This is a genomic window from Pararobbsia alpina, from assembly GCF_965118125.1.
Taxonomy (GTDB): Bacteria; Pseudomonadota; Gammaproteobacteria; order Burkholderiales; family Burkholderiaceae; genus Pararobbsia; species Pararobbsia alpina_A.
The window spans coordinates 4,088,736-4,203,775 of the sequence record NZ_OZ221287.1 but is presented as its reverse complement, the minus strand read 5'-3'; the positions used below and the strand labels follow the sequence as shown (position 1 = coordinate 4,203,775).

At 62.5% G+C, this 115,040-nt stretch carries 94 protein-coding genes, 3 tRNA genes, 3 rRNA genes, 5 pseudogenes and 1 riboswitch (2 of these 106 cut by a window edge); of the genes and pseudogenes, 76 read left to right on the top strand and 29 right to left on the bottom strand.

What is annotated here, in order from left to right; all coding sequences use genetic code 11:
• Window positions 1-2,747: the 5' portion of a penicillin-binding protein 1A gene (locus tag ACMFWR_RS18145; protein ID WP_413192969.1), read on the bottom strand. Its footprint begins 214 nt before the window's first position; only the first 2,747 of its 2,961 coding nucleotides appear in the window; it begins with the start codon at window positions 2,745-2,747; its stop codon lies off the left edge, out of view.
• 267 nt (window positions 2,748-3,014) lie between these two features.
• On the opposite strand from ACMFWR_RS18145, the gene ACMFWR_RS18140 reads away from it, so the two are divergent.
• From ACMFWR_RS18140 to ACMFWR_RS18110, 7 genes and pseudogenes are all read left to right on the top strand, one after another.
• The gene (locus ACMFWR_RS18140) at window positions 3,015-4,112 is read left to right on the top strand and encodes a hypothetical protein (protein ID WP_413192968.1); all 1,098 of its coding nucleotides are present in this window, start codon (window positions 3,015-3,017) and stop codon (window positions 4,110-4,112) included.
• Entirely contained in the window at window positions 4,109-4,729 is a 621-nt protein-coding gene (locus ACMFWR_RS18135; RefSeq protein ID WP_413192967.1) for a hypothetical protein, read from the top strand. Before ACMFWR_RS18140 ends, ACMFWR_RS18135 begins: the two co-directional genes overlap by 4 nt.
• Window positions 4,722-5,780, top strand: a complete 1,059-nt coding sequence (locus ACMFWR_RS18130) for a hypothetical protein (protein WP_413192966.1) — start codon at window positions 4,722-4,724, stop codon at window positions 5,778-5,780. Before ACMFWR_RS18135 ends, ACMFWR_RS18130 begins: the two co-directional genes overlap by 8 nt.
• A 139-nt stretch (window positions 5,781-5,919) precedes the next feature.
• Window positions 5,920-7,944 (top strand): type IV pilus secretin PilQ, encoded by a 2,025-nt coding sequence (locus ACMFWR_RS18125; RefSeq protein WP_413192965.1) that lies wholly within the window; start codon window positions 5,920-5,922, stop codon window positions 7,942-7,944.
• 66 nt (window positions 7,945-8,010) lie between these two features.
• Window positions 8,011-8,523: a shikimate kinase gene (locus tag ACMFWR_RS18120; protein WP_413194950.1), complete on the top strand. Its 513-nt coding sequence runs from the start codon at window positions 8,011-8,013 to the stop codon at window positions 8,521-8,523.
• A gap of 111 nt (window positions 8,524-8,634) precedes the next feature.
• On the top strand, window positions 8,635-9,711 hold the full coding sequence (gene aroB, locus ACMFWR_RS18115) for a 3-dehydroquinate synthase (protein WP_413192964.1): 1,077 nt from the start codon (window positions 8,635-8,637) through the stop codon (window positions 9,709-9,711).
• Window positions 9,712-10,025: 314 nt separating this feature from the next.
• Window positions 10,026-11,153: pseudogene (locus ACMFWR_RS18110) on the top strand (deoxyguanosinetriphosphate triphosphohydrolase); the annotation flags it as partial.
• Between the two features lie 108 nt (window positions 11,154-11,261).
• Here the strand turns inward: ACMFWR_RS18110 and ACMFWR_RS18105 are convergent.
• Together ACMFWR_RS18105 and ACMFWR_RS18100 are read right to left on the bottom strand one after the other, a co-directional pair.
• Entirely contained in the window at window positions 11,262-11,645 is a 384-nt protein-coding gene (locus tag ACMFWR_RS18105; RefSeq protein WP_413192963.1) for a DUF883 family protein, read from the bottom strand.
• A gap of 507 nt (window positions 11,646-12,152) precedes the next feature.
• Complete coding sequence (locus ACMFWR_RS18100; protein WP_413192962.1) at window positions 12,153-12,884, bottom strand: OmpW/AlkL family protein; 732 nt, start codon at window positions 12,882-12,884, stop codon at window positions 12,153-12,155.
• Window positions 12,885-13,071: 187 nt separating this feature from the next.
• Here ACMFWR_RS18100 and ACMFWR_RS18095 point away from each other — a divergent pair, with 187 nt between their 5' ends.
• The 3 genes from ACMFWR_RS18095 (at window position 13,072) to ACMFWR_RS18085 (ending at window position 20,594) form a co-directional block, all read left to right on the top strand.
• The gene (locus ACMFWR_RS18095) at window positions 13,072-13,818 is read left to right on the top strand and encodes a transposase (protein ID WP_413192961.1); all 747 of its coding nucleotides are present in this window, start codon (window positions 13,072-13,074) and stop codon (window positions 13,816-13,818) included.
• Between the two features lie 494 nt (window positions 13,819-14,312).
• The gene (locus ACMFWR_RS18090; protein WP_413192960.1) at window positions 14,313-19,019 is read left to right on the top strand and encodes a glutamate synthase-related protein; all 4,707 of its coding nucleotides are present in this window, start codon (window positions 14,313-14,315) and stop codon (window positions 19,017-19,019) included.
• A gap of 108 nt (window positions 19,020-19,127) precedes the next feature.
• Complete coding sequence (locus ACMFWR_RS18085) at window positions 19,128-20,594, top strand: glutamate synthase subunit beta (protein WP_413192959.1); 1,467 nt, start codon at window positions 19,128-19,130, stop codon at window positions 20,592-20,594.
• 102 nt (window positions 20,595-20,696) lie between these two features.
• On the opposite strand, the gene ACMFWR_RS18080 is transcribed toward ACMFWR_RS18085, so the two are convergent.
• The 3 genes from ACMFWR_RS18080 to ACMFWR_RS18070 form a co-directional block, all read right to left on the bottom strand.
• Window positions 20,697-21,134: a helix-turn-helix domain-containing protein gene (locus ACMFWR_RS18080; RefSeq protein ID WP_413192958.1), complete on the bottom strand. Its 438-nt coding sequence runs from the start codon at window positions 21,132-21,134 to the stop codon at window positions 20,697-20,699.
• Window positions 21,135-21,144: 10 nt separating this feature from the next.
• On the bottom strand, window positions 21,145-21,345 hold the full coding sequence (locus ACMFWR_RS18075; protein ID WP_413192957.1) for a DUF4258 domain-containing protein: 201 nt from the start codon (window positions 21,343-21,345) through the stop codon (window positions 21,145-21,147).
• A 243-nt stretch (window positions 21,346-21,588) separates the two neighbouring features.
• A complete protein-coding gene (locus ACMFWR_RS18070; RefSeq protein ID WP_413192956.1) occupies window positions 21,589-23,349 on the bottom strand; it encodes an ABC transporter ATP-binding protein/permease in 1,761 nt (586 codons plus the stop codon).
• A gap of 229 nt (window positions 23,350-23,578) precedes the next feature.
• A riboswitch (TPP riboswitch) is annotated at window positions 23,579-23,681 on the top strand.
• Window positions 23,682-23,875: 194 nt separating this feature from the next.
• Here ACMFWR_RS18070 and ACMFWR_RS18065 point away from each other — a divergent pair.
• From ACMFWR_RS18065 to tatC, 28 genes and pseudogenes are all read left to right on the top strand, one after another.
• Entirely contained in the window at window positions 23,876-25,033 is a 1,158-nt protein-coding gene (locus ACMFWR_RS18065) for an FAD-dependent oxidoreductase (RefSeq protein ID WP_413192955.1), read from the top strand.
• 141 nt (window positions 25,034-25,174) lie between these two features.
• Complete coding sequence (thiS, locus tag ACMFWR_RS18060; RefSeq protein ID WP_413192954.1) at window positions 25,175-25,372, top strand: sulfur carrier protein ThiS; 198 nt, start codon at window positions 25,175-25,177, stop codon at window positions 25,370-25,372.
• 55 nt (window positions 25,373-25,427) lie between these two features.
• Window positions 25,428-26,240 (top strand): annotated as a pseudogene (locus ACMFWR_RS18055) (thiazole synthase); the annotation flags it as partial.
• Window positions 26,241-26,341: 101 nt separating this feature from the next.
• Window positions 26,342-27,547 carry a thiamine phosphate synthase gene (thiE, locus tag ACMFWR_RS18050; protein ID WP_413192953.1) on the top strand — a complete coding sequence of 402 codons (1,206 nt, stop codon included), beginning with the start codon at window positions 26,342-26,344 and terminating at the stop codon, window positions 27,545-27,547.
• Window positions 27,548-27,702: 155 nt separating this feature from the next.
• A complete protein-coding gene (locus ACMFWR_RS18045) occupies window positions 27,703-28,533 on the top strand; it encodes an ABC transporter ATP-binding protein (RefSeq protein WP_413192952.1) in 831 nt (276 codons plus the stop codon).
• Entirely contained in the window at window positions 28,530-29,300 is a 771-nt protein-coding gene (gene mlaE, locus ACMFWR_RS18040; protein WP_413192951.1) for a lipid asymmetry maintenance ABC transporter permease subunit MlaE, read from the top strand. The genes ACMFWR_RS18045 and mlaE overlap by 4 nt, the downstream gene beginning before the upstream one ends.
• 79 nt (window positions 29,301-29,379) lie before the next feature.
• On the top strand, window positions 29,380-29,940 hold the full coding sequence (gene mlaD / locus ACMFWR_RS18035; RefSeq protein ID WP_413192950.1) for an outer membrane lipid asymmetry maintenance protein MlaD: 561 nt from the start codon (window positions 29,380-29,382) through the stop codon (window positions 29,938-29,940).
• Complete coding sequence (locus ACMFWR_RS18030) at window positions 29,941-31,059, top strand: VacJ family lipoprotein (RefSeq protein WP_413192949.1); 1,119 nt, start codon at window positions 29,941-29,943, stop codon at window positions 31,057-31,059.
• A 124-nt stretch (window positions 31,060-31,183) separates the two neighbouring features.
• Window positions 31,184-31,807 carry a phospholipid-binding protein MlaC gene (locus ACMFWR_RS18025; protein WP_413192948.1) on the top strand — a complete coding sequence of 208 codons (624 nt, stop codon included), beginning with the start codon at window positions 31,184-31,186 and terminating at the stop codon, window positions 31,805-31,807.
• A gap of 42 nt (window positions 31,808-31,849) precedes the next feature.
• On the top strand, window positions 31,850-32,128 hold the full coding sequence (locus ACMFWR_RS18020; protein ID WP_413192947.1) for a lipid asymmetry maintenance protein MlaB: 279 nt from the start codon (window positions 31,850-31,852) through the stop codon (window positions 32,126-32,128).
• 171 nt (window positions 32,129-32,299) lie between these two features.
• On the top strand, window positions 32,300-33,244 hold the full coding sequence (locus tag ACMFWR_RS18015; RefSeq protein ID WP_413192946.1) for an ABC transporter ATP-binding protein: 945 nt from the start codon (window positions 32,300-32,302) through the stop codon (window positions 33,242-33,244).
• Entirely contained in the window at window positions 33,241-33,996 is a 756-nt protein-coding gene (locus ACMFWR_RS18010) for an ABC transporter permease (RefSeq protein ID WP_413192945.1), read from the top strand. Before ACMFWR_RS18015 ends, ACMFWR_RS18010 begins: the two co-directional genes overlap by 4 nt.
• A gap of 15 nt (window positions 33,997-34,011) precedes the next feature.
• A complete protein-coding gene (locus ACMFWR_RS18005) occupies window positions 34,012-34,251 on the top strand; it encodes a BolA family protein (RefSeq protein WP_413192944.1) in 240 nt (79 codons plus the stop codon).
• 318 nt (window positions 34,252-34,569) lie between these two features.
• Window positions 34,570-35,862 (top strand): annotated as a pseudogene (gene murA / locus ACMFWR_RS18000) (UDP-N-acetylglucosamine 1-carboxyvinyltransferase); the annotation flags it as partial.
• 170 nt (window positions 35,863-36,032) lie between these two features.
• Window positions 36,033-36,713, top strand: coding sequence for an ATP phosphoribosyltransferase (gene hisG, locus ACMFWR_RS17995; protein ID WP_413192943.1), 681 nt, complete (start codon window positions 36,033-36,035; stop codon window positions 36,711-36,713).
• 148 nt (window positions 36,714-36,861) lie between these two features.
• The gene (gene hisD / locus ACMFWR_RS17990) at window positions 36,862-38,175 is read left to right on the top strand and encodes a histidinol dehydrogenase (RefSeq protein WP_413192942.1); all 1,314 of its coding nucleotides are present in this window, start codon (window positions 36,862-36,864) and stop codon (window positions 38,173-38,175) included.
• A 48-nt stretch (window positions 38,176-38,223) separates the two neighbouring features.
• On the top strand, window positions 38,224-39,300 hold the full coding sequence (hisC, locus tag ACMFWR_RS17985; RefSeq protein ID WP_413192941.1) for a histidinol-phosphate transaminase: 1,077 nt from the start codon (window positions 38,224-38,226) through the stop codon (window positions 39,298-39,300).
• A 37-nt stretch (window positions 39,301-39,337) separates the two neighbouring features.
• Window positions 39,338-39,931: an imidazoleglycerol-phosphate dehydratase HisB gene (gene hisB / locus ACMFWR_RS17980; protein ID WP_413192940.1), complete on the top strand. Its 594-nt coding sequence runs from the start codon at window positions 39,338-39,340 to the stop codon at window positions 39,929-39,931.
• Between the two features lie 212 nt (window positions 39,932-40,143).
• Window positions 40,144-40,764 carry a MarC family protein gene (locus ACMFWR_RS17975; RefSeq protein ID WP_413192939.1) on the top strand — a complete coding sequence of 207 codons (621 nt, stop codon included), beginning with the start codon at window positions 40,144-40,146 and terminating at the stop codon, window positions 40,762-40,764.
• The gene (gene hisH, locus ACMFWR_RS17970) at window positions 40,761-41,402 is read left to right on the top strand and encodes an imidazole glycerol phosphate synthase subunit HisH (protein WP_413192938.1); all 642 of its coding nucleotides are present in this window, start codon (window positions 40,761-40,763) and stop codon (window positions 41,400-41,402) included. Before ACMFWR_RS17975 ends, hisH begins: the two co-directional genes overlap by 4 nt.
• A 223-nt stretch (window positions 41,403-41,625) precedes the next feature.
• The gene (hisA, locus tag ACMFWR_RS17965) at window positions 41,626-42,375 is read left to right on the top strand and encodes a 1-(5-phosphoribosyl)-5-[(5-phosphoribosylamino)methylideneamino]imidazole-4-carboxamide isomerase (RefSeq protein ID WP_413192937.1); all 750 of its coding nucleotides are present in this window, start codon (window positions 41,626-41,628) and stop codon (window positions 42,373-42,375) included.
• 253 nt (window positions 42,376-42,628) lie between these two features.
• Window positions 42,629-43,402 carry an imidazole glycerol phosphate synthase subunit HisF gene (gene hisF / locus ACMFWR_RS17960; RefSeq protein WP_413192936.1) on the top strand — a complete coding sequence of 258 codons (774 nt, stop codon included), beginning with the start codon at window positions 42,629-42,631 and terminating at the stop codon, window positions 43,400-43,402.
• A gap of 2 nt (window positions 43,403-43,404) precedes the next feature.
• Window positions 43,405-43,803 carry a phosphoribosyl-AMP cyclohydrolase gene (hisI, locus tag ACMFWR_RS17955; protein ID WP_413192935.1) on the top strand — a complete coding sequence of 133 codons (399 nt, stop codon included), beginning with the start codon at window positions 43,405-43,407 and terminating at the stop codon, window positions 43,801-43,803.
• Window positions 43,800-44,141, top strand: a complete 342-nt coding sequence (locus ACMFWR_RS17950) for a phosphoribosyl-ATP diphosphatase (protein WP_413194949.1) — start codon at window positions 43,800-43,802, stop codon at window positions 44,139-44,141. Before hisI ends, ACMFWR_RS17950 begins: the two co-directional genes overlap by 4 nt.
• A 153-nt stretch (window positions 44,142-44,294) precedes the next feature.
• Window positions 44,295-44,657 (top strand): histidine triad nucleotide-binding protein, encoded by a 363-nt coding sequence (locus ACMFWR_RS17945; protein ID WP_413192934.1) that lies wholly within the window; start codon window positions 44,295-44,297, stop codon window positions 44,655-44,657.
• A 151-nt stretch (window positions 44,658-44,808) separates the two neighbouring features.
• Window positions 44,809-45,048: a Sec-independent protein translocase subunit TatA gene (gene tatA, locus ACMFWR_RS17940; protein WP_413192933.1), complete on the top strand. Its 240-nt coding sequence runs from the start codon at window positions 44,809-44,811 to the stop codon at window positions 45,046-45,048.
• A 21-nt stretch (window positions 45,049-45,069) separates the two neighbouring features.
• Window positions 45,070-45,612, top strand: coding sequence for a Sec-independent protein translocase protein TatB (gene tatB / locus ACMFWR_RS17935; protein ID WP_413192932.1), 543 nt, complete (start codon window positions 45,070-45,072; stop codon window positions 45,610-45,612).
• A 131-nt stretch (window positions 45,613-45,743) separates the two neighbouring features.
• A complete protein-coding gene (tatC, locus tag ACMFWR_RS17930; RefSeq protein WP_413192931.1) occupies window positions 45,744-46,541 on the top strand; it encodes a twin-arginine translocase subunit TatC in 798 nt (265 codons plus the stop codon).
• 231 nt (window positions 46,542-46,772) lie between these two features.
• On the opposite strand, the gene ACMFWR_RS17925 is transcribed toward tatC, so the two are convergent.
• The gene (locus ACMFWR_RS17925; protein ID WP_413192930.1) at window positions 46,773-48,047 is read right to left on the bottom strand and encodes a Do family serine endopeptidase; all 1,275 of its coding nucleotides are present in this window, start codon (window positions 48,045-48,047) and stop codon (window positions 46,773-46,775) included.
• 19 nt (window positions 48,048-48,066) lie between these two features.
• On the opposite strand from ACMFWR_RS17925, the gene ACMFWR_RS17920 reads away from it, so the two are divergent.
• The 6 genes from ACMFWR_RS17920 to ACMFWR_RS17895 all read left to right on the top strand — a co-directional run bounded on the left by ACMFWR_RS17920 (window position 48,067) and on the right by ACMFWR_RS17895 (window position 53,388).
• On the top strand, window positions 48,067-48,813 hold the full coding sequence (locus ACMFWR_RS17920) for a Nif3-like dinuclear metal center hexameric protein (protein ID WP_413192929.1): 747 nt from the start codon (window positions 48,067-48,069) through the stop codon (window positions 48,811-48,813).
• A 302-nt stretch (window positions 48,814-49,115) separates the two neighbouring features.
• On the top strand, window positions 49,116-49,736 hold the full coding sequence (petA, locus tag ACMFWR_RS17915; RefSeq protein WP_413192928.1) for a ubiquinol-cytochrome c reductase iron-sulfur subunit: 621 nt from the start codon (window positions 49,116-49,118) through the stop codon (window positions 49,734-49,736).
• A 2-nt stretch (window positions 49,737-49,738) separates the two neighbouring features.
• The gene (locus ACMFWR_RS17910; protein WP_413192927.1) at window positions 49,739-51,121 is read left to right on the top strand and encodes a cytochrome b; all 1,383 of its coding nucleotides are present in this window, start codon (window positions 49,739-49,741) and stop codon (window positions 51,119-51,121) included.
• A gap of 24 nt (window positions 51,122-51,145) precedes the next feature.
• A complete protein-coding gene (locus tag ACMFWR_RS17905; RefSeq protein ID WP_413192926.1) occupies window positions 51,146-51,889 on the top strand; it encodes a cytochrome c1 in 744 nt (247 codons plus the stop codon).
• A 95-nt stretch (window positions 51,890-51,984) separates the two neighbouring features.
• On the top strand, window positions 51,985-52,596 hold the full coding sequence (locus ACMFWR_RS17900; RefSeq protein WP_121090813.1) for a glutathione S-transferase N-terminal domain-containing protein: 612 nt from the start codon (window positions 51,985-51,987) through the stop codon (window positions 52,594-52,596).
• A 222-nt stretch (window positions 52,597-52,818) separates the two neighbouring features.
• Window positions 52,819-53,388, top strand: coding sequence for a ClpXP protease specificity-enhancing factor (locus ACMFWR_RS17895; RefSeq protein WP_413192925.1), 570 nt, complete (start codon window positions 52,819-52,821; stop codon window positions 53,386-53,388).
• A gap of 120 nt (window positions 53,389-53,508) precedes the next feature.
• On the opposite strand, the gene ACMFWR_RS17890 is transcribed toward ACMFWR_RS17895, so the two are convergent.
• Window positions 53,509-53,584, bottom strand: a tRNA-Thr gene (locus ACMFWR_RS17890).
• Between the two features lie 125 nt (window positions 53,585-53,709).
• Between ACMFWR_RS17890 and ACMFWR_RS17885 the strand changes: the two genes are divergently transcribed.
• Window positions 53,710-55,359 carry an NAD(P)/FAD-dependent oxidoreductase gene (locus tag ACMFWR_RS17885; protein WP_413192924.1) on the top strand — a complete coding sequence of 550 codons (1,650 nt, stop codon included), beginning with the start codon at window positions 53,710-53,712 and terminating at the stop codon, window positions 55,357-55,359.
• Here the strand turns inward: ACMFWR_RS17885 and hfq are convergent.
• Complete coding sequence (gene hfq / locus ACMFWR_RS17880; protein WP_413192923.1) at window positions 55,342-55,695, bottom strand: RNA chaperone Hfq; 354 nt, start codon at window positions 55,693-55,695, stop codon at window positions 55,342-55,344. The genes ACMFWR_RS17885 and hfq overlap by 18 nt on opposite strands.
• Window positions 55,696-55,927: 232 nt before the next feature.
• Between hfq and ACMFWR_RS17875 the strand changes: the two genes are divergently transcribed.
• Window positions 55,928-56,617, top strand: coding sequence for a cadmium resistance transporter (locus ACMFWR_RS17875; protein ID WP_413192922.1), 690 nt, complete (start codon window positions 55,928-55,930; stop codon window positions 56,615-56,617).
• 975 nt (window positions 56,618-57,592) lie between these two features.
• On the top strand, window positions 57,593-58,249 hold the full coding sequence (locus tag ACMFWR_RS17870; protein WP_413192921.1) for a response regulator: 657 nt from the start codon (window positions 57,593-57,595) through the stop codon (window positions 58,247-58,249).
• Between the two features lie 127 nt (window positions 58,250-58,376).
• Here the strand turns inward: ACMFWR_RS17870 and ACMFWR_RS17865 are convergent, their stop codons facing one another.
• Both ACMFWR_RS17865 and ACMFWR_RS17860 read right to left on the bottom strand, forming a co-directional pair.
• The gene (locus ACMFWR_RS17865) at window positions 58,377-59,828 is read right to left on the bottom strand and encodes an HDOD domain-containing protein (RefSeq protein ID WP_413192920.1); all 1,452 of its coding nucleotides are present in this window, start codon (window positions 59,826-59,828) and stop codon (window positions 58,377-58,379) included.
• Window positions 59,829-59,866: 38 nt separating this feature from the next.
• Complete coding sequence (locus ACMFWR_RS17860; RefSeq protein ID WP_413192919.1) at window positions 59,867-61,816, bottom strand: putative bifunctional diguanylate cyclase/phosphodiesterase; 1,950 nt, start codon at window positions 61,814-61,816, stop codon at window positions 59,867-59,869.
• 368 nt (window positions 61,817-62,184) lie between these two features.
• Between ACMFWR_RS17860 and ACMFWR_RS17855 the strand changes: the two genes are divergently transcribed.
• Both ACMFWR_RS17855 and ACMFWR_RS17850 read left to right on the top strand, forming a co-directional pair.
• Window positions 62,185-62,976, top strand: coding sequence for a DUF4397 domain-containing protein (locus ACMFWR_RS17855; protein WP_413192918.1), 792 nt, complete (start codon window positions 62,185-62,187; stop codon window positions 62,974-62,976).
• A gap of 270 nt (window positions 62,977-63,246) precedes the next feature.
• Window positions 63,247-64,503: an Hsp70 family protein gene (locus ACMFWR_RS17850; protein WP_413192917.1), complete on the top strand. Its 1,257-nt coding sequence runs from the start codon at window positions 63,247-63,249 to the stop codon at window positions 64,501-64,503.
• Window positions 64,504-64,697: 194 nt separating this feature from the next.
• Here ACMFWR_RS17850 and ACMFWR_RS17845 read toward each other — a convergent pair whose 3' ends face one another.
• The 6 genes from ACMFWR_RS17845 to hemA form a co-directional block, all read right to left on the bottom strand.
• The gene (locus tag ACMFWR_RS17845) at window positions 64,698-64,901 is read right to left on the bottom strand and encodes a cold-shock protein (RefSeq protein WP_413192916.1); all 204 of its coding nucleotides are present in this window, start codon (window positions 64,899-64,901) and stop codon (window positions 64,698-64,700) included.
• 331 nt (window positions 64,902-65,232) lie between these two features.
• Window positions 65,233-65,829 (bottom strand): UbiX family flavin prenyltransferase, encoded by a 597-nt coding sequence (locus ACMFWR_RS17840; RefSeq protein ID WP_413192915.1) that lies wholly within the window; start codon window positions 65,827-65,829, stop codon window positions 65,233-65,235.
• A gap of 4 nt (window positions 65,830-65,833) precedes the next feature.
• Entirely contained in the window at window positions 65,834-66,148 is a 315-nt protein-coding gene (gene grxD, locus ACMFWR_RS17835) for a Grx4 family monothiol glutaredoxin (protein ID WP_413192914.1), read from the bottom strand.
• A gap of 127 nt (window positions 66,149-66,275) precedes the next feature.
• Window positions 66,276-67,166 carry a peptide chain release factor N(5)-glutamine methyltransferase gene (gene prmC / locus ACMFWR_RS17830; RefSeq protein WP_413192913.1) on the bottom strand — a complete coding sequence of 297 codons (891 nt, stop codon included), beginning with the start codon at window positions 67,164-67,166 and terminating at the stop codon, window positions 66,276-66,278.
• On the bottom strand, window positions 67,163-68,245 hold the full coding sequence (prfA, locus tag ACMFWR_RS17825; protein WP_413192912.1) for a peptide chain release factor 1: 1,083 nt from the start codon (window positions 68,243-68,245) through the stop codon (window positions 67,163-67,165). The genes prmC and prfA overlap by 4 nt, the downstream gene beginning before the upstream one ends.
• A 137-nt stretch (window positions 68,246-68,382) precedes the next feature.
• A complete protein-coding gene (hemA, locus tag ACMFWR_RS17820) occupies window positions 68,383-69,756 on the bottom strand; it encodes a glutamyl-tRNA reductase (RefSeq protein WP_413192911.1) in 1,374 nt (457 codons plus the stop codon).
• A 444-nt stretch (window positions 69,757-70,200) separates the two neighbouring features.
• Here hemA and ACMFWR_RS17815 point away from each other — a divergent pair, with 444 nt between their 5' ends.
• The 3 genes from ACMFWR_RS17815 (at window position 70,201) to ACMFWR_RS17805 (ending at window position 73,288) form a co-directional block, all read left to right on the top strand.
• Window positions 70,201-70,563, top strand: coding sequence for a hypothetical protein (locus tag ACMFWR_RS17815; protein WP_413192910.1), 363 nt, complete (start codon window positions 70,201-70,203; stop codon window positions 70,561-70,563).
• A 171-nt stretch (window positions 70,564-70,734) separates the two neighbouring features.
• Complete coding sequence (locus ACMFWR_RS17810; RefSeq protein WP_413192909.1) at window positions 70,735-72,546, top strand: aminopeptidase P family protein; 1,812 nt, start codon at window positions 70,735-70,737, stop codon at window positions 72,544-72,546.
• Between the two features lie 118 nt (window positions 72,547-72,664).
• Entirely contained in the window at window positions 72,665-73,288 is a 624-nt protein-coding gene (locus tag ACMFWR_RS17805; RefSeq protein ID WP_413192908.1) for an HAD family hydrolase, read from the top strand.
• 159 nt (window positions 73,289-73,447) lie between these two features.
• Here ACMFWR_RS17805 and ACMFWR_RS17800 read toward each other — a convergent pair whose 3' ends face one another.
• From ACMFWR_RS17800 to ychF, 3 genes are all read right to left on the bottom strand, one after another.
• On the bottom strand, window positions 73,448-74,584 hold the full coding sequence (locus ACMFWR_RS17800; RefSeq protein ID WP_413192907.1) for a DUF748 domain-containing protein: 1,137 nt from the start codon (window positions 74,582-74,584) through the stop codon (window positions 73,448-73,450).
• A gap of 411 nt (window positions 74,585-74,995) precedes the next feature.
• A complete protein-coding gene (gene ettA, locus ACMFWR_RS17795; protein ID WP_413192906.1) occupies window positions 74,996-76,663 on the bottom strand; it encodes an energy-dependent translational throttle protein EttA in 1,668 nt (555 codons plus the stop codon).
• A gap of 170 nt (window positions 76,664-76,833) precedes the next feature.
• Window positions 76,834-77,928, bottom strand: coding sequence for a redox-regulated ATPase YchF (gene ychF, locus ACMFWR_RS17790; RefSeq protein ID WP_413192905.1), 1,095 nt, complete (start codon window positions 77,926-77,928; stop codon window positions 76,834-76,836).
• A gap of 281 nt (window positions 77,929-78,209) precedes the next feature.
• Here ychF and ACMFWR_RS17785 point away from each other — a divergent pair, with 281 nt between their 5' ends.
• From ACMFWR_RS17785 to ACMFWR_RS17770, 4 genes are all read left to right on the top strand, one after another.
• On the top strand, window positions 78,210-79,382 hold the full coding sequence (locus ACMFWR_RS17785; RefSeq protein WP_413192904.1) for a UbiH/UbiF family hydroxylase: 1,173 nt from the start codon (window positions 78,210-78,212) through the stop codon (window positions 79,380-79,382).
• 245 nt (window positions 79,383-79,627) lie between these two features.
• Window positions 79,628-80,362: a DsbC family protein gene (locus ACMFWR_RS17780; RefSeq protein WP_413192903.1), complete on the top strand. Its 735-nt coding sequence runs from the start codon at window positions 79,628-79,630 to the stop codon at window positions 80,360-80,362.
• A gap of 184 nt (window positions 80,363-80,546) precedes the next feature.
• Window positions 80,547-82,355, top strand: a complete 1,809-nt coding sequence (locus ACMFWR_RS17775; RefSeq protein ID WP_413192902.1) for a M61 family metallopeptidase — start codon at window positions 80,547-80,549, stop codon at window positions 82,353-82,355.
• Between the two features lie 188 nt (window positions 82,356-82,543).
• Window positions 82,544-83,137 (top strand): FMN-dependent NADH-azoreductase, encoded by a 594-nt coding sequence (locus ACMFWR_RS17770; RefSeq protein ID WP_413192901.1) that lies wholly within the window; start codon window positions 82,544-82,546, stop codon window positions 83,135-83,137.
• 158 nt (window positions 83,138-83,295) lie between these two features.
• Here ACMFWR_RS17770 and ACMFWR_RS17765 read toward each other — a convergent pair whose 3' ends face one another.
• The 6 genes from ACMFWR_RS17765 to ACMFWR_RS17740 all read right to left on the bottom strand — a co-directional run bounded on the left by ACMFWR_RS17765 (window position 83,296) and on the right by ACMFWR_RS17740 (window position 88,372).
• On the bottom strand, window positions 83,296-84,093 hold the full coding sequence (locus tag ACMFWR_RS17765) for a uracil-DNA glycosylase (RefSeq protein WP_413192900.1): 798 nt from the start codon (window positions 84,091-84,093) through the stop codon (window positions 83,296-83,298).
• A 16-nt stretch (window positions 84,094-84,109) separates the two neighbouring features.
• A complete protein-coding gene (locus ACMFWR_RS17760) occupies window positions 84,110-84,841 on the bottom strand; it encodes a CYTH domain-containing protein (protein WP_413192899.1) in 732 nt (243 codons plus the stop codon).
• Window positions 84,842-84,853: 12 nt separating this feature from the next.
• A complete protein-coding gene (gene trpC / locus ACMFWR_RS17755) occupies window positions 84,854-85,642 on the bottom strand; it encodes an indole-3-glycerol phosphate synthase TrpC (protein ID WP_413192898.1) in 789 nt (262 codons plus the stop codon).
• A 73-nt stretch (window positions 85,643-85,715) separates the two neighbouring features.
• Window positions 85,716-86,747 carry an anthranilate phosphoribosyltransferase gene (gene trpD / locus ACMFWR_RS17750; protein WP_413194948.1) on the bottom strand — a complete coding sequence of 344 codons (1,032 nt, stop codon included), beginning with the start codon at window positions 86,745-86,747 and terminating at the stop codon, window positions 85,716-85,718.
• A gap of 26 nt (window positions 86,748-86,773) precedes the next feature.
• The gene (locus ACMFWR_RS17745) at window positions 86,774-87,343 is read right to left on the bottom strand and encodes an anthranilate synthase component II (RefSeq protein ID WP_413192897.1); all 570 of its coding nucleotides are present in this window, start codon (window positions 87,341-87,343) and stop codon (window positions 86,774-86,776) included.
• A 234-nt stretch (window positions 87,344-87,577) separates the two neighbouring features.
• Window positions 87,578-88,372 (bottom strand): alpha/beta fold hydrolase, encoded by a 795-nt coding sequence (locus tag ACMFWR_RS17740; RefSeq protein WP_413192896.1) that lies wholly within the window; start codon window positions 88,370-88,372, stop codon window positions 87,578-87,580.
• Between the two features lie 558 nt (window positions 88,373-88,930).
• Between ACMFWR_RS17740 and ACMFWR_RS17735 the strand changes: the two genes are divergently transcribed.
• A complete protein-coding gene (locus tag ACMFWR_RS17735; RefSeq protein WP_413192895.1) occupies window positions 88,931-89,896 on the top strand; it encodes an AraC family transcriptional regulator in 966 nt (321 codons plus the stop codon).
• A gap of 26 nt (window positions 89,897-89,922) precedes the next feature.
• Here the strand turns inward: ACMFWR_RS17735 and trpE are convergent, their stop codons facing one another.
• The 3 genes from trpE to rpe all read right to left on the bottom strand — a co-directional run bounded on the left by trpE (window position 89,923) and on the right by rpe (window position 93,292).
• Window positions 89,923-91,416: an anthranilate synthase component I gene (gene trpE, locus ACMFWR_RS17730; protein ID WP_413192894.1), complete on the bottom strand. Its 1,494-nt coding sequence runs from the start codon at window positions 91,414-91,416 to the stop codon at window positions 89,923-89,925.
• A gap of 485 nt (window positions 91,417-91,901) precedes the next feature.
• A complete protein-coding gene (locus tag ACMFWR_RS17725) occupies window positions 91,902-92,603 on the bottom strand; it encodes a phosphoglycolate phosphatase (RefSeq protein WP_413192893.1) in 702 nt (233 codons plus the stop codon).
• On the bottom strand, window positions 92,600-93,292 hold the full coding sequence (gene rpe, locus ACMFWR_RS17720) for a ribulose-phosphate 3-epimerase (protein ID WP_413192892.1): 693 nt from the start codon (window positions 93,290-93,292) through the stop codon (window positions 92,600-92,602). The genes ACMFWR_RS17725 and rpe overlap by 4 nt, the downstream gene beginning before the upstream one ends.
• A 315-nt stretch (window positions 93,293-93,607) precedes the next feature.
• Between rpe and apaG the strand changes: the two genes are divergently transcribed.
• From apaG to murD, 19 genes and pseudogenes are all read left to right on the top strand, one after another.
• Window positions 93,608-93,982 carry a Co2+/Mg2+ efflux protein ApaG gene (gene apaG, locus ACMFWR_RS17715; RefSeq protein WP_413192891.1) on the top strand — a complete coding sequence of 125 codons (375 nt, stop codon included), beginning with the start codon at window positions 93,608-93,610 and terminating at the stop codon, window positions 93,980-93,982.
• 14 nt (window positions 93,983-93,996) lie between these two features.
• Window positions 93,997-95,142: a murein transglycosylase A gene (locus ACMFWR_RS17710; protein ID WP_413192890.1), complete on the top strand. Its 1,146-nt coding sequence runs from the start codon at window positions 93,997-93,999 to the stop codon at window positions 95,140-95,142.
• 484 nt (window positions 95,143-95,626) lie between these two features.
• Window positions 95,627-97,157, top strand: a 16S ribosomal RNA gene (locus ACMFWR_RS17705).
• Window positions 97,158-97,220: 63 nt separating this feature from the next.
• A tRNA-Ile gene (locus tag ACMFWR_RS17700) sits at window positions 97,221-97,297 on the top strand.
• Between the two features lie 72 nt (window positions 97,298-97,369).
• Window positions 97,370-97,445, top strand: a tRNA-Ala gene (locus ACMFWR_RS17695).
• Between the two features lie 327 nt (window positions 97,446-97,772).
• Window positions 97,773-100,651: ribosomal RNA gene (locus ACMFWR_RS17690) — 23S ribosomal RNA — on the top strand.
• Between the two features lie 123 nt (window positions 100,652-100,774).
• Window positions 100,775-100,887: ribosomal RNA gene (rrf, locus tag ACMFWR_RS17685) — 5S ribosomal RNA — on the top strand.
• Together the 16S, 23S and 5S rRNA genes with 2 tRNA genes alongside form the textbook arrangement of a ribosomal RNA operon.
• Window positions 100,888-101,033: 146 nt before the next feature.
• Complete coding sequence (locus tag ACMFWR_RS17680) at window positions 101,034-103,124, top strand: molybdopterin-dependent oxidoreductase (protein WP_413192889.1); 2,091 nt, start codon at window positions 101,034-101,036, stop codon at window positions 103,122-103,124.
• A gap of 196 nt (window positions 103,125-103,320) precedes the next feature.
• Window positions 103,321-104,994 carry a long-chain fatty acid--CoA ligase gene (locus ACMFWR_RS17675; RefSeq protein ID WP_413192888.1) on the top strand — a complete coding sequence of 558 codons (1,674 nt, stop codon included), beginning with the start codon at window positions 103,321-103,323 and terminating at the stop codon, window positions 104,992-104,994.
• A gap of 119 nt (window positions 104,995-105,113) precedes the next feature.
• Window positions 105,114-105,200, top strand: a pseudogene (locus tag ACMFWR_RS17670) (demethoxyubiquinone hydroxylase family protein); the annotation flags it as partial.
• A gap of 60 nt (window positions 105,201-105,260) precedes the next feature.
• Window positions 105,261-105,875 (top strand): 2-polyprenyl-3-methyl-6-methoxy-1,4-benzoquinone monooxygenase, encoded by a 615-nt coding sequence (coq7, locus tag ACMFWR_RS17665; protein ID WP_413194947.1) that lies wholly within the window; start codon window positions 105,261-105,263, stop codon window positions 105,873-105,875.
• A 506-nt stretch (window positions 105,876-106,381) separates the two neighbouring features.
• Window positions 106,382-106,810 carry a division/cell wall cluster transcriptional repressor MraZ gene (mraZ, locus tag ACMFWR_RS17660; RefSeq protein ID WP_413192887.1) on the top strand — a complete coding sequence of 143 codons (429 nt, stop codon included), beginning with the start codon at window positions 106,382-106,384 and terminating at the stop codon, window positions 106,808-106,810.
• A gap of 11 nt (window positions 106,811-106,821) precedes the next feature.
• Window positions 106,822-107,775, top strand: a complete 954-nt coding sequence (gene rsmH, locus ACMFWR_RS17655; RefSeq protein WP_413192886.1) for a 16S rRNA (cytosine(1402)-N(4))-methyltransferase RsmH — start codon at window positions 106,822-106,824, stop codon at window positions 107,773-107,775.
• Window positions 107,772-108,095 (top strand): annotated as a pseudogene (gene ftsL / locus ACMFWR_RS17650) (cell division protein FtsL); the annotation flags it as partial. The gene rsmH and the pseudogene ftsL, both read left to right, overlap by 4 nt.
• A gap of 314 nt (window positions 108,096-108,409) precedes the next feature.
• Complete coding sequence (locus tag ACMFWR_RS17645) at window positions 108,410-110,281, top strand: peptidoglycan D,D-transpeptidase FtsI family protein (protein WP_413192885.1); 1,872 nt, start codon at window positions 108,410-108,412, stop codon at window positions 110,279-110,281.
• A gap of 82 nt (window positions 110,282-110,363) precedes the next feature.
• Entirely contained in the window at window positions 110,364-111,929 is a 1,566-nt protein-coding gene (locus ACMFWR_RS17640; protein ID WP_413192884.1) for a UDP-N-acetylmuramoyl-L-alanyl-D-glutamate--2,6-diaminopimelate ligase, read from the top strand.
• Window positions 111,926-113,341, top strand: a complete 1,416-nt coding sequence (locus ACMFWR_RS17635; protein ID WP_413192883.1) for a UDP-N-acetylmuramoyl-tripeptide--D-alanyl-D-alanine ligase — start codon at window positions 111,926-111,928, stop codon at window positions 113,339-113,341. The genes ACMFWR_RS17640 and ACMFWR_RS17635 overlap by 4 nt, the downstream gene beginning before the upstream one ends.
• A 12-nt stretch (window positions 113,342-113,353) precedes the next feature.
• Complete coding sequence (gene mraY / locus ACMFWR_RS17630) at window positions 113,354-114,523, top strand: phospho-N-acetylmuramoyl-pentapeptide-transferase (protein WP_413192882.1); 1,170 nt, start codon at window positions 113,354-113,356, stop codon at window positions 114,521-114,523.
• 163 nt (window positions 114,524-114,686) lie between these two features.
• Window positions 114,687-115,040: the beginning of a UDP-N-acetylmuramoyl-L-alanine--D-glutamate ligase gene (gene murD / locus ACMFWR_RS17625; protein ID WP_413192881.1), read on the top strand. The gene runs 1,191 nt beyond the window's last position; only the first 354 of its 1,545 coding nucleotides appear in the window; its start codon is at window positions 114,687-114,689; its stop codon lies beyond the right edge, outside the window.

The window sequence follows — 115,040 nt, the reverse complement described above, 5'->3', positions numbered from 1 at the left end:
TGATCGTAGTAGACCTCGTCGCCGAGCATTTCGACGCCGGGCGGCATCGGCCATTGATACGACGGCACGCCCTTGAGCGCGTGCCTCATGTAGTCGATCCAGATCGGCAGGGCAAGACCACCCCCTGTTTCCTTGTCGCCAAGACTGCGCGGCTGGTCGTAGCCGATCCACGCGATGGTCGCAACGGTGTGCTGGAAACCGGCGAACCATGCGTCGCGCGAGTCGTTGGTCGTGCCCGTCTTGCCGCCGAGGTCCGTGCGTCCCAGCACGTTGCTGTGCGCACCCGTGCCGCGCTGTGCGACCGATTTGAGCAAGCTCGTCATCACATACTCGTTGCGCGGGTCGATCGCACGCGGCGCATTCATGCTGGCCACGAGCGGCTTGGCCGAGGCCACCACATGTCCCTGCTGATCGCTGACTTCCGCGATCAGATACGGATTCACGCGATAGCCGCCGTTCGCAAACACGGAATAGGCTGTCGCCATCTGCAGCGGTGTGACGAGCCCTGCGCCCAGCGCCATCGGCAGATAGGCCGGATGACGTTCGGCATCGAAGCCGAAACGGGTGATGTAGTTCTGAGCGTACTTCGGGCCGATGTATTGCAGGATGCGGATCGACACCATGTTCTTCGACTTCTGCAGGGCAGTACGCATCGTGATCGGACCGTCGTAGCCGCCTGCGTAGTTCTTCGGTGCCCACGGTTCCTGTCCCGGTCCATTCGGCGGGAAATAGAGCGGCGCGTCGTTGATGATCGTGGCGGGGCCGAGGCCTTTTTCGAGCGAGGCCGAATAGATAAACGGCTTGAAACTCGATCCGGGTTGGCGCCAGGCCTGCGTTACATGGTTGAACTTGTTCTTGTGGAAATCGAAGCCACCCACGAGCGCGCGGATCGCACCGTCCTGCGGCGTGACGGAGATCAAGGCGGCTTCGACTTGCGGGAGCTGCGTGATCGAATAGCTCGAGTCGGCGTTCTGCACGAGACGCACGACCGCACCAGGCCGCATTTTGGGTAGCGTCCCGGCCTTGGCGGTCAGCATGCCTTGCGCAGGCCTGAGCCCTTCGCCCGTGATCTCGACAATCACACCGTCGCCGAGCGCGACTTGCAGCGACTTTGCCGTCGCGGCGAGCACCACCCCCGCGATCAGTTCACCGTTGTCGGGGTGTGCGTCGAGGGCGTCGTCGATCGCCTGATCGCGCTCCGACGTGTCGTCGCCGGCCGTCGCGGGCAGCTTGATATACGCCTCGGGGCCACGATATCCATGGCGGCGTTCGTAGTCCATGACACCGCGGCGCACCGCTTCGTACGCGGTCTGCTGGTCGGCCGAGTCGATCGTTGTCGTGACGTCGAGGCCCAGCGTATACGCCTCTTCGTGGTACTGCGCGACCATCAGCTGGCGCACCATTTCGGCAATGTATTCGGCGTGCACCGTGTACTGGTTGCTGCGTGTGACCCGGGTCCGGATGGGTTCGCGGATCGCATCGTCGTACTGCGGCTGAGTGATGAAGCCGAGCTCGAGCATGCGTTTGAGGATGTATTCCTGGCGGACTTTGGCGCGCTTCGGGTTGACGATCGGGTTGTAGGCCGACGGCGCCTTGGGCAGACCGGCGAGCATCGCCGCTTGCGCCAGCGACACGTCCTTGAGGTCCTTGCCGAAATAGACACGCGATGCGGCCGCAAATCCATAAGCACGTTGCCCGAGGTAGATCTGGTTCATGTAGAGCTCGAGGATCTGGTCCTTGCTCAACGCTGCCTCGATCTTGTACGCCAGCAACATCTCGTAGATCTTGCGCGTGTAAGTCTTTTCGCTCGACAGGAAGAAGTTGCGCGCGACCTGCATGGTGATCGTGCTCGCACCCTGCGCGCTCTCGCCCTTCGTGAAGTTCGCGATGCCCGCCCGCAGCACGCCCTGTATGTCGACACCGCCATGCTCGTAATACCGCGCGTCTTCGATCGCGAGCACGGCTTTCTTCACGACGTCGGGGATCTGGTTGAGCGGCATGAAGCGCCGGCGCTCTTCACCAAACTCCGCGATCTGCACGTGATCGGCCGTGAAGATGCGCAGCGGCTCTTTGGGGTGATAGGCGGTGATCGCGTCGAGCGAGGGCAGATTCGGTGCCATCACGATCAATGCGAAGGCGCCCGCGAGCAGCGGCACCGCAATCGCTGCGATGGCCAGTGCGGCGAGCCCGATGAGGATGCGTGAGATCCACGAGCGTTTGCGTTTTTTGGGCGGCGGAGGCGGTTCGTCGCCGGAGGCGCCGCCCGGTGTGTCGGCCGGCGGAGGCGGGGGCGGGGGTGAGTTCGATGGCGGCGGAGGTGCTTGGTCGTGGGGTGCTCCGCTCGTTGCGTCCGTCGGCGGACGACTTGCCGGTGGCGGCGACGGCGGCGCGTTACCCGACACGGCAGACACGGCAGGCGCGTCGGTCTGCCGGGACGTGTCGGAGGCGTCGGACGCACGCGTGAATGACGGCGCTGCGTCCTTGGGTCCCGTTTCAGTGTCCGTGTTACGCGCCCGGGTCGAGGACGTCGCGTCCTCGACGCCTGCGTTCGCCATCGGCGCGAGCGACCACGCGCCGCTTGCGACCGGGGCGATTGAGCTGATCGGTCCGAGCGGTGCGGCTGGCGGGAACGGTGCGGATGCGTCGCCGTTGACCCGGCGCGGCGGGTCGTCGGCGTACGACGTCGAAGCGGCGGGCTCCGATGGGTTTTGACGTTGTGGGGAATCGGGCGAGTCGTGAGCGTCCATGTCAGGCTTGAGGCGCGAAACCGGGGGATTATAACGGCGACCTTACAAAACCCTTTCTCGAATTCCTGCTCTCCGGCGTCCTGGAGGAAGAGGCGTACCCCGTGAGCCCTCCGGCTGCTCACCTGCCGTCGTCCGCCGCCGGCCACCAGCGAAGTGCCACCAGCGAACTGCTACCAGTGAACGGCTACCGGCCATCTTTTGAAGCCTGCTGGCCATCTGCTGGCCGAACAGCTGAATGTTCGCGCACCTGCCTGATCGACACAATCGGTGTCGACGGTCTTCGCAACCCGCAAAGCGGTCGGGCGGCGCGAGCGGGCCGTCGCGCCGTCTCAATCGAATGGCGCGGCTTACCGGGAGATGGGGATGCGCAACTGGCTCAACGGTCCACCTCGCAACTACATTGCAGGCCTCGACATCGGCACATCGCACGTCCGCGCGGTCGTGCTTGGCTACGGCCCCAGCACGCCGCATGCCCCGTCGTGGATGAGGCTGATTCACGCGGCAACGGTGCCCCTGCCGGAGGCGGCCATGTCGGGCGCCGACATCCTCGAGCCTCATGTGGTCGCACGCGTGCTGGTCGATGCGTTCGGTGGCCCTGAGGGCGTATCCCGCTGGGCCGGAGCGCACCTTGCGATCGGACTGCCTCCGTCGACAGTGCTGATCCGCTCTGTCGCGCTCGCCGAGCTCATGCGGCGGCGCGACAGGGCAGACGAGCCCGGAGCCTGGCGTGCGAGGCGGGGATCCGATTTCGGACTGGATGCGTTCGAGGAGCGCGTGCTTGCCGAAGCCGAGCTGATGATGGCCATCGGCCGCGATCAACTGTGCGTGGACTGGTTTCGGTCTGCGTCCGTCGTTGGCATTGAACACGCGACGATCGTCACCGCGACGCGGCAGCACGTCGAATCGCGCGTCACCACGGCGGCGTTGGCGGGCCTGAGGGTCTGCGTCGTCGACGGTCACGCAGAAGCCGCACTGCGCGCGTGCCGTCTCTGGATGGAGGTCCGCCGTCCCGTTGAAGCGACGTTCGTCGTGATCTGGACGCATGCGGCCGATGCCCGTACCTGGTGCGTGCATGAGCACGCGGTGGAGAAAGTGCTTGAAGGACCGGCGGCCCTCGACATGCGAAATGTGGCCTCGTGGGCAGGCGACCGCAAGCCGCGCATCGCCGTCCTTGCGGGAGACTGCACGACGGCCGCACGCGGTTCGCTCGAGTCGAACGTCATATCGCGGCTCACGGGGTGCATTGTCGATCGATTCAATCCGCACCTGTGCTGCGCGGCGGTGGACCCGCAACGGGACGACGCGTCCCTTGAAGACGCGGCGTATGTGGTTGCCTTTGGCCTTGCGCTCAGAGGTGTCGCATGACCGCCGAACCGCTATACAACTTGTTGCCACATCGCGAGAGGCGCGTCAGGCGTCGCCGGCGCGCTATCGTCTGCGAGTGGGCCCTCGCGGCGTTCGTGGGTGCAGTGCTCGGCACGGCGCACGCGTGGGATGAGCCGGACGCCGTCGCGGAAGAGGGTGTCGTGATGCATCGGTCGACGCCGGTTCGCGGTGCGGGTGCAGCGGGGGAGGAAGCGCGTCGCGCCGAGGGTGACGACATCGTGCCGGCGGCAGCGCTTGCCGATCGGACGGACCGTGTGCGCGAACCCGCTGCCTTGCTTGTCGATGGGCGCCAGGGGAGCCCGGAACTCATCCCGCGCGGCCAGTCGCAATTGTCCCGAGTGGCCAAGGTGCTCGATGCCGTTGCCGGCGCAGCGGCGACCCGCACCGGAGTGATTCTCGATGCCTTGACGGTCGACGGGACGCGTATTGCGTTCGACGGGCACGCTCGCGAGACCCGCCATATCGCGCACTGGCTGGAGGTCCTGCGTGACGCACTGCGCGGCGGACCGGTGTCGCTCGATGCGATCGAGCGGCACGCCAGCTACGTCAGATTCGCGGCGCATACAGAGCTTGCAGCAGGTGCCGGACATGATTGAGCGCCTCCGCGTTCCGTTCCACTGGTGGTCGCGCACGCGTCGAGTGTCAACGTGCGCGATCATCGGCGTGCTGACATGGGGTACGGGGCTCCTTCACTCGTCAAGTTTTTCCCTGCAGATCGGCGCCGAACGCGGCCAGGGTGAAAACGCCCGAAGACACGCTGCGAAGGCGCAGGCGGGTGAATCCGGCACGACGGAGTCCGATCGCCGCATGCGTTCGGCGGCTGCAATGGTGGACGGACATCGAGGAGACCGTGGTTCATCTCGTCCACACGTGTCGCGTGCCGAGGCGGATCGGGCCTCGCCGGGGCATGTAGAGGTCGAAGGCCGACGAATCGCGCAAATAGGCGCGCTCGCCGAGCGCACGGGCCTCGAGATCGATCGTCTCGCACCGTTGAAAAGCGCTTCGCACAGAAATGGCGTGGTTTCTTCGGTGTCCGTGTCCGCGCAAGGCGAGTTTGCGGCGGTGGCGGACTGGGTGGAGCGCGTCGAACGGCTCGAAGGCTTCGCATCATTCGAACGCTTGACCCTCGCTCGGGCGACCGATGGGGCGCGCGTGACACACCCACTCACTTCGCCTGCCGCACGCACAGAAACGGCATCGGGGCCGGCGAGCTCCCGCGTGTCGATCGTCGCGGATCTCACCTTCGATCCACGCTTCGTGACGGGGCGTGTGGGACCGACTGACAACGCGCTTGTTCTGGCCGATGCACCCATTGAGACGACCGAGTCGCGCGGGATCGCTATCGCGACCTCCGCGACGCCCACGACCATCACGATGTCATCGGCAGAGAACGCAAACGCCGTGACGGCAGCGCATGAGCGCGACAGCAGGCGCAGCCCGTTCGACTCCACGGAGCGGTTCGCTGGACGGCTGGCGGGGAGAATTCGAGGGGAAGGACGGGAGGTGACGTTGATGGTCGGTCAAACGCCAGGCATCGCAGCCGACCGATCGGTAAACGCACCGTTTGAGGTGGCCACCGCGTCTGACGAAGGCGGTTCGAACCTCGAGGACCTCACCACGAGAACTCACGCGCGCCATGATCCCTGAGGCTTCCCGAAGTCGGCTTGCGTGTGTCGCCGCGCGTGCGGTCCTGCGGATGTCGCACATGCGTCGATCCACCGCTGGATTCGTTATGGGCGCGTGTCTCGCCAGTACCTGTGTCTCTGCGCCGGTGCGTGGAGATGAGATGCCACCCGCGCAGGAACAATGGGTATCGATCCCGTCGAAGCCGTCGGTCCCGTTGGCACCGTTGCCGGCTGAGACGGCATCGGCATCGTTCGCACCGTTGCCGGCCGGGACGCCGTCCATGTCGCTGACACCGACACCGACTCCGACTCCGACTCCGACTCCGACACCGGAAGTCACACCCTATTCGTTACCGGAAGGCACACAGATGTTCCGCCATCCGGCGACGTATGGTCCTTTGCCCGACCACGTCGAACCGCTCGATGAGCGCCGTGTCGAGGTGCGCGTCGCCGACGATGCGGGACTTCCGGATCCGGGCATTTTGAGCCTCGACTTCGATGCGGCGCCGCTCGCTCAAGTCCTGAAGACATTTGCCGATTTCGCTCACGTCAATATCGTCGTGGCCGACGATATCCGCGCGAACGTGACGCTGCACTTGCGCGACGTTGGCTGGCGGCAGGCCTTCGAGGCGCTGCTCGACGCGTATGGTCTCGTGGCACAACGTCACGGCACCATCCTGTGGGTGATGCCGGCCGAACAACTTGCGGGCCGCGAGCGGCGACGCGCGGATTCGCAACTGCATCTGTCGTTGGCGGAACCCTTGACCACGGAAGTCTATGAGCTGCACTACGTGCGCGCGGACGCCGCGCGTCAGTTGATCGCAGGGGCGGGCAACGCCCGTTTGCTGTCCCGACGCGGCGCGGCGAGCGCCGATGTGCGGACCAACCAGCTGTTTGTGAGTGAGACGGCGTCGAACTTGCCGCGTATCCGTGCCGTCATCGAACGCGCCGACCGTCCGACACGGCAGGTGCTGATCGAAGCGCGCATTGTCGAAGCCGAAGACGGTTTCGGCAGGCATCTCGGTGCGCGGCTGTCGCTGCTTGGCGCCGGTACATCGGTCGCCGATGCCGCGCGCGCCGCGGCGAACGGTGACGTTCCCGTCTTGTTTGCGTCCGGCCCTTCAACTGGCCCTTCAACTGGCCCTTCAACTGGCCCTTCAACCGGCGCAGCATCCGGCCGGGCGGCCGAACGCGGCTCGGCGCAGCGCGCTGCACACTCTACGGATGCGCCGGCCTCGTCACGCCGGTCCTCCCCAGCGCGTACCACCGGCGGTGCGCGCATCGCGTCGGGAGGCGAATCTGCGTCGGAGCTTGGCAACACGGACGCGGGACGAGTGTCTCCGCTGGCCTCCGGGTCGACGGGCGCTTCCGCCGCGGCTGGCGGCGTTTTGACGGAGTCGCTGGAGACGACGGCCGTGGCCGCAGCAGGAGAAGCGAGCGCATCGCGCATTGCGAACGACTCCAGTCCGGCGCAGGCCGCGGTCGCTGGGGCGATCGGGGCGCTCTATAGCCTCCCTGCCGGCTCGCTCGCCGGTTTTGGGGCCGCCGGCGCCGGGCTTGCGCTGCTATCGGTCGGGGCGCAACGCGTGCTCGCGCTCGAGTTGAGCGCGCTCGAGGCGGATGGACGCGGCCGCGTCGTCTCGAGTCCGCGTGTGATCACTGCCGATCGCGTCAAGGCCTTGATCGAACAGGGTACCGAGCTGCCCTACCAGGCCAGGATCGGTGAAAACGAGTCCGGCGTACAGTTTCGCCGCGCGGGTCTCAAGCTTGAGGTGACGCCACAAATCACGCCGAGCGGGCATGTGATGCTCGAACTCGATATCACCAAGGACACGGTCGGCGCGTACACGCAGTCCGGCCCGGCGATCAACACCAAGCACGTCCGCACGCAGGTTCAGGTGGAGAATGGCGGTACGGTGGCGATCGGCGGCATCTACATTCAGGACGAGCGCGACGACGTGGTCGCGGTGCCGGGCCTGGGTTCGCTGCCGGTGATCGGCGCGTTGTTTCGACGGCATGCGGCGAGCCGTACGAAAAGCGAATTGATCGTTTTTATCACCCCGAATGTCGTCGCTGGGCCGCCGCAGGCGGGCGTCGGGCATGTGCCGGCCGCGCTGCCAATGTGGCGTCCGGACGGCGCGCACTCGACAAAACCGGCGGTTTCCTCTTTAATTCCGCCGACTTGAATGTAATTTGCGAGGCATATTTTGGAAGACCCCAAGGCCTGCGCCAATGTGTTCTTCATCGGCCTGATGGGTGCGGGGAAAACCACGGTAGGGCGCGCGGTCGCGAAGCGGCTCGACCGGCCGTTTTACGATTCGGACCATGAAGTCGAGGCGCGCACGGGCGTCAAGATTCCCGTGATTTTCGAACACGAAGGCGAAACCGGGTTTCGCGCGCGCGAGTCTCTGGTGATCGACGAGCTAACCCAGCGCAACGGTATCGTGCTCGCCACGGGGGGAGGCGCCGTCCTCGCGCCGCATAACCGCGAATGGCTGAATCAGCGCGGTCTCGTGATCTATCTGCGCGCGCATCCGCATGACCTCTGGCTGCGCACGCGTCGAGACAAGAACCGGCCCCTGCTGCAGACCGACGATCCGCGCGCGAAGCTCGAGTCGCTCTATACCGCGCGCGATCCGCTTTACCGCGAGTGCGCGCACTACACGATCGAAACAGGCCGCCCGTCGGTCAACGCGCTCGTCAGCATGGTCCTGATGCAACTCGAAGTCGCCGGCATGACCATTCCACCGGCGGCCATTTCCTGACCTCTCGCGTCGGAATCCGACGCGAGAGTCTGTTCTCTCCGACCTGTCTGGCGAACACGTCCGAACGGCTTTGTCACGCGGATGGCGCGCCGTCTGCGTCATAATGTCGGCATGATTACCGTCACCGTCGACCTTGGCCAACGCGCCTATCCGATCCATATCGGTCCCGCCCTGATCGATCGCACCGACTTGTTCGAGCCGCATATTCGCGGCAAGACGGTCGCGATCGTCACGAACGAAACCGTCGCGCCGCTCTATCTTGAGCGGCTCGAAGCGTCGCTCGCGCCGCTTGGCAAAACCGTGATCCGCATCGTCTTGCCGGATGGCGAAGCCCACAAGACGTGGGAGACGCTCAACCGCATCTTCGACAAACTGCTCGCGGAACGGGCCGACCGCAAGACCACGCTCATTGCGCTCGGCGGTGGTGTGATCGGTGACATGACCGGCTTTGCGGCAGCCTCGTATATGCGCGGCGTGCCGTTTATCCAGGTCCCGACAACCTTGCTGGCACAGGTCGATTCGTCGGTCGGCGGAAAAACGGGGATCAATCACCCGCTCGGTAAGAACATGATCGGCGCGTTTTATCAGCCGCAGGCCGTGATCGCCGACTCGTCAGTGCTGCGTTCGCTGCCGCCGCGCGAACTTGCCGCAGGGATTGCCGAAGTCATCAAGACGGCAGCGATCGCCGATCACGCCTTCTTCAGCTGGATCGAAGCGAATATCGAAGCGCTGTCGAGCTATGACGAAGCGGCGCTCGCCGTCGCCGTGCGCAGATCGTGCGAGCTCAAAGCCAAGGTCGTCGGCGAAGATGAGCGTGAAGGCGGGGTGCGCGCCATTCTGAACTTCGGCCACACCTTCGGCCATGCGATCGAGGCCGGCCTTGGCTACGGCGAGTGGTTGCATGGCGAGGCGGTCGGCTGCGGGATGGTGATGGCGGCGAACCTGTCGACCCGGCTCGGTTTGCTCAGTGAAGCGTCACGCGATCGCCTGATCAAGGTCACGCGCGAGGCGAAGTTGCCGACGCGTGCTCCGGCGCTCGGCGAGGAGCGCTACATCGACCTGATGCGCGTCGACAAGAAAGCGGAAGGCGGTGAAATCAAGTTCATCCTGCTCAAGAAAATTGGCGAGGCCGTCATCACCGGCGTGCCGGAGGCGGACCTCCGGGCGACGCTGGCCGCGTCGATATGACCGGGGCGCGTAGCTGGGGGCGCCTAGCCCGGGGCGCGTAGCTGGGGGCACCTAGCCGGGGGGACTAGGTGGGGGCGCCTGGTTAGGCGCCTGACCTGGGAGACCTGGCTCGAGCTTCGGACCGAAATGTGCAGACTGGCGCCCGTCGACAGCGCGACGCGGCAGGCCATGCCGCTTCAGACGCGCTAACCCGGGTGAGCTGGCCGGCGCATCCCGATCGCGGCGACGTACCGTTGCATATTCCACACAAGGGGGCGGGAGTGGCAGTAGCGGGCAGTTCAACGACGCCGATGGCGCTGCAGGACACGTCACTCGACTGGGAAGCGCATCTGGCGCCCTACGCGGCGCGGTCGGCCGAATCGCGTGGCCGGCGCTTTTCCGAGGCAAAACCGGCCGCGCGCACCGAATTCCAGCGCGACCGTGACCGCATCATCCATTCGACTGCGTTTCGCCGCCTCGAGTACAAGACGCAGGTGTTCGTGAATCACGAAGGCGACCTGTTTCGGACCCGTCTGACGCACAGTCTCGAAGTCGCGCAGATTGCCCGATCGATCGCACGCAACCTGCGCGTCAACGAGGATCTCGTCGAGGCGATCTCGCTTGCTCACGATCTCGGACATACGCCGTTCGGTCATGCGGGACAGGACGCACTGCACGATTGCATGCGCGACCACGGTGGGTTCGAGCACAATCTTCAAAGCCTCGCGGTCGTCGACGAACTCGAAGAGCACTACGGTGCATTCAACGGATTGAATCTGTGTTTCGAGACGCGCGAAGGCATTCTCAAGCATTGCTCGCGTGACAACGCGCAACGGCTCGGTGAGCTCGGTGAGCGGTTTCTACAGGGGCGTCAGCCCTCTCTCGAAGCCCAGATCGCCAACCTCGCCGACGAGGTCGCGTATAACAATCACGACCTCGACGACGGGTTGCGCTCAGGGTTGCTTTCGCTCGAGCAGCTCGACGAACTCGAACTCTGGCGCGTCCATCGCGATGCCGCGTTGACCGCCTTTCCGTCGCTCACCGGCCGACGGATGATTCACGAAACGATCCGCCGCATGATCAATACGCTGATCGTGGACCTGATCGACGCAACGGCGGCCAACCTCGCGCGTCATGCGCCGTCGAGTATCGACGACGTGCGTCATGCTCCGCAACTGGTCGCGCACGGCCCCGCGGTCGCGGCACAGGCGCTCGAGCTCAAGCGCTTTTTGTTCAAGAATCTGTATCGCCACTATCGCGTCATGCGCATGGCAAACAAGGCTGGACGGATCGTGGAAGGCCTGTTCAACGCGTTTGCGCAGGACAAGCGGCTGTTGCCGCCGCAGTATCAGGCAAGCGACGCAGCGGATCAGCCGCGATTGATTGCGCACTACATCGCCGGCATGACCGACCGGTACGCGATGAAGGAATATCGTCGGCTATTCGTCGTCGACGAGGAATGAGCGCGTGAACTCAGGACATAGCGCTAGCCAGGGTGGCCGGCGTCTATGCCCTGCACGATTCACTGCGGCACGTCGTGGGCTCGCTGCAGCGCGTCGCGCCCGAGCGACTCAATGAAACGTCTTTCGGCCGAGCACCGCGCCGACCACGAGCGCCACGCCGGCGAGGGCGGCGATGGTTTGCCATGGCTTCTCGTGAACGAACTCGTCGGTCTGGTTGAACGCGGCGATGGCGCGGTCACGCGCGACATCGCGCGTTGAGTCCAGCTTCGAGCGAGCCGTGTTGATGCGATCACGGATCTGGCCACGCAGGGTATTGACGTCGGCTTGTGTGCCGTCAGCGAGACACACCTGGAGCTCGTCGAGGAGCGTACGCAGCTCGTCGCCGATATCGTTCGCGGCATGGCGCCCGCGCCGGGCGATGCGTTTCATATGGCGGCGGGTGGCTTGCATGGAATCGTCGACAGCATCCCGGGTATGAAAAAACGCGGTCATGGAGTTCTCCAGTCGGTGAACGAAAGAACCGCGCAAAGTGCGCGATGGAAACCTCGTTTCAGCAAGCGCGATGCCCGAAGAGGGTCATACATGTGTCATTCAGGTTCGATCCGAATGTCGTGCGGGCCACATAGCCGTCGGGGAGTGCAGGACTGACGGGCGTTTGCCGCCCTGTGTCGCCTTGCGCGCGTCAGGCGGCCATCATGACGCCGGATGGGTGGGCGTGCGCGAAAGGTGCCGTATTCCGAAAGCGGGGCGTCGTGCGGCGCGCGCCACACGGGCAATGAGCACGCGGAAGGAATTGCACGCCCAAGAGAAAACGCCCGCACACGGAAGTGTGCGGGCGCGGCAATGTCACTGCTTAATTGTTATGTTGTTCAACTGCCCCTGTGTATTCGATAACGCGCCGGACACCGGTGGGGCATCCGGGCTGATCGCCCGGATTGATGTCCGGTCAGGTGTCGTTCAATACCGGCCGTTCAATACGCGAAACCGGCTTGAATGCGCTTAGAACTTGTAGCCGACGTTGATGTACGAAATGATCGGGTTCAGCTTGATATCGGCCTTGGCGACGCTATGCAACGGACCGACCGGCGACGGCGAGTTCGGCGTATCCAGCGTGGCAGTCGTCTTGAGCGGGATGTACGACAGTGACCAGCCCGCATACCAGTGGTCGGTGATCTGGAACGTGAAACCGCCGTTGAACACGGGTGCCCACTTGCTGTCGACGTTGACCGAGGTCGGGCCACCGAGGATCGGCGTATTGGCAATAAAGCTTTGATTCGTGATTTCGGCGCCCGTGAACCATACGCGCGTCACACCGACGCCAAGGTACGGACGGAAGCGCTGCGTTGCCTGACCGAAGTAGTACTTGAGCAGCAGCGTCGGGCTCCATTGCTTGACGTCGCCAATCTTGCCGAACGGTGCGAGCTGACCTTCACCCGTGAGGTCGAACTTCGGCGGCACGCCCATCACGCCTTCAACTGCGATGTTGTCCGTGACGAAGTAGGTGGCCGTGAAGCCGATCGTGTCTGAATCGCTGACTGCAGATCCCGTGTTCGGGATCTGCTGATTGACGGGTGAGCCCCCGCGCGACTGAAGCGTAAACGGGCTGCTCTCGTCCTGCGGCGAGAGGTGGAACCAGCCCGTGCTCAGAATCAGGCTGCCTGCCGACTGTGCATTCGCAGCACCCGCGCAGGCTAGCGCCATCGCCCCCGCAGCGATGATCTTGTAGTTCATTGTCTCCTCCTTATGAAAGCGGAACCGATTATGACGATAACGTTTGAAACGATGAAGGCTCGCCGATAGAGCCTTTAGCCTAAAAGCCGCGCCGTTGCTCGCTTGCGCGCGTCGCAGGCCGTTTTCCTGCCCGGTTGAACTTTGCGGGCACGGGTATACTCCAATCGCGATCACACGGAACCTGAGCATGGCCCGCCTAGCCCGACTATATGTACCGGACCAGCCGCAGCACGTGATACTGCGCGGCCTCGACAACCAGTCCGCGTTCGTTGACGCGGAAGACTATGCGTTGTTTCTCGACTGCCTCCGAGCGGCGTCGCGCGACCATTCGCTGGCCGTGCATGCATACTCGCTGATGCCGTCCGCGGTTCACCTGCTCGTGACGCCGCGCGAAGAAACGAGCTTGCCGAAGGCCATGCAGGCCGTCGGACGCCGCTACGTCGCGCACTTCAACCGGCGTTACGGCCGGCGCGGCACGCTCTGGGAAGGCCGCTACCGTGCGACCGTGCTCGAGAGCGAACGCTATTTCCTCCTGTGCAGCCGACTCGTCGAACTGCGTCCGGTTCGCGCACAAATCGTCGCGGATCCGGTCGACTACAAATGGACGAGCTTCGCCCATCACACGGGTGTCATCCTCGACGCACTGATCACCGACCACGCGCAGTACTGGTCGCTCGGTAATACACCATTCGAGCGCCAGCGCCGCTACAAGGAAATGATCGACCAGCCGCTCGACGAACGAGACATCGACCTGCTCGAGCAGGCGACCCTCAAGGGCTGGGTGATCGGTTCCGAAGCGTGGCTCGACTGGTGCGCGCGTCAGGCGAATCGCCGTGTCTCACCACTCCCGCGAGGCCGGCCGCGTAAAACCCGCGCGGACGATCCGCCCACAGCGCCGACAACCGAAGACGATCCGCAGCGTCGCGTCGGTTAAGAGCGTCGATTAAGACTCACTGCATTTCGCTAACCCTTAGCGCGCATCATCGCGCACTGTGCGTTAGCGCACGCAAAAATTCAGTGATCGCTGAGTAGCGTCGCAATTTCACAACGCGCTGCCGCATGGGGCGCAACGGATAAACGAAACGCCCGCGCTATCGGCCGCCCGTCAAACAAAAGACCCGCTTCGAATCGCGGGTCTTTTTTGGTGAAAATTTAATCTGCCCCCAATAAAATTCATCGCTTTTGGTGCAACTGCAATATAGAGGGTCGGATCATAGAGATTTATTTGGTAATTCGCTGATTCGTCGCGTATATTCCGAATTCCGGCAGGTTTCCTCGTGGTGCCCTATCCGCGGCACCCACCAGACGTCGTAGTGTCGTGTCCTATCCGTGGCATTGAGCAGACGCAGTCCGGCAGCCCGTCCCTGGGCCCCCAATACGTTTCCGGTTCCACCGGCTGTCCCCACAGCCCCCAACCAGGGTGTCAAGATGAAAGACCCGCAAACGACCCTCGGCACGCAAATCGGCGTGCCCGCCGCTCAAGGTCTCTACGACCCGGCCAACGAACACGACGCATGCGGCGTCGGCTTCGTCGCTCATATCAAGGGCAAGAAGAGCCACGGCATCATCGAGCAGGGCCTCAAGATCCTCGAGAACCTCGACCACCGGGGCGCCGTCGGTGCCGACCCGCTGATGGGCGATGGCGCCGGGATCCTGATCCAGATTCCCGACACGTTCTACCGCGAAGAGATGGCGCGCCAGGGCGTCGTTCTGCCGCCGGCAGGCGAATACGGCGTCGGCATGATCTTCCTGCCGAAGGAACACGCATCGCGTCTCGCGTGCGAGCAGGAACTCGAGCGCACGGTCAAGGCCGAAGGCCAGGTCGTGCTCGGCTGGCGCGACGTGCCGGTCGATCACACGATGCCGATTTCGCCGACCGTCAAGGCGAGCGAGCCGGTGATCCGCCAGATCTTCATCGGCCGTGGTCGCGACATCATGGTCACGGACGCGCTCGAACGTAAGCTCTATGTGATCCGCAAGACGGCCAGCCACCGGATCCAGGCACTCAAGCTCGCGCACAGCAAGGAATACTTCGTGCCGTCGATGTCGGCGCGCACGATCGTCTACAAGGGCCTGCTGCTCGCGCATCAGGTCGGCGTGTACTACCGCGACCTCCAGGACGAGCGTGCCGTTTCGGCACTCGCGCTTGTTCACCAGCGCTTCTCGACGAACACGTTCCCGGCCTGGGAACTGGCTCACCCGTACCGCCTTGTCGCGCACAACGGCGAAATCAACACGGTCAAGGGCAACGTCAACTGGCTGTCGGCGCGTACCGGCGCGATCTCGAGCGCTGTGCTCGGCGATGACCTGCACAAGCTGTGGCCGCTGATCTATCCGGGCCAGTCGGATACGGCATCGTTCGACAACTGCCTCGAACTGCTGCTGATGGCCGGCTATCCGCTCGTCCACGCGATGATGATGATGATTCCCGAAGCCTGGGAACAGCACACGCTGATGGACGATAACCGTCGCGCGTTCTACGAGTATCACGCCGCGATGATGGAACCGTGGGACGGCCCCGCGGCGATCGCGTTCACCGACGGCCGCCAGATCGGCGCCACGCTCGACCGTAACGGCCTGCGTCCCGCGCGTTACTGCATCACCGACGACGATTTCGTGATCATGGCGTCGGAAGCCGGCGTGCTGCCGGTGCCCGAGTCGAAGATCATCAAGAAGTGGCGTCTGCAGCCGGGCAAGATGTTCCTGATCGACATGGAACACGGCCGGATCATCGACGACAAGGAACTGAAGGACAACCTCGCCAACGCCAAGCCCTACAAGAGCTGGATCGATGCCGTGCGCATCAAGCTCGACGAGATCGAAGCCGCGCCGAACGAAGCGAAGGAGCGCGACAGCGCGTCGCTGCTCGACCTGCAGCAGGCGTTCGGCTACACGCAGGAAGACGTCAAGTTCGTGCTCCAGCCGATGGCGGCGAGCGGCGAAGAAGCGGTCGGCTCGATGGGTAACGACTCGCCGCTCGCGGTGATGTCGAACAAGAACAAGCCGCTGTACAACTACTTCAAGCAGCTGTTCGCTCAGGTCACGAACCCGCCGATCGACCCGATCCGTGAAAACATGGTGATGTCGCTCGTGTCGTTCGTCGGCCCGAAGCCGAACCTGCTCGACACGCATCACGTCAATCCGCCGATGCGTCTTGAAGTGTCGCAGCCGGTGCTCGACTTCGACGACATCGCAAAGATTCGCGACATCGACCAGTTCACGGGCGGCAAATTCCGTTCGTACGACCTGAACATCTGCTATCCGGTTGCATGGGGCAAGGAAGGCGTCGAAGCGCGTATCGCTTCGCTGTGCGCGGAAGCCGTCGACGCGGTGAAGTCGGGTTTCAACATCCTGATCGTGTCGGACCGCAAGGCCGACCGCGACAACGTCGCGATCCCGGCGCTGCTGGCGACCTCGGCCATCCATAACCACCTCGTGTCGCAAGGCCTGCGCACGAGCACGGGTCTGGTCGTCGAAACGGGTTCGGCACGCGAAGTTCACCATTTCGCGCTGCTCGCCGGTTACGGCGCAGAGGCCGTCCATCCGTACCTCGCGATGGAAACGTTGCAGGCGCTGGCACCGTCGCTCGGCAAGGACCTGACGCCGGAAAAGGCGGTCAAGCACTTCGTCAAGGCGATCGGCAAGGGCCTGCACAAGGTCATGTCGAAGATGGGCATCTCGACGTACATGTCGTACACGGGTGCGCAGATCTTCGAAGCCGTCGGTCTGCAAAAGGCGCTGATCAACCAGTATTTCCCCGGCACGGCGTCGAACGTCGGCGGTATCGGCCTGTTTGAAGTCGCCGAGGAAGCGGTGCGCCTGCATCGCGAAGCGTACGGCGACAACCCCGTGCTCGCGAACCTGCTCGACGCAGGCGGCGAATACGCGTTCCGTATCCGCGGCGAAGAGCATATGTGGACCCCGGATGCGATCGCGAAGCTCCAGCACTCGGCACGCTCGAACTCGTATCAGACGTACAAGGAATACGCGAACATCATCAATGACCAAAGCAAGCGTCATATGACGCTGCGCGGTCTGTTCGAATTCAAGGTCGATCCGGCCAAGGCCATTCCGCTCGACGAGGTCGAGTCGGCGAAGAGCATCGTCACGCGTTTCGCGACGGGCGCGATGTCGATGGGCTCGATCAGCTCGGAAGCCCATACGACGCTCGCGATCGCGATGAACCGGATCGGCGGCAAGTCGAACACGGGTGAGGGCGGCGAAGATGCACGCCGCTATCGCAATGAGTTGCGCGGCATTCCGATCACGAAGGGCGAGACGCTGGCCGGCATTCTCGGCACGGAAGCTGTCGTGCGCGACCTCGAGCTCGAGGAAGGCGATTCGCTGCGCTCGAAGATCAAGCAAGTCGCATCGGGCCGTTTCGGTGTGACGGCCGAGTACCTGACGTCGGCTGACCAGATCCAGATCAAGATGGCGCAGGGCGCCAAACCCGGTGAAGGCGGTCAGTTGCCGGGTCACAAGGTGTCGGACTACATCGGCAAGCTGCGTTATTCGGTGCCGGGCGTCGGCTTGATCTCGCCGCCGCCGCACCATGACATCTACTCGATCGAAGATCTGGCGCAGCTGATCCACGACCTGAAGAACGTCAATTCGAAGGCCGGCATTTCCGTCAAGCTCGTTTCCGAAGTCGGCGTGGGTACGGTGGCTGCCGGGGTGGCCAAGGCGAAGGCGGATCACGTCGTGATCGCAGGCCATGATGGTGGCACCGGCGCATCGCCGCTGTCGTCGATGAAGCATGCCGGCACGCCGTGGGAACTGGGTCTTGCCGAAACGCAGCAGACGCTCGTGCTGAACCGCCTGCGCGGCCGCATCCGCGTGCAGGTCGACGGTCAGATGAAGACGGGCCGCGACGTGGTGATCGGTGCGCTGCTCGGCGCCGACGAGTTCGGTTTTGCGACCGCGCCGCTCGTCGTCGAAGGCTGCATCATGATGCGCAAGTGCCATCTGAACACGTGCCCGGTCGGCGTTGCGACGCAGGATCCGGTGCTGCGCCGCAAGTTCAACGGCCAGCCCGAACACGTCGTGAACTTCTTCTTCTTTATCGCAGAAGAAGTCCGCGAAATCATGGCGCAGCTCGGCGTGCGTTCGTTCGACGAGCTGATCGGCCGTGCCGACCTGCTCGATATGAAGAAGGGCATCGAGCACTGGAAGGCGCGGGGCCTGGACTTCTCGCGCATCTTCTATCTGTGCGACGCGCCGGCTGAAGTGCCGCGTGTCCACGTTGAAGAACAGGACCACGGTCTTGCGCGCGCACTCGATCACACGCTGATCGACAAGGCACGCGCGGCGCTCGAAAACGGCGAACACGTGTCGTTCATCCAGCCGGTGCGCAACGTCAACCGCACGGTTGGCGCGATGCTGTCGGGTGAAGTCGCGCGTCGCTACGGTCACGATGGCTTGCCGGACGACACGATCCACATCCAGTTCAAGGGCACGGCCGGCCAGAGCTTCGGCGCGTTCCTTGCACGGGGCGTCACGCTGGATCTCGTCGGCGACGGCAACGACTACGTCGGCAAGGGCCTGTCGGGTGGCCGGATCATCATCCGCCCGACGAATGACTTCCGCGGCAAGGCCGAAGACAACATCATTTGCGGCAACACGGTGTTGTACGGCGCCATCGAGGGTGAAGCCTTCTTCCGTGGCGTCGCGGGCGAGCGCTTCGCGGTTCGTAACTCGGGTGCGACCGCTGTCGTCGAAGGCACGGGCGATCACGGCTGCGAATACATGACGGGCGGTACGGTCGTGGTGCTCGGCGAGACGGGCCGCAACTTCGCGGCGGGCATGTCGGGCGGCGTCGCGTATGTCTACGACCCGGACGGCATGTTCCGCGCGAAGGCCAACACGTCGATGGTGGCGCTCGAGCCAGTGCTGCCGGTCGTCGAGCAGGAGCGCGTGCTCGATCGCGCGTTCTGGCATCGTGGCCAGAGCGACGAGCAGCAACTGCGTGACCTGATCGAACGTCACTTCCAGTTCACCGGTTCGATCCGCGCAAAGTCGCTGATCGAGAACTGGGAAACGTCGCGCGCGGCATTCGTCAAGGTGTTCCCGGTCGACTACAAACGGGCCCTTGGCGAAATGGGCGCGAAGGCCAGCAAGCAAGCGCTCGCGGCCTGATCCGCGGCATATCGACACTGACAAGGCAGGCGGCGAAGCGCGCGTGTATCGACCGATACGCATCGCGCTCCGACCGCTGGATCCTCACCAATACGGATAGAGAATCGAATGGGCAAGGCAACCGGTTTTCTCGAATTTGAGCGGCGCAACGAGACGTACGAACCGTCGACGGTACGCACCAAGCACTACAAGGAATTTGTCTTCGCGCTGTCCGATGAGGACGCGAAGATCCAGGGCGCACGCTGCATGGACTGCGGCATCCCGTTTTGCAACAACGGATGCCCCGTCAACAATGTGATTCCCGATTTCAACGACCTCGTGTATCGCCAGGACTGGAAGGCGGCGATCGAAGTCCTGCACTCGACGAACAACTTCCCGGAGTTCACGGGCCGCATCTGCCCGGCGCCGTGCGAAGCGGCGTGCACGCTGAACATCAACGATGACGCGGTCGGCATCAAGTCGATCGAGCACGCGATCATCGACAAGGCATGGGACGAAGGCTGGGTCCAGCCGCAGCCGGCCAAGCACAAGACGGGCAAGAAGGTTGCCGTCGTCGGCTCGGGTCCTGCAGGTCTCGCGGCCGCACAGCAGCTCGCGCGCGCCGGACACTCGGTCACGGTCTTCGAAAAGAACGATCGCGCCGGTGGTCTGCTTCGCTATGGCATTCCCGACTTCAAGATGGAGAAGGGCCTGATCGATCGCCGTATCGAGCAGATGGAAGGCGAAGGCGTAGTCTTCCGCAACAGCGTGTACATCGGTGGAGAAGGGTTCCCGGTGCACATCCAGAATGGTGCGCGCGAGACGATTTCACCGAAGCAACTGAAGGCGGACTTCGATGCGGTCGTCATTGCCGGTGGCGCGGAAATGCCGCGTGATCTGCCGGTGCCGGGGCGCGAGCTCGCGGGCACGCACTTCGCGATGGAGTTCCTGCCGCAGCAAAACAAGATCAACGCGGGCGACATCGTCGATCATCAGATCAAGGCGACGGGCAAGCACGTGATCGTGATCGGTGGGGGCGATACGGGCTCGGACTGTGTCGGTACATCGAATCGTCACGGCGCGGCCAGCGTTACTCAGTTCGAACTGCTCCCGCAACCGCCCGATGAAGAGAACAAGCCGATGGTCTGGCCGTACTGGCCGATCAAGCTGCGCACGTCGTCGTCGCACGAAGAAGGTTGCTCGCGTGACTGGGCTGTTGCAACGAAGCGTCTCGAAGGCAGCAACGGCAAGATCGACAAGCTGATCGCTGCACGCGTCGAATGGAAGGACGGCAAGATGCAGGAAGTGCCGGGCTCCGAGTTCGAAATGAAGGCGGATCTGGTCCTGCTCGCCATGGGCTTCGTGTCGCCAGTCGGGACCGTGCTCGACGCGTTTGGCGTCGACAAGGACGCACGTGGCAATGCGCGTGCTGCAACGGAAGGCGATCGTGCGTACTACACGAACGTCGACAAGGTGTTCGCTGCCGGCGATATGCGGCGCGGCCAGTCGCTCGTCGTGTGGGCGATCCGTGAAGGCCGCCAGGCTGCTCGCGCTGTCGATGCGTTCCTGATGGGCAGCTCGGAACTGCCGCGCTGATCCGTGCTTGCGTAGAGCGGTTGCCGACGTGGTGACCGCAAATAATCTCGAAAAACCTCGAACAACCGGTTTGCGCCGGGACTTCGGGGTTTTTTTATGGGCCTATGCGGCGACTTTCGGATGCCAACCGTCGTCGGTATCCTGAAACACGAACCGCTCGTCGTCGGCGCGTTCCCTTTCGGCGACGCGCTCAACCAGCTCCTTGAGCCTGACGTTACCGTCGATCGCTTCGATATAGATCGCGCGGAACATCCGGTCGGCTGTCTTGGGGATCTTTCCGTGGCGCTCCCACAGCGCGACCGTTTGCTCCGAGGTGCCCAGCAGCTCGGCGACGCCAGCTTGAGACAGATCCAGCTCCTTTCGCAGGAAGCGGAACTCGGCAGCCCTCAAATAGCTCTGGTGAGCCAGTGCCCGGCCGATGGCGCGATGGAGTCCATCGGCATCTTCGATCGCCACGGCGGTGCCATAGGCGGTTTTCCTGCGCAGGTATCCGTTTTCCAGCCACACATTCTCGAGGCCGGTTTCCGTGTAGTGATACATGGTTCATCTCTCAGAAGGTAGTCACAACGGCGACCCAGTCACCGTTCTCATGCCGCTCCAATGCCACCACTGCGTGGATATCGTCGCCAGCGCATCGTCGCATCAGCGTGCATTGCCAGTGTCCGCGCGAATTCACAAAACCGGGCTCCGTGAGGTTTCCGCGCCGCAGGCAATCAAACACCTGTGCGGGCGTGATCCGCCGTTCTCGCATGCGCTGCCTCGCATGCTTGACGAACCACACACGTGATGTGTCCGCCGCGGCTTCGCGGATTAACCGCCGCAGGCTTTGATCGTCGAGTTTGAAGGGTAGCAGATTCGAGTGCATACCCATAATTTTTATGGGTATTGGGCGGAGAAGCAATCCCGGAGGGGGTAGGAAGTTTCTGCTTTTGCGAAAAGAGGTCGGGGAGGGCGTGACGCTCACGCCCTCCGCGCGGAGTAAAACCGGCGCAATCTACGCGGCCGCGGTTTCCGATTCGCGCACGATCATGATGGTTTCGGTGTGGAAGGCGTCGAGTGATTCGCGATGCGCAACGCTGACGATGGCGGCATCGGGCAGCTCCCGCAACAGCAACTCGTATACGAACCGCTCGGTCGGCGTATCGAGCGCACTTGTCGATTCGTCGAGGAACACGTAGTCCGGTTGCTGAAGCAGTACCCGCGCGAAGGCAAGGCGTTGTTGTTCGCCAGGTGACAGACGTTGCGTCCAGTGCGCATCCGCATCGAGGTCACCGACATAGTCGTCGAGCTTCACCTTGCGCAATACCGCACGATACGCGTCGTCGGTGAACGCCTTGGCTTCCGCGGGATACGCGATTGCGGCCCGCAAGGTACCGACCGGGATATAGCTCACCTGCGGCACGAACAGCAGCTTCGCATCGACGGGCACTTCGATCGAACCCTCACCGAAAGGCCAGAGGCCGGCGAGTGCCCGCAGCAGCGTGCTCTTGCCCGTGCCCGATGCTCCGCGCACGATGACGCGTGCCCCCTTCCTGAGGTCGAGTGAACCCGGACGCGAGAGCACTGCACCGTTGGGCAGCGCGAGCACGAGGTCGTGTGTCTTGAGCGTCGGCGTGTCCGTGACATGCCGATTGATGCCGCCATGCTCGGTCGCGGGCGACATGGCTTCGCGCGTATGTTGCTCGTCAATCGAGCGCACGAACTCACGCAACCGGTTGACCGTGGCGCGCCAGCCTGCCAGCGTCGTGAAGCTGCTGATAAACCATGAAAACGACTCGCTGACCGTGCCGAACGCATCGGCGATCTGGAACAACGTGCCGATCGGATAGGCACCGGCCATGTAGCGGGGCGCGGCGGCAAAAATCGGGAAGACGCTGGCAAGCTGGTTATAGAACGCGTTGACGATGGTCAGGCGCTTCGTATACGTCATGATGCCGCGCCAGTTATCGACGATGGCCTGGAAGGTCGTGCGCGCCTGTTTGCGTTCGGTCGGTGCGCCGCCGTAGAACGCGATTTGCTCGGAGTTCTCGCGCACGCGGATCAGGAAGTAGCGGAAATTGGCTTCGACGCGCTGCTTCTGATAGTTGATCGCGACCAGCGGACGGCCGAATCGCAGCATCACGAGCGACCCGACGAATGCGTAGAGTGCGGCGGCCCAGACCATATAGCCTGGAATCGTGATGGTCGTGCTCGCCACCGTAAAGGTCAGCGGGCCGCCGATATGCCAGAGGATCGACGCGAACGTGAACAGGGTGACTACGGTCGATAACAGGTCGAGGGATAGCGAGAGTGTCGTGCTTGCCAGCGATTCAAGGTCGTCCGAAATACGCTGGTCGGGGTTGTCGGCGAGCCGGTCGCGTTCGATGCGGTAAAACGCGAAGTCCCCCAGCCATCGCTCGACGAAGCGGGTCGTGAGCCAGGTGCGCCAGCGAATTTCGACGAGCTGTCGAAACCAGGTACGCGCCGTGACGATCACGATATAGGCCGACGCGAGATAACTGAACTGAAACATCGCGTGGAGGAACTGGCTCGCGTTCTTCCCGGCGAGCGCATCGTAGAACTCGCGATTCCACGTGTTGAACTGCACGTTCAAATAGACGAGCAGCATGTTCAACGCGATGACCAGTGCGAGCAGTCCCAGTGCGCTCCAGCGCTCTTCGGATACCCAGTACGGTTTGATCAGACTCCAGGCGGTGACTTTCGAGGGATCGGTCGACTTGGCCGATGTGTGCAGCGGGGCGACTTTATCGTTCATGCGTGTCTCGTCGAATGGCGCTCGGAGCGATCGCAGCGAGTCTGCGATGCGCAGCTTTATTGAGACTTAAAAATGTTTGGCCATTGTGCCAGAGGCACAAACCGCGGCGGGCGCGGCGATTTGGACAATTTATTGGGATAGATAACACGCATGGCGGTCGGCTTGCGGACCGCGGTCGGGGGCAGCGGCAGTCGTTTGCGGCCCACTGGCCATCTGTGATTTAATGGTCGGGACGAAACAGGGGTGCTTTGCGACCAGCGCGCAAGGCTGAGAAAAGACCCTTAGGACCCGATCCGGGTAATGCCGGCGCGGGAAGTTTTCGACACCGCCCAGCGAGTTTTCGAAGTCCGTGCCGACGATGCCGCGCTGCCAGCCCGGTGCCGGATGCACGACCTGATCGCCTTGTCAGCGCGTGCCGACGCGCGGCTCATCGAGCCGGAATCGCGACAACCGTCGCGAGCCTGCGATCGTTCTCCTGCCTTGTTTCGTCCATACCGTTATTAGCCCGACTTTTGGGAAAGAATCGATGGACGTGCCCGCAGCATCCCCAACACCTTCCCGCACCGACTTTGCCGTGGTGGGCGGCGGTCTGATCGGCCGGCTCATTGCATGGCGGCTCGCCGGCACAGGCGCTCGCGTCTCGCTGTATGAGCAGGGTGATGCGCAGGGGCGCTCGGCCGCAGCCTGGGTCGCCGCGGCGATGCTCGCACCGCTCGCCGAAGCCGCGTCCGCCGACCTGCTGATCACCGAACTGGGAGCGGCATCGCTCGAGGCATGGCCTGTGCTGCTTTCGGCGCTGCCGACACCGGTCTTCTTTCAGCGCAATGGCACGCTGGTCGTCTGGCACCCGAGCGACCGTGCGGAGTCGGCCATTTTTACGAGCCGGCTGCGCGTCAATGCGCCGGCGTCGTTGCTAACCGGCGGGCTGGAAACGCTGGCGGGCGCAGCGCTCGATCGCGCCGAGCCGGCGCTCGGTGGGCGGTTTCAGCAAGGCTATCTCTTGCCGCACGAAGGCCAGCTCGACAACCGGCAACTGCTGTCGGCCGTCGCGCACGGGCTTGTCGAGCGCCAGGTCGACACGCACTGGAACACGACGCTCGACGAGGCGGCGATCGAAGCGCTGCCGGCAGGGACGGTGATCGACTGTCGCGGCCTCGGCGCCAAGCGGGCGTGGCAAGGCCTGCGTGGCATACGCGGCGAACTTGCGCGCGTTCACGCGCCGGGTATCGGCTTGCAGCGGCCGGTCAGGCTGCTGCATCCGCGCTACCCGCTGTATATCGCGCCGAAGGAGAACGACCTGTACGTGATCGGCGCGACCGAGATCGAAGGTGAAGACATGTCGCCGATCAGCGTGCGCTCGTCGCTCGAGCTGCTGAGTGCGGCGTTTTCGATTCATCCCGGCTTTGGGGAGGCCCGTATTCTCGAGCTCTCCACGCAGTGCAGGCCGACGTTACCGGATCATCGTCCGCAGATACGGCGGGTCAACGATCGCATGCTGCGAGTCAACGGGCTCTATCGGCACGGCTACATGCTTGCACCTGAGGTGTCGGCTGCGGCCGTCGAATTCGCGCTGGCCCAGGCGGACCAGGCGCTGAGCGGCACAGACGCGTTCGAGCAGTGGGTCGCAGCGTCGAAATGGCCCGCGCTGTTTGCGCGCGACGCGCGCGTTGGCGAGACGGCGTGAGGGCGGGCACCGGATTGAATGCACGACGGCATTGAACGCAGCGAAGGTATTGGACGTATTCAACGCGTGGAGCGGCAGTGAGACCGTGGCGGCACCGCAATGTGCACGGCCAATCTACGCAGCGCAATCGACAGAAGACTGATGGATATACAGATCAACCAGCAGGCGCTGAGCCTGCCCGACCATTCGACCGTGGCCGACGCCCTGGCGAGCTACGGTGCTCAACCGCCGTTTGCCGTCGCGGTCAACGGTGCATTCGTCGCCCGCGCGCGCCATGCCGCGCATGTGCTTCAGCCGGGTGACTGTATCGACGTTGTGCGCCCCGTCACGGGCGGCTGAGCCGAATCGAAACCGACAGAAAACCGATCGGATGAACGATCAGACTAACGATCAGATGAAGGAACAGATGGACGACACCCTCATGCTCTACGGCGAGCGATTCGAGAGCCGCGTGCTGCTTGGCACCGCGCGCTATCCCTCGCTTGCGACGCTCGGTGAATCGATCGAGGCGTGCGCCCCCGGTATGGTGACCGTTGCGCTGCGCCGCCAGATGGCGGCGGACGCGGACGGCACCGTCGGGTTCTTCGACATGCTCAAGCAATACGCCGTGCCGCTGCTGCCGAACACGGCGGGCTGCCATACGGTGCAGGAAGTCATCACGACGGCCGAAATGGCGCGCGAAGTGTTCGAGACGGACTGGATCAAGCTCGAACTTATCGGCGACGACTATACGTTGCAGCCCGATCCGATCGGGATCGTCGAGGCGGCCAGCCTGCTCGTGCGCGCCGGCTTCAAGGTGCTGCCGTATTGCACCGAGGATCTCGTAGTCGGCCGGCGCTTGCTGGATGCGGGATGTCAGGCTTTGATGCCGTGGGGCGCGCCGATCGGCACGGGAAAAGGGATCGTGAATCCCTACGGCCTGCGCGTGCTGCGCGACCGCCTGCCGGACGTGCCGTTGATTGTCGATGCCGGACTCGGCGTGCCTTCCCATGCCTGCCAGGTGATGGAGTGGGGTTTCGACGGCGTGCTGCTCAATACGGCGGTGTCGCAAGCCGCGGCGCCTGCTCGAATGGCGCGTGCGTTTGCGCTCGCCGTCGAAGCGGGCCGCAGTGGCTATTTGTCCGGGCCGATGCCCGAACGCGACAGCGCGCAAGCGAGTACGCCAACCATCGGCATGCCGTTCTGGCATCAGGACACCGCGCAAGCCGGAGCACGGGGTGCTGGCCACGATGCTGATCACGGGGGCGGCGCAAAGGCCGCGGGTCAAGTTGCGGGTCAAGCGGCTGGCCACGTTGCGGGGCAGGTTGAATGAGTGCAACGAATGTTGTGAACGAAGTCGCGCGGATCGACCGCGACGCATTCTGGCCGCCCGCCGATGAAGTGCTCGAGGCGGCGGATGGCATCCGTGCATCGTTGGGTCGCGCCTGGCCGCAGCCGGCACGCTCATGGCGGTTTTGCCTGTCGACGCCGTCGACGATCGGCCGCAACGACGTCCGCGTGCTGATCGATGCGCAATCGCATCCGGAAGAACGCCGCGCGTGGCTGGCTGCAGGGGCGGCGATCATAGAAGCCGCGCCGGAGCGCGTCGAATTGCGTATCGGCGAAGCGGTCTACGCCTGGTCGGGGACGCGATCCGACGACTGGCTTGCCGCGCTGGCAGCGTTCGCAGCCTGCGATTTCGATCTCCACGATGCGCTGACGCTTGCGCTAGCGTGGCGTGGCGATACCGGTGTCGCAGGTGAATCGGCGGCGTCACCCTCGTCATGGGGTAGCCCAGGCGGCGGCGCGCGCGCCGAGGGGCTGGCGGTTTCGGGCTGCGCGGTATCGCCGGCGTGGCCGACCGATCTCGCGACGTATCCGCGTATCGAGGGCTTGCGGGGCTTCCCGCATGCCTTCGCCGCGTGCCCCGATGCACTGGGACTCTACCCGGTCGTGCCAAGCGCCGAGTGGATCGAACGTCTGCTGGATCTTGGCGTGCGTACGCTGCAACTTCGCACCAAGTCGAACGATCCGCACGTGCTTGACACCGAAATCGCCCGTGCGGTGCGTGCAGCGCGCGCATGCGATGCCCGCCTGTTCATCAACGATCACTGGCAGCGCGCGATCGACGCCGGGGCGTATGGGGTGCACCTCGGACAGGAGGATGTGCAGACCGCAGATCTCGAAGCGATCGCTTCGGCGGGCCTGCGGCTTGGGCTGTCGACGCACGGCTTTTATGAAATGCTGGTTGCGAAGCATTTCAATCCCAGCTACATCGCGATGGGGGCCGTGTTCCCGACCACGACCAAGCAGATGCCGACCGCGCCGCAAGGCCTCGTCCGCCTCGCACATTACGTCGCGCTACTGAACGGGCATGTGCCGCTCGTCGCGATTGGCGGTATCGATCAATCCGTCATCGGCCCGGTGCTCGCCACCGGGGTCGGCAGTGCGGCGGTCGTGCGTGCCGTCACGGAAGCGGCCGATGTGGCGGCGGCCGTGCGCTCGCTCGAAGCCTCCTTCACGCCGCGCGGCTGAGGCCTGTACGACTGGCGCCGGGCATGGCGCCACCTTTCTGAATGAAAGGATGCGTAAGAGTTTGTTAAGCTCCCGGGTCGCCTGCCAAGGCAGACGTCCGGCTTAACCCCTATAATGCGCCGTCCAGTCAGAAATATCCTACTGTGCCTAATCCAATGCCCGATTCCATTCTCGAACTGAAAGATGTCGAGTTCGGCTATGGCGAAAAGCCCGTGCTGTCGTCCGTCGACATGCGTTTCGGCCGCGGGCAGGTCATCGCCGTCATGGGCGGATCGGGGTGCGGCAAGACAACCATCCTTCGCCTGATCGGCGGACTCGCTCGCGCGCGTCGCGGGCAGGTCCTGTTCGAAGGTCAGGACCTCAGCACGCTGGACGAGGCAGGGCTTTACGCCGTACGCCGGCGCATGGGCATGCTCTTTCAGTTTGGCGCGTTATTTACCGACATGTCCGTGTTCGACAATGTCGCGTTCCCGCTCCAGGAGCATACGGACTTGCCCGACGAGATGATTCGCGACCTCGTGCTGATGAAACTCAACGCGGTCGGATTGCGCGGCGCGCGCGATCTGACGCCCGCGGAAATTTCAGGCGGCATGGCGCGCCGTGTCGCGCTGGCGCGCGCGATCGCGCTCGACCCGGCGCTGATCATGTACGACGAGCCGTTTGCCGGACTCGATCCGATCTCGCTGGGCATCACCGCGAATCTGATCCGCACGGTCAATCGCGCGCTCGGGGCCACATCGATCCTGGTGACTCACGACGTGCCCGAATCGTTCGGCATCGCTGACTACGTCTATTTCATTGCCAACGGCGGCGTGCATGCGGAAGGCACGCCGGACGCCCTGCGCGCATCGACCGACCCCGTCGTGCGGCAATTCATCGATGCGGCGCCGGATGGCCCGTTCAAGTTCCACTACGCGAATGCCGGCCTCAACGGGGACTTCGGTTTTGCAACCGCCGCGGCGGGTTCGACGGAGACGCGCGCGTGATTGAGGCGATCGGGCGGGGATTTATCGATGGCATCGCGCGCACCGGGTATGGCGCGCGCATGTTCGTACGGCTTGCGTTGCTGCTGTTTGCCATGGTGCGGCGACCGCGCCTTGTCATGAAGCAGATCCATTTTCTGGGTAATTATTCGCTGCTGATCATCGGGGTGTCGGGCCTGTTCGTCGGCTTCGTGCTCGGGTTCCAGGGGTATTACACCTTGACCCGGTATGGTTCCGAGCAGGCGCTCGGGCTGCTCGTCGCGTTGTCGCTGGTGCGTGAGCTGGGTCCGGTCGTGACTGGCTTGCTGTTCGCCGGCCGCGCGGGTACCTCGCTGACCGCCGAAATCGGCCTGATGAAAGCGGGCGAGCAATTGACCGCGATGGAGATGATGGCCGTCGACCCGCTGGCCGTCGTGCTCGCGCCGCGCTTCTGGGCCGGTGCGATCGCCATGCCGGTGCTCGCAGCCATTTTCAGTGCGGTCGGCATTTTCGGCGGTTACATCGTCGGCGTGGTCATGATCGGCGTCGATTCGGGCGCTTTCTGGTCGCAGATGCAGGGGGGTATCGACGTCTGGAGCGATGTGGGCAACGGTGTGCTCAAGAGCATCGTGTTTGGCTTCGCGGTGACGTTTATCGCGTTGTTCCAGGGCTTTGAAGCGAAGCCCACGCCCGAGGGCGTGTCGCGCGCGACCACCCGTACGGTAGTGTTTGCGTCCCTGTCGGTGCTGGGTCTCGATTTTCTGCTGACCGCGCTGATGTTTGCGAACTGAACCTCGGCGCGACGCGTCCTTCACACGCAGCACCTACCTGATATCGCACCCCGCACGAATCGAAGACAGAGAAAAACGCATGAAGAAAAACGCACTGGATTTCTGGGTTGGCGTGTTTGTGATCGTGGGGTTCGCCGCGCTGCTGTTTCTTGCGCTCAAGGCCGCGAACCTCAGCGCCCTGTCGTTTCAGCCGACCTATGAAGTCAAGCTCAACTTTGACAATATCGGCGGCCTGAAGCCGCGTGCACCCGTCAAGAGTTCGGGTGTCGTCGTCGGGCGCGTCAAGAGCATCGGCTTCGACGACAAGTCGTATCAGGCTGCGGTTGTGCTCGCGCTCGACAAGCAGTACCAGTTTCCCAAGGACTCGTCCGCCAAGATCCTGACGTCGGGGCTGCTCGGTGAGCAATACATCGGCCTCGATCCGGGCGGTGACACCGAAATGCTGAAAGCCGGCGATACGATCACAATGACGCAATCGGCGATCGTGCTCGAGAATCTGATCGGACAGTTTCTCTATAACAAAGCGGCCGATGCGGGCACCAAACCGGCGGGCAGCACGTCCCCGGCGCCTGCAGGTCCGGCCGCAACGCCAGCGCCCGCCACATCGGGAACGCCGGCAGACACACAAGGGGCGAAGTAAATGAATGTCCGGCACCTTCCGCGCCTCGGCGCTCTGGCGTTGAGCGTGACGCTCGCGGCATGCTCGACCGTGCGCACGCCGTCGCCGACCGACCCGCTCGAAGGCATGAATCGAACGATCTTCACGTTCAACGACACGCTCGACAAGTACACGTTCAAGCCGGTCGCGCAGGGCTACCAGTGGGCCGTTCCGCAACCGATCCGCACCGGCGTGACCAACGTCTTCGGGAACGTCGGCGACGCGTACACGGCATTCAACGAGCTGCTTCAGTTGAAGATCACCGACTTCGTATCGGACATCATGCGCGTGACGGTCAATACGTTCTGGGGCATCGGCGGCCTGTTCGACGTGGCGTCGCTGATGAACCTGCCGAAGCACCAGCAGGATTTCGGCCTCACGCTCGGACACTATGGCGTGCCCGCCGGCCCGTACGTCGTGCTGCCGCTGCTCGGCCCGAGCGACGTGCGCGATGGCGTCGGCACGATCGCCGATTTCGAGCTCGACCCGACGTCGTTTATCGAGCCCGTCAGCATTCGCAACTACGTGTTTGTGGTCCGCCTCGTGAATACGCGGGCGAACCTGCTCGGCGCGAGCGATCTGTTGTCGAATGCGGCGCTCGACAAATATTCGTTCGTGCGTGACGCCTATCTGCAGCGCCGCCAGTATCTGCTTGGCAGCGGGAACGGCGGCGCGACCGCATTGCCGAACTACGACGAAGAGGGCACGGGCGCCGGACCGACCGGTGGCGCTGCGGGCGCTGCAGGCGCGGGCGGTGCAGCTGCACCGGCTGCCGGCGCGGCGCCGACGGGTGCCACGCAAGCGGCACCTGCGGCACCGGCCTCGGGCGCCGCCCCGACCCCGGCTCCGGCGCCGTCCCCGGCCAAGCCGGAGCCGTCGACCCAGCCGGCGCCGGCAGCACCGGCGTCCGCGCCGGGCGCGGCGATTGCGGCTCCGCAGACCGACGCGCTTGCGTCGACGGATGCGGGTGCAACGGCCGCGTCCCCGGCCGCCGATGCTTCTTCGACGGTGGCGGCCAACGAACCGGCGGATCCGTCGGTGCCGGGCGCGCAGATGATGCCGCGGACCCCGTATCTGGCGCCGGCGCTCAAGATCAAATAAGTGTCAGAAATGGCAAGTGGCGTAACGAGCCGATACGCATTCGAACAGATCGCAACCCCTGCGCTTTGAACTGAATGCGAGACTCTCGCTCGAATGTGTGACTCAAGACGGTAGGGAACCTGCGATGAAGAAGCCTTTCTGGATGTCGATGTTTGTGATGCTCATGATGGTGTGTGGTCTTGCGCGTGCGCAGGCCATCGACGCGAGCACGCCCGACGGACTGGTCAAGGGCCTGACGGCTGAAGTGATGTCGACCGTTCAGGGTGACAAGGCCGTGCAGTCCGGCAACCTCGATCACATTACGCAACTGGTCAACGACAAGATCCTGCCGTACACGGATTTCGAACGTACGACGCGCCTGGCCATGGGCCGCAACTGGAACAAGGCGACACCCGAACAGCAGGCGCAGATCGTCGAGCAGTTCAAGAAGCTGCTGATTCGCACCTACTCGGGCGCGATCGCGCAGATCAAGAATCAGCAGGTCACGTTCCAGCCGCTGCGCGGCGCATCGGATACCGACGCGGTCGTGCGCACGCAGGTCGTGAATCAGGGGCAGCCGATCGAGCTCGACTACCGGCTCGAAAAGACGGCCAACGGCTGGAAGATCTATGACATCAACGTGCTCGGTGCGTGGCTGATCCAGACGTATCAACAGCAATTCAACGAGAAAATCGCGCAGAGCGGTATCGATGGGCTGCTCGATTTCCTCACACACTTCAATACGCCGGCCGCTCGCGGCCAGTCGTAAGCGGCTCGGATGCAAACCACGTCTTCCGGGTCTGGCGGCCTCATGAGTGCTCCCTCGATGTTCGAAACCGGCACCACATTGACGTTTGAAACGGCCAAGGGTGTACTCGATGCCGGTCTCGCGCGGATCGCCGCCGGCGCAACGCGCGTCGATTGCGCGCCGCTCGAACGCTTCGATTCGTCGGCCCTTGCCGTCTTGCTCGCATGGCGTCGCGCCGCCCAGGCGCGGCGCGTTGACCTGATGATCACGCACCTGCCGCCGGGGCTCGTCAGCCTGGCGGAGGCGTATGGCATTACGAGCCTGATCGCTGCTACCGCCTGAGCGGCACCTTTGCGGACGCCGCGCATTTCGGTGTCACGTCGACCCGGGTTTTTCCCGCACGACGGTCCGCGCCGCGACTTCGCCTATAATCAAGCGTTTTTTAGCATGCCCAGGGCGTGAATACGCGCCTTGTACCCCTGTCGCGGCCCTTTCCGGAGCCGGCGAGTCGTCATGTCAGCCATCGAAATACGCAACGTCAAGAAGCGCTACAAGGAGCTTCAGGCGCTCAAGGGCGTCAACCTGAGCGTCGAGCCAGGCGAGTTCTTCGGTCTGCTCGGCCCCAACGGCGCCGGCAAGACCACCCTGATCAGCATCCTGGCGGGTCTCGCGCGCGCTGACGAAGGGCATATCCTCGTCCAGGGCCACGATGTCGTCGACGACTTCCAGGCCGCGCGCCGCTCGCTCGGCGTCGTGCCACAGGAACTCGTGTTCGATCCATTCTTCACGGTTCGCGAAACGCTGCGCATTCAGTCGGGCTACTACGGCCTTCGCCGCAACGACGACTGGATCGACGAAGTCATGGCGAACCTCGATCTGACCGAAAAAGCGGACGTCAATACGCGCGCGCTGTCCGGCGGCATGAAGCGCCGCGTGCTCGTCGCTCAGGCGCTTGTGCACAAACCGCCGGTGATCGTGCTCGACGAGCCGACGGCCGGTGTCGACGTCGAATTGCGCCAGGGTCTCTGGAAATTCATTTCGCGCCTCAATCGCGAGGGGCACACGATCGTGCTCACGACGCACTATCTCGAAGAGGCCGAGCAACTTTGCACGCGGATCGGCATGCTGCGCCGGGGCGAGATCGTCGCACTCGACCGCACGGCCGACCTCCTCAAGCGTTTCTCCGTCATGCAACTTTCGCTGCGCCTGTCGTCGGGCGTGCTACCGGCCGACCTTCGCGCGCTCGAAACCGAATCGCAGCCCGAACAGAGCGCACAGCGCGGGGCGGCGCGCGAACATGTGCTGCGCCTGAACAGCTATGACGAAGTCGAACCGCTCCTCGCGCAATGCCGCGCGGCGGGCTGCACGTTCGACGAGATCGAAATCCGCAAGGCGGATCTCGAGGACGTATTCGTCCAGATCATGCATGAGCCCGGGATGGTGGAGGGGCTTGCATGAGCGGGTTCCGTACGCTGTTTTACAAGGAAGTCCTGCGGTTCTGGAAGGTGGCCTTCCAGACCGTCGCGGCACCGATCGTCACTGCGCTGATGTATCTGATGATCTTCGGCCACGCGCTGCAGAATCACGTCAACGTCTATCCGGGCGTGTTGTACACGAGCTTCCTGATCCCCGGACTGGTCATGATGAGCGTGCTGCAGAATGCGTTTGCGAATTCGTCGTCGTCGCTGATCCAGTCGAAAGTGACGGGCAATCTCGTGTTCGTGCTGCTGACGCCGCTGTCTCACTGGGAGATGTTCAGCGCCTACGTGCTGGCGGCGATCGTTCGCGGGTTATCGGTCGGATTCGGTGTTTTCATCGTCACGATCTGGTTTGTGCCGATCACGTTCGCATCGCCATTCTTCATCATCGCTTTTGGCGCGCTCGGCGCGGCCATTCTCGGCACGATGGGCCTGATCGCAGGCATCTGGGCCCAGAAGTTCGACCAGCTCGCGACGTTTCAGAACTTCCTGATCATGCCGCTGACGTTCCTGTCGGGCGTGTTCTATTCGACGCATTCGCTGCCGCCGGCCTGGCGCGCGATTTCGCAGCTCAATCCGTTCTTCTACATGATCGACGGATTCCGCTACGGCTTTTTCGGCGTTGGCGATGTCGATCCGTGGCTGAGCCTGCTGATCGTCGGCGGCTTTCTGATTATTGTGGCCGCGCTCGCCGTGGCCTTGCTCAAGCGCGGCTACAAGCTGCGTTATTGAAAGGATTGTTTTTTCATGTTGCCGACTCCTGAAGACGTCAAGCAATACATCGCTGCGGGCCTCGCCTGCGAGCATCTCGTGGTCGAAGGCGACGGGCAGCATTTCTTCGCGACGATCGTCAGCGAGGCGTTTGCGGGCAAGCGGCCGATTCAGCGCCACCAGCTCGTGTACGCCGCGCTCGGTGACCGGATGAAGGCAGAGATCCACGCGCTCAGCATGAAAACGCTGACGCCCGCCGAGTGGCGCAGCGCCTGATCGGCAGATGAGCAGGCAGTTTGTCCGCCAGATCATCAAGATGCCTTGTAGCAAACCGGCGGATGATAGGAGAGTGGATGAGCGACCAGATGAGCGACCCGATAAGCGACCGGCTTACACCTGCTTACGGTACTGACCTGTTTCACCCTATACGCTTCACCTTATAAGTAGCAGCCTCGCATCGACGAGGCCGCCGTGGGATTACCCCCACATGCATCACACGCACTATCCGGATCGGCAGTCACCCGCAGTACATTGGGAATCGTTTTGCGAATCGAAGAATCAAGCGGCAGAGCCGGCGGCGCACAAACAGCCGGCATCTCTCAGAACAACTCGTCCACGAAGGAAATCATGGACAAACTCGTGATTCAGGGCGGCCGCCGGCTTTCCGGCGAGATCACCGTTTCGGGTGCAAAGAACGCGGCGTTGCCGATTCTTTGCGCGAGCCTGCTGACAGCCGACACTGTGGCGCTGTCGAATGTGCCCAACCTCCAGGATGTGCGCACGACGCTCAAGCTGCTGCGACAGATGGGCGTGCACGCCACCGCGTCGGGTCATGAAGTCACCCTCGACGGGAAGCATGTCGATAACCCCGTCGCGCCGTATGAGCTCGTGAAGACGATGCGGGCCTCGATCCTCGTGCTCGGGCCGCTGCTTGCGCGCTTTGGCTACGCGAAAGTGTCGTTGCCCGGCGGTTGCGCGATCGGTGCACGGCCGGTCGATCAGCACATCAAGGGCCTGCAGGCGATGGGCGCCGAGATCTCGATCGAGCATGGCTTTATCGAGGCACGTGCCAAGCGGCTCAAGGGCAACTCGATCATGACGGACATGATCACCGTCACGGGTACGGAAAACCTGTTGATGGCCGCGACCCTCGCCGACGGCGAAACGGTGCTCGAGAACGCGGCACGCGAGCCCGAAGTCACCGACCTCGCGCACTTGCTCATCAGCATGGGCGCGAAGATTGAAGGCATCGGCACGGAGCGTCTCGTGATCCAGGGTGTCGAGCGCCTGCATGGCGCGAGCCACCGGGTGATCCCTGACCGTATCGAGGCCGGCACGTTCCTGTGCGCGGTCGCTGCTGCGGGCGGTGACGTCACGCTGCGCAACGTGCGCGAAGGCCTGCTCGACGCGGTGCTCGAGAAGCTCGCCGAAGCGGGTGCCGAGCTGACCACGGGCGCCGACTGGATTCGGGTGCGCATGGACCGCCGCCCGACGGCCGTCAGCTTCCGCACGTCCGAGTACCCGGCATTTCCGACCGATATGCAGGCGCAGTTCATGGCGCTCAACAGCGTCGCGGATGGCGCATCGCGCATCGTCGAGACGATCTTCGAAAATCGCTTCATGCACGTGCAGGAACTCAATCGCCTCGGTGCAAACATCACGATCGACGGCCATACCGCGATCGTGACCGGCGTCGAGCGGCTGTCGGGCGCGAAGGTGATGGCAACCGACCTGCGTGCGTCGGCGAGCCTCGTGATTGCGGGCCTCGTCGCATCGGGCGAGACGCTCGTCGACCGGATTTATCACCTCGATCGCGGCTACGACCAGATGGAAGCGAAGCTCTGTGCCGTGGGCGCCGACGTGCGTCGCATCGATGGTCGTGGCGCATCGGCGGAGCACGCCGACGAAGAGGGTGCCGAAGCGTCGCAGGACCACGCGCATGTGAATGGCGTGAACGGGATCAACGGCTCGAACAACCTGCATTCGATCGACTCGCGCTCGACCGGCATTTCGGCGCCCAAGGCGGCCGCGGGCGACGCTCCGTCGGGGCGTGTGCAATGACGGGCTCTCAGTCGCCGCTGACGCTTGCGCTGTCCAAAGGGCGGATCTTCGAAGAAACGCTGCCGCTGCTCGCGGCGGCGGGCATCGAGGTCACCGAAGATCCGGAGACGTCGCGCAAGCTGATTCTGCCGACGACGAATCCGAATCTCCGCGTGATCATCGTGCGCGCGACGGATGTGCCGACCTATGTCGAATACGGCGCGGCCGACTTCGGTGTGGCGGGCAAGGATGTGTTGATCGAGCACGGCGGCGGCGGGCTGTATCAGCCGCTGGATCTCGATATCGCACGATGCCGGATGTCGGTTGCCGTCCCCGCCGGGTTCGACTACGCGAGTGCGGTGCGGCAGGGCGCGCGTTTGCGCGTCGCGACCAAATACACCCAGGTGGCGCGCGAGCACTTCGCATCGAAGGGCGTGCACGTCGACCTGATCAAGCTGTATGGGTCGATGGAACTGGCGCCGCTCGTCGGTCTCGCTGACGCCATCGTCGACCTCGTGAGCTCGGGCGGAACGCTACGCGCGAACAATCTGGTCGAAGTCGAGGAGATCATGCAGATCAGCTCCCGGCTCGTCGTCAACCAGGCCGCACTCAAGCTCAAGCGCGCTGCGCTCAAGCCGATCCTCGACGCGTTCGAGCACGCGATCACACCCGCCGCGCAGGGTGCCGTGACCCATTGAGCGCTGCAGCGGCAGCCCGTCAGGCGCCGCCGCCCATTCCATGGGTAAGATGACATGCTTTGGCTCACGTGCATGACCCGGGCGCTTGCGCCGCGTCCGGAATGAACCGCCGCGCCTGAGGTGCGGCGACCGGAAAGGAACCTGTCAGATGTCGATCAAGATTCGCCAGCTCGATTCCACGCAACCCAAGTTCAAAGAGCAATTGCGTGGGGTGCTCGCCTTTGAAGCCAGCGAGGACGAGGCGATCGAAGGCGCCGTCGCGCGCATTCTCGCCGACGTGCGCGCGCGGGGCGACGCTGCCGTGCTCGAGTACACGAAGCGCTTCGATCGCGTCGACGCCCCGGATGTCGCCACGCTTGAAATGCCGCGCGCGCGGCTCGAAGCCGCTCTCGAGGGCTTGTCGCCCAAGCGCCGCGCGGCGCTCGAATGCGCGGCCGCTCGCGTGCGTGCGTACCACGAGAAGCAAAAGCTCGAATGCGGCACGCATAGCTGGCAATACACGGAAGCCGACGGCACGGTGCTCGGGCAGAAAGTCATGCCGCTCGATCGCGTCGGCTTGTACGTGCCGGGCGGCAAGGCCGCCTATCCGTCGTCGGTGCTGATGAATGCGATCCCCGCGAATGTGGCGGGTGTCAAAGAGATCATCATGGTCGTCCCGACGCCTGATGGCGTCCAGAACGAGCTCGTGCTGGCTGCCGCCCTGATCGGTGGCGTCGACCGGGTCTTCACCGTCGGTGGAGCGCAAGCGGTGGGCGCGCTCGCGTACGGGACGGCGACGATTCCGGCCGTCGACAAGATCGTCGGCCCCGGCAACGCCTACGTCGCCGCAGCCAAGCGCCGCGTGTTCGGCGTGGTCGGCATCGACATGATCGCCGGGCCGTCGGAGATTCTCGTCGTCTGCGACGGTACGACCGATCCCCGCTGGGTGGCGATGGATCTCTTCTCGCAAGCCGAGCATGACGAGCTGGCTCAATCGATCCTGCTGTGCCCGGACGCCGCGTTCTTCACGCGCGTGCAGGCCGCGATCGACGAATTGCTGCCCGATATGCCGCGACGCGACGTGATCCAGAAGTCCCTCGAGGGGCGCGGCGCGTTCGTCAAGGTTCGCGATATGGCCGAAGCGTGTGCGATCGCGAACGACATTGCACCCGAGCATCTTGAAGTGTCCGCGATCGACGCACAGACCTGGGCGCAACAGATCCGCCACGCAGGGGCGATGTTCCTCGGCCGTTTCAGCAGCGAGAGCCTCGGCGATTACTGCGCCGGCCCGAATCACGTGCTGCCGACGTCGCGTACCGCACGGTTCTCTTCGCCGTTGGGCGTCTATGATTTCATCAAGCGTTCGAGCATGATCGAAATCAGTCAGGAGGGCGCTCAGACGCTGGGTGAAATCGCCGCGGAACTCGCGTACGGGGAAGGCCTGCAGGCCCACGCCCGCAGCGCGGAAATGCGGATGAAATAAGGTCGGTCGCGTCACACCGGAAGGCAGAATACGAAAGCCACAATAACGATGAATCGCACGCTGCATTCCATCATCCGTTCGGATGTCCTCGCCATGAAGAGCTACCCGGTCGCTGACGCGACCGGACTGATCAAGCTCGATGCGATGGAGAACCCTTTTGTGCTGCCTGCTGAACTCGCGGCGCAGCTTGGCGAATATCTCGGCGCCATCGCGCTGAATCGCTATCCGGCCCCGCGTCCCGCGGCCTTGCTCGAAAAGCTCCGGCATGCCATGGACGTGCCCGCCGGATGCGACGTGCTGCTCGGCAACGGTTCGGACGAACTGATTTCCATGCTGTCGGTCGCCGTGTCGAAACCCGGCGCCAGGATTGTCGCGCCCGCGCCGGGCTTCGTGATGTACGAAATCTCGGCGCGTCTCGCGCACGTCGATTTCGTCGGCGTGCCGTTGCGGGCGGACTTCAGTCTCGATGTCGATGCCATGCTCGCCGCGATCGATGAGCACAAGCCCGCCGTCGTCTATCTGGCCTACCCGAACAACCCGACCGGGAATCTGTACGAGGACGCGGCGATCGAACGCGTGATCGCGGCCGCGAGCGACGCGCTGGTCGTGATCGACGAGGCCTATCACCCGTTTGCACGGCGCAGCTGGATGTCGCGCATCCCCGAGTTCGACAATGTCGTCGTCATGCGCACGGTATCGAAGCTCGGTCTGGCGGGCATCCGGCTTGGCTATCTCGCAGGCGCGCCGGACTGGATCGCCGAGATCGACAAGGTGCGTCCGCCGTACAACGTCAATGTGCTCACGCAGGCGACGCTCGACTTCCTGCTCGATCATCTGGACGTGCTCGACGCCCAGGCAGCCGTGCTGCGCGACGAGCGTGAAAAACTGATCCCGGCGCTCGCGCAGCTGCCGGGCGTCGACGTGTTCCCGAGCGCAGCGAATTTCGTGCTTGTGCGTGTCCCCGACGCATCGCTTGTGTTCGAAACGATGCTCACACGCAGGGTGCTCATTAAAAACGTGAGTAAAATGCATCCACAACTCACGAATTGCCTGCGGCTCACGGTCGGTACCCCTGACGAGAATGCGCAGATGCTGGCCGCGATGGCCGTTGCACTCCAGGCCTAGGCCAACGCCAACTGTTCCCCCGATTCAGGAAAGACACATGCGTATAGCGGAAGTCGTTCGCAACACTAGCGAAACGCAGATCCGTGTGAAGATCAATCTCGACGGCACGGGCCAGCAAAAGCTGGCGACGGGCGTGCCGTTCCTCGATCACATGCTCGACCAGATCGCCCGCCACGGCATGGTCGATCTCGAAGTGGAAGCGCACGGCGATCTGCATATCGACGACCACCATACGGTCGAAGACGTCGGCATCACGCTCGGACAAGCGGTCGCGAAGGCGCTCGGCGACAAGAAGGGCGTGCGCCGCTATGGCCATTCCTATGTGCCGCTCGACGAAGCATTGACCCGCGTGGTCATCGACCTGTCGGGCCGGCCCGGCCTCGAGTTCCATATTCCGTTTACGCGCGCGCGCATCGGCACGTTCGACGTCGACCTCACCATTGAGTTTTTCCGGGGCTTCGTCAATCATGCGGCCGCGACGCTGCATATCGACAACCTGCGCGGCATCAATGCGCACCATCAGGTCGAGACGGCGTTCAAGGCGTTCGGGCGTGCCCTGCGCATGGCCGTCGAGTTCGACGAGCGCGCCGCGGGGCAGGTTCCGTCGACCAAGGGTAATCTCATCGGCTGAGGTCGTCTGCCGGCTGTGCAGGGCATGGATGGTCGCCGCCGGTACCAGCCACAGAAGGCAGCCACGGAATGCGGTGCCCTGGCGCGCTTGTGCTCACTCAGTACGGAACGTGCGAGCCGCACCCGGCCGGATGACTGACAATGCATGGCGAATCACCCTGGCAGGCATGCGATGCCAGGTCTTTCGACGTTGATGCCGACCCGGACCCTTCGATGGATCTACTCAAGTCGTTCATATCGTTGCTCGCGCTGATCAATCCGCTCGGCGCGATTCCGATCTTTTTGAGCCTCACCGCGACGCAAAGCCGGGGCGAGACACATCGGACCGTACGCATCGCATCGATCGCGGTGGTGTTCGTGATCGGCTTTGCGGCGACGATCGGCGAGCGCGCGATTGCGTTCTTCGGCATCTCGATCGGCTCGCTGCAGGTCGGCGGTGGCATCATCATGCTGATGATGGCAATGAACATGCTGTCGGCGCGCACGCCCCCGCAACAGGCGACGCAGCAAGAGCAGACCGACGCCGAGCTCAAGGACAACGTGGCGGTCGTTCCGCTGGCGATTCCTCTGCTGACCGGACCCGGTACGATCAGTACGGTCATCGTGTATGCGGGCGAGGCAGCGCACTGGTACGACCGGCTTCCGCTGATCGCTGTCGGCGCGGCGCTTGGCGCGATCTGCTATGTCGCGCTGCGCGCGGCCGAGCCGATCGCCAACGTGGTCGGGCAGACCGGTATCAACATAGCGACCCGCATCATGGGTCTGATCCTGGCGGCGCTGGCCGTCGAATTCATGGTCAACGGACTCAAGTCCCTGTTTCCTGTTTTGAGATGAAAAACTCGATTGCGATTGTCGACTACGGTTCGGGCAACCTGCGCTCTGTCGCCCAGGCGCTGCGCAAGGCGGCACCCGAGGCCGACGTCGCGGTAGTCACCGAACCCGAGCGTATTCGCGCCGCGGAGCGCGTCGTGCTGCCGGGGCAGGGTGCGATGCCCGACTGTATGCGTTCGCTGCGCGAATCGGGTCTGCTCGACGCGCTGCTCGAAGCCGCGCACGAGAAGCCGTTGCTCGGCGTGTGCGTCGGCGAGCAGATGCTGCTCGACTGGAGCGCCGAAGGCGATACGCCGGGGCTCGGGCTGATTCACGGCACGGTGACGCGCTTTGCGCTCGACGGCCGTCTGCAGGACGACGGCTCGCGCTTCAAGATTCCGCAAATGGGCTGGAACCGCGTGCGTCAGACGAGCGCGCATCCGGTCTGGCAAGGCATTGCGGATCAGAGCTTTTTCTACTTCGTGCACAGCTATTTCGTGACGCCGGCCGAGCCTGCCCATACGGCGGGCGAGACCGTGTACGGCGACGCATTCACGTCGGCCATCGCGCGCGACAATATTTTCGCGACCCAATTCCACCCGGAAAAAAGCGCTGATGCGGGCCTGCGCCTGTACCGCAATTTCGTCGAGTGGCGGCCGTGATACACATTTCAGGTGCGCGAGGCGATCGATAAGCAGGTTTGCGATATTCGACGTCCCGGCGCGCCGTGCATTTCGTTTCGCGAAATCCTGCGTGATTGCGGCCTCTCGTCCTTTCGGACGGGTCGTGCGCGGCGCAGGACTTGTACTACACTAGCGTGAAAACCCGGCCGAGAAGGCCGCTACAGCACGTTCTGACCTTTCTCACACACACAACACGATTGCTATGCTGCTTATTCCGGCCATCGATCTGAAAGACGGTCAATGCGTTCGCCTGAAGCAAGGCGATATGGATCAGGCGACTGTTTTTTCGGAAGACCCCGCGGCTATGGCGCGGCATTGGGTGGATCAAGGCGCGCGACGCCTCCATCTTGTGGATCTGAACGGCGCGTTCGCCGGCAAGCCGAAGAACGAGGCGGCGATCCGCTCGATCATCGAAGAAGTCGGTAGCGAGATTCCCGTGCAGCTCGGCGGCGGTATCCGCGACCTGAACACGATCGAGCGCTATCTCGACGACGGATTGTCGTACGTGATCATCGGCACGGCGGCCGTCAAGAACCCCGGCTTTCTTCAGGACGCCTGCTCGGCGTTCGGCGGCCACATCATCGTCGGCCTCGATGCGAAGGACGGCAAGGTGGCCACGGACGGCTGGAGCAAGCTGACGGGCCACGAGGTCATCGATCTCGCCCAGAAGTTCGAGGACTACGGCTGCGAGTCGATCATCTACACGGATATCGGTCGCGACGGCATGCTTCAGGGCATCAATATCGACGCGACCGTGCGACTTGCGCAGTCGGTCAAGATTCCGGTGATTGCATCGGGCGGCCTGTCCAAGATCGGTGATATCGATTTGCTGTGCGAAGTCGAGGAACACGGCATCGAGGGCGTGATCTGCGGCCGTGCGATCTACGCCGGCGAGCTGGATTTCGCTGCTGCACAATCGCGCGCCGACGCGCTGCGCGAACCCGGCGCCTGAGCCGGGCAGGCTCGCGTCGAGCGAGCCTGAGTCCCGGATGCCTTGCGAGCGAGCCCGCTGAACCGCGGGTTCCCGAGGGCGCTGCGGCGCGGATATCGCCTCCAGGGTTCGATCGCACGATCCGCGTTCCGGAGTGTCCGATGGTCCGGAGCCGGGATACCGACAGACGGCGCTCGGGAGCGATCCCGAATCAACGACGCGCACACGCGCATAATGGCGACTCCGCGCGAGCGGGTACGCAATCACTGACATCATGGCCCTCCCGAAACGTATCATCCCGTGCCTCGACGTGACCGCCGGCCGCGTCGTCAAGGGCGTCAATTTCGTCGAACTCCGCGACGCGGGCGACCCGGTCGAGATCGCGCGCCGCTACGACGGCGAGGGCGCGGACGAGCTGACCTTCCTCGACATCACCGCCACGTCGGACGGGCGCGACCTGATCCTGCCGATCATCGAAGCGGTCGCGTCGCAGGTCTTTATTCCGCTGACGGTCGGCGGCGGCGTTCGTGCCGTCGAAGACGTGCGGCGTCTGCTCAACGCGGGTGCCGACAAAATCAGCATGAACTCGTCGGCGGTGGCGAACCCGCAGCTCGTGGCGGATTGCGCGGCCAAATACGGCTCGCAATGCATCGTCGTCGCGATCGACGCGAAGCGCGTGTCGCAGGAAGGCGAGCCGCCGCGCTGGGAAGTCTTCACGCACGGCGGGCGCAAGAATACGGGGCTCGACGCCGTCGAGTGGGCACGCAAGGTCGCGGCACTGGGCGCGGGCGAGATCCTGCTCACGAGCATGGATCGCGACGGCACCAAGGCCGGCTTCGATCTCGGCATCACGCGTGCGGTCTCCGACGCCGTGCCGGTCCCGGTCATTGCGTCGGGCGGCGTGGGCACGCTCGGCCACCTCGCTGACGGCGTGACCGAAGGGCATGCGGATGCGGTGCTTGCAGCGAGCATCTTCCACTATGGCGAACACACGATCGGTGCGGCCAAGCGCTTTATGGCCGACCGCGGTATTGCAGTGAGGCTTTGAGCATGACGACCGATTGGCTCGACAAGGTCCGATGGGATGCGAACGGGCTCGTGCCCGTGATCGCTCAGGAAGTCGGCAGCAACGATGTGCTGATGTTCGCGTGGATGAACCGCGAGGCATTGCGGCTCACGATTGAACAACACCGTGCCGTGTACTTTTCGCGTTCGCGCGGCAAGCTGTGGTTCAAGGGCGAGGAGTCGGGGCACGTGCAGCACGTACATGAAGTCCGGCTCGATTGCGACGAGGACGTCGTGCTGCTCAAGGTCGAGCAGGTCTCCGGCATCGCGTGCCACACCGGGCGCCATGCGTGCTTCTTCCAGAAGTTCGAAGGCACGGCCGACAACGGTGACTGGGTCACGGTCGAGCCGGTCCTCAAAGATCCCGAATCGATCTACAAATAACGATGACGACGCCAGATTCACTGACCAAGCTCGCCGCGGTGCTCGAGAGCCGCAAGGGCGGCGACCCCGACACGTCGTATGTCGCACGGCTGTTTCACAAGGGCGATGACGCCATTCTCAAGAAGATCGGCGAAGAAGCGACCGAGACCGTGATGGCAGCGAAGGATGCCCGCCACGGCGGCGAGCCCGCGAAGCTCGTCGGCGAGGTGGCCGACCTGTGGTTCCATAGTCTCGTGCTGCTCGCGCATTTCGGCCTGGGGCCGGATGACGTGATCGCGGAGCTCGAGCGTCGCGAAGGCCTGTCGGGCCTCGAGGAAAAGGCGCGCCGCCCGGCATAGGCTGCAATACACTGGAGGACGCCCTCGTGGCGGGGCGGCGTCCGGAGCCCGGCGACATTCGCACTGCAGCAATCCGCGCCGGGCTGCACCATGGAGCGCACGCCGCGCGAGGTGTCGTAGTTCGACCTGACAAGACAACGGTGACCGAATCCCATGAGTCATGACAATTGCCTGTTCTGCAAGATCGCATCGGGCGAGATTCCGAGCAAGAAGGTCCATGAGGACCCCGAGTTCGTGGCCTTTCACGATATCCGTCCCGCAGCGCCCGTCCACGTGCTGGTGATCCCGCGCAAGCATATTGCGACGCTTTCGGAGGTGACCCCGGACGACGCACCGCTGCTTGGTAGAATGGTCCTGCTTGTCTCGAAACTCGCCGAGCAGCTCGGCGTGGCCTACACGGACGGGGACACGGGCTTTCGCACGGTCATCAATACGGGGCCTGGCGGAGGGCAGGAGGTCTACCACCTGCATGCGCATATTCTGGCCGGACCGCGGCCCTGGTCGAGGATGGGGTAAGAATGACCGCGGCGACAGGCTTCGCCGCGAGTGACATGTACGCGACATTGTGAGCCGGTAGAAAGTCGCTTTGCCACGGAATATTGGCCGCTGAACATTCATGCGATTCGCCCGCGGGGCGGACGCGGTTTTGAGAGAACGGAGATAGAAGATGGGTTCGCTAAGCATTTGGCACTGGTTGATCGTCTTGGTGATCGTGGCGCTGGTGTTCGGTACGAAAAAGCTGCGCAACATCGGTAGCGACCTTGGCGGCGCGGTCAAGGGATTCAAGGAAGGCATGAAGGACGGCGAGGAAGGCGCTTCGCAACCTGCCGAGCGCAAGGAACTGCCGCGCGAAACGACGATCGACGTCGACGCGAAGGAACGCGCCAAGGCACAGGACTTCCGTTAAACACCGACCCCGTTCGCATCGATGCTCGATCTCGGTCTTTCCAAAATGGCACTGATCGGGGTGGTCGCGCTTGTCGTGATCGGCCCTGAGCGGTTGCCGCGTGTCGCACGCGTCGCGGGCACCATGCTCGGCCGCGCACAGCGCTATATCAACGACGTCAAGGCGGAAGTCTCGCGCGAGATGGAACTCGACGAGCTTCGCAAGGCGAAGACCGGCTTCGAGGAAGCGGCGCGCAACGTCGAGACCAAGATCCATGACGCCGCGCGCGAGCAACAGGCGGCGATGACCGACGCGTGGAGCCAGGGTGAAACGGTGGCGGCCAGTACGGCCGGCGGCGCGGCTGGCGACGTCAATATCACGGGAACGCCGGTCGTCGACGGCGGATACTCGCGATACGGCGCGGGCGCCCCGGGGCCGCGGCGAAAGAACTGGCGGATCAAGCAGGCCGCCATGCCCGACTGGTACAAGCGCGCCAACGGTACGCGCACCCGCGTGCAGTCGGGCGCTGCACGCGTCGCGCGGCACACGCCGCCGAGCCTGCGCCGGCCGATCCGCTTTCTCTGAGGCTCGCCGCGAACGACTGTTTTCCGACGACTCGAGACCCCGCAGGCTGATCGAGGGAGCACAGGCTCCGACTCGACGCCCGGGCGGGATCGTCCAACCGATCTAATCGAAATATCTGAAGGGCCAGCGTGGTGAGCTCACCCCAACCGAACCAAACCGAAGGCGACGGACAGCCCGGCGAAGAATCGTTTATTTCGCATCTGGTCGAGTTGCGTGACCGGATCATCCGCGCCGGCATTGCCGTGATCGTCGTGTTTGTCGCGCTCGTCTATTGGGCGCCCGATATCTTTCACCTGCTCGCAAGGCCGTTGCTCGAGAATCTGCCGAAGGACGGCAAGATGATCGTGACGGACGTGACCGGCTCGTTTTTCGTGCCGATGAAGGTCACGATGATGGTGGCGCTGGTGATCGCGCTGCCTGTGGTGCTCTACCAGATCTGGGCGTTTATCGCGCCGGGCCTCTACCAGCACGAAAAGAAACTGGTCGTGCCGCTCGTGAGCAGCAGCTACATCCTTTTCCTGTGCGGGATGGCGTTCGCTTACTTTGTCGTGTTTCCTACGATCTTCCGCGTGATGGCGCACTACAACGCGCCGCTGGGTGCGGAGATGTCGACGGATATCGACAACTATCTGAGCTTCACGCTGACGATGTTCCTGTGCTTCGGCGTGACGTTCGAGGTCCCGATCGTCGTTGTACTGCTCGTGCGCATGGGCGTGCTGACGATCGCCAAGCTCAAGCAGATCCGGCCCTACGTTGTCGTCGGCGCGTTTGTCGTGTCGGCCGTCGTGACGCCGCCGGACGTCTTTTCGCAGCTGATTCTCGCGGTGCCGCTGCTCGTCCTCTACGAAGCCGGCATTCTCGCGGCGCGGATCTTTATCGGCAAAGACAAGCCGAAGATCGAAAACGGAGACAGCGCGACGCCGGTTTAAGCGGGCGCAGCGGAGGCCTTTCAGGCTGATCCAATACAAAAGGCCGGTGTCGCGCGAGCGTCACCGGCCTTTTTTGCATGGATGGGCCTAGGGTTGGACGATCCGGGCTCGTCTCGCAGCATGTCGGCGAGAACGCCGTCTCACGGCTCATGAGCGCACTGCCTCGCAGCCGCATCGGACACAGCGGTACCGTGGCGTGTAGAGACAGGTCGCGCGATTCAGGCCGTCAGCCTATTCGGCGTTCGAACCGTTGTCGCTGTCGCTGTTATCGTCGTTGTTGTCGCCGCCACCTCCGCCCCCGCCCCCACCGTCGACCGGCGCGCGCTTGGGGGGCGGCGGCCGCTTGCCGACCACCAGATCGACGTCGAGCGGCTTGTTCTTGCGGATCAGGTGCATCAGCGCGGTTGTGCCCGGCTTGATCTGGGCGATCACATTGAGCAGCTTGGTGGTGTCCTCGATCGTCTGGTCGTTGACGCCGATCAGGATGTCACCGGGCTTGATACCCGCCTTGTCAGCCGGGCCGCCCTGAAGCACACCGGCGACGATGGCGCCGGTCTTCTGATTGAGGCCAAACGATTCCGTGATATCCGGCGTGACATCCTGGGGTTCGACGCCGATCCACCCGCGCGTGACGGTGCCGGTTTCGATGATGCTTTCGAGCACGGTGCGCGCAGTCGAGACGGGGATCGCAAACCCGATGCCGAGCGAGCCGCCGCTGCGCGAGTAGATCGCCGTATTGATGCCAAGCAGGTTGCCGTGCACGTCGACGAGCGCGCCGCCCGAATTACCCGGGTTGATCGCAGCGTCGGTCTGGATGAAATTCTCGAACGTGTTGATGCCCAGGTGATTCCGGCCGAGTGCCGAAATGATCCCCATCGTCACGGTCTGACCGACACCGAACGGGTTTCCGATCGCCAGCACGACGTCGCCCACACGCGCCGAATCCATGCGTCCGAGCGTGATGATCGGCAGATTGGGCAGATTGATCTTGAGCACCGCGAGGTCCGTTTCCGGATCCGATCCGATGATCTTCGCGTCGGTTTTGCGTCCATCGGCGAGCGCCACTTCGATCTCATCGGCACCATCCACGACATGCTGGTTCGTTAGAATGTAACCGTCCGCGCTGACAATGACGCCCGAGCCCAGGTTCGACGCGGCATGCGGTGCGGGTTTGGCGGGCACCCCACCTTCACCGAAGAAATAGCGGAACAGGGGATCGTTCAGGCGCGGATCGCGCGGTGCCGGAGCGCCACCCTTGCTGGAAAAGACATTGACGACCGCGGGCATCGCTTTTTGCGCGGCGTCGGCATAGGACGATGGCGAAGACGGGCCGTGCCCGCCGAGGCCGGGGGCGACTTCCTGCAGCGCAACGATCGGCGCCGCAAGCTGCCGGCCGAACTGACCCTGGCCTTGCAACCACTGGGGCTTCAACGTGGCGATGATGAAGATCAGCGCCAGCAGCACGGTCACTGCCTGCGCGAACAGCAGCCAGAAGCGTCGAAGCATAGAGATATCAGGGGTTTATATGGATCGGAATGATCTTGAATTGTATCTGAACAACCTGCTCCAAACGCCGCGCTTTCGGGACTACTGCCCGAACGGCCTGCAGGTTCAGGGCCGTCGCCGGATCGAGAAGATTGCCACGGGTGTCACGGCTTCGCTCGCCTTCGTCGAGGCAGCGATCGAATGGGGCGCCGATGCGCTGTTCGTGCACCACGGCTATTTCTGGCGTAACGAGCCGGCGCCGATCGTCGGGCAGAAGCATGGCCGCCTGAGGGCATTGCTCGTCAACGATATCAATCTGTTCGCCTATCACCTGCCGCTCGATTCGCATCCGGAGCTCGGCAACAACGTGCAGCTCGCCGAGCGCCTGGGCTGGATTCCGGACGGACGCTTCGGTGAAAACGACATGGGCTGGCTGACAACCTTGCCGATGCCGATGACGCTCGAGGGTCTCGCGGCTCAGGTCAACAATACATTGGGCCGATTGCCGCTCGTGATCGGCGACGATGAGCGGCCGATCCGCCGGATCGCGTGGTGTACGGGCGCTGCGCAGGGGTATTTCGACGAAGCCGTCGCGGCCGGGGCGGACGTCTATCTGAGCGGTGAAATCTCGGAATCGACCACGCACCTCGCGCGTGAGTCGGGCGTCGCCTATATCGCCGCCGGCCACCATGCGACCGAGCGCTACGGCGTTCAAGCCGTCGGGTCCCACCTGGCCGACCAGTTCGATATCGAGCACTTATTTATTGATATCGACAATCCGGTTTGAATACCGTGTTTCTCCGGGTTTTCCCTTGGGCGTGTCACGATGGCACGCCCATTTCATTGCAATATCGTTGCGACATTCAAAAAAATGCTGCATCGCATAATATTGGGCCGATGCGTGTTTTTCTGTCGCTACAGAAAAATCCTTATCGATCAAAGCTTTGATGCAATGCATCTGTAGCGCATTGCGAATAGCTGCGGGTGAATTCAGATTTAGTCAATCCTTGTAAGCGCCGTCTTATGCTCAAAATGGCCGTCGGTATAATCTAACGTGCCGGAAAATCCAACTTAGAAGTGGGGCGTGTGATGCGAGACAACGAGAATGGTCGCGTCGACAATAGCCGCCGTACCTGGCTCATTGCGACGTCGGTTGCAGGAGGAGTAGGTGGAGTAGCAACGCTGGTACCGTTTGTAGGTTCTTTAGCACCGTCTGAAAAGGCCAAGGCCGCGGGGGCGCCTGTCGAGGCCGATATCGGCAATCTCAAGCCCGGCGACATGATGGTTGTGCCGTGGCGCGGCAAACCGGTCTGGATCGTCAATCGCACGGAAGCGATGCTCGCTGATGTGGTCAAGGCTGACCCCGAGCTCGCCGACCCCCACACGCTGAACCCGTTTTCGATGCCGTTGCCCGAGTACTGCAACAACGAGTACCGGTCGCGAACGGATCACAAGAACATTCTCGTTCTCGTCGGAATCTGCACCCATCTCGGCTGCTCGCCGAGCCCGCGCTTTACGCCCGGACCCCAGCCCAACCTGCCGAGCGACTGGCCAGGTGGCTGGCTCTGCCCGTGTCACGGTTCGACCTTCGATCTCGCCGGCCGGGTGTTCAAGAACAAGCCCGCACCGCAGAACCTCGATGTGCCGCGCTACATGTTCGTCAATGCGACGACCATCGTGATCGGCAAAGACGAAAATGGGGAGGCGTAATCATGGCTGCAGAGAAGCAAGTCGATACGACAGGGCTGCTCGGCTGGATCGACCGCCGGTTTCCGCTGACCTCGCTCTGGAAGGCGCACCTGTCTGAGTACTACGCGCCGAAGAATTTCAATTTCTGGTACTTCTTCGGATCGCTCGCATTGCTCGTGCTCGTGTTGCAGATCGTCACGGGCATCTTCCTCGTGATGAACTACAAGCCCGACTCGCAGCTCGCGTTCGCGTCGGTCGAGTACATCATGCGCGACGTGCCGTTTGGCTGGTTGATCCGGTACCTGCACTCGACGGGCGCGTCGATGTTCTTCGTGGTCGTCTATCTCCATATGTTCCGCGGGCTGCTCTACGGCTCGTACCGCAAGCCGCGTGAACTGGTGTGGGTGTTCGGGTGCCTGATTTTCCTGTGCCTGATGGCCGAAGCGTTCTTCGGCTACCTGCTGCCGTGGGGCCAGATGTCGTACTGGGGCGCACAGGTGATCGTGAACCTCTTCTCGGCCATCCCGTTTATCGGCCCGGACCTCTCGCTGTGGATTCGCGGCGACTACGTGGTGAGCGATGTCACGCTGAACCGGTTCTTTGCGTTCCACGTGATCGCCATCCCGCTCGTGCTGCTCGCGCTGGTCGTCGCGCACATCATGGCGCTCCACGAGGTCGGGTCGAACAACCCCGACGGCGTCGAGATCAAGGAGAAGAAGGACGCCAACGGCATCCCGCTCGACGGCGTGCCGTTCCATCCGTACTACTCGGTGCACGATTTCCTCGGCGTGACGGTGTTCCTGTTCATCTTCTGCGCGATCGTGTTCTTCGCCCCGGAAATGGGCGGCTACTTCCTCGAAGCGAACAACTTCATTCCGGCCGATTCCCTCAAGACGCCGCCTGAAATTGCGCCGGTCTGGTACTTCACGGCCTTCTACGCGATGCTTCGCTCGGTCACCGAGTACTTCAAGATCGTGCTCGAAGTTGTGGCCGCGTTGCTTGCACTGCTCGGCCTGATCAAGGCGCCCAGCATGCGGGGCAAGCTGGCCTCGGTGATCGGAGCGGGCGTCGTGATCGGCGTCATGCTCGTCACGCAGGCCAAGTTCTGGGGCGTGCTGACCATGGGCGGCGCCGTCGTCACGCTGTTCTTCCTGCCCTGGCTCGACAAGAGCCCGGTCAAGTCGATCCGATACCGGCCGCTGTTCCACAAGATCCTGTACGTGATCTTTGTGTTCGTGTTCCTGACGCTCGCGTTCCTCGGCACCAAACCGCCGACGCCCGCGGGCACGCTGATCGCCCAGATCGGCACCCTCATCTATTTCTGCTTCTTCTGGGGGATGCCTTTCTGGACGAAGCTCGGCACGTTCAAACCCGTGCCCGAGCGCGTGACATACAAACCTCACTGAACGCCAGCCAACAGGAAAATACGAATGAAAAAGCTTCTTTCGATCCTGGCGATGCTCGGTGCGGCGCTGCTGAGCACGCATGTCCTCGCCGAAGAAAGCGTGCACCTCGACGAGGCCCCCAACCGGACCGCCGACCTCGTGTCGCTGCAGCGCGGCGCGCGGCTCTTCGTGAACTACTGTCTCAATTGCCACAGCGCGACCGCGATGCGTTACTCGCGTTTGCGCGATATCGGGCTGACAGACAAGGAGATTGAGGAGAATCTTCTCTTTACGACGGACAAGGTCGGCAACCCGATGTCCATCGCGATGCGTCCGGCCGATGCGAAGGAATGGTTCGGGGTCGCCCCGCCCGACCTGAGCGTCGAGGCCCGTGCGCGCGGGGCGGACTGGATCTATACCTATCTGCGTTCGTTCTACAAGGACGACACCCGGCCGACCGGCTGGAACAACGTCGTCTTCCAGAACGTCGGCATGCCGCACGTCCTTTGGCAGCTACAAGGCGTCAGAACGCCGAAGTTCGAGGATTCAACAGACGAAAACGGAGCGGTCGAGCATCGAATTATTGGATTTCAGCAAGTCACTCCCGGTACTATGTCGGCCAACGACTATGACGAGGCGGTCGCGGACCTGACCTCGTACCTCGTCTGGATGGCGGAACCGGCGGCCAAAGAGCGCAAGCAAATTGGGGCCTGGGTCCTGCTGTTCCTGGGTTTGCTTAGCTTTTTCGCATGGCGTCTGAACGCCGCCTACTGGAAAGACATCAAATAACGTTGCGTTGATTTGATGCAGGGCTAGCGAACAGGAGCGCGCCGTGTGGCGCGTTCCGTGTCGCTGGCCCTTCGGCTTTTTGAGGAAACTAAAAAATGATGGTTCTTTACTCAGGCACGACCTGCCCGTTTTCCCAGCGCTGTCGCCTGGTGTTGTTTGAAAAGGGGATGGATTTCGAAATTCGCGACGTGGACTTGTTCAACAAGCCCGAAGATATCGCGGTGATGAATCCGTATGGCCAGGTGCCGATTCTCGTCGAACGCGACCTGATTCTGTACGAGTCGAACATCATCAATGAATATATCGACGAACGTTTCCCGCATCCGCAACTGATGCCGGCTGATCCGGTCCAACGCGCACGGGCTCGCCTGTTCCTGCTGAACTTTGAAAAAGAGCTGTTTGTGCACGTCGGCACGCTCGAAAACGAAAAGGGCAAGGCTGCCGAGAAGTCGCACGAAAAGGCGCGTATCGCCATCCGCGACCGTCTGACGCAACTGGCTCCGATTTTCGTCAAGAACAAGTACATGCTCGGCGAAGAGTTCTCGATGCTCGACGTCGCGATCGCGCCGCTGCTCTGGCGCCTGGATCACTACGGTATTGAGTTGTCGAAGAATGCGGCGCCGCTGATGAAGTATGCCGAGCGCATTTTCAGCCGTCCGGCGTATATTGAAGCGCTGACGCCGTCGGAAAAGGTCATGCGCCGGTAAATCCGGATGCGCGAGTGCGGCCGCGCGCGGCGCGCCCGCCTCGTGCGCGTGGCTACGGCACGCACGAGGGCTGCGCTCGCGGTCCTCGCCAACGCAGGGATGCAGTATCGATTGCCCCGGGGACGTCCGCCAATCGGCGGCCCGGGTGACAGGAAGGATGCGGGCAAGATCCGCGTGACCGACGCGTCGGTCTGCGCCTTGTGCCGGCGATAGGGAATGGGAATGGCAGAAACACCGACCAAGCCGTATTTGTTGCGTGCCCTTTACGAATGGTGCACGGATAACGGTTACACGCCTCATCTGGCCGTGCGCGTCGACGACCGCACGCGCGTGCCGCGCGAGTTTGTTCGCGACGGGGAAATCGTCCTCAATATCAGCTTCGACGCGACGAGCGGCCTGAAGATGGGTAATGAGTGGATCGATTTCAACGCGCGCTTCTCCGGTAAATCTCACCATATCGAAGTGCAGGTCTCCAATGTGCTCGCGATCTACGCGAGGGAGAACGGTCAAGGTATGGCGTTCCCGGTTGAAGACCGTCAACCCGAGGAAGATGTCGCGGAAGATGACGAGCTGATCGACGAAAGCGACGAACTCGAACGCCTCGAACGCCATGAGCGCGGGCCTTCGCCGGTGTCGCAGGGCAACGTGCCGTCGCTGGTGCCTGCGGGTGAGGCGCGTGACGATGCGTCGGCAGCCGATGAAGCAACCGGCGAAGCCGTCGACCGGCCCGATGGTTCGCCGGACGATTCGCCCGGGAAGGGCGGCCGCGGTCACCTCAAGGTCGTGAAGTGAGGCGGAAGTAACGCAGCAGGGCGTCGAGCCGATCAGGGACCGCAGGTCCCGCACAGATCCAGCGAAGGCCCTGTACAAAGCAAAACGGGCTGCGCAATTGCGCAGCCCGTTTTCTTTATCTGGTGCCCCCTGTCTGATTCGAACAGACCACCTCATGATTACAAGTCAAGTGCTCTACCAAATGAGCTAAGGGGGCGAAATACAGCCGCCGATTATAAGCGAAGTCGCTTGCGCGCACCACTTCGCAAAACCAATCGAGCAAAACGGCTAGAATCTCGCCTTAGTCTGGCGCACCCCGCGCGCCCACTCTCGCCGAACATCATGCTCCGTCTCTCAGAAGTCAAACTCCCCCTCGATCACTCGCAGGAAACGCTCGACGCGGCCGTGCACACCCGCCTCGCCGAAATCGGCGTCAAGCCAGCCGGACTCGTGCGTTACACGGTGTACCGTCGCGCCCACGATGCGCGCAAGAAGTCCGACATCAAGCTCACGTACATCATCGACTGCGAGCTCACGGACGAGGCGGGCGCATTCAAACGCATGGCCGGCAAGCTGCACTTCAGTGTGACGCCCGACATGGCCTACCACTTCGTCGCGAAGGCGCCCGCCAGTTTCGAGGGCCCGCGTCCCGTCGTGATCGGCATGGGGCCGTGCGGTCTGTTTGCCGGGCTGATCCTTGCGCAGATGGGATTCCGGCCGATCATTCTCGAGCGCGGCAAGGCCGTGCGCGAGCGGACCCAGGACACCTGGGGCCTCTGGCGCAAGAGCGTGCTCAATCCCGACTCGAACGTTCAGTTCGGCGAGGGCGGCGCGGGCACGTTCTCGGACGGCAAGCTGTACAGCCAGATCAAGGATCCGCGTCATCTCGGCCGCAAGGTGCTCGACGAGTTCGTCAAGGCAGGTGCGCCCGAGGACATCTTGTACCTGAGCCGGCCGCATATCGGCACGTTCCGGCTCGTGAGCATGGTCGAGAAGATGCGCGCCACGATCCACTCGCTGGGCGGCGAAGTGCGCTTCCAGACGAAGGTCGACGGACTCGAGATCGATGACGGCAAGGTGCGAGGCGTCCGGTTGTCGACCGGCGAGACACTGCGCACCGATCACGTGGTGCTCGCCATTGGCCATAGCGCTCGCGATACGTTCCAGATGTTGCACGACGCCGGCGTCTATATCGAGGCCAAGGCGTTTTCGCTCGGATTCCGGATCGAACATCCGCAAAGCGTCATCGACCGCAGCCGGTTCGGCAAATTCGCGGGGCACAAGGACCTCGGTGCCGCAGACTACAAGGTCGTGCATCACGCGAGCAACGGGCGTGCGGTCTACAGCTTCTGCATGTGCCCGGGCGGTACCGTCGTCGCGGCCACATCGGAGCCGGGCCGCGTGGTGACGAACGGCATGAGCCAGTACTCGCGCGCGGAACGCAATGCGAATGCCGGCATCGTGGTCGGCATCACGCCCGAGGACTTTCCGGGTGGCCCGCTTGCGGGTATCGACTTCCAGCGGCAATGGGAATCGCGGGCGTTCGAACTCGGTGGCGGCAACTACTTTGCACCCGGGCAGCGCGTTGAAGACTTTATCGCGCGGCGCGCGTCGACGTCGCTCGGCGCAGTCGTGCCGTCGTACAAGCCGGGTGTGACGCCGACCGATCTGAGCACGGCGTTGCCCGACTACGTGATCGAGGCGATTCGCGAGGCGTTGCCGGAACTCGACAAGAAGATCGCCGGCTTTGCGATGGGCGATGCCGTGCTGACCGGCGTCGAAACCCGCACGTCATCGCCGGTGCGCATTCGCCGCAAGGACAACTATCAAAGCATGAACGTCGAGGGCCTGTATCCGGCCGGCGAGGGTGCGGGCTATGCGGGTGGCATTTACTCGGCGGCGATCGACGGTATCGAAGTCGCCGAAGCCGTCGGGCGCGATCTGTCCGGGCAGGGTATGCCGTCGGCCCAGGGTTCAGCCGGGTCCGTGTGATTCCGAGTGGCCGTGGCTGCCTCCGCCGTTCGGGCCTGAGGGGCCGGACGGGCGGCGGCGCCGGGTGATCACGGTCGAGGACGTCGAGTCGTCCCGGCTCTTCTCGCGAGCCGGCGGTCGCGTGCCCGTATCGAGCTGAACCGTCGAGATCGCACGCTTGTAAATGCCTTGCACGCCCGTTGGCGTGCTCAGCATGATCAGATACGGATCGAAGGACTCGATGGTGCCGACGAGCCGAATACCGTTGATCAGGAAGATCTGGACGCGCTTGCGTTCCTTGCGCAGGGTATTGAGCATTTCGTTCTGCGGGAAACGATCTTCCGGATCGGGGGCCATGTGCTTGCCTGCTGTTTGACAAAGATGCCGCACGTGAGCGCAATCGTCATGCCACGCGTGCCTCCGATGCGAGAAATGCGGCGAAAAACGCGAAAATCGCCTTCCCACACCGTCCGATGACACGACGAGCCTACACCGATTCAAGCGAACGCACCCGCCAACCTGGCCGCCAACGCGCGATGTTCTCCAATGGCGGGGCACGCACGCTCCCTGCAACGCGGGAATGCCAGCCATGCTGACGGCCGTATTGCTCGCCATCGCGGCGTTCGCGGCGACCAACGTCGACAACCTGTTTGTCCTGCTGGCGTTTTTTGCCGAGGCGCGCGACGCGTGGCGCCCGGTGGTCGTCGGCCAGTACATCGGCTCGATGGCACTCGTCGCGCTGGCCTGCGTCATCGCGGCGCTGATGGTTCAGGTGCCGCGCGCCTATGTCGGGCTGATTGGTGTGATGCCGATCCTTATCGGTATCGGGAAGGCTTTCGAATTGTTCCGTCGAGCCAACGGAACATCCGCGGATCGCGTCGAGACGCAGGCAGGAACGGATGGAAGCACGGACGCAGAAGCGGACGCAGACAGGGTCGAAAAAGCCGGCGTTTCAGGGGCGGACGCGAATCGGCCTGCAGTGCGCGCCGGCTCATCAATCTGGACTGTTGCGACGGTCGCCATCGCGAATGGCTCGGACAATCTCTCCGTCTATGTGCCGCTTTTTGCCGCACGTCCCGTGTCGGAGGGGACTGCGATCGTCGTCGTGTTTGTCGTCATGGTCGCGCTCTGGTGCGTACTGGCCAAGTGGCTCGTTTCCCATCGGCTGATCGGCAAGCCGATCAGCCGCTACGCCCATCTGGTACTGCCCTGGGTGCTGATGTTCATCGGCGCATCGGTGATCGTCGGCAACGGAACGCTGCGGGCGCTCGGTCTATGACCCTACACAGTCTATCTACTTATCAGTAGATAACCGTATTCACTTCGTGACATTGCGATGTCGGAAATGACGGATTTTGCCGACATCGAACTATCTATCGAAAGGTAGATTTTAACCGGCGAGCTTCATTCGAGTTCGTCGCGAATCTGTTCGGAAAGTCGGCACGGCGTACTTGCGGCAGGCGCATGCGGCGAAAATCGTGTCCCGGCTTCACGCAGATATTCCCGTTGAGCCTTGCTGGCATGGGCTCACGGCGGACGACGTGTCGACGTTGCGCTTCGCCGATGCACTCGGAAGGAAATCAAAGATCGGTGTCGTGATCGTGATTTTCGGAACAAACACGCGGTGCCGGATGGCGTCCGGGAGCGACCTTCTTTTGTCTTAAATCTACCAATAGGTAGATGGCCAAGCCGTTATCTCAAAAACACTTTTGATCTTTCTGGTCGGCCGCGCCCTGAGCGCGTCGTTCACCGGACGTCGGACCGCGCGCCGGAATCAAACCGTCCATCTGCATCGAAACGCCCGTCAGCGCGGGCTCGCCGACACTGACGGCGACTCGACAGAAGTCACGGACCGGGCCCACGCCAATGCCATCCCGGCCCGTTTGGATCGGACTCACGCACAGCAAGGGCGACAGGCAAAGTCCGTCTCGTCGTGCGTCCAATGAGATCGTTGATTAAGACCAATCCTAATAAACTTTCGGGTTGTAAGAAACACTGAGATTTTTTCTAATGGGAACGTCGCATGAGCGATTTGTGTTTTGACTGAGGCTGCGACATGACGGATTGTGTTTGACGCAAAAGCAAACGATAGCGTCCGACCGTCGCCGGTCCGGCCGAGGCGAAGGCACGCGTCATCACCGGCCATCGCGACGCGGAAGCCGGCCGTCACGCGGCATACCCCCGGCAGCATTTCCGGACGCTATGGAGAAAAGCTATGTGCGCACTACGGGAAGATCCGTGTGGCGAAGCGGATATGTCGCCCGTTGTTGACATCATCATTGCCGACGACCACCCGGTCGTTCTGGCCGGCGTCGAGAAGACGATCGAGGCTTGCGCAGGTTGCCGCATCGCGGCCGTCGCCCAATCCGTCGGCGGCATGTTCGAAGCATTGCGGCAGTATCACTGCGACATCGTCGTCTGTGACTTTTCCTTTTGCGGTGACCCCGAGCCCGACGGGCTCATGATGCTCGAACGGCTCGCCCGGTCGTACCCGCATGTGAGGATCATTGTGCTGTCGCAGCACGACGACCTGATTCGTGTGAAACGGATCATGACGATCGCGGCGGGATTCGTGAGCAAGACGACCGGCATCGCCTGTCTGCCCGACGCGATCGAGGAAGTGCTTGGCGGGTGCAAATTTGTCGACACACGAACGGCCAAGCTGTTGCTCGGCCATATGTTCGAACGTCAGAAGGATGGCTTTGGCGATGAGCCGCTGACCATGCGCGAGATGGAAGTCATGCGCCTCTATTCACGCGGCATGACGGTCACGGAGATTGCGAACTACACGCGGCGCAGCCTCAAGACCATCAGCGCGCAGAAGCAGAGTGCAATGAAAAAACTCGGCGCACGCAGCGACGTTGAACTTGTCGATGCGTTCAAGATTGCGGAAGGGTCGGGGAATCTGTGAAGCGGTCCTGGCGCCTTTCGGCGTCAGGACGTTGCAATGCATACGCGTACGGGAAAGCACTCGAGGCAAGACGCGCAGCACCGCACAGCACAGCGCGCGGCAGAACACGAAACGCGCGTGTGCCTGATCAGATCGAGCGAGCACCCACGGAAGCGTGCTGGAAGAAGCGTCCGAGTTCGCCCGACAGCTCGTTGAGCGCAGCCATTTCCTTCGGCGTGATCTTTCGCACCGTGCTCTGGTGCGTCCAGTCGCCATAGACGAGGCCGACCGTCGTCGTGTCCACGCGAACCGGCAGCAACACGAAGGCTTGCGCATCCGGCAACGCATTGCGGAACCACGACGGGATGTGCGCGGCGATCTTGGCTTCGCGGGCTTGCTCGATAAAGATACCGACCGAGTTCGCGATCGCGAGGTGGAAAACGTCCGGTGCGAACGATTCCGGGAAGCGCAACATCGGCAGCAGGCGATTCACATTGGTACCCGCACCCAGCCGCGCCTCGAATGCATGATGTTCGGCAAGACGTTCGAACACGATGACGCGCGCCATGCCCATCGCGGCGAGAATCGTCTCCGACGCCAGCGTCTGAACCGGCTTGAGCGCGTGATTCGATCGCAGCGTACGCAGCTCGACGAGGCCCGCGCGAAGACGCGTTTCCGGGTCGACGGGGCGCATGGACGCCGCCGAGTTGTTGCGCAGGTTGCCGATCTCGTCGAGCAAGGTGTTGGCCGTTTCTTCCTCGGCCAGCGCGACGGTCAACTCGACGAGTTGTTCCGGGGTCATCGCGAGCGTGTCGCTATGCGCGCGTGCGAGGTCGCCGAGCAGGATCTCGCGCAGGCCGTCGTCGAGATCGGGCTTCGCCATGATCTCCGATACCGCGGTCGAATATCCTGTCACCGACTGGAGCCATTGCAGATGCGACGGCGGCGAGGTTGCCGGCTCGTCGGGCTCACGCATACCGGTGCGGATCGCGTCGGGCAAACGCCAGCGCGCTGCAGCTTCTTGCCCGAGTTGCTCAAAAGAGACACCGAGCACGTCGGGGCAGACCTGCTCCTCCGATCGTCCTTCGCGTGCGGCACGCGCCTGGATCTCGCGCCACTCGTCTTCAAGGTAGAACACGACGAGCAGCTTGCCGACCTGACGCATCAACGTGCAGACGACGGCTTCTTCGCGAGCGGCCTTTTTGCTCCGGTCAGCGACATGGCGAGCGACGTGGCCCGACAGCATCGTCCGGTTGAGTTCGAGCTGGGCTTCGACGCGATTACTGCGCGCGCTCGAGAAGTGATCGAGCAGCTTGAGACCGACGGCGAGATGGCCGACGGCTTCAATGCCCAAAATCATCAATGCGCGCGAAACGGTCGTGACGTTGCCGCCAAAAGCGGAATACATCGCCGAATTGGCGAGACGAATGACCTTCTGCGTCAAGGCGAAATCCGAGAGGATCACGTTGACGAGTGCTGTGAAATCGAAGTCGCTCGTGTCCATCGCGGACACAGCCGCCTGAACCGATTGGGACAACATCGGGAAATCACCGCGGTCGCTGAAGCGAGCCCAGACCTTATCGATCGGTGAGCTGCTCATAGGAACCCTGTTGCCAAGCGGCTTAACATCTTGCGTTGTTATTTTCCATGAAGGTCGACGGCGAGTTCGCGCGACCTGAATTTTTCCTGCAGCTCATGCGCCGGAAGCGCCTTGCAAAGCAGCCAACCCTGAATATGGCCACAACCGAGCTGAATCAGCAAGCTCCGTTGTGCTTCTGTCTCGACACCTTCGGCAACGAGACGCAGATTCAATGTCTTCGCGAGCGCGGCGACTGCCGTCACGATCGCCTGATCGTTGCGCGAGTCTGAAATGTTCTCGACAAAACTGCGGTCGATTTTAAGCTCTGTGAGCGGGAAACGCTGCAAATAAGCGAGGCTCGAATACCCCGTGCCGAAGTCGTCGACCGCGAAGCGAATGCCGATTTCGGCGAGCGCCTCGAGCAGCACGCGCGCGTGTTGCGGGTCGTGCATCAGCACGCTCTCGGTGATTTCGAGCACAAGGCGATGCGGCTCGATGCCCGTGAGTTGCAGCGTTTCGCGCACGATGGTGGCGAAGCCGGGTTCACGGAATTGCTGTGCCGACACGTTGACGGCCATGTACTCGAGCTTGATGCCTTGCGAGTCCCACAACGCAAGCTGCATGCATGCAGTTTTCAGCGCCCAGCCGCCGAGGTAGCTGATCAGGCCGACCGCTTCGGCGAGCGGGATAAACGTCGACGGCGGCACGAGGCCGCGCTTCGGATGCTGCCAGCGCATCAGGGCTTCGACGCCGACAACGCCGCGCGAATCGATACGCGCGATCGGCTGATAGTGCAGCGAGAACTCGCCGTTGCGCACGCCTTCGTACAGCTCCGCTTCGAGCTTGAGCTTGTCGGCGGCCTCGGGGTCGCGCTGGTCCGTGAAGAACATCAGCGTATTGCCGCCGAGACGCTTGGCGCGATAGAGCGCCTGATCCGCGCCGCGCAGCAACTGGCGCTCGTCCGTTCCAACCTGGTCGCTCAACGCAATGCCGACGCTCGCTGCGATGTGCAGTGACTGGCCTTCGTACGAGTACGGTTGCGAGATCGCCGCGATCAGCCGGCGAGCCAGCGCCTCGGCGCTGCGTGCATCGGCGCTGCGGCGAGTCATCACGACATATTCGTCGCTGCCGGTGCGCGCGACGACGTCGTCCGGACCGACGCTTGCCGTCAGCCGTTCGGCCGTCAGCTTCAGCATCGTGTCGCCGGCTTCATAGCCGAGCGCATTGTTGATGCGCTGGAACGCGTCGAGGTCGATCGAGAGCAGGGCAACGCGGGCGTCGCCTCGCGACACGTCCGAGAACACGCGCTGCAACCGGCGCTGGATCGACACCAGATTGTCGAGACCCGTGAGTGCGTCGTGTTCCGCTTCGAACCGCAGCCGTTCCTGGCGCAGCGCCCAGGCCGAGATGTCCGACGCCGAGATGGCGTACCCGACCAGTTCGCGCGACGCGTCGCGCAGCGGCGCCACGCGCAGGTTGACCCAGCCCGGGTAGGTCAGCGACTTGTTCATGCGCAACGTGCAACCGACGGGCTCTTCGCTCGTGCGGGCCTGCTGGATTGCATCCGCAAGCAGCGCGGAATCGGCGTCGGGCACGAGCGCGCTCAGCGAGGTCGCCTCGAGGAACGCGCGGTGATAGCCCATGAAGCGCAGACCGGCGTCCGAGATATAGGTGAAGCGGAGTTCCGTATCGACCTGCGCGAGAAAGTCGATGCCTTCAACTGTATGTTCGCCGAGAACATAAGGCACGTTGCTGCGCGGCGAAAGTTCGTTTGCGTGGGCAGCGTCGTCACCGACCCGGCCGCCCAGGCGTCGCGATGGCGGATTGGGTGGCGCCTCGCGCGTGCCAAACGGCGACAGGCGAGCAAATGCGCGCAGCAGACCCGTCAGCGACGAGGCCGTGGACGGCACTTCGACCCGTTGGGCGTGGTGAGAGGCGGCGAGCCGGGAATCCGGCCGAGAGGCGTCGGAATTAACCGGCACCGGGCCGGGTACGGCACGGTCGTTCATCGGAAGTCCAAGGACAGTGTATTCGTCTTCATTTACGGCCGATTGAGCCATTTCTTTAGGCGTCATGGCTTGCAAACACGCGTTTCGACGTGCTTCGCGCCTGCTGGTCCGACCCCGAAGGCACACCGATTGCTGTTTGGAGGCGCAACGTCGCGTCTTCAAGGTCGGCGCTCGAATCACCCGGCCTTTGCCGACCGAAGCGCACGCCAAGCGCGTAAGCGCGTGTAAGAAAAATCCCGCACGCCATTAAAGGACGTCTCGCCTGCCAGATCAGGCTGCATCAGGGCACAACGCTAGATCACGACGCTTTGTATCGAATGCGGCTCATTTTATTCAAACGATATTGTTTTTTTTACAGGAGTGACGCCATGAAACTTTTCAAATCCCTGATGCTGGCCGCCGCAACAGCAATGACGTTAAGCGCCTGCGGTGGAAGCAGCGATGTCGGCAAGGAGATCGGGGTCAACAAACCGGTCGTCCGCTACATCCACGCGATCCCTAACGGGCCCGCCGTCGACTTCTTCAACAACAACGTCATCGCCGACCCGAACGCAACGTTCGAGTCCGTGACCGCCTACAACAGCTTCTCGTCCGGTGCGACGACGCTGTCTTATAACACCGCCGGCGCCGGTGCAGCGAACCCGCTTGCCTCGGCCGGACCGTTCAATGCCGGAAACGGGCACGAATATACCGGCATTGCACTCGTGGGCTCCAGCCTGACCCCCGCGCTGACTGTCATCGACGACCCGTTCGACAAGGGCTTGCTCAACAACCAGGCACGCCTGCGCGTATTCAACGCTTCGTTCAATGCAAATGCCGGTGGCGCGGTCGACGTGTACGTGATCCAGACCAGCGCGACCAGTCCTGACATCACCAACGTGACGCCGACGATGGCCAACGTCGCCTACAACGCCGCAAGCCCGGCATCGGGTGCCGATTCGACGTATGTGGACGGCGGCACCTACGTCGTCATCGTCACGCATGCGGGATCGAAGACCGCGATCTTCAAGTCGGCGCCCTTTAGCCTGGGCAACAACGCCGACTGGCTGCTCGTCACGGTGCCGACGACCGGTCTGAGCGGTCTGACGCCCGACGCGATCAACCTGCTTGTGGCGAACAATAGCGCCGGAAACGGTACGCTGCTCTCGACGACGCCGTAAGCCGCCACCTATTTCAGGTTGTTGCACGCGGTTGTCTGACCAGACGGGCCGGCCTCCTTCGGAGGCCGGCCCGTTGTATCTGGGCTCGTCATTGCGCCGGTCTGCCCCGGCCCGGGCGGCCGAATCGCCTGGCGGGTGATGCTTTTCATCGCCCGCTTCATCGTTCCGCGGTTGTCGTGCCTTTTCCGATGTGCTAAAACCCGAAGCCCGCTTTGCAAGATCCACTCATCCCGCCGCGACACCTCGGGTCGCCGGCCGACGGGCTTCAGCATGAACTTCTGCGCAATCGACTTCGGTACGTCCAATTCGGCAATCGCCTTGCCTCATCACACGTCGGTGCGCCTTGTGCCTGTCGAAGAGCAGGCCGTGACCTTGCCCACAGCGGTGTTTTTCAATACGGATGAAGACTCCCAGGCTTACGGGCGCGCCGCGATCGAGGCCTATGTCGACGGGTACGACGGACGGCTGATGCGATCGATGAAGAGCATCCTGGGCTCCGCGTTGGCCGAATCGACCACCGAGCTTGGCGATGGCTCCGCGATCCGCTACCTCGATGTGATCACGCTGTTTGTGCAGCATCTGAAGAAAAAGGCCGAAGCCGCCGGGCAGCGCATGCTCGAACGCGTCGTCATGGGCCGCCCGGTCTACTTCGTGGACGGCGATCCGGAGGCGGACCGCATGGCCCAGGCTCAACTGGAGGCGGTCGCGAAGCGCGTGGGATTTCGGGAGGTCGAATTCCAGTTCGAGCCGATCGCCGCAGCATTCGACTACGAGGCCCGGCTCGACCACGAAGCGCTCGTGCTGGTTGCCGATATCGGCGGCGGTACATCAGACTTTTCCCTTGTGCGCGTCGGACCAGAACGTGCGAAACACCTGCACCGCAAGTCCGATGTGCTCGCGCATCACGGCGTGCATGTCGCGGGGACGGACTACGACAAGCGCGTCGAGCTCGAAGGGGTGCTGACCGAGCTCGGCTATCGATCGCTCGATGCGCACGGCAAGGAAGTGCCCAACCGGATCTATTTCGATCTGGCGACGTGGCACTTGATCAATACGGTATATACGCCGCGGCGTTCGGGTGAATTCGCGCTGCTCAGGCATCTGTATGCAGAGCCGGCCTTCCATCGCCGTTTGATGACCGTGATCGAGCGCCGCCTCGGTCATGCGCTTGCCGGCCGCGCCGAAGATGCGAAGATCGCGGTGTCTGCGGGCGGTGAATTCACGGTCGACCTCGACGACGTCGAAGCGGCGCTCGAGGCGGACTTCGACAACGCAGCGCTTATCGCATGCTCACGCGACGAAACGCGTCGCATCGTCGAAGCTGCGCGCGAGACAGTCGCGATGGCCGGTGTACCCGCGAATCGTCTTGATGCGCTGTACTTCACGGGCGGTTCGACCGGTCTCAAATTCCTGACCGACGCGCTCGCCGCCGAGTTTCCCAATGCGAAGCCGGTGGTCGGCGACCGCCTCGCAAGCGTGGCAACGGGCCTCGGCATCCACGCGCGGCGGATGTTCGACGGCGTGTAAAGCGAGACTCGGGGCGGGCGCGATGCGCGCGCCTTCGAAGGATAAGCCCCATTCCCGGCCGCGCGACCACCCGGGCTGCACCAGCAAGACGCAGGCGACGAGCCCGGAGTGAAGACGAAAAAAAACCGCAAGACATACATCTTGCGGTTTTTTTTGCGCGATGGCACCGCGAAGGTGCCAATCGATCAGGCCGTTTAGACCGGCTTGATGTTCGCTGCTTGCTTGCCCTTCGGGCCGGTCTTCACTTCGAAGCTGACCTTCTGGTTTTCTTGCAGCGTCTTGAAGCCGTCGATGCGAATTTCCGAGAAATGCGCGAAGAGGTCTTCACCGCCGCCGTCCGGCGTAATGAAGCCAAAGCCCTTAGCGTCGTTGAACCACTTAACGGTACCCGTTTCCATATTACTGTCCAAAAGATGAATTGAATCTGAGAGCCTCAATGGCTCCCGTGGTGCGCATGACAATCAAGGAAGTTTGAATATGACAACCGGAGTACCGTTGGAGGGCGACTGCGTTAAGGCTGTTACTCGTCGTCGCTTGAAAATCCTGCACTAGCTTTATACGGTCAATCAGAAGCGCGGTCAATGGCTTTTTTCGAGCTACGATGCATTCTTCCCGGCGGGCGGTCATTTTGCCGCAGAGCCTGCCGAAGTTCCGCACTTGTCTCGGTCGAAAATGCTCAAAACGCTTCGGAACGCATAACAAAATCCGACAACGTGTTAAGCGTGTGCTTCAGTCGATCGACGCGTCGGCGCCGTTGCCCTTGCGAAGACCTTCCCAACCCTCGGTCATCGGCGGTGCGAGCTGGAACATGTCGAGCACCCGCCCGACGGTGTGATCGACCATGTCGTCGATCGTCGCGGGCTTGTCGTAGAACGCCGGCAGGGGCGGGAAGATGACGCCGCCCATCTCGGTGACCGCCGTCATGTTGCGCAGGTGCGCAAGGTTCAGCGGCGTTTCGCGGACCATCAGCACGAGCCGGCGGCGCTCCTTGAGCGTCACGTCGGCGGCACGCGCAATCAGGTTGTCGGACAGGCCGTGCGCGATGCTGGCAAGCGTCTTCATCGAACACGGGGCAACGATCATCCCGTCGGTCGCGAACGAACCGCTCGCGATCGTCGCGCCCACATCCTTCACGTTGTGCACGACATCAGCGAAATGTTCGACCGACGGACGATCGAGCGCGAGCTCGTGCTGGATGCTGAGCCACCCGGCGGACGACACGACCAGATGCGTCTCGACACCGCCGAGGGCGCGGAGCCGTTCGAGCAGCCGGATCGAATAGATCGCGCCCGTGGCCCCCGTGACGGCGAGGATCAGCCGTCGCACGCGCTCAGACCGCTGCGGTCAGCATCTGGCGCAGTTCGCCCGATTCGTACATCTCCATCATGATGTCCGAACCGCCGACAAACTCACCATTGATGTAGAGCTGCGGAATCGTCGGCCAGTTGGCGAATTCCTTGATGCCCTGACGGATTTCGTCGTCTTCGAGCACGTTGACCGTCGTGAGCTTCTCGACGCCGCATGCCTTGAGCACCTGGATCGCGCGACCCGAGAAACCGCACATCGGGAATTGCGCCGTGCCTTTCATAAACAGGACCACGGGGTTCGTGGTCACGATTTCCTTGATGCGTTCTTGCGTAGTCATGATCGGTATTCTGAATGGGGGGCTATCAATGCAGAAATGATAGCGGATTTCGTCTGACGGCGTGCCGGAGCCGCCCGACAGCGGGCCGACAGACGCTTGAACCCAACGGGTGTTCCGAAGCCTGCTGTTAGCGCGGATGGCTGACGGGCCGGACACCGCCCGTGATGCGTTCGATGTTCGCCAGATCCCGTCGCGATTCAACGTCGCGATAGCCAAGCGCGATGAAAATCGCCCGCACGTCGGCCGCCTGGTCGTAGCCATGCTCGACCCAGAGCGGGGCATCGTCGGCGAGCCAGTCGGGCGCGCCCGCGGCGATGTCGCGTATCGCGCTGAGCCCGTCGGCATGATCCGTCAACGCGTCGACGGGTTCGAAGCGCAGGTCGCCCTGAGCGAGATGCGGGTCGCCCTCACGGATATAGGGCGGATTGCTCACGATGAGGTCGAAGCGGTGCGGCGAGGTGGACGACGACGGCGACGCCGGCGCACCGACTGCACTGAATGCACCGAACCAACTGCCCTCAAGAAAGCGGACTTCGCCCGCCGGGCGTGCGGGATCGACGAGTCGTTGTCCATTGCGGCGTGCGACGGCCAGCGCGGCAGGCGAGCGATCCGTCGCAAACACCTCGGCATCGGGCCGACTGCACGCCACCGCGATCGCGATCGCACCGCTGCCCGTGCCGAGATCGGCGACCCGTGGCCGCGGTGCACCGTCGATCGCATGCAGCGCCGTCTCCACGAGCAGTTCCGTATCGGGGCGCGGAATCAGCACATCCGGGGTGACGACGAAATCCAGGCCGAAGAATTCCCGGGTTCCGGTGATCTGCGCCACCGGTTCGCCGGCGATTCTGCGGCGTTCGAGTGCCGCGAAGGCCTCGACCTGCGCATCGTCGAGGGGCGTGTCGCCGCGCGTGATCAGATCGGTGCGCCGCCAGCCCAGCGCGTGCGTGAGCAGCACGCGGGCGTCGAGCGCGTCGAGGGGAGAGCGGCGCAGCAGCGCGGTCGCGGTCCGATCGCTCACGCGCTCTCGCCAAGCGCCGCGAGCTGTTCGGCCTGGTGTTCGCTGAGCAGCGAGCCGATCAGTTCGTCGAGATCGCCGTCCATGATCGCGTCGAGCTTGTACAGCGTGAGGTTGATCCGGTGATCGGTCATGCGGCCTTGCGGGAAGTTGTACGTGCGGATGCGTTCGGAACGGTCGCCCGATCCGATCAGACTCTTGCGCGTTGCCGCTTCCTTCGCGTGCTGTTCCTGGTACTGCTTGTCCATGATCCGCGCTGCCAGCACCTTGAGCGCGCGCTCTTTGTTTTTGTGCTGTGAGCGGTCGTCCTGACATTCGACGACGATGCCCGTGGGCAAGTGCGTGACCCGCACTGCGGAGTCTGTCTTGTTAATGTGCTGACCGCCCGCACCCGACGCGCGGAACGTGTCGATGCGCAGATCGGCCGGGTTGATTTCCACCTCGGCTACCTCGTCCGCTTCCGGCATCACCGCGACGGTGCACGCCGACGTATGGATACGACCCTGCGCTTCGGTTTCCGGCACACGCTGCACGCGATGGCCGCCCGACTCGAATTTGAGCCGCGAGTACGCGCCCTGACCGACCAGACGGACGATCACTTCCTTGTAGCCGCCGAGATCCGAAGCGCTTTCCGAGATTTGCTCGACCTGCCAGCGATGCCGTTCGGCATAACGCAGATACATGCGCAGCAATGCGCCGGCGAACAGCGCACTTTCCTCGCCACCGGTCCCTGCGCGGATTTCGAGGAAGATATTGCGCTCGTCGTTCGGATCCTTGGGCAGCAGCATTTTTTGAAGCTCGGCCTCGAGCGTCGCGAGACGTTCGCGCGCTTCACGGACTTCGTCTTCCGCGAAATCGCGCATCGACGGATCGCTGACGAGCTCGAGCGCCGTGCGCTCGTCGTCTGCCGCCTGGCGCCAGCGCGTATATTGCTCGACGACCGGCGTGAGTTCGGCATGCTCGCGCGTGAGCCGGCGGTACTGGTCGATATTCGACGTGATGTCCGGCTGGCTCAGGAGTTGATTGAGTTCGGCCAGCCGTAGCGACAGCTGGTCGAGCTTGCTTTGCATACTCGATTTCATCGGGAAGTCCGAAGCGATAAGGCAATGAGGAGAGTCGCGCGATCAGGCTGCAGCCGCTGCGACGCAACGGGCGGGCGTTGACGGTTCGGCGGTTCGGCGAAAACACGCGCGAACGGCGGCAACGCGGGAGGGCGTCGCTAATGGTGACCGTTGTAACGGCCGGCGGGGCGGAACATCTCGGGCAGTATTTCGACGAGCTGTTCGCGACGCTCGCCGGCAGCACGGTTCAACGCATGGGTCGGGCCGTGCATGAATTTGTTGGTCAGCGCGACCGACAGCGCTTCGAGCACAGCCGACGGATCGTCGCCGCGCGCGAGCATTTTCTGCGCACGATCGAGTTCGGCCAGACGCATCGCATCGGCATGGCCGTGCAACTGGCGAATGACCGGCACCACGCTGCGCGCATCGAGCCACTGCATGAAATTCGCGACACGCGTTTCGATGATCGCTTCGGCCTGTGCCACGGCGGCCTGACGCATGGCGTTACCTTCCCGGACAATCGCACCGAGGTCGTCGACCGTATAAAGGAACACGTCTTCGAGGTCGCTGACCTCGGGCTCGATGTCGCGCGGCACGGCGAGATCGACCATGAACATCGGGCGGTGCCGGCGTGCCTTGATTGCGCGCTCGACCGCGCCGAGGCCAATGATCGGCAGCGTGCTGGCCGTGCACGACACGACGATATCGAATTCATGCAGCCGCGAGGGCAGTTCCGCGAGCGGAATGGCCCGGCCGTTGAAGCGCTCGGCAAGCCGCGTACCGCGCTCGGCCGTGCGGTTGGCGACCACCAGTTCGCGGGGATTCTGTGCAGCGAAGTGCGTCGCGCACAGTTCGATCATTTCGCCCGCGCCGATAAACAACACGCGCTGCTTCGAAATATTGTCGAAGATCCGTTGCGCGAGCCGTACGGCGGCAGCGGCCATCGAGACCGAGTGCGCGCCGATCTCCGTTTGCCCGCGGACTTCCTTCGCGACCGCAAACGTGCGCTGGAACAATTGGTTCAGGTAGGTGCCGAGCGCGCCAGCCTCGGTCGCCGTACGCACCGCGTCCTTGAGCTGGCCGAGGATCTGCGTTTCGCCGAGCACCATCGAATCGAGCCCCGACGCGACCCGGAATGCATGACGCACGGCATCGGACTGCGGGAGCGCGTAGACGTGCGGCGCGAGGTCTTCGACCGGAACGTTGTGATATTGGGACAGCCACTGGATCGCATGCTCGCGCGCACCCCGATCATCCGTCGCGCAATAGAGCTCGGTCCGGTTGCAGGTCGACAGAATCGCGGCTTCGGCGGCATTGCCCGAGAACGCCGGCAGGGCGGGCAGACCCGCCGCTGCAAGCTCGGACGCGGCGGCGACCACGGCAGTCGGCACCGATGACGGCCCCTGCGGCGCAGGCCAGACGCTACGCAGCATCTGGAGTGCGGGCTTGATCCGGTCGAGCGGGAACGCAACGCGCTCGCGCAAGGCAAGCGGCGCCGTGTGGTGGTTGATCCCGATGGCGAGAAGCTGCATTCGTTCGACTAGACCCTAAATCCTGGCCGCCATTATAGCTTTCGAGGGATTTCCGCGCAGTTCCATGATTGACCGTGCAATTTGCGATAATTTCGACCGATGTGGCGGGTCTCGTAGGGGCGAATCCCGCGTCGAGCCTGTGCTCACGCGCGGTTCGACGCCATTCCAATCCCGATGATTGCCCGGTTTGCGTCCGGAAGTTGCCGACAGCCGCAGGGCGTGGGGCTCATTGATTGTATTGATCGCCCCCATCAAGGACTCAAATCGTATCGAATCGAGCCGGATGACTAGTGACGCGCCGCCTTGTTGCGTACTATGCGGCCCGCGGCGGGGCCGCGCAAAGACACAGTTCGCGGTATTCGCGGACCATCACAGCAGGCGCTGCGCCCGGCGCGTCGTATGCTGATACCGAACTCACACTGATTCCGACAGGACGTTTCACCGATGGGCTGGTTGGGTACTGCAATTCTTGCCGCATTGATCGGTATGGCCGGCTGGCGATTCCATCCGTCGGCGCCGGCGCGCTTGGGCTCGGCTTCCCGCTCTGCGGGGCTGGACGGCAGTCAGACACCCGCGGGGATGTCGCCAGGTCGGCCAGGGGCGCGATTCGGAACCCTGGTTGCAGCCGCCGTAGCGGCGTGCGCCGCGCTCGTTGTCAAGCTCGCCGGCAACGCGAGTGGCGCGTTCAGCGATGGCCAGTCGCTCGAATGGCTGGCCACGGTATTGGCCGCCATACTGGCGGTCGCCATCCTCGGGCGTGTCAGCGCGCGCCGGCGCGATCCCGGAGCGATTCGTCGTGGCCCGTAAGACACCCGCCCGTGGCTCGTACGTCGGCGTCGAAACGATGAAGCCTGAACTTGTGTTCCCTTTACTCGTGCGCGGCAACCCTGCCGTCGCGCGCACCGGCCGGCGATCCGCCTGGCCGGCATGCCGGGTCTTGCGGCCAACCCGCACCCCTTTTTATCTGGAGACTGACCGATGAATGCAAGAACGCCTGCTGCGACTCCCGTACAGCATCGACTCGAGGCGCTGCGCGGCGCGATGCGCGACGCCGGCGTCGATGCGGTGATCGTGCCGTCGTCCGACCCGCATATCTCCGAGTATCTGCCGGGGCGCTGGCAAGGCCGTGAATGGCTGTCCGGTTTTACAGGGTCGGTCGGTACGCTGATCGTCACGCACGACTTTGCGGGCCTGTGGGTCGACGGTCGCTACTGGGTCCAGGCCGAGGCCCAGCTCGCCGGCACCGGCATCCAGATGATGAAGATCATGGTCGGACAAGCCAACGGGCATATCGACTGGCTGGCCGCCAACCTGCCTGATCGCGCGCGCGTCGGCGTCGACGGCACCGTTCTCGGTCTTGCGAGCGCGCGCGCGCTGATTGATGCGCTGAGCCCGCGCGGTATCGAGCTGGTTGCCGATATCGACCTGCTCGCGCCGATCTGGCCGGATCGCCCCGCATTGCCGGCGGCTGCCGTCTACGAGCACGACCCGGCGTTTGCGCCGATTTCGCGTGCCGACAAGCTCGCGCACGTCCGCCGCGCCATGCGCGACGCCGGAGCCCAATGGCACCTCGTGTCGACGCTCGACGACCTCGCGTGGATCTTCAACCTGCGCGGCGCCGACGTGAACTACAACCCGGTGTTTGTCGCGCACGCGCTGATTGGCCTGGATTCGGCGACGCTGTTCATCGACTCGCGCAAGGTCGGCGCCGGCGTCGAGCAGTCGTTGAAGCGCGACGGCGTCGCGCTCGCGTCCTACGACACGCTCGCGGCTGCGCTCTGCGCACTCCCGCCCGACGGTACGCTGCTGATCGATCCGCGACGTGTCACGTATGGCGTGCTCGCGGCGGCCCCGGGGTCGATGAAGCAGATCACGGCAGTCAATCCGTCGACGTTTGCGAAATCGCGCAAGACCGAAGCCGAAGCGCAGCACGTGCGTGCCGCGATGGAGCAGGACGGCGCCGCGCTGTGCGAGTTTTTTGCGTGGTTCGACCGTGTCGTCAATCGTGAACGCATCACCGAACTCACCATCGACGACGAGATCACGGCCGCACGCGCACGTCGTCCGGGCTACACCTGCCCGAGCTTCGCGACGATCGCCGCGTTCAATGCCAACGGTGCAATGCCGCACTATCGCGCGCTCGAGTCGTCGCACGCCGTCATCGAGGGCGATGGCCTGCTGCTGATCGATTCAGGCGGCCAGTATGTTGGCGGCACGACCGATATCACGCGTGTGGTTCCGGTCGGCACACCGTCCGATGCCCAGAAACGGGACTTTACGACCGTGCTTCGCGGAACCATTGCCTTGTCGCGCACCACGTTCCCGCGCGGCATCAAGTCGCCGCTGCTCGATGCGATCGCTCGCGCGCCGATCTGGCAGAGCGGCGCCGACTACACGCACGGCACGGGGCATGGCGTGGGCTACTTCCTGAACGTCCATGAAGGCCCGCAGGTCATCTCGTACTACGCGGCGCCCGAGGCGCACACCGCCATGGAAGCCGGCATGATCACGTCGATCGAGCCGGGCATCTACCGTCCGGGCGAATGGGGTATCCGTATCGAGAACCTCGTGCTTAACGTCGACGCGGGCAAGACGGCGTTCGGCGAGTTCCTGCGATTCGAAACGCTGACGCTGTGCCCGATCGACACGCGTTGCATCGAACGCACGCTGATGACTGCCGAGGACATCGCCTGGCTCAACGCCTATCACGAGACTGTGCGTACACGTCTGTTGCCGCATGTTGAAGGCGACGCGAAGGCGTGGCTGCTCGAACGCACGCAGGCAATTTGAAGCGAAATGCATCTGACTGAAGTTGGCGAAATGAAGTTGGCTAAATGAGGTTGGCTAAATGAGGTTGGCTAAAGCCGAATAAGGCTGAAGCCCAATCTGAATCTGACAGGGGCGTGGAATGGCGATCAAGGTAGTCGTGTTCGATCTTGGCGGTGTGGTGTTCGACTGGAGTCCCGAGTACGTCTACAAGGAGCTGATCCCCGACGACGAAGAGCGCAAGTGGTTTCTGACCCATGTGTGCAAGATGGACTGGGTCATCCTGCAGGATGGCGGACAGACGATCGAGGAGGGGACTGAAGCGCTCGTTGCTGAATTCCCCGATCACGAGCCGCTGATCCGTTCGTTCTATGCGCGTTGGACCGAGATGCTGCGCGGCACGCTCGATGAAGGCGTTGCCTTGTTCGAGCGGCTCGAAGCTGCGGGCATGCCATTGTTCAGCCTGACGAACTGGTCGGCCCAGACCTTTCCGTATGCTTGGGAAAAGTATCCGTTCCTGCAACGCTTCCGCGATATCGTCGTGTCGGGGCGCGTCAAGCTCGTCAAGCCTGACCCGGCGATCTTTCATGAGATGTTCAGCCGGATCCGCGCGCATTTCCCGGCGGTCGAGCCTGGCGAGATCGTGTTTATCGACGACAACAAGAAGAACGCCGAAGCGGCGACGGCACTCGGGTGGCATGGCATTCACCACACGAGCGCTGTGAACACCGCGCGCGAACTCGAGACGCTGGGCATCGCTTTTTAATGCGGTTGCCTTTGCGCCTTACGGACTGGCGGACCCCTCGGTCAGGCAGCAAGGCGCAGCTTCGCTAACGGCGATGTGTGGGCAGAGTGGCATCTGGGATGTGCCGCATGAGCGACTTGCGGCATATCACGTGCATGCTGTGCACCCGTACGCGCGCAATCAATGTCCGATCAGTCCCTTCAGCGCGTTGCCGATGTTCTTGGCCGCGTCGCCGGCTCCCTTCCCGACCCCTTCCACGGTCACGCCGGCCGCTTTGGCCAGGCCTGTGCCGATGCGCTTGTACCAGTCTTCGTCGATCGAGAACTTCGGATCGCGCAGATTGCCGGCCAGCTCGAAGTTGATCTCGATCCGGCCCTGGTCGTTCTTGAGCGCTTCGATCGCGGCCTTCTTGGGGATCGACGCCAGTGCGCCGATGGGGCCATCGCTTTTCGGCTGGATGTGGAAATTCGTCAGCGTGAGCTTGCCCGGCGCATGTAACGCATAAGACGTGACGTTCCAGTTCATCGTCATGTCGACCGTGCCCGACTCGATCGTCGCCTTTTCGCCGCGCAGCAGATAGGGCTGCATCGTTTTGGCGTCGATGCCGGCGAGCGAGATCGCGATCTGCGAGTCGCGCGTGTCGAACTCGACCCAGCCGTTCACCGTCAGCTTGCCGCCGCCCATCCTGGCGGAGATATCGAGCGTCGAGCGTTTCGACAAGGCCGGGAAGTCGAGGCTGCCGAGCGTCGCATTGAATGCGTCGAGGTGCACAGCAAACGGCGGCGAGGCAATCTTCTCGTCGTAGAAGTCCAGCTGTCCGTTGTGAAATGCGATCTGGTCGACCTGCACCTCGAGCGGCTGACTCGGTTCGCCATTCGGCAGCGTCGCTTCAGGGTGGTTGGCTTCATGCGCCTGCGCCATCTGCGCGACGTTCTCCTTGAGCCCGGGCAGCACGACGAGTTTGCCATCCGTCGTACGCACGGCGGACTGGTAGAAGCCGCGAACGTCCACGGACTTCAGATGCAGGCGATGCGAGAACCACGCGCGCCAATCCGGCACGATATCGATACTGTCCGCTCGGAGCGAGTCCGTCGTAGGCCAGCCGGGCGGCGCGCCAAGACGGACCTTTTCCAGGTGAACTGTGTAGAGGCCGACCTCGATCTGCTCGGCGCTGCCATTGGGCCCGAGCACTTCGGTGATCCGGTGTTTGATTTCGCTGCCCGCCCACTGAATCGCGACGACGCCACCGACCGCGATCAGTGCGACGATGCTGAGCAGGGCCCAAAGGATTTTGGATCCGCGACGCTCCGCCACCATCTGCACGACTCCTTTTCGAAGGGATATCGCGTGCGACATGGTGTTGCGCGCGATGATTCAACGTTTCAAACATTAGTGCAAGTTACGGGCCTGAGGCAGACATCGTCGCACGCGGGCCGCCCGGCATGCAGGGCAGGCACGCTGGTGGGTCGAGATGCGGTGCGGCGATGCAAGTTTGCAGGGCGACCATTCTCCAACCGCTAACCGCTAACCGCTAACCGCTAACCGCTAACCGCTAACCGCTAACCGCTAACCGCTAACCGCTAACCGCTAACCGCTAACCGCTAACCGCTAACCGCTAACCGCCGACCGCCGACCGCCGACCGCCGACCGCCGACCGCCGACCGCCGTGCGGCTCGCCAAATAAAAACGGCCAACCAGAGGTCGACCGTTTTCGGGTAGTGCGCTTGCTTAGCGGGCAATCGGCTTGTAACGAATCCGCTTGGGCTTCGCGGCCTCCTCGCCGAGGCGCTTGCGCTTGTCTTCCTCGTATTCCTGGTAGTTGCCGTTGAAGAACTCGACGCGCGAGTCGCCTTCGAACGCCAGGATATGGGTCGCGATCCGGTCGAGGAACCAGCGATCGTGCGAGATCACCATGACGCAGCCGGCGAACTCGAGCAGCGCGTCTTCGAGCGCGCGCAGCGTTTCCACGTCGAGGTCGTTCGACGGTTCGTCGAGCAGCAACAGATTGCCGCCGGCGATCAGCGTCTTCGCGAGGTGCAGACGCCCGCGCTCACCGCCTGACAGATTGCCGACGACCTTCTGCTGGTCGCCGCCCTTGAAGTTGAAGCGACCGATATACGCACGCGAAGGCGTTTCGTATTTACCGACCGTGAGCACATCTGCGCCCCCCGAGATTTCCTCGAACACGGTCTTGTCGCCGGACAGCGCGTCGCGGCTCTGATCGACATACGCAAGCTTTACTGTCGGTCCGAGCGTGATCGTGCCGCTATCAGGTTGTTCGCGCCCCGTGAGCATGCGGAACAGCGTCGACTTGCCGGCGCCGTTCGGGCCGATGATGCCGACGATCGCGCCCGGCGGCAGCGTGAACGACAGATCGTCGATCAGCAGGCGGTCACCGAAGCTCTTCGACACGTTCTCGAACTTGACGACTTCGTTGCCGAGCCGTTCGCCGATCGGGATAAAGATTTCCTGCGTTTCGTTGCGCTTCTGGTAGTCGGCGCTGCTGAGTTCCTCGAAACGGGCCAGACGTGCCTTCGATTTGGCCTGGCGGCCCTTCGGGTTCTGGCGCACCCATTCGAGTTCTTTCTTGAGCGCCTTCTGACGTGCGGATTCGCTCGCTTCTTCCTGCTTGAGGCGTGTTTCCTTCTGGTCGAGCCAGCTGCTGTAGTTGCCCTTCCAGGGAATGCCATGGCCGCGGTCGAGTTCGAGAATCCACTCGGCCGCGTTGTCGAGGAAGTAGCGATCGTGGGTCACGGCGACGACCGTGCCCGGGAAGCGCGTGAGGAACTGTTCGAGCCACTCGACCGATTCCGCGTCCAGGTGGTTGGTCGGTTCGTCGAGCAGCAGCATGTCGGGCTTCGACAGCAGCAGGCGGCACAGCGCGACACGGCGCTTTTCACCGCCCGACAGATGCTCGATCTTCGCGTCCCAGGCTGGGAGGCGAAGTGCGTCGGCTGCGATTTCGAGCTGTTGCTCTGCGCTGCCGCCTTCGCTGGTGGCGAGGATCGCTTCGTACTTGGCCTGGTCGGCCGCCAGCTTGTCGAAATCGGCGTCCGGTTCGGCATAGGCCGCGTAGATTTCTTCGAGCTTCTTCTGCGCCTCGAACACCTCGCCGAGACCCGACTCGACGGCTTCGCGCACGGTGTGCTGCGGGTCGAGTTGCGGTTCCTGGGGCAGATAGCCGATCTGGATATTCGGCATCGGTGTGGCTTCGCCTTCGATTTCCTTATCGAGGCCCGCCATGATCTTGAGGACAGTCGACTTACCCGAGCCGTTCAGGCCGAGCACGCCGATCTTCGCGCCGGGGAAGAACGACAGCGAGATGTCCTTGAGGATCTGGCGCTTGGGCGGCACGATCTTGCCGACCCGGTTCATCGTGAAAACGTATTGAGCCATGGAGTGGGGGTTCTGAGGAAAGCGGGGAACCGGCGAAGTGTAGCGCGAGTGAGGGTGGGCTGCGACCTTCGGTCGCGCAACGGGCACCAAGCGGGGAAGCAGAAAAAGAAAAACCCCGCGTCGCGGGGTTTTTGGCCAGTGTTTGAGTGGCGCTTGCCGATCGATCGGATTTAGACGTTGAACAGGAAGTTCATCACGTCGCCATCCTTGACGATGTATTCCTTGCCTTCGGCGCGCATCTTGCCGGCTTCCTTCGCGCCGGTTTCACCCTTGTGCGAGATGTAGTCGTCGAATGCGATCGTCTGCGCGCGGATGAAGCCGCGTTCGAAATCGGTGTGGATCGCGCCGGCGGCTTGCGGTGCAGTGTCGCCGACGTGGATCGTCCACGCGCGCACTTCCTTCACGCCTGCCGTGAAGTACGTCTGCAGGCCGAGCAAACGGAAGCCTGCACGAATCACGCGATCAAGACCCGGCTCTTCCATGCCCATATCGGCGAGGAACACGGCCTTGTCTTCGTCGTCGAGATCGGCGATTTCCGCTTCGATCGCGGCGCACACCGCGACGACCGGCGACTTCTCGGCTGCAGCAAACTTCTGCACGGCTTCGAGGTGCGGATTGTTTTCGAAACCGTCTTCCTTGACGTTCGCGACATACATCGTCGGCTTGGCCGTGATCAGGCAGAACGGCTTGATCAGTGCGAGCTCGTCTTCATTGAGATCGAGTGCGCGAACCGGCTTGGCCTGGTCGAGCTGCTTCTGGACCTTGTCGAGCACGGCCACGAGCTTCGCGGCTTCCTTGTCGTTGCCCGACTTGGCGGCCTTCGAATAGCGCGTGAATGCCTTTTCGACCGTCGCGAGATCGGCGAGCGCGAGTTCGGTGTTGATGACTTCGATGTCCGACAGCGGATCGACCTTGCCTGCGACGTGAATGACGTTGTCGTCTTCGAAGCAGCGCACGACGTGCGTGATCGCGTCGGTTTCGCGGATGTTCGCGAGGAACTGGTTGCCGAGCCCTTCACCCTTGGATGCGCCCGCCACGAGGCCTGCGATATCGACGAATTCGACGACCGCCGGCACGATCTTCTCGGGCTTGACGATGTCCGCGAGCTTCGCGAGACGTGGATCCGGCACTTCGACGACGCCGACATTCGGCTCGATCGTGCAGAACGGGTAGTTTTCGGCGGCGATGCCGGCCTTGGTCAGTGCATTGAACAGGGTGGACTTGCCTACGTTAGGCAAGCCGACGATCCCACATTTGAGGCTCATGAAATCCTTCGAATCCGGAAAAATCGGTCGCGGTACGGTTTGCGGTACCGAAAGAACCCATATTGTACCGTCCGGCGGCGCGACAAGCCCCGGCGATGCGGGATGGCCGCCGTCACGGCCCCTAAGCGCCTGACTTGACGCAGGCATGGGCGATACGCAGACGCCTTGGACCACAACGCTTTGCCGCTTTCTCGCCTGACCGCCTCGACGCTTGCGTTGCATCAACGCGCTGCAGGCCGGCGCGGCGTCCGCAAGCACCCCCCGCAGCTATAATGCGCACCATGCGTGGAACTCCTCAGACCTATCAGGCCATCGTCGTTGGCGGCGGCCTTGTCGGCAAGGCTGCGGCCCTTGCCCTGACCCAGATCGGCATGCGTGTCGCGCTGCTCGCGCAACCCGCGAATGCCCTGCCGCCCGGCGCGATATTCGACTCGCGCGTCTACGCGTTTTCGTCGAGTTCACAGTCATTCCTGGAGAAGCTGCGTGTCTGGCAGGCGCTTGACGCCTCACGCGTCGGACCGGTGTACGACATGCGGGTCTATGGCGACGCCAACGCGGAACTCCACTTCTCGGCCTTTCAGGCTGCGGTGCCTCAGCTCGCCTGGATCGTCGAATCAACGCTCGTCGAACAGGCGCTCGATGCGGCGCTGCGCTTTCAGCCGCAGCTGAACTGGCTCGATGCGCGTGCTCAGTCGGTCGAGATCAGCGACGCGCACGCGAGCGTCTCGCTCGATAACGGCGACACACTCGACGGCGCGCTGATCATCGGTGCGGACGGCGCGCACTCGTGGGTGCGCGCGCAAATGGACGTCACGCCCAAGCGCCGCGACTATCACCAGACCGGCGTGGTCGCGAATTTCCGCATTTCGGGTTCGCACGGTGAAACCGCGACGCAATGGTTCACCGGCGGCGAGATCGTTGCGATGCTGCCACTCGCCGGGCCTTTCGTGTCGCTCGTCTGGTCCGCCCATACCGAACACGCGCAGGCCTTGCTCGCGATGTCGCCGGAGCAACTGACGGCCGAACTCGAGCGTGTCGTCGGCGATCGCTTCGGCACCCTCGAGTGTGTGACGCCTGCGCAAGGCTTTCCGCTGGCGCTCCAGACGGTCGATCGTTTGATTGCGCCCCGGATCGCGCTCGTCGGCGACGCCGCGCACGTGATTCATCCGCTCGCGGGTCAGGGCATGAACCTGGGTCTCAGAGACGTCGCATCGCTTGTTCAGACCCTCGGCGCCAAGGAAACCTTTCGCGATCTGGGCGATCCGATTCTGCTGCGTCGCTATGAGCGCTCGCGCCGCGAGGACATCCAGCGCATGATGGCGGCGACCGACGGTCTGCAGCGCCTGTTTGCCTTGCCGGGACCGATCGCCAAAGGCTTGCGTAACGCGGGCCTCGCTCTGGTCGGCGCACAACCGCAGGTCAAGCGCTGGCTCGTGTCCCACGCGCTGGGCTGAGCGCGCGCCAAGCCGATGTAGCGACGACGGAGACATCGACGACGGATACATCGACGACGCGTGCTCGATGACGGGTACCTGGACGACGGATACACAGCGACATTTCGCGATACACATGACCTGGAGCATGTTGCGCGCAGGTGGCGCACAATGCGGCTAGCCGCTTCGGCGGCAGCGATCGAACCGGATCGTTGCCACGACTGTGGCCCTTTTTCCCGGTGAGCCGGGAGCTTTCGGAGACAAGCATGAAACCCCAGATTCGACGCGTGCTGCCGCTGCTGGCCATGGCCATGCTGGCGATGTTGCCGCTCACACGCGCCAATGCCGATGCGACGACCGACAAGATCAAGGACACGCTCAAGTCGCGTCTCGGTCCTGATGTCGACGTGCGCGACGTGCTGAAGACACCGATTCCCGGCATCTACGAAGTCGATACCGCGGACCAGATCGTGTACAGCGATGCAAAGGGTGATTACGTGCTGACGGGCGATCTCATGGATCTCAAGAACCATGTGAATATCACCGATGCGCGTGCGTCCGAACTCAACAAGATTGACTTCGCGAAGCTGCCGCTCAACGATGCCGTGAAAATGGTGAAGGGCAATGGCGAACGCAAGATCGCCGTGTTCTCGGACCCGAACTGCCCGTATTGCCACAAGCTTGAAGAAGAGCTCAAGTCGGTCGACAACGTGACGGTCTATACCTTCCTGTTCCCGATTCTGTCGCCGGACTCGACGGTGAAGTCGAAGTCGATCTGGTGCTCGAGCGATCGCGCCAAGGCATGGACCAGCTGGATGCTCGGCCATCAGGCACCGAGCGCGCCGGGCACCTGCGATACGACGGTGCTGTCGCATAACCTCGAACTCGGCCGCACGCTGCGCATCACGGGCACGCCGACCGTGTTCCTCGCGGATGGCCGCCGCTTGCCGGGCGCCGTCACGGCAGACCGGCTCGAAAAGGAAATGTCGAGCGTGCATTGATTGCACGCGGCTGCCCCTCGCAGCAAGCAGTCCGACGCGGCACGCAAACCTGACCGGTGCGTGCCGCTTTTTTATGGGCGGAATTCGAGACGGAAAGAATACGCGCTCATCATTGTTGAGGCACTATTGCATTACCCGTGCTCTTGAGTCCGCGTGACGGCTCGCCTTAAAAGAAAAAGGTCCGATGAAGCCCATTCATTACGCGATTGTTCCGAAAGACCCCGCCGCTCATCTCTTCGAAGTCACTGTGACGATCGCTGACCCCGATGCGCAGGGTCAGCTGTTCATGCTGCCGGTCTGGATTCCGGGCAGCTACATGATTCGCGAATTCGCACGCAATATCGTGACGATCTCTGCGCGCAGCGATGCGACGGGACGCAAGGTGGCGATTCGCAAGCTCGACAAGCAGACGTGGCACGCCGCGCCGGTTCAGGGCTCGCTGACGGTCACGTATGAGGTCTATGCGTGGGACTTGTCGGTGCGCGCCGCGCATCTCGACGACACCATCGGCTTTTTCAACGGCACGAGCGTGTTCCTGTTTCCGCAAGGGAGGGAAGACGTCGAATGCCGCGTGCAGATCCATGCACCTGAAGGCGAGGGTTATGCGGACTGGCGCGTCGCGACAGCATTGCGCGAAGTTCGCGGCACGCGTCGCTACAGCTTTGGCGAGTACCGAGCCGACAACTACGACGAACTGGTCGATCATCCCGTCACACTCGGCAGGTTCGAATTGGGTCGCTTCGAAGCGCACGGCGTGCAGCACGACGTCGTGATCTCGGGCAAGGTGACGGCACTCGACATGCCGCGCCTCACGCGTGATCTCGAGAAAATCTGCTCGGCTCAGATCGCCCTGTTCGAACCGCGCACCAAGCGTGCGCCGATGGATCGATATGTATTCATGACCGTCGCAGTCGGCGATGGATATGGCGGCCTCGAACACCGTGCATCGACTGAGCTGATCTGCAGCCGCGGCGATCTGCCCGTGCGCGGCAAAGAGGCGATGACCGATGGCTACCGGACCTATCTGGGCCTGTGCAGCCACGAGTATTTCCATACGTGGAACGTCAAGCGAATCAAGCCGGCGGCGTTCGCACCGTATGACCTGCGCCAGGAAAACTATACGTCGCTGCTCTGGCTGTTCGAGGGTTTCACGTCCTATTACGACGATCTGGTGCTTGTGCGCAGCGGTGTGATCTCGCGCGACGACTACCTGACACTCGTTGGCAAGACCGTCGGCGGCGTGCTGCGCGGCAGTGGCCGGCGCAAACAGAGCGTCGCCGAAAGCTCGTTCGATACCTGGATCAAGTATTACCGTCAGGACGAGAACGCACCGAACGCCATCGTCAGCTATTACACGAAGGGTTCGCTCGTCGCGTTGACATTCGATCTCGCGATTCGCGCGGCGACGGGCAACCGGAAGTCGCTCGACGACGTGATGCGCGCGCTGTGGGTGCGCTACGGCCGCGATTTCTACAACGGCAAGGGCAAGGGCGTCGGCGAAGACGACGTCGAGCCCCTGATTCGCGAAGTCACGGGTGTCGCGCTCGGCCGTCTGTTCACCGACGCCGTGCACGGAACACGCGACCTGCCGCTCGAAGAACTCCTGGCACCGTTCGGCGTTGCACTCGAGCCGGATCTGGCCCAGGGCAAGCCGTCACTCGGCGTACGCATGCGCGCCGGCGCGGAAGCGGCGCTGGCGGCGGTGCACGATGGTGGCGCGGCGCGCCGCGCGGGACTCTCGGCCGGCGACGTGCTGGTCGCGCTCGACGGATTGCGCGCGACCGGTGGCAACCTCGACGGTTTGCTCTCGCGCTATCGTCCTGGCGACAAGGTACAGGTCCACGCATTCCGCCGCGACGAACTGCGGGAGGTCACCGTTACGCTTGATGCGCCCGACGTTGCGCGCTATCGTCTCACTGTCAACGACGGGGCGACGATCCGTCGCCAGAAGAGCACCACGGCGGCGCTGCGTAAGGGCTGGATCGGCGCTTAGCCCGCCGGGTAAGCCTTCTCGCAGTAAGAAGACCGTATGTTCGTTGTATCGTTGAAAGAAAAAGCCATTGTTGTCTCCAACAGGACAATCTGTTGAAGGCCGATGGCTTTTTTCATTTCAACCGATCCCGATAATGGAGTCCATGGTCTTGCGGTGAACGCGAGACCCACCCACTACCGGAGCATACGATGACGACCATCCTTCAACTGAATTCCGCCGCTCGCTCGCAAGGCGCCCAATCGACCCAGCTCGCCAGCGAACTCGTTGCTCAGCTCGCCAAGCGCGACGGTGCGAAGGTCGTTGTCCGCGATCTGCTCGCTGCCAACCTGCCGCACCTCGACGACGCGATTCTCGGCGCATTCTTCACGCCGGCCGACCAACGTACGCCGGAACAAGTCGCGATCGACGCGCGCAGCATCGAGCTGATCAAGGAACTGCAAGCCGCTGACGTGATCGTGATCGGCGTGCCGCTGTACAACTTTGGCATCTCGACGCAGCTCAAGGCGTACTTCGACCAGATCGCCCGTGCAGGCGTCACGTTCCGCTACACCGCCAATGGCGCAGAAGGCCTGGTGACCGGCAAGAAGGTCTACATCACGGCAGCACGCGGCGGCAAGTATCTGAACACGCCGAACGATACGCAAACGCCGTATCTGAAGACGTTCCTTGGCTTCCTCGGCATGACCGACGTCGAGTTCATCTACGCCGAAGGTCTGGCAATGGGTCCGGATTCGGCGACCGCGGCACTGGCCGGCGCGCGCGAATCGATCGCTGCGCTGTAAGCAAGCGATACGCTTCCGGGATCAGGCGGCATCAGCCGCTCCCGATCGAATGTAAAACGCCCGACGGAGGATGGTTCCGTCGGGCGTTTTGTGTTTTCGTGTTCCTGCGTTCCTGCGTTCCTGCGTTCCTGCGTGTTGGTGTCTCAGTCCATCGACGTTCAGGGCAGACGCCAGTCGATGGGCTTGAGCCCGCGCGCTTCGAGCGCCTCATTGGCGCGCACGAAGTGCTGGCATCCGAGAAAGCCCCGGTGCGCCGAGAGCGGCGACGGATGCGGGGCTTCGAGAATCACGTGATCGCGGCCATGGAGCAGCGACCGCTTGGCCTGCGCATGCGAGCCCCATAGCATGAACACGAGGCCCGAATGACGCTCCGACAATTCGGCGATCAGCGTATCGGTGAAGCCTTCCCAACCCTTCTTCGCGTGGCTCGCCGCGTTCGCGCGCTCGACGGTCAGCACCGTGTTAAGCAGCAGCACGCCCTGCCGAGCCCAGTACTCGAGCGTGCCGTGCGTCGGAATCGGATGACCGAGGCTCGAAGCGATTTCCTTGAAGATATTGCGTAGTGACGGGGGCGGCCGCACACCCGGACGCACCGAAAACGCGAGACCGTGCGCCTGCGGAATGCCTTTGTCTTCGCCGTGATAGGGATCCTGTCCGAGGATCACGACCTTGACGTCGTCAGGGTCGACGAGCTCGAGCGCGTGAAAGACGGTGTCCGGATAAATCGTCTTGCCGGCCGCGCGTTCGCTGTCGACGAATGCGCAGAGTTTCGCAAAAGCGGGGCTGTCGACGAACGGCGCCACGCAGGCCTTCCATGCGGGGGAGAGCGATGCGAACTGCGCTTCGAGCGATGCAGCGGGTGCGGCGTATGAATCTCTAGCCGGCGGCGCCGAGAGCGTCTCTTCGAAAAGGTCCGCCGTATCTGTGTGCTTCGAGGCGCGTCGTGAGGAGGGCATGCTGTACTGAATGACGTTAGCGGGTAACCGTATCGCGAAGCCGGTATCCGCGCTCGGCTTTGCTGACATCGTCGGCTTTGAGGCCGGGGATCTGCTCGGCGAGACGGGCTGCGATGCGGTGAAGGGCCGCTTCGTCGCCGCGCTTCAGTTCGAGTTCAATCTCAAGAATCGGCAGTGTGCGCCGTTGCTCACCTTCGCCGACGATCACGTCGCCTTCGTCGAGTCCGGCTTCGATCTCGCTGCCTGCCTCTTCAATGTTCCAGATGGTCCGGGTGAAGTCGGTCCGGAACAGCGGGCCGAGCGCTGGTACGGCGTTTCGCAACGTCTCAAGCGCCGTATGCAAGCCGTCGCGCTCTGCGTGCGACTTTGCGGCCGCGGTTGAATTCGAGGCCGATGCGGCGCCCGAATCCGTCGCGGTGTTTGTAGCCGCGAGATCGCGTTCAATCGCCGCGATCAGTGCGTCGGTCTCGAGCGCGTCGCCGCCGACCGGTATTTCCCACTCATGCCGACGGTGCAGTCCCGCTTGCGCGCCACCGCCAGACTTGAATGTCTGAAGCCATCGATCGCCCGAAAGCCGGACGCGCAATGCGCTGCGCGCGCCTTTGAGTGCGAGCGCCGGCGTGTCGAAATAGACGTTCGAAAGACGGACCGCGTGGCCTTCGCCGCCAGCCAGCGTTTCGAGCACCTGCTTCGCATGGGCCCGCTCTGATTCAGGCAGCGACAGCTTGAGTTCCGCTTCGACGGCCATGGTCAGTCCTGGTCAGAAAAACAACTTGGCGAGCTCGACACCGGGGTCGTCCGCGCGCATGAATGCCTCGCCGACGAGGAACGTATTGACGTCATGCTTGCGCATGCGTTCGACGTCCGCACGATTCAGGATGCCCGACTCGGTCACGACGATGCGGTCGTCCGGAATGCGCTCGAGCAAACCGATTGTCGTCTCGAGCGAAGTCTCGAACGTGCGCAGGTTCCGGTTGTTGACGCCGATCAGCGGTGTGCGCAGCGTGAGCGCATGGTCGAGTTCATCGCCGTTGTGCACTTCGACGAGCACGGCGAGGCCGAGCGAGTGCGCGAAGGTTTCGAGGTCACGCATCTGCTGCGGTTCGAGTGCGGCCGCAATCAGCAAGATGCAGTCGGCATTCATCGCCCGCGCTTCGACGATCTGGTAAGGATCGATGATGAAGTCCTTGCGCAGCACGGGAATGTTGCACGCCGCGCGAGCGGCTTCGAGATAGGCCGCACTGCCTTGGAAGAACTGCACGTCGGTCAGCACCGACAGACACGCGGCGCCGTGACTCGCGTACGAGGCAGCGATCTCGGCAGGCCGGAAGTCTTCCTTGAACACACCCTTCGACGGGCTTGCCTTTTTCACTTCGGCGATCACGGCCGATGCGCCGATCGCATGCTTGGCGCGCAGCGCGCCGACGAAGTCACGCGCAGGCGCGCGCGACTCCGCGGTCAGGCGCAGGTCTTCGAACGGCGCGCTTTGTTCGGCCGTCGCCACTTCCTGGCGCTTGACCGCAATGATTTTGTCGAGAATATCGCTCATGACGTCTGCTGTATTTCCGCTGTGTCTCTTTCAGCCGTGCAGCGTGGTGATCACACACCGCGCTGCGCCGGGATCAGGCCGTGCAGCCCTGCGTAAATCGCACGAGCGCATCGACCTTCGCGCGCGCCGCACCGCTGGCGATTGCCTCGCGCGCGAGCACAATGCCGTCCGCGATCGATGCCGATCGATTGGCAGCGTACAAGGCCGTTCCGGCGTTCAGTGTGACAATCTCGCGCGCAACACCGGGCTTGTTGTCGAGCGCTTCGAGCAGCAGCACCTTGGACTCGTTCGCATCGGCGACCTTGAGGCTGCGGTTCGACACCATCTGCATGCCGAAGTCCTCGGGATGGATCTCGTATTCGGTGACGACACCGTCCTTGAGTTCACCGACCTTGGTGGCGGCACCGAGCGCGACCTCATCCATCCCGTCCTGGCCGTAGACGACGAGCACGTGCTGGGCCCCGAGTCGTTGCATCACACGGACCTGGATGCCGACGAGGTCAGGATGGAACACGCCCATCAACTGATTGGGGGCGCCTGCCGGGTTGGTCAACGGACCGAGAATATTGAACAGCGTGCGCACGCCCATTTCCCGACGCACCGCCGCCACGTTCTTCATCGCCGGGTGATGATTCGGCGCGAACATGAATCCCATGCCGGTTTCGGCGATCGATTCGGCGACCTGCTGCGGCGACAACATGATGTTCACGCCGAGCGCCTCGAGCACATCGGCGCTGCCCGATTTGCTCGATACGCCGCGATTGCCGTGCTTGGCGACCTTTGCGCCGGCCGCCGCCGTGACGAACATCGTCGCCGTCGAGATATTGAACGTGTGCGATCCGTCGCCCCCGGTGCCGACGATATCGACGAAATTCGAGTCATCCGCGACTTCGACCTTATTGGCGAATTCGCGCATGACCATCGCGGCTGCGGCGATTTCGCCGATCGTTTCCTTCTTGACGCGCAGGCCCGTGATGATGGCCGCCGTCATGACCGGTGACAGTTCGCCGCGCATGATGAGCCGCATCAGGTGCAGCATTTCATCGTGGAAGATCTCGCGGTGTTCGATCGTTCGCTGCAGGGCTTCTTGCGCGGTGATCGGCATGCTGTGCACAGCCGGCTGAGCCTGAGTCATCGCACGCCTCGCAGGAAGTTCTCGAGCAGTGCATGGCCGTGCTCCGACAGGATCGATTCCGGGTGGAATTGCACGCCTTCGACCGGCAGCGTCTTGTGACGCACGCCCATGATTTCACCGTCGGGCGTGCGCGCCGAGACTTCGAGGCAGTCGGGCAGCGTCGCCTGTTCGATCGCGAGCGAGTGATAGCGCGTGACCGTGAACGTCTTGGGCAGATCGGAGAACACACCCCGACCGTCGGTTTCGATCTCGCTGACCTTGCCGTGCATGATCGTCTGTGCGCGCACGACACGGCCGCCGAAGGCTTCGCCGATCGCCTGATGCCCGAGGCACACGCCGAGGATCGGATATTGATCAGAGAGCTTGCGGAGCACGTCGAGCGTAATGCCCGCGTGTTGCGGGTTGCTCGGTCCGGGCGACAGGCAGATGCGCTCGGGCTTGAGCGCCTCGATCTGCTCAATCGTGATTTCGTCGTTGCGGAAGGTCCGCACGTCCTCTCCGAGCTCGCCGAAGTACTGCACCAGGTTGTAGGTGAACGAGTCGTAGTTGTCGATCATCAGAAGCATGATTACTCCTAACCCCTTGAAACTAAGGGATGTTTGCTTTGTCTTTGCTTGGCGACGGTTCTCTTTGCCGCCGATTTACCACCATTCAAGGCGGCACCGCCCGCCAGGGGCGTGTTGATGCGTGGCGTTCAGGGACGCCAGCCGAAGAACAGCAAGAAAGGGGTTGCTTTGCCAATGATTCGCATGGTCTGCACATTCTAGCAGGATGCACTCAATTCGCGTGCCTACGTTCCTTTAGAGATTCCCCGTCTTGCTCAAAGCACTCAGGATGACGTTCGCCACAGCGTTGGGCTGCGAGATCAGCGCAACGTGACTGGCGCCCGGGATCACCGTGAGCGTCGCGTTGATCGTTTTCGCTTCCAGTTGCTGGAACTGCGGCGGAATGATCTGGTCCTGATCGCCATAGACCCACCACGACGGTTTCGTTTTCCACGCGGCGATCGAGACTTTGTCTTCGAGGCAGTGCGAGAACAGCGGCCCCTGGGAGACGGCCAGAACGGCGGCGGTCGCCTTGGGAACGTCCGGTGCAAAGCTGTTCAGAAACGTATCGTGGGTCAGGGTGAGAAATCCCGCGGAATTGACGATCAGTCCGTTTGCTTCCCAGGCGGGCGTCGGAAACGGGGCCGTGATGTCGTTGATCGACTCACCGTTGCCGGGCGCGAACGCCGAGACATAGACCAATGCCGCGACTTTCGGGTCGATGCCCGCTTGCGTGATGACGGCGCCGCCGTAGGAGTGGCCGACCAGGATGACCGGACCGCTCTGCGCATCGATCGCCTGCGTGACGACGCTGGCGTCGTCAGCGAGAGAAGTGCGCGGCAATTGCACCGCGACGACATTGACGCCGTGTTGTTGCAGCAGGGAAACGATGGTCGCCCAACTCGAACCGTCTGCCCACGCGCCGTGTACCAGAACGACGGTCGCGCTCGTGGCCGCGTCCGAACTGCCGCAACCGCCAAGCGCACCAGCCGTCATCAACATGGTTGCGGTCAGCCAGGCTCTCCAGAGCCCTTTCAGTTGATTGAACATGCGCGATCTCCCCGGGATCTTTTCGTCCGAAGACTCTAGAAGATCCCCTATCGATCGGCATCGCGCGGCGTCCGGTCCGCATGATCTGTCGTCTGGATGTGCACCGGTCAGACGAGATCCGAACTGTGCGCACGAAATACACCGTTCGGGGCGAGCCGATGCGCTTCGCCTGGCGGATAGCCGATCGGAGAATATCGAGCGTTCTCGGTGAGGCGTGATTCATGCCTTGTCAAACCCCATGACTTTGATCGCGGGGGTGCCGGAACTCGAAGTTCGTACGATGCATCATGCAAACCGGACGCTGCGATATGGCCGCACATATTGAACTTGTCTACAGTGGCGCATCGCTGTGCTTCAAACGTTGGGCCAAGGAAGGTTGCATCGCAAACTGTGGTTCGAACTCCCATGCGCAAGTACTTCTTCATCGTTACCGACACGCTTTTGTCTGCGGTATCCGTGCCACTCCAGATCGTCGCGGCGCGGCGTCTGTCGATTTAACGCAGGCGACCCTCTGTGCTGTTAAAACATGGCGATGCATTGTCAGAGGCGCTCAAACGAATGCGGCCTCGTGTCGACACCGTCTTTCGCGGCGAGCTGGGCGTCTCGACGGAAGTCAGTTTCGCAGCCGGCCCGGCGGCCTTTCTGCATATGCTCGATGGCCAAGCGTGGATCTCCCAGCCCGATGGCGAGTGTGTGTCGTTGCGGCCGGGCGATTTCGTGCTTGTGCTCAATCGGGATGGCTTCACGCTACACGATCAGCCGAACGGCACTGAACGCAGACGTTTTGAGGCGCATCCGTCGCTTGCCGAAAATGCGCATGGCCAGGGCATTCGATGGGCGGCGAATGACACGATTGCCGCGAGTTTTCTCGCCGGCGCGTTTCATTTCAACGGCCGGCCCCTGTGCACGTTGCTATCCGGCCTCCCGGGGCTGGTTCAGCTGAGTCGCGACGGCGCCGGAATGCCGCCGTGGCTGGCGACCATGTCGCACTTCCTGAATGAAGAAGCGAACAACGTCGGTCCGGGTTCTTCGTTCGTGATTCCCCGTGTGATCGAACTGCTCGTGACGGGCACGTTACGAGCATGGATTTGTAGTCAGGGCGAGCGACTGGGGTGGCTGGCGGGACTGAGCGACGAACGTATCGGGCGTGCGCTGAATGCGATGCATCTGGATCCGGCGCGCGCGTGGACCGTGGAATCGCTTGCGGAGATCGCCACGATGTCGCGCTCGATTTTCTCCGAGCGATTCACCGCAGCGGTTGGCGTGCCGCCGCGGCGTTACCTCACCCGATGGCGTTTAACGGTCGCAGCCGACTTGCTGCGTGCAGGCACGTCGAAAGTGATCGAGGTCGCCCACGAAGCGGGGTATGGCTCGGAAGCCGCGTTCAGCCGGGCATTCAAGGCGCAGTTCGGCTATCCGCCGCGCGATACGCGTCACGTCGCGCAAGCAGAAATCGTTGCGCCGGCCGGTGTCAACGCGCGGCACCTTGAACACGCGGCCCATCCGGAGAAACCGCGCGTCTGAAGAGATGCGCGGCATCGGGCCGGATGTCAGATCTCGGTGTCGAGTCCGTCTTGCACTTGCTCCGCGGCGCGAAGCACGGCGCGGGCCTTGTTTTCGGTCTCTTGCCATTCCATCTCGGGCACCGAATCGGCCACGACACCCGCCGCGGCCTGAACGTACAGATTGCCGTTCTTGATGATGCCGGTCCGGATCGCAATCGCGAGATCCATCTCACCCGAGAACGACAGGTAGCCGACCGCGCCGCCATAAATACCGCGCTTGACCGGCTCGAGTTCGTCGATGAGCTCGAGCGCGCGGACCTTCGGCGCACCCGACAGCGTGCCTGCGGGGAACGTCGCGCGCAGCACGTCGAGGTTGTTCATGCCCGGCTTGAGCTTGCCTTCGACCGAGCTGACGATATGTTGCACGTGCGAGTACTTTTCGATGACCATCTTGTCGGTCACGAGAACCGAACCCGTCTTGGCGATGCGGCCCACGTCGTTGCGCGCGAGGTCGATCAGCATCACGTGCTCCGCGATCTCCTTCGGATCATTGAGCAGCTCGGTCGCGAGTTCCGCGTCGCGCTCGGGGGTGTTGCCACGCGGGCGTGTGCCGGCGAGCGGACGGATCGTGACGATGCGCTCGTCGCCGCGCTCTTCCTGGCGCACCAGAATTTCGGGCGACGCACCCACCACCTGGAAATCGCCGAAATTGTAGAAATACATGTACGGCGACGGATTCAGCGAACGCAGCGCGCGATAGAGCGACAGCGGATTGTCGCGGTACGGCTTGATCAGGCGCTGGCCGACCTGGACCTGCATGAGTTCGCCGGCGGCAATGTTTTCCTTCGCCTTGCGTACCGCATTCAGGTAGTCCTGCTTGTCGAACTCGCGATGAATCTCGGTACGCACGCTGGCTGACGTGACCGGTGGTTGAACCGTCTTCACCAGACGCGAGCGCAGTTCGCGCAGGCGCTGGCGTGTTTTCGCGTAAGCCTCGGGTTGCGACGGATCCGCGTAAACGATCAGGTAGAGCTTGCCCGCGAGATTGTCGATGACTGCCACTTCTTCGGTGAGCAGCAGCTGAATGTCGGGCAGGCCGAGGTCATCCGGCGGCGCGGTGTCCGCGAGCTTCTTCTCGATATAGCGCACCGCGTCGTAGCCGAAGTATCCGGCGAGGCCGCCGCAGAAACGCGGCAGGCCGGGACGTTGCGCGACCTTGAAGCGATCCTGGTATTGCTGGATGAACTCGAGCGCGTCGCCGTCATGCGTTTCGACGACCACACCGTCGCGCACGATCTCGCAGCGCGTGCCGATCGCACGCAGCAGGGTCCGCGCGGGCAGGCCGATAAACGAGTAGCGGCCAAAGCGCTCGCCGCCGACGACGGACTCGAGCAGAAACGAGTTCGCGCCGTTGCGCTCAGGTTGTGCGAGTTTCAGGTAGAGCGAGAGCGGTGTCTCGAGGTCGGCGAGCGCCTCGGCGATCAGCGGAATGCGGTTGTAGCCCGCGTTCGCCAGCGACTGGAATTCGATTTCGGTCATGTTTGGGGTTCCGGTGAGCCCGCGTGCGTTCGGCTCGGGCCGACGCTCGGAAAGCGGGGAGTGCGCTTCGCACGGTGGTGCAGTTGCTTGCTGCCTTCGATCGGGGCGTGTCGCAAAAAAGCGCGACCCGATCGCAAGACAAGCGCAGCCATCGACCGGTACGGACCGGAGGACACCATCGACACGGAAAGCGGCACAGACAGAAAACGGTGGCTGAAGACGAGCTTCAGCGGCCTTGTGTTGAAATCACCAAGACCAGCGACGCCAGGGCCAGGCTCCCCGGTCGATATCGCAACGACTCCGTTTTCGATTGACGAACATGACGAGTAAGAAGAGTTTCGTTTGATCCGGATCGGATCGAACCCGGCATTCGCAACGCGCTCGAACTTTCTCGGACGTATTTCGAATGCCGCTTGCTGCTTTGCCTGCGGCCGTCGCGACAGTCCGGATTCCGGTTCCACGCATCGGGCTCGCACGCCTGGCTCCTATTGATGCAGCCAGTGCGCGGCTTCAAGCAGCGAGCCGACTATACCATCGGAGTCGATCGAATGTACAGGTTGCCCATGGTTGTACCCGTACGGGACGGTCAGCACCGCGATGCCGGCCGCGCGGGCCGCGAGTGCGTCGTTTTCCGAGTCGCCGATCGCGAGCATCTGCGCGGGCGCAAGGCCGAGTGCTTCGCTCGCCCGTATCAGCGGCAGGGGGTCGGGCTTCTTCTTTTCGAAGCTGTCGCCACCGAACACGGCGTCGAAGTACGCGCGCAGTCCGACCTGCGTCAGCAGGTCTTCGGCAAACCGGTGCGGCTTGTTCGTTACGCAAACGAGCTTGAGTCCGGCGTCGCGCAATGCCGCGAGACCTTCGGCCACGTCTGCATAGACGGCAGAGTGGCGGCCGTTCACGGTCGCGTACGCGTGCTGGTACCGGTCGAGGGCCGCTGCAAATTGCGCGTCGACCTGGTCGGCGGGCAGTCGCGCCGTCAGCACGCTTCTGACAAGGTGCTCGGAGCCCTTGCCGACATAGCGCAGCAATTCCTCGCTGGAGATGGCGGGGAGTCCGCTGCCTTCGAGCATCAGGTTCAGCGCGGCGTTGAAGTCACCCGCGGTGTCGACCATCGTCCCGTCGAGGTCGATGATCGCGCCGCGAATCTGCTCGCGTGCGACGCGAGGCACGATCGCCGGGGCGCTCATGCGGCCTTCGCCAGCGAGGCGAGTTCGGCGCGCATCTCGCCAATGACTTTCGAATAATCGGGGTGGCCGAAAATCGCCGAGCCCGCGACGAAGGTGTCGGCACCTGCTGCTGCGATCTGCGCGATATTGTCTTTCTTGACGCCACCGTCGACCTCGAGCCGGATGTCGCGCCCGGTGCGTTCGCGGTACGCGTCGATCTTCTGGCGTGCAAGGCGGATCTTGTTCAGTGCTTCGGGAATGAACGACTGACCGCCAAAGCCCGGATTGACCGACATGATCAAGATGATGTCGATCTTGTCCATCACATGATCCATATGATCGAGCGAGGTCGCCGGGTTGAAGACAAGGCCCGTCTCGCAACCGTGATCGCGAATCAGCGACAGCGTGCGGTCGACGTGGTCCGATGCTTCGGGGTGGAACGTGATGTGGTTCGCGCCAGCCTTCGCAAAATCCGGCGCGATACGGTCGACCGGGCGCACCATCAGGTGCACGTCGATCGGTACCGTCACATGCGGCCTGATGGCCTCGAGCACCACCGGCCCGATGGTCAGGTTCGGCACGTAGTGGTTGTCCATCACATCGAAGTGGACCCAGTCGGCACCCGCGGCGACGACGTTACGGACTTCTTCGCCGAGGCGGGAAAAGTCGGCGGAGAGGATGCTCGGTGCGATACGGTATGTCGGATTCATTGTGGGAAGACCGATAAGTGCTGCGTATGGAGAAACCGGCGCGTGACGCGGTGGGATGCCCGGATGCCGGCAGGGGCGCCTGACGGGGCCCGATAGGGCGGCCGCGGGGCGTTTGCAGGGGCGGCCAAAAAGGCGCCATCGAACGGGCATTGCAAACCAGGACACGAAAGTTGAATTTTAACGCCGTGGCGCCTTGCGATCTTGTCAGCCAAAAGGCGGGTCGCTCACCGGCGGTTGCGGCACATCCCGGCATCAAGGAGAATGCGTCGGGACGATGCGGCGCGTGTTTGCGCCGGGCCTGCGCCACCACACTCTATGAACCGCTATCAAATGTCTGTCGCCGTCCAGGTGCGCTACCTGCCGGAGCAATCGGACCCGACCGGACGCCAGTACGCGTTCGCGTACACGATCACGATCCGCAACACCGGTGCGGTTGCCGCCCAGCTGATCTCGCGACACTGGATCATCACCGACAGCGAAAACACCCTGCAGGAAGTCGCGGGGCTCGGCGTGGTCGGCAATCAGCCTTTACTCGCGCCCGGCGAGCAGTTCGAATATACGAGCTGGGCCGTGATCGCGACCCCGGCCGGGTCGATGCGCGGCGAATATTTTTGTGTGGCGGAAGATGGCGCGCGATTCGAAGCGCCGATCGCGGAATTCGGGCTCGCGATGCCGCGGACCTTGCACTGAGTCGAGAGAGAGGATTGCTTTTGGGCCGTGGTTTGCTCCGCGGTGCGGCTGCCGCACTGCTTGTGTTGCTCGCGTCGTGCGCTTCGCACGGCCCTGTGTCCACGTCGACGTCGCCGGCCCCGAGCCCCTGGTTCTCGGGCGCGGGTGGCCCTGACCTCAATGAAGAGCGTGTGATCGCCACGCAGCGACTCACGCCGGTGACGTGGGACCGCGTGCCCGGCTGGGATGACGATGCGCTGATCGGCGCGATGCCGGCATTGCGCGCCAATTGCATGCGCGTGGGCGGTGAGGCGCGCTGGCGTGCGGCGTGTTCGGCGGCATCGCAGCTCGACGAGCTCGATGCGCAGGCGGTGCGGAGTTTCTTCGAACAGTATTTCGCGCCGTACCAGTTGGCGAACACCGACGGAACGGTCGACGGGCTGGTCACGGGCTACTACGAGCCGCTGCTGCGTGGCTCGCGGGTACGGCATGCACCGTATCTCTACCCTCTGTATAAGTGGCCGGCAGCCTATCGGAACGGCGAGACCTTGCCCGATCGCGCGCAATTGATGCGCAGCGGTGTGCTCAAGGGGTCCGAGCTTGTGTATGTGGACGACCCGGTCGAAGCCTTCTTTCTCCAGATTCAGGGGTCGGGGCGCATCACGATGGACGACGGCTCGATCATGCGGCTCGGCGTGGGCGGCACGAACAACCAGCCGTATCAGTCGATCGGCCGTTGGTTGATCGATCATGGTCAACTGACGCCGGCGCAGGCGACCATGCAGGGGATCCGTTCCTGGGCACGCGCGAATCCGACACGCGTCGATGGGCTCCTGAATGTGAATCCGCGTTTCGTGTTTTTCCGGGAGCTGTCGGCGCAGGTGCCGGGCGGCGGCGCGGACGACGGCCCGATTGGTGCGCTCGGCGTGCCGCTGACCGCCGAGCGTTCAATCGCGGTGGATCCGTCGGCCATTCCGCTCGGTACGCCGGTGTTTCTGTCGACGACGCGTCCGATGTCGAGCGAGCCGCTGAACCGCCTTGTGTTCGCGCAGGACGTGGGTTCGGCGATCAAGGGCTCGGTGCGCGCGGATTACTTCTGGGGGTTTGGCGACGAGGCCGGCGATCTCGCCGGGCATATGAAGCAGCGCGGACGGGTGTGGCTGCTGCTGCCGAAGTCCTAGTTCTCGCTTGATGTCGCAGTGCACGCAAAAAACCTCTTGCATCGCCCGATCAGATCCCGCTAGAATCCACGTTTTCGCGATTCGAGATTCATTTCGAGTTGCAGGGGTTTCAGAGGTTTATTGATCTCTTTAATTCCGATTCGTTAAAAAGTTTGCTTGAAAAAACTTGTTGACGAAACGAAGTGAGGTGTACATAATCTCGCTTCTCTGCTGCAAACGCAGCGACGCAGAAAACGCAGTGAAGTGAGCGGATTTTGCGAACGATCTTTAAAAATCTACAGCCGATAAGTGTGGGCGCTTGATAAGCGATGCACCGTCGGATCAGCGGGTGAGTTTTAGGACTCATGATGTCTGATTGACGGCATAGCAAAGGTATTTATCAAGTCTCACACTCTGTAAAAGGTAAGTTTTGATTCATCGAAACTTGTCAGCACATTGAGTGAGCGACCGGTTCTTAATTGAACCGAAAACAGTAACAGGTATTGAACTGAAGAGTTTGATCCTGGCTCAGATTGAACGCTGGCGGCATGCCTTACACATGCAAGTCGAACGGCAGCACGGGGGCAACCCTGGTGGCGAGTGGCGAACGGGTGAGTAATACATCGGAACGTGTCCTGTAGTGGGGGATAGCCCGGCGAAAGCCGGATTAATACCGCATACGATCTACGGATGAAAGCGGGGGATCGAAAGACCTCGCGCTATAGGGGCGGCCGATGGCGGATTAGCTAGTTGGTGGGGTAAAGGCCTACCAAGGCGACGATCCGTAGCTGGTCTGAGAGGACGATCAGCCACACTGGGACTGAGACACGGCCCAGACTCCTACGGGAGGCAGCAGTGGGGAATTTTGGACAATGGGCGAAAGCCTGATCCAGCAATGCCGCGTGTGTGAAGAAGGCCTTCGGGTTGTAAAGCACTTTTGTCCGGAAAGAAAACGCTCTAGCTAATATCTGGAGCGGATGACGGTACCGGAAGAATAAGCACCGGCTAACTACGTGCCAGCAGCCGCGGTAATACGTAGGGTGCGAGCGTTAATCGGAATTACTGGGCGTAAAGCGTGCGCAGGCGGTTTGTTAAGACGGATGTGAAATCCCCGGGCTCAACCTGGGAACTGCATTCGTGACTGGCAAGCTAGAGTATGGCAGAGGGGGGTGGAATTCCACGTGTAGCAGTGAAATGCGTAGAGATGTGGAGGAACACCGATGGCGAAGGCAGCCCCCTGGGCCAATACTGACGCTCATGCACGAAAGCGTGGGGAGCAAACAGGATTAGATACCCTGGTAGTCCACGCCCTAAACGATGTCAACTAGTTGTTGGGGATTCATTTCCTTAGTAACGTAGCTAACGCGTGAAGTTGACCGCCTGGGGAGTACGGTCGCAAGATTAAAACTCAAAGGAATTGACGGGGACCCGCACAAGCGGTGGATGATGTGGATTAATTCGATGCAACGCGAAAAACCTTACCTACCCTTGACATGTACGGAACCCTGCTGAGAGGTGGGGGTGCTCGAAAGAGAGCCGTAACACAGGTGCTGCATGGCTGTCGTCAGCTCGTGTCGTGAGATGTTGGGTTAAGTCCCGCAACGAGCGCAACCCTTGTCCTTAGTTGCTACGCAAGAGCACTCTAGGGAGACTGCCGGTGACAAACCGGAGGAAGGTGGGGATGACGTCAAGTCCTCATGGCCCTTATGGGTAGGGCTTCACACGTCATACAATGGTCGGAACAGAGGGTTGCCAACCCGCGAGGGGGAGCTAATCCCAGAAAACCGATCGTAGTCCGGATTGCACTCTGCAACTCGAGTGCATGAAGCTGGAATCGCTAGTAATCGCGGATCAGCATGCCGCGGTGAATACGTTCCCGGGTCTTGTACACACCGCCCGTCACACCATGGGAGTGGGTTTTACCAGAAGTGGCTAGTCTAACCGCAAGGAGGACGGTCACCACGGTAGGATTCATGACTGGGGTGAAGTCGTAACAAGGTAGCCGTATCGGAAGGTGCGGCTGGATCACCTCCTTTCCAGAGCTCGCATCAATTGTTGAGCGTTCACGCTTATCGGCTGTAATACGACAGACTGGAAGAGGGTCTGTAGCTCAGTCGGTTAGAGCACCGTCTTGATAAGGCGGGGGTCGATGGTTCGAATCCATCCAGACCCACCACGCTTCCTCAGACGGACAATCCCTCTATGTTTCATCGCGGATTGCCGTGTGAAATCAGTCAAATCAGTACATGGGGGCATAGCTCAGCTGGGAGAGCACCTGCTTTGCAAGCAGGGGGTCGTCGGTTCGATCCCGTCTGCCTCCACCATTAATCTGTAGTCGAGAACGCGGTGATATCGGAGTGAATAACTCGATGTCGCAAGACTGCGTTGTCGACTAGCGATTTACGTGCTGGTCAGTCTTTAGTAGGTTTATATCGATGGTTTTCCATCAATAAATCGGCTGTCGTTCTTTAACAATCTGGAAGAAGAATTTGTCTATTGGAAACACACTTGAGATGGTGTGTGGAAGATAGATGGGTTGTGATTGTATCAAATGTATTTAAGTGATCTTAAAGTCACTTGGAATACGGCAAACGCGAAAACTCAATTCTTATAACGTGGTCTGCTGTTCATGGCAGACATACGCGTTATAGGGTCAAGCGAACAAGTGCATGTGGTGGATGCCTTGGCGATCACAGGCGATGAAGGACGCGGTAGCCTGCGAAAAGTTGTGGGGAGCTGGCAAACGAGCTTTGATCCACAAATGTCCGAATGGGGAAACCCGGCCCTCTTGGGTCATCCATGACTGAATACATAGGTCATGTGAAGCGAACGCGGTGAACTGAAACATCTAAGTAGCCGCAGGAAAAGAAATCAACCGAGATTCCCAAAGTAGTGGCGAGCGAAATGGGATCAGCCTGTACTCTTTATTTGTATTGTTAGCCAAACGCTCTGGAAAGTGCGGCCATAGTGGGTGATAGCCCCGTAGGCGAAAACAGTATGAAAGAACTAGGTGTACGACAAGTAGGGCGGGACACGTGAAATCCTGTCTGAAGATGGGGGGACCATCCTCCAAGGCTAAATACTCGTGATCGACCGATAGTGAACCAGTACCGTGAGGGAAAGGCGAAAAGAACCCCGGGAGGGGAGTGAAATAGATCCTGAAACCGCATGCATACAAACAGTCGGAGCCTGGAAACGGGTGACGGCGTACCTTTTGTATAATGGGTCAGCGACTTACGTTCTGTAGCGAGCTTAACCGAGTAGGGAAGGCGTAGCGAAAGCGAGTCCGAATAGGGCGCATAGTTGCAGGGCGTAGACCCGAAACCGGATGATCTATCCATGGCCAGGATGAAGGTGCGGTAACACGTACTGGAGGTCCGAACCCACTAATGTTGAAAAATTAGGGGATGAGCTGTGGATAGGGGTGAAAGGCTAAACAAATCCGGAAATAGCTGGTTCTCTCCGAAAACTATTTAGGTAGTGCCTCGTGTATCACCTTCGGGGGTAGAGCACTGTCATGGTTGAAGGGTCCATTGCGGATTACTTCGCCATAGCAAACTCCGAATACCGAAGAGTGCAATCACGGGAGACAGACGTCGGGTGCTAACGTCCGACGTCAAGAGGGAAACAACCCAGACCGCCAGCTAAGGTCCCCAAGATTGGCTAAGTGGGAAACGAAGTGGGAAGGCTAAAACAGTCAGGAGGTTGGCTTAGAAGCAGCCACCCTTTAAAGAAAGCGTAATAGCTCACTGATCGAGTCGTCCTGCGCGGAAGATGTAACGGGGCTAAGCCAGTCACCGAAGCTGCGGATGCGTGCTTGCACGCATGGTAGGAGAGCGTTCCGTAAGCCTGCGAAGGTGCCTTGTAAAGGGTGCTGGAGGTATCGGAAGTGCGAATGCTGACATGAGTAGCGATAAAGGGGGTGAAAGGCCCCCTCGCCGTAAGCCCAAGGTTTCCTACGCAACGTTCATCGGCGTAGGGTGAGTCGGCCCCTAAGGCGAGGCAGAAATGCGTAGCTGATGGGAAGCAGGTTAATATTCCTGCACCGTCGTTAGATGCGATGGGGGGACGGATCGCGGAAGGTTGTCCGGGTGTTGGAAGTCCCGGTCGCTGCATTGGAGAAGGCACTTAGGCAAATCCGGGTGCGCAATTCAAGGGTGTGGCGCGAGCTTCTTCGGAAGCGAAGCAATTGGAAGTGGTTCCAAGAAAAGCCTCTAAGCTTCAGTCTAACGAGACCGTACCGCAAACCGACACAGGTGGGCGAGATGAGTATTCTAAGGCGCTTGAGAGAACTCGGGAGAAGGAACTCGGCAAATTGGTACCGTAACTTCGGGATAAGGTACGCCCTTGTAGCTTGATAGGCTTGCGCCTAAAGGGTGAAAGGGTTGCAATAAACTGGTGGCTGCGACTGTTTAATAAAAACACAGCACTCTGCAAACACGAAAGTGGACGTATAGGGTGTGACGCCTGCCCGGTGCCGGAAGATTAAATGATGGGGTGCAAGCTCTTGATTGAAGTCCCGGTAAACGGCGGCCGTAACTATAACGGTCCTAAGGTAGCGAAATTCCTTGTCGGGTAAGTTCCGACCTGCACGAATGGCGTAACGATGGCCACACTGTCTCCTCCCGAGACTCAGCGAAGTTGAAGTGTTTGTGATGATGCAATCTACCCGCGGCTAGACGGAAAGACCCCATGAACCTTTACTGTAGCTTTGCATTGGACTGTGAACCGATCTGTGTAGGATAGGTGGGAGGCTATGAAACCGGAACGCTAGTTTCGGTGGAGCCGACCTTGAAATACCACCCTGGTTTGTTTGCGGTTCTAACCTTGGCCCGTGATCCGGGTCGGGGACAGTGCATGGTAGGCAGTTTGACTGGGGCGGTCTCCTCCCAAAGCGTAACGGAGGAGTACGAAGGTACGCTAGGTACGGTCGGAAATCGTGCTGATAGTGCAATGGCATAAGCGTGCTTAACTGCGAGACTGACAAGTCGAGCAGGTGCGAAAGCAGGTCATAGTGATCCGGTGGTTCTGTATGGAAGGGCCATCGCTCAACGGATAAAAGGTACTCTGGGGATAACAGGCTGATACCGCCCAAGAGTTCATATCGACGGCGGTGTTTGGCACCTCGATGTCGGCTCATCTCATCCTGGGGCTGTAGCCGGTCCCAAGGGTATGGCTGTTCGCCATTTAAAGAGGTACGTGAGCTGGGTTTAAAACGTCGTGAGACAGTTTGGTCCCTATCTGCCGTGGGCGTTGGATATTTGAAGGGGGCTGCTCCTAGTACGAGAGGACCGGAGTGGACGAACCTCTGGTGTACCGGTTGTCACGCCAGTGGCATCGCCGGGTAGCTATGTTCGGAAGAGATAACCGCTGAAAGCATCTAAGCGGGAAACTCGCCTTAAGATGAGATATCCCTGGGGCTTCGAGCCCCTTGAAGGGTCGTTCAAGACCAGGACGTTGATAGGTCAGGTGTGGAAGCGCAGTAATGCGTTAAGCTAACTGATACTAATTGCCCGTAAGGCTTGATCCTATAACACGTGTGTTTGCCCTCCACGTGGACGTGAGTATCGTGTGTTTGCCCGATGCACTCACAACCCAAAATTCTTCTTCTCAGATTGGCTTGGCAGCGATGTCTGCCAGGCAACAAGTCATGCCTGATGACCATAGCGAGTTGGTACCACCCCTTCCCATCCCGAACAGGACCGTGAAACGACTCCACGCCGATGATAGTGCGGGTTCCCGTGTGAAAGTAGGTAATCGTCAGGCTGTTTAACACCAAAAAGCCCTGCTCATCGAGCAGGGCTTTTTGCTTTTGTGCGCCCGATGTGCGCCAAATTCGCTTCCCGATCTAGTCGACTGTCACGAGCGCGTACCATATCGACTATCGCTACTCGCTTTCGAAGTCGAGCCTCATGAAGATCATCAACGGCATCGTGAATGCCGTTTGTCCCCACGATTGCCCTGATACCTGCGCACTTCGCGTGGTGGTCGAGAACGGCAAAGCCATCAAAGTCCAGGGCGACCCGGATCACCCGCCGACCAACGGTGTGCTCTGTACCAAGGTGTCCCGCTACACCGAGCGGACCTATCACCAAGATCGCCTGACGCAGCCGATGCGCCGTGTCGGCAAAAAAGGCGAGGGCCGTTTCGAGCCGATCACGTGGGACGAAGCCTTCCGGCTTGCGGCGGAAAAACTGAAGCCGATTGCCGCGCGCGATCCTGAAGCGATCGTGCCGTACAGCTACGCCGGGACCATGGGACTCGTTCAAGGCGAGAGCATCGCCGCGCGCTTCTTTCATACGCTTGGCGCGTCGCTGCTCGATCGAACGATTTGCGCTACCGCGGGTGTGACCGGACTCAAATATACGTACGGCGCGAGTGTCGGCATGCATCTCGAACACTTCGAGAACAGCAAGCTGATCCTGATATGGGGCAGCAATCCGATCGTATCGAGCGTGCACTTCTGGACGCGCGCGCAAGAGGCGCGCCGACGCGGCGCGAAACTGATTGCGATCGACCCCTATCGCTCGCTCACCGCCGAAAAATGCGACGAGCACATTGCACTTCAGCCCGGTACCGATGCGGCGCTTGCCCTCGGCATGATGCACGTGCTGATCCGAGATGGTCTGATCGACGATGACTACGTCGCGCGCTACACCGAAGGGTTCGATGCACTCAAGCAACGTGCGGCCGAGTATCCCCCGGAACGCGTGGCACAGATCTGCGGGATCGACGCTGAAGTCGTCACCCGGCTTGCACTCGAGTACGGCACGACGAAGCCCGCGTCGATCCGACTGAACTACGGCATGCAACGCACGCGGGGAGGCGGAAATGCCGTCCGCGCGGTGGCCTGTCTGCCGTCGCTGATCGGCGCGTGGCGCGACCCCGCCGGCGGCCTCCTTCTGTCCGTTTCGGGTTTCGCGAACGTCGACGGCGCAGCGATGATGCGCCCCGATCTCATACCCGGACACCCGCGCCGGCTCCCGCGCACGATCAATATGAGCGCGATCGGTGACGCCCTCTGCCATCCGGGAGACGACGCATTCGGACCGAAGATTGAAGCACTTATCGTCTATAACTCGAATCCGGTTGCCGTCGCCCCCGAGTCCGACAAGGTCGCACGCGGCTTTGCGCGCGAAGATCTGTTCACCATCGTGCTCGAGCATTTTCAAACGGACACGGCCGATTATGCGGATCTGCTGCTCCCCGCGACGACGCAGCTCGAGCACTTCGACGTGCACAAGGCCTACGGCCACACCTATGTGATGGTGAACCAGCCGGCGATCGATCCGATTGGAGAGTCACGGCCGAACACGGCGATATTCCGCGGCATTGCCCGAGCCATGGGTCTTGAAGAGCCCGCGCTCTACGACACGGATGAGGCGATCGCCCGCCAGGTGTTCAACTGGGATCACCCGTCGTTCTCGCATGCCGACTTCGACACCCTGATTCGCGACCGATGGGTCAAGGCACGCGTCGCCGAGGCGCCCTTTGCACAAGGCGGATTCCCGACGCCCTCGGGCAAATGCGAGTTTTATTCGAAGCGCCTGGAAGCAGAAGGTCTTGATCCGCTGCCGGACTATCTGCCGCCGCGGGAGTCAACGGAAAGTGCACCGGCACTCGCGGCCCGCTACCCGCTCACGATGATCTCGCCGCCCGCGCGCAATTTCCTGAACAGCAGCTTCGTCAACGTCGACAGTCTTCGCAGCCCGATTGGCGAGCCACGCCTGGACATTCACCCGGACGACGCCGCGGCGCGACACATCCAGGACGGGCAGCGCATTCGCGTCTTCAACGATCGCGGTCAGATTGAACTGACCGCGCGCGTCACGGACCGCGCCCGGATCGGCGTCGTGGTCGGCTTGTCGATCTGGTGGAAGAAGCTCTCGGCAGACGGGCGCAACACCAATGAACTCACGAGTCAGGCGTTGACCGACCTGGGCCGCGCCGCGACGTTTTACGATTGCCTGGTCGACGTCATGCCTCTCGGCGAGGCGGCGTAAGCAACGAGGCCGATTGAAACCGATGTTCAAACTGCCGCAAATCAGACACGATAAGCCGTGGCGCCTATCATGCGCGCGGGGTCATACGCGCTTGCGTCTGGAGGCCAGAGTCTAGTCACTGGCGTTGCTTCAAGTCAGTCGCCCGGATAGCATCGCGTTTTAGCACGACCATTCGAAAACAAACAGGAGACAGGTTATGGATCGTATCTGGCTGAAGTCGTATCCCCCCGGCGTACCGGAGCAGATCGATACATCCATTTATCCGTCGCTCGTCGAGCTGCTTGAAGAGAGCTTCCGGCAATACAGCGAACGCGACGTGTTCAGCTGCATGGGCAAGGCGATCACCTACCGCCAGCTCGACGAGTATTCAAAGAAGCTCGCCGCATGGCTGCAGTCGAGAGGTCTTCAGCCCGGCGCACGCGTTGCGCTGATGATGCCGAACATTCTGCAGTATCCGGTCGCGCTCGCTGCCGTGCTGCGCGCGGGCTACACCGTCGTCAACGTTAATCCGCTCTATACGCCGCGGGAACTCGAGCATCAGCTCAAGGACAGCGGCGCGGAAGCGATCATCATCCTCGAGAACTTTGCCGTGACCTTGCAGAAGGTCATCGCGAATACGGCGATCAAACATGTGGTCGTCGCGACGATGGGCGACTTGCTCGGACCGAAGGGCGCGATCGTCAATTTTGTCGTGCGCAGCGTGAAGAAGATGGTGCCGGCGTGGAGCCTTCCTGGTCACGTGAGTTTTAAACAGGCGCTCGCGCAAGGCGATGCCGGCGCGTTCAAGCGCGTGGCAGTCGGTCCCGATGCGATAGCGTTCCTTCAGTACACGGGCGGGACGACGGGGGTGGCGAAGGGTGCGATCCTGCTGCACCGGAACATTGTGGCGAACGTCATTCAGTCAGACTTGTGGCTGCAGCCCGCCAAGTTGAAGAAGGCCGATATTGGCCAATTCATTTGCGTCGTCGCGCTGCCGCTGTATCACGTCTTTGCGCTGAACTCGGGCGGCCTGCTGACCATCCGGGTTGGTGGACTCGGTGTGCTCATTCCGAATCCGCGCGATATCCCTGGCCTCATCAAGTCACTGCGCGGTATCAAGTTCACCACGTTCCCGGGCGTCAACACGCTCTATAACGCGTTGCTCAACAACCCGGAATTCAAGACGCTCGACTTCTCGAACCTGATTTGCGCGAGCGGTGGTGGCATGGCCGTGCAAGAGGCGGTCGCGAATCGCTGGATGGAAGCGACCGGCGCACCGATTCTCGAGGGATACGGCTTGTCGGAAGCGTCGCCGGTTGTGTCCTGCACGCCGTCGGACTGGACGCATTACTCGGGCACCATTGGTCTACCGATGCCGTCGACCGATATCTCCATTCGCGACGATGACGGCAACGAACTGCCTTTGGGCCAGCCGGGAGAAATCTGCGTGAAGGGCCCGCAGGTCATGGCCGGTTATTGGAATCGCCCCGACGAAACCGCCAAGGTGATGACGGCCGACGGCTTCCTGAAGACCGGTGACGTCGGGTACATGCTGGATTCGGGCGAGATCCGCATCGTCGATCGCAAGAAGGACATGATTCTCGTCTCGGGCTTCAACGTGTATCCGAACGAGGTCGAAGACGTTGTCGCGCAGCACCCCGGCGTGTTCGAAGTCGCCGCCGTGGGCGTGCCGGATAACAACTCGGGCGAAGCGGTGAAGCTGTTCGTCGTCAAAAAGGACCCGACACTCACCGAAGCGGCGCTGATCGACTTCTGCAAGGAGCGGCTGACCGGTTACAAGCGGCCGCGCCATGTCGAATTCCGCACGGAACTGCCCAAGACGAACGTCGGCAAGATTCTTCGCCGGGAACTTCGCGACGGAAAGGCCTGAGGCGTAACGGTGTGGCTGTCAAGCGCGTCGCCCGCGAGCCACGCGCCTCAGCCGGGTCAATGCATGCGCAAAGCGCACCGGTGGTAAGGTGACGCATTGCAAGTGCACGTTGAACCGTTATGAACCTCGACAGCCTGATTACCGAATTTGATCGCGGCCTGCGGTCGCTGACCGGCGTGGTGCGCGCGAGCCGCCGTTCGCCCGCCGCCGACCTCGATCTGTCCGACGCGGCCATGGCCGCCGCCGCGGCGGCCTCGACGAGCAGCATGCCCGACATGGCGTCATCCACCGCATCCGACCCGACTGCCAACGATACGTCCGCCGCAGGCGATCCGGCGCAGACGTCGCCGTTGCCTCCGGGCGTCCTGACCCCGGCTGAGCAGCGTCACGCGGCGGGCCTGATGCGTGTGAACCATGTCGGCGAAATATGCGCGCAGGCGCTGTACCAGGCCCAGAAACTGACCGCGCGGTCCGACACGCTTCGACGCGGCTTCGAGCACGCAGCACGCGAGGAAGAAGACCATCTCGCGTGGACCGCTGAGCGCCTCGATCAACTGGAGTCGCGCCCCAGCTTGTTGAATCCGCTCTGGTACACGGGCGCGCTGGCCATCGGCGTGGTCGCGGGCGCATTTGGCGACAAGGTGAGCCTCGGCTTTATGGCCGAGACCGAGCGGCAGGTCGAGCAGCATCTCGACAGCCACCTTGGCAAACTGCCTGCGAACGATCTGGCGTCACGCGCGATCGTCGAGCAAATGCGCGATGACGAAGCGGCCCACGCGCGTTCGGCGACCGACGCGGGTGGCGTCGATTTACCGCTGCCGATCCGTTCGCTGATGCGCGCGGCGTCGAAGGTGATGACCCACACTGCTTACTATATTTAGTAGCCTGCCCGTTTCCAGGCTGCGGTCACAGGCTGCGGTCACAGGCCGCAGCCACGGGTTGCGGCCCCGGGTTGAGGAAACCCCCTCTTGCGATATCACCTGTGAACGGTAAAGTGCCGTCATCGCATCCACTCCGATCGCGATTCGCCGGTTCTTTTTACCGTCGCGGACCGGCGTAATATCCGGAAATCGCGCCTCGCACAAAGGCGCCACTCACCGCACGCATTCGGCTCAATCATTTTCCCCTCGGTCCCAAAAAACGCTCTTTCCATCCGGGACTCGTCGTCGTTTCTCATCCTTTACTTTCACTTCCGCAATTAGCGCCTTAATTCTTATAGATTTTTCTCTTTTAAGTCGCCTCAAGAACCATCGCTAAGTCGTTGTTCTTGCACGCAAAAACGCTGCGACAGACAGGCAAAGTTGCTTGACCGTCCCTACACGTTCCTCTAAAGTGGGAAACAGTGTGGGAAAGTGCATTTTTGTGTGAGATCGGGGAGAAAAATCTCGTGTTCCAAGGGGCGTCGGCGCTAACACTCGATGCGAAAGGGCGGATGTCCGTCCCGACTCGCCATCGTGAAGCGCTGCAACAACAGGCAGAAGGCCGGGTCACGCTGACCAAGCACCCGGACGGCTGCCTGTTGCTGTTTCCGCGCCCCGCGTGGGAAGTGTTTCGCACGCGCGTCGCGGCGTTGCCTTATGAAGCCACGTGGACGAAACGGATTTTCCTCGGGAACGCGCAGGATGTCGAAGTCGATGGGGCAGGGCGGGTGCTCGTGTCACCGGAACTGCGTGCGGCGGCCAGTCTTGAACGCGAAGTGATGCTGCTCGGCATGGGCAGCCACTTCGAAGTCTGGGACAAGCAGACGTACGAAGCGAAGGAACAAGCGGCGATGGCGCAGGGCATGCCCGACGCGCTGAAGAACTTCACTTTCTGAAGCGCGCCGTGATGACCGCAGTATCGAATCAGCAACTGCAACACCAGACGGTGTTGCTGGAGGAGGCAGTCAATGCGCTGGTGTGGCGCGTCGACGGCACCTACGTAGACGGAACATTTGGCAGAGGCGGGCATAGCCGCGCAGTGCTCGGCAAGCTTGGCGACGGTGGTCGGCTGCTCGGATTCGACAAGGATCCGCAAGCGATCGCAACGGCGCAGCAGATCGGCGATGCACGCTTCGAGATCGTCCACGACAGCTTTGCGACGCTGTCGGACGCGCTCGTGCAACGGGGTATCGGGAAGGTGTCGGGTGTATTGATGGATCTCGGCGTGTCGTCGCCGCAGTTCGACGATCCGGCGCGCGGCTTCAGCTTTCGCCATGACGGCCCGCTCGATATGCGGATGGACACGACGCGCGGCGAATCGGCCGCGCAATGGCTCGCGCGGGCGACGCAGGCGGAATTGACGGAGGTGATTCGCGATTATGGGGAAGAACGGTTTGCTTTTCAGATTGCAAAGGCGATTGTTGCTCGCCGGTCAGAGTCCGACCGGCTCGGTCCTCTCACCAGCACACGCGAGCTTGCCGAGATCGTGGCTCACGCCGTCAAGACGCGCGAGAAGGGTAAGGACCCCGCAACCCGGACCTTTCAGGCTATACGGATTTACATCAATCAAGAGCTTGCGGATCTGCAAGTAGCACTCGAAGCGGCATTGGCATCACTGGAGCAAGGGGGGCGGCTGGTCGTGATCAGCTTTCATTCGCTCGAAGACCGTATCGTCAAGCGATTCATGCAATCGCAGGCGAGCGTGCCTCCGCTCGATCGCCGTCTGCCGCTGCGCGCGTCGGAATTGCCGGTGCCACCGCTCAAGTTGGTGGGCCGTGTGATGCCCGGCGAGGCTGAAGTCGCCGCGAATCCGCGTGCGCGTTCCGCGGTCATGCGTGTCGCCGAACGGGTGGCGCTGTGAGCCGCCTCAATTTCCTTCTGCTGCTGGTCGTCGTGATGTGCGCACTCTCCGTCGTCAATGCGACGAATCGCCAGCGTGAGCTGTTTATCTCGCTGGGCCGCGCGCAGATGCAGGAGCGCCAGCTTCTGCAGGAACTCGCTCAGCTCCAATATCAGCAAAGCTCGCTGTCGAAGACGTCGCGCGTCGAGGATACGGCGACGAGCGAGCTCAAGATGCAGACGGTCACGGCTGGCCGCACGCAATATCTGAATGTCGCCGCAGGCGCGTCGGCCGCAGCGGGCGGCGACGCATCGTCGGGCGCCGCGGCGTCGAACAGTGCCGCGATGTCGGCATCGGGTGCGTCGGACGGCGCGGCCGCGAACGCCGACTCGGCCGCGATTTCGACCGCCGTGCCTGTCGACGATGCATCGAACCCGGCCACGAACAGTGATCTGCGCGCGGTGATCGGCGCGAGCACGCCTGCGCACGCGTCGGCGAAAGCGGCAAGCGGCGCGCAAGCCGCGAGCGCCGCTACCGCATCGTCGGCAACGGGTGCGACCACCACGCGTTCGGCCACGTCGAAGTCAGGCAAGGAAGCCGCTCATTCGACGACGAAGCACGCGACCAAACATACCGCCCAGACCGGAGCGTCCAAATGAAAAAGACGCCCGGCAACAAGTCCGTCCGGTTCACGCCGAACCCCATTCTCACGCTTCGACTGCCGATGTGGCGCTCGAAGCTCGTGGTGTTCCTGCTGTTTATGGCGTTCGTCGCGCTCGCGGCGCGCGCGTTCTGGATCCAGGGACCGGGCAACGCCTTCTATCAGAAGCAGGGTGAAAGCCGCTATCAGCGCACCCTCGAGCTGCCCGCGACGCGTGGCCGCATCACCGATCGCAATGGCCTCGTGCTCGCGACGAGCCTGCCCGTGCGCGCGATCTGGGCGATCCCCGAAGACGTGCCCGACGATCTCGATCCGGGCAAGCTCACGCAACTCGGCAAGCTGCTCGGCATGAGCCAGAAGGAGCTGCACGGCAAGCTCGCCGAGGGCAAGAACTTCGTCTATGTGAAGCGCCAGGTGCCGCTCGATGTTGCGCAGCAAATTTCTGCGCTCGACATTCCGGGTATCTATCAGCGCACTGAATATCAGCGTTTCTATCCCGAAGGTGAGATCACGGCTCACCTTGTCGGCTTTACGAACGTTGAAGACGAAGGTCAGGAAGGTGTCGAGCTCTCGATGCAGCAATTGCTGAACGGCGTGCCGGGCAGCCGTCGCGTGATCAAGGACCGTATGGGCCGGATCGTCGAAGACGTCGATGAGCTCGCCGTGCCGCGCAACGGCAAGGACCTGACGCTCTCGATCGACAGCAAGATCCAGTACATCGCGTACACCGACCTCAAGGCTGCAGTCGAAAAGCATGGCGCAACGGCGGGTGCGGCCATCGTGGTCGACGTGCGCACGGGTGAAGTGCTCGCGCTCGCGAACTATCCGACGTTCAACCCGAATGACCGCTCGCGCCTGACCGGCGAGCAATTGCGCAATCGTGCGCTGACGGACATGTTCGAGCCGGGCTCGATCATGAAGCCGTTCACCATCGCGCTCGCGCTCGACCTGCACCATGTGACGCCCGACACGCTCGTCAACACGAACCCGGGCCGCTTTATCCTTGATGGTGCGCCGATCACCGACGATTCGAACTTTGGCGTATTGACCGTCGCCGGCGTGATCCAGAAGTCGAGCAATATCGGCACGACGAAGATCGCGATGACGCTCAAGCCCGAGGAAATGTGGAACATGTTCACGAGCGTCGGCTTCGGCCAGGCGCCGAAGATCGGTTTCCCGGGTGCAGTCGCCGGACGCTTGCGGCCGTGGCGCAGCTGGCGTCGCATCGAGCAGGCAACGATGGCCTACGGATACGGCATCTCGGTCTCGCTGTTCCAGCTTTCACGCGCGTACACCATGTTCGCGCGCGACGGCGAATTCGTTCCGCTGACCATCTATAAGAACGGCAACGGGACCTCCGTCGACGGCCCGCAGGTGATTTCACCGACGACCGCGCGCGAAGTTCGCAAGATGCTGATGAACGTGACGGCGGCGGGCGGTACGGCACCCGATGCCGAAGTGCCGGGTTACAGCGTCGGCGGCAAGACGGGTACGGCGTACAAGCATGGCCCGCACGGCTACGATCATTCGCACTATCGCGCCTCGTTCGTCGGGATCGCGCCGATGTCCGCGCCGCGCATCGTCGTTGCGGTATCGATCGACGACCCGACCGGCGGTTCGCACTTCGGCGGTCAGGTGTCGGGCCCCGCGTTCTCGTCGATCGCTGGCGACACGCTGCGCTCGCTGAACGTCGCCCCGGATCTGCCGATCAAACCCACGACGGTCACGACCGTCCAGGATTCGACGGCGCCTGCTGCGACAGACACCGTGAAGACTCGCGCGCCGGCACCGGCCGCAGCGGGTGTGCAAAAGCAGAAAGTCGCGTTCACGACGGGCGAGAGCGCTCGCGGGAAGGTGACCCGATGAAGTCCGTCATGTTCGATACGATCAAAAAACCGCGTGCCGCGACCCCGGTCGCGCCGCGCGTGCTGCACGCGAAGGTGACGCGATGAGCGCCAGCAAGACGTCCAATACGACGCGCGCCTACGCACCGGTCGATCCGGTGCGTGACGCACAACGCGTCGCGGAGGCGGTAGCGTGGCTTCACACGCAGGTCGCGTCGAGCGCGAACCTGCATGCAGACTCGCGTTCGCTCGCGGCAGGCGATGTGTTTGTCGCGTACGCCGTCGACGGTGCCGATAACCGGCCGCATGCCGTGTCGGCGAGTCATCACGGCGCCGTGTGCACGCTGTGGCACGCGACGCCCGGTGCGACGCCGCCGGCCTCGATCGAACACGTCATGCAGATCGAAGAACTCGATCGACTCGCGGGTCCGATCGCGAGTGCGTGGTACGGCGAGCCGAGTCAGGCGATGCGCATGGTCGGCATCACGGGCACGAACGGCAAGACGTCGTGCAGCCACTGGATCGCGCAGGCGTTCAGCGCGCTTGGCCAGCCGTGTGGCGTGGTCGGGACGCTGGGCGTCGGGCTCGCAGGCCATCTCGTTGAAACAGGCTTTACGACGCCGGACGCGCCGCAGCTCCAGCGCGTGCTCGCACGCTTGCGCAGCGACGGTGCGAAGGCCGTGGCCATGGAAGTGTCGTCGCACGCGCTGCATCAGGGGCGTGTCAACGGCACGGCCTTCGATGTGGCCGTCTTTACGAATCTGACTCAGGATCACCTCGATTATCACGGCACCCTCGAAGCGTACGAAGCCGCGAAGGCGCGGTTGTTCGACTGGCCGGGTCTCAAGGCTGCGGTCGTCAATCGGGATGATCCTGCCGGCGAGCGCCTGCTCGCGGCTCTGCCTGCCGGCGTCAAGCCGATCGCCTATGGTGTCGGCGAGCGGGCTGGGGCCACTTCGCTGACGGCGACGCAGATCCGCGCGACGGCGACAGGCACGGCATTTCACGTCGAATCCGACTGGGGCCGTGCGGAACTCGAAGTGGCCACGCTCGGTGAGTTCAATGTGCACAACCTGCTGGCGGTGCTCGGTACGCTGCTCGCGAGCGATGTGCCGTTCGACGCCGCGATCGCGCAGATCGCCAAGGTTGAATCGGTCCCGGGTCGCATGCAACGGCTCGGCGGCCGCCTGGCCAATGACGAGCCGCTCGTCGTGATCGACTATGCGCACACGCCCGACGCGCTCGAGAAGACGCTCGAAGCATTGAAGCCGGTCGCGAGCGTGCGTGAAGGCAAGCTGATCTGCGTATTCGGCTGCGGCGGCGATCGCGATGCCGGCAAGCGTCCGAAGATGGGTGCGATTGCCGAGCGCCTCGCGGACAGCATCGTCATCACGAGCGACAACCCCCGCACCGAAGTGCCGGCCACGATCATCGATCAGATCGCCGCAGGGATGAAGCATGCCGACCGCGCGCGCAAGGTCGAGGATCGCGCGAGCGCGATTCTGCAGGCCATCCGCGCCGCCGCGAAAGAGGACATTGTCGTGATCGCAGGCAAGGGCCACGAAGCCACGCAGGAAATCATGGGTCGCAAGCGTCCGTTCTCGGACCTCGACCACTCGCGCCTCGCGCTCGCCGCGCGCGCGACCAAGCCCCACGCGGAGGGTGCATGAGCATGCTGACCCTGCGCGAAGCAGCCGCACTGATTCCCGGCGCCACGGTGCTCGGTGACGACACGACGACGTTCGACCGGATTTCGACCGACAGCCGGACGACCGGCCCCGGCGATCTGTTCGTCGCAATCAAGGGCGAGCGGTTCGACGCGCATGATTTTCTCGCGCAGGTTGCCGAGCGCCGCACTTCGGCGGCGCTGGTGTCGCGTAGCCCGGCCGACTGGCGTCTGCCCGCGCTGCGTGTCGCCGATACGCGTATCGCGCTGCAGGAACTGGCCCGCGGCTGGCGCGCGCGATTCGGCATTCCGGTCGTCGCTGTCACGGGCAGCAACGGCAAGACCACCGTGAAGGGCATGATCGCGTCGATCTTCGCGGCGGCGGTCGGCGAGGATGCGCGGCTCGCGACGACGGGCAATCTCAACAACGACATCGGTGTGCCGTTGACACTGTTGCGCCTGCACGCAGAGCACCGGCTCGCGGTGATCGAACTCGGCATGAATCATCCGGGCGAGACGGAAGTGCTCGCGCGCATGACGCAGCCGACGATCGCGCTGATCAACAACGCGCAACGCGAGCATCAGGAATTCATGGCGACGGTCGAAGCCGTTGCGCTCGAGCATGCGAGCGTGATCCACGCCCTGCCCGATGGCGCGCACGCGGTGTTCCCCGCGGACGACGCCTACGCCGGCATCTGGCGCGTCGCCGCGACCGATCGTCAGATCGTCGACTTCGCGCTCGATCACGACACGGCTGCGGTGCGTGGTTCACGCAACGACGACGGCAGCCTGCACGTGATCACACCGTCGGGTGCGTTCGACGTGATGCTGAATGTCATCGGTGACCACAACCTGCGCAATGCGCTGGCGGCGACCGCAGCGGGGTATTCGGCGGGCGTGTCGCTCGACGCCATCCGGCGCGGACTCGAAACGTTCGAGCCGGTCACGGGGCGCCTGCAACGCAAGCACGCGAAGCTTGCGCCGCTCGCCGATGTCGCTGTGATCGACGATACGTACAACGCCAATCCGGATTCGATGCGGGCGGCCATTGATGTGCTCGCCGCGCAACCCGGTTTTCGCGCGCTGGTGATCGGCGATATGGGCGAAGTGGGGGATCATGCGAAAGCGTTCCATCACGAGATCGGCGAATACGCGCGAGACCGCGGCATTCAGGCGCTGTACGCGCTGGGTGAAGAATCGCAGGAATCGGTGCGTGCATTCGGCGCACACGGACAGCATTTCGGATCGGTCGACGAGCTGATGGCGGCCCTAGCCGCCGGATGGACGTCGTTGCAGGACAGCGCCGCCGGCCCAGGCCGCGGCACGATTCTCGTCAAGGGCTCGCGCTTTATGCGCATGGAACGTGTGGTGCGCGCCCTGACATTGGAAGGAGCGCCGGATACCGGCGCGCATTAAGAGGGAAGTTCGATGTTATTGGCCCTGGCGCAGTGGCTGCAGAACGATGCAAGCTTTTTGCGCGTGATCAACTACCTGACGTTCCGTGCGGTGATGGCTGCCATCACTGCGCTGGCGATCGGGCTCGTCTGCGGTCCGGCCGTGATCCGCAAGCTCGCCGCGATGAAGGTCGGGCAAGTGGTGCGTACCGATGGCCCGCAGACGCACTTGGTCAAATCAGGCACGCCGACCATGGGCGGCGTGCTGATTCTCTTCGCCATCGCCATCGCGACATTGCTGTGGGCTGACCTCACCAATCGCTTTATCTGGATCGTGATGCTCGTGACCTTCGGCTTCGGCCTGGTCGGCTGGGTCGACGACTACCGCAAGGTCGTCTACAAGGATCCGAAGGGCATGGCGTCGCGCGAGAAGTATTTCTGGCAATCGGTGATCGGGCTGTTTGCCGCGGTGTACCTCGCGTTCAGCGTGTCGGAAGCGAACAACGAGCGTGTGTTCGATCTGTTCATGGCGTGGGTACACAGCGGTTTCTCGCTCGGACTTCCCGCGCGCACCGACCTGATGCTGCCGTTCTTCAAGTCGATCAGCTATCCGCTCGGCACGCTGGGCTTTATCGCGCTGACGTACTTCGTGATCGTCGGCGCGAGCAACGCAGTGAATCTCACCGACGGCCTCGACGGCCTTGTGATCATGCCCGTCGTGCTCGTGGGCAGCGGACTCGGTGTGTTCGCGTACGTGATGGGCAGCGCGGTCTACTCGAAATACTTGTTGTTCCCGCATATACCGGGCGCGGGTGAATTGCTGATCTTCTGTACCGCCATGTCGGGTGCGGGGCTCGCGTTTCTCTGGTTCAACACGCACCCGGCTCAGGTCTTTATGGGCGACGTCGGTGCGCTCGCGCTCGGCGGGGCGCTTGGCACGATTGCCGTGATTGTCCGCCAGGAGATCGTTCTTTTTGTCATGGGCGGGATCTTTGTGGTCGAGACGCTGTCCGTGATGCTCCAGGTTTCGTGGTTCAAGTTTACGAAGAAGCGATTTGGCGAAGGGCGACGGATCTTCAAGATGGCGCCGCTGCATCACCACTTCGAAAAATCAGGCTGGAAGGAAACACAAGTTGTCGTGCGCTTCTGGATCATCACGTTGATGCTCGTGCTGATCGGGCTCTCGACTTTGAAGTTGCGGTAAGCGGTGCCGTTTCAACATTCATGCTCCTGAGCGCGTCGATGAATCAGCGCACTCGGAGCAATCGGAGCACTCGGAACGATCGGATCAACTCGATTGACCCGATCAAGCCGATCAATCGGATCGCGTCGCTGCCGGGCGCTTGCAACACAGGGAAAGTCTGACAATGTTTGGCCATTTGCAACGACCGGCAGTGCTGGTATTGGGCCTGGGGGAATCGGGCCTCGCGATGGCGCGCTGGTGCGCGCGCCATGGCTGCCGCCTGCGCGTTGCCGACACGCGAGAGTCGCCGCCCAATCGCGCGGCGCTCGACCAGGAAGGGCTGCGTGCCGAATATGTCGGAGGACCTTTCACGCCTGCGTTGCTCGACGACGGCATCGAGCTCGTCGGCATCAGCCCGGGCCTCTCGCCGCTCGCGGACGATCTGCGTCCCTTGCTTGCCGCTGCGCGTGAACGCGGCATTCCCGTGTGGGGCGAACTCGAATTCTTCGCGCAGGCGCTGCGCGCGCTCGGCGACAGC

Excerpts from the sequence above, each read along its gene's own strand:
- ACMFWR_RS18080 (WP_413192958.1), bottom strand. The coding sequence starts at position 21,134 with ATGTATCACTACACGGAAACCGGCCTCGAGAATGTGTGGCTGGAAAAC.
- ACMFWR_RS18085 (WP_413192959.1), top strand. The coding sequence starts at position 19,128 with ATGGGCAAGGCAACCGGTTTTCTCGAATTTGAGCGGCGCAACGAGACG.
- ACMFWR_RS17725 (WP_413192893.1), bottom strand. The coding sequence starts at position 92,603 with ATGAGCGCCCCGGCGATCGTGCCTCGCGTCGCACGCGAGCAGATTCGC.
- ACMFWR_RS17760 (WP_413192899.1), bottom strand. The coding sequence starts at position 84,841 with ATGGCCGTCGAAGCGGAACTCAAGCTGTCGCTGCCTGAATCAGAGCGG.
- ACMFWR_RS18020 (WP_413192947.1), top strand. The coding sequence starts at position 31,850 with ATGAGTGCTCCCTCGATGTTCGAAACCGGCACCACATTGACGTTTGAA.
- ACMFWR_RS17875 (WP_413192922.1), top strand. The coding sequence starts at position 55,928 with ATGCTGACGGCCGTATTGCTCGCCATCGCGGCGTTCGCGGCGACCAAC.
- ACMFWR_RS17975 (WP_413192939.1), top strand. The coding sequence starts at position 40,144 with ATGGATCTACTCAAGTCGTTCATATCGTTGCTCGCGCTGATCAATCCG.
- trpD (WP_413194948.1), bottom strand. The coding sequence starts at position 86,747 with ATGCCGATCACCGCGCAAGAAGCCCTGCAGCGAACGATCGAACACCGC.
- ACMFWR_RS17745 (WP_413192897.1), bottom strand. The coding sequence starts at position 87,343 with ATGCTTCTGATGATCGACAACTACGACTCGTTCACCTACAACCTGGTG.
- ACMFWR_RS17870 (WP_413192921.1), top strand. The coding sequence starts at position 57,593 with ATGTCGCCCGTTGTTGACATCATCATTGCCGACGACCACCCGGTCGTT.
- grxD (WP_413192914.1), bottom strand. The coding sequence starts at position 66,148 with ATGACTACGCAAGAACGCATCAAGGAAATCGTGACCACGAACCCCGTG.
- ACMFWR_RS18120 (WP_413194950.1), top strand. The coding sequence starts at position 8,011 with ATGGGTGCGGGGAAAACCACGGTAGGGCGCGCGGTCGCGAAGCGGCTC.
- ACMFWR_RS18130 (WP_413192966.1), top strand. The coding sequence starts at position 4,722 with ATGATTGAGCGCCTCCGCGTTCCGTTCCACTGGTGGTCGCGCACGCGT.
- ACMFWR_RS18005 (WP_413192944.1), top strand. The coding sequence starts at position 34,012 with ATGTTGCCGACTCCTGAAGACGTCAAGCAATACATCGCTGCGGGCCTC.
- ACMFWR_RS17860 (WP_413192919.1), bottom strand. The coding sequence starts at position 61,816 with ATGAACGACCGTGCCGTACCCGGCCCGGTGCCGGTTAATTCCGACGCC.
- mraY (WP_413192882.1), top strand. The coding sequence starts at position 113,354 with ATGTTATTGGCCCTGGCGCAGTGGCTGCAGAACGATGCAAGCTTTTTG.
- hfq (WP_413192923.1), bottom strand. The coding sequence starts at position 55,695 with ATGGCCCCCGATCCGGAAGATCGTTTCCCGCAGAACGAAATGCTCAAT.
- ACMFWR_RS17865 (WP_413192920.1), bottom strand. The coding sequence starts at position 59,828 with ATGAGCAGCTCACCGATCGATAAGGTCTGGGCTCGCTTCAGCGACCGC.
- ACMFWR_RS17815 (WP_413192910.1), top strand. The coding sequence starts at position 70,201 with ATGGGCTGGTTGGGTACTGCAATTCTTGCCGCATTGATCGGTATGGCC.
- thiS (WP_413192954.1), top strand. The coding sequence starts at position 25,175 with ATGGATATACAGATCAACCAGCAGGCGCTGAGCCTGCCCGACCATTCG.
- ACMFWR_RS18015 (WP_413192946.1), top strand. The coding sequence starts at position 32,300 with ATGTCAGCCATCGAAATACGCAACGTCAAGAAGCGCTACAAGGAGCTT.
- ACMFWR_RS17770 (WP_413192901.1), top strand. The coding sequence starts at position 82,544 with ATGACGACCATCCTTCAACTGAATTCCGCCGCTCGCTCGCAAGGCGCC.
- hemA (WP_413192911.1), bottom strand. The coding sequence starts at position 69,756 with ATGCAGCTTCTCGCCATCGGGATCAACCACCACACGGCGCCGCTTGCC.
- ACMFWR_RS18105 (WP_413192963.1), bottom strand. The coding sequence starts at position 11,645 with ATGACCGCGTTTTTTCATACCCGGGATGCTGTCGACGATTCCATGCAA.
- hisI (WP_413192935.1), top strand. The coding sequence starts at position 43,405 with ATGACGACCGATTGGCTCGACAAGGTCCGATGGGATGCGAACGGGCTC.
- ACMFWR_RS17785 (WP_413192904.1), top strand. The coding sequence starts at position 78,210 with ATGCGTGGAACTCCTCAGACCTATCAGGCCATCGTCGTTGGCGGCGGC.
- ACMFWR_RS18135 (WP_413192967.1), top strand. The coding sequence starts at position 4,109 with ATGACCGCCGAACCGCTATACAACTTGTTGCCACATCGCGAGAGGCGC.
- apaG (WP_413192891.1), top strand. The coding sequence starts at position 93,608 with ATGAACCGCTATCAAATGTCTGTCGCCGTCCAGGTGCGCTACCTGCCG.
- ACMFWR_RS17855 (WP_413192918.1), top strand. The coding sequence starts at position 62,185 with ATGAAACTTTTCAAATCCCTGATGCTGGCCGCCGCAACAGCAATGACG.
- hisC (WP_413192941.1), top strand. The coding sequence starts at position 38,224 with ATGAATCGCACGCTGCATTCCATCATCCGTTCGGATGTCCTCGCCATG.
- ACMFWR_RS17780 (WP_413192903.1), top strand. The coding sequence starts at position 79,628 with ATGAAACCCCAGATTCGACGCGTGCTGCCGCTGCTGGCCATGGCCATG.
- ACMFWR_RS18010 (WP_413192945.1), top strand. The coding sequence starts at position 33,241 with ATGAGCGGGTTCCGTACGCTGTTTTACAAGGAAGTCCTGCGGTTCTGG.
- ACMFWR_RS17735 (WP_413192895.1), top strand. The coding sequence starts at position 88,931 with ATGCGGCCTCGTGTCGACACCGTCTTTCGCGGCGAGCTGGGCGTCTCG.
- hisB (WP_413192940.1), top strand. The coding sequence starts at position 39,338 with ATGCGTATAGCGGAAGTCGTTCGCAACACTAGCGAAACGCAGATCCGT.
- ACMFWR_RS17775 (WP_413192902.1), top strand. The coding sequence starts at position 80,547 with ATGAAGCCCATTCATTACGCGATTGTTCCGAAAGACCCCGCCGCTCAT.
- ACMFWR_RS17925 (WP_413192930.1), bottom strand. The coding sequence starts at position 48,047 with ATGCTTCGACGCTTCTGGCTGCTGTTCGCGCAGGCAGTGACCGTGCTG.
- trpE (WP_413192894.1), bottom strand. The coding sequence starts at position 91,416 with ATGACCGAAATCGAATTCCAGTCGCTGGCGAACGCGGGCTACAACCGC.
- ACMFWR_RS17645 (WP_413192885.1), top strand. The coding sequence starts at position 108,410 with ATGAAAAAGACGCCCGGCAACAAGTCCGTCCGGTTCACGCCGAACCCC.
- ACMFWR_RS17740 (WP_413192896.1), bottom strand. The coding sequence starts at position 88,372 with ATGTTCAATCAACTGAAAGGGCTCTGGAGAGCCTGGCTGACCGCAACC.
- ACMFWR_RS17845 (WP_413192916.1), bottom strand. The coding sequence starts at position 64,901 with ATGGAAACGGGTACCGTTAAGTGGTTCAACGACGCTAAGGGCTTTGGC.
- ACMFWR_RS18075 (WP_413192957.1), bottom strand. The coding sequence starts at position 21,345 with ATGCGAGAACGGCGGATCACGCCCGCACAGGTGTTTGATTGCCTGCGG.
- petA (WP_413192928.1), top strand. The coding sequence starts at position 49,116 with ATGCGAGACAACGAGAATGGTCGCGTCGACAATAGCCGCCGTACCTGG.
- ACMFWR_RS17640 (WP_413192884.1), top strand. The coding sequence starts at position 110,364 with ATGAGCGCCAGCAAGACGTCCAATACGACGCGCGCCTACGCACCGGTC.
- tatA (WP_413192933.1), top strand. The coding sequence starts at position 44,809 with ATGGGTTCGCTAAGCATTTGGCACTGGTTGATCGTCTTGGTGATCGTG.
- rpe (WP_413192892.1), bottom strand. The coding sequence starts at position 93,292 with ATGAATCCGACATACCGTATCGCACCGAGCATCCTCTCCGCCGACTTT.
- hisA (WP_413192937.1), top strand. The coding sequence starts at position 41,626 with ATGCTGCTTATTCCGGCCATCGATCTGAAAGACGGTCAATGCGTTCGC.
- ACMFWR_RS18025 (WP_413192948.1), top strand. The coding sequence starts at position 31,184 with ATGAAGAAGCCTTTCTGGATGTCGATGTTTGTGATGCTCATGATGGTG.
- ychF (WP_413192905.1), bottom strand. The coding sequence starts at position 77,928 with ATGAGCCTCAAATGTGGGATCGTCGGCTTGCCTAACGTAGGCAAGTCC.
- hisG (WP_413192943.1), top strand. The coding sequence starts at position 36,033 with ATGACGGGCTCTCAGTCGCCGCTGACGCTTGCGCTGTCCAAAGGGCGG.
- ettA (WP_413192906.1), bottom strand. The coding sequence starts at position 76,663 with ATGGCTCAATACGTTTTCACGATGAACCGGGTCGGCAAGATCGTGCCG.
- hisH (WP_413192938.1), top strand. The coding sequence starts at position 40,761 with ATGAAAAACTCGATTGCGATTGTCGACTACGGTTCGGGCAACCTGCGC.
- prfA (WP_413192912.1), bottom strand. The coding sequence starts at position 68,245 with ATGAAATCGAGTATGCAAAGCAAGCTCGACCAGCTGTCGCTACGGCTG.
- ACMFWR_RS18100 (WP_413192962.1), bottom strand. The coding sequence starts at position 12,884 with ATGAACTACAAGATCATCGCTGCGGGGGCGATGGCGCTAGCCTGCGCG.
- ACMFWR_RS18095 (WP_413192961.1), top strand. The coding sequence starts at position 13,072 with ATGGCCCGCCTAGCCCGACTATATGTACCGGACCAGCCGCAGCACGTG.
- ACMFWR_RS18030 (WP_413192949.1), top strand. The coding sequence starts at position 29,941 with ATGAATGTCCGGCACCTTCCGCGCCTCGGCGCTCTGGCGTTGAGCGTG.
- thiE (WP_413192953.1), top strand. The coding sequence starts at position 26,342 with ATGAGTGCAACGAATGTTGTGAACGAAGTCGCGCGGATCGACCGCGAC.
- coq7 (WP_413194947.1), top strand. The coding sequence starts at position 105,261 with ATGCCCGACATGGCGTCATCCACCGCATCCGACCCGACTGCCAACGAT.
- ACMFWR_RS17850 (WP_413192917.1), top strand. The coding sequence starts at position 63,247 with ATGAACTTCTGCGCAATCGACTTCGGTACGTCCAATTCGGCAATCGCC.
- trpC (WP_413192898.1), bottom strand. The coding sequence starts at position 85,642 with ATGAGCGATATTCTCGACAAAATCATTGCGGTCAAGCGCCAGGAAGTG.
- hisD (WP_413192942.1), top strand. The coding sequence starts at position 36,862 with ATGTCGATCAAGATTCGCCAGCTCGATTCCACGCAACCCAAGTTCAAA.
- ACMFWR_RS17800 (WP_413192907.1), bottom strand. The coding sequence starts at position 74,584 with ATGGTGGCGGAGCGTCGCGGATCCAAAATCCTTTGGGCCCTGCTCAGC.
- rsmH (WP_413192886.1), top strand. The coding sequence starts at position 106,822 with ATGACCGCAGTATCGAATCAGCAACTGCAACACCAGACGGTGTTGCTG.
- ACMFWR_RS17680 (WP_413192889.1), top strand. The coding sequence starts at position 101,034 with ATGAAGATCATCAACGGCATCGTGAATGCCGTTTGTCCCCACGATTGC.
- ACMFWR_RS17805 (WP_413192908.1), top strand. The coding sequence starts at position 72,665 with ATGGCGATCAAGGTAGTCGTGTTCGATCTTGGCGGTGTGGTGTTCGAC.
- ACMFWR_RS17810 (WP_413192909.1), top strand. The coding sequence starts at position 70,735 with ATGAATGCAAGAACGCCTGCTGCGACTCCCGTACAGCATCGACTCGAG.
- ACMFWR_RS17910 (WP_413192927.1), top strand. The coding sequence starts at position 49,739 with ATGGCTGCAGAGAAGCAAGTCGATACGACAGGGCTGCTCGGCTGGATC.
- tatB (WP_413192932.1), top strand. The coding sequence starts at position 45,070 with ATGCTCGATCTCGGTCTTTCCAAAATGGCACTGATCGGGGTGGTCGCG.
- ACMFWR_RS18070 (WP_413192956.1), bottom strand. The coding sequence starts at position 23,349 with ATGAACGATAAAGTCGCCCCGCTGCACACATCGGCCAAGTCGACCGAT.
- ACMFWR_RS18090 (WP_413192960.1), top strand. The coding sequence starts at position 14,313 with ATGAAAGACCCGCAAACGACCCTCGGCACGCAAATCGGCGTGCCCGCC.
- mlaD (WP_413192950.1), top strand. The coding sequence starts at position 29,380 with ATGAAGAAAAACGCACTGGATTTCTGGGTTGGCGTGTTTGTGATCGTG.
- ACMFWR_RS17945 (WP_413192934.1), top strand. The coding sequence starts at position 44,295 with ATGAGTCATGACAATTGCCTGTTCTGCAAGATCGCATCGGGCGAGATT.
- ACMFWR_RS17885 (WP_413192924.1), top strand. The coding sequence starts at position 53,710 with ATGCTCCGTCTCTCAGAAGTCAAACTCCCCCTCGATCACTCGCAGGAA.
- ACMFWR_RS18065 (WP_413192955.1), top strand. The coding sequence starts at position 23,876 with ATGGACGTGCCCGCAGCATCCCCAACACCTTCCCGCACCGACTTTGCC.
- ACMFWR_RS17900 (WP_121090813.1), top strand. The coding sequence starts at position 51,985 with ATGATGGTTCTTTACTCAGGCACGACCTGCCCGTTTTCCCAGCGCTGT.
- ACMFWR_RS17905 (WP_413192926.1), top strand. The coding sequence starts at position 51,146 with ATGAAAAAGCTTCTTTCGATCCTGGCGATGCTCGGTGCGGCGCTGCTG.
- hisF (WP_413192936.1), top strand. The coding sequence starts at position 42,629 with ATGGCCCTCCCGAAACGTATCATCCCGTGCCTCGACGTGACCGCCGGC.
- ACMFWR_RS18045 (WP_413192952.1), top strand. The coding sequence starts at position 27,703 with ATGCCCGATTCCATTCTCGAACTGAAAGATGTCGAGTTCGGCTATGGC.
- ACMFWR_RS17895 (WP_413192925.1), top strand. The coding sequence starts at position 52,819 with ATGGCAGAAACACCGACCAAGCCGTATTTGTTGCGTGCCCTTTACGAA.
- ACMFWR_RS17635 (WP_413192883.1), top strand. The coding sequence starts at position 111,926 with ATGAGCATGCTGACCCTGCGCGAAGCAGCCGCACTGATTCCCGGCGCC.
- ACMFWR_RS17675 (WP_413192888.1), top strand. The coding sequence starts at position 103,321 with ATGGATCGTATCTGGCTGAAGTCGTATCCCCCCGGCGTACCGGAGCAG.
- ACMFWR_RS17920 (WP_413192929.1), top strand. The coding sequence starts at position 48,067 with ATGGATCGGAATGATCTTGAATTGTATCTGAACAACCTGCTCCAAACG.
- ACMFWR_RS18125 (WP_413192965.1), top strand. The coding sequence starts at position 5,920 with ATGCCACCCGCGCAGGAACAATGGGTATCGATCCCGTCGAAGCCGTCG.
- ACMFWR_RS17765 (WP_413192900.1), bottom strand. The coding sequence starts at position 84,093 with ATGCCCTCCTCACGACGCGCCTCGAAGCACACAGATACGGCGGACCTT.
- aroB (WP_413192964.1), top strand. The coding sequence starts at position 8,635 with ATGATTACCGTCACCGTCGACCTTGGCCAACGCGCCTATCCGATCCAT.